The sequence below is a fragment of the Polyangium jinanense genome (genome assembly GCF_028435365.1).
On record NZ_JAGTJJ010000028.1, the window covers coordinates 1 to 115,343 of the forward strand.

Here is a 115,343-nt window from a genome sequence, read left to right on the forward strand (position 1 = left end):
ACTGCGCGATGCGCAGTTCATCGAACAGGCCGTGGCAAGACCCACGACGACTTTGCCAGCTGAGACAGCAGCGCTGCCGTACCTCGTAGTGACGTTTTCCCTGTCGACAGCGCGCATCGCGCGCTGTCGCCCCGCGTCCAGGGCTTGCCCTGGTCCGGGTCCAGGGGTGGACAACCCCTGGTCGGGGTCCGGGGTGAAACCCCGGCGCAACGCTGCGGAACACCCTCTCAGAGCTCGCGCGCGATTCGCAAGATCTCCTCGTGCAGCCATTGGTGCGCTGGATCGTGGTCGTACGACGCATGCCACACCATTGAGATCGCGGTCTTGGGGAGCGTGATCGGGACGTCCGCCGTCGAGAGCCCCAGCGTCTCGGCCGCGGCGAGCGCCACGCTCCGGCGCAGCGTCGCCACGGCGTGGAGACGGCGGAGCAAGTAGGGGACGCCCACCGCGTGCGGCGTGCTCAGGGCGATGCGCCGCTTCAACCGCTGCTTCGCCAGCGCGGCGTCGATGCCGTCCTCCAGCGCCGCGCGTGACGAGATGCGGACGTGCGGGAGGTCCGCATAACGCTCCGCCGTCATGGGCGCGGACGGCTCGTGCCCGCGGGGATCGAAGAGGCACAGGTACGTATCGCCCGTGCAGATCACGCGGCGCTTGTGGTGCGTGCGGCCCTCGCTGAAGACGCCGATCGCGAGGTCGAGCTCGGCGGCGTCGAGCATGTCGGGGACCTCGGCCGGCACGAAGGGGCGGATCTCGATCCGGACCTTCGAGCCGAGCGCATCGAGGTGCGCGAGCAGCGGCGGCAGGAGGGCGATCTCCATGTCGTCGTACACGGCGATGCGGAAATGCCGTTCGTCGCGCGCGGGATCGAAGGGTGCGCTCGCCTGCAGCGTCGCCTGGATTCCGGCGAGCGCGTTGTGGACCTGCGCCGACAGCTCCTGCGCGCGTGGTGTGGGTTGCATGCCGCCCTCGGTGCGCACGAAGAGCTCGTCGCCGAAGAGGTCACGCAGGCGCGCGAGGTTGTGGCTCATGGCCGACTGGCTGAGCCCGAGGCGCGCCGCTGCCCGCGTCACGTGGCGCTCCGTCAGGAGAGCATCGAAGGCCACGAGCAGGTTGAGGTCGAGCCTCGCCAGATGCGTGTGATCGATGATCGTCATGCGCCGTATCGGTTGGATTCAGCGCGGCCGTGGACCTACGTCAAGGCCTTCGACGCACGGCGAGGAGATGCTCTCGATGAGGAATGCGACGGAGATGCGGCGCCCGTGGGCCGAGGCGCTCGCGTTTTTGATGGTCTCGATGGCGGCAGGCTGCGGCGAGGCGCGGCCTCCGGCGCCGAGCGTCCCGGTCGTGGCCGCGAAGGCGGAGAACGCCGTCGCCGGGGACGGGCGCTTGCCGCCTGCCAAGCAGGTCCACGTGAAGACGCCGGATGGGCTATCGATTGCGGTGCAGGAATGGGGCAATCCGAAAGGTCCCGAGGTGCTCTTCATTCACGGTCTCTCGCAAAGCCACCTCTCGTGGGCTCCGCAGATCGAGAGCAGCCTCGCGAAGGATTTCCGGCTCGTCACGTACGACCTGCGCGGCCACGGCGTATCGGACAAACCGATCGAGACGAAGTATTACGAGGAGGCCCGACGCTGGGGGGACGAGCTCCGGGCCGTGATCGAGGGAGCGGGGCTCCGGCGGCCGGTCGTCGTGGGATGGTCGCTCGGGGGTGTGGTGATCCTCGATTACCTGCGGGCGTATGGGGACGCGGGGCTGGGCGGCATCGTGTTCGTGGACGCGGTGACGCGCTTCGATCGCGCGCTGCTCGGCGAGATGCCTCCGCTTTGGTCGGAGGACCTGTCGACGAGGCTCGGGGCCATGCGACAATTCCTTCGGGATTGCTTCGTCGTCCCGCCGCCCCCCGCGGAGTTCGAGACGATGCTCATGTACAACGCCATGGTGCCCGTCGAGGTGCAGGGCGCGGTCGGGCGTATCCCGCTCGACGGAGCGGACGAATCGCTGCGCGCGCTGTTGGTCCCGGCGCTCGTGATTCATGGAGCGGAGGATCGCCACGCCAAGGTTGCCATGGCGACACGTACGGCGTCGCTCGTTCGTGGCGCGCGGCTGTCGGTGTACGAGGGCGTGGGGCACGCGCCGTTTTACGAGGCGCGCGAGCGGTTCAATGCGGAGCTGGCTGGGTTCTTGCGGGAGGTGAATGGGGGGCGGGAGGGGGTGGGGAAGAAGTAGGCGGGATCAGCTCTGGGCGGGCGCGGCGCTCGTCGGCTCGGGATCGAATTCCTCGTCGGACTCGCTCGCGCCCTTCCGACTCTTCTCGACGACCGGGAAGATCACGTCCTGCAGCTCGCGATTCCGGGGGAAGGCGGCGCGGACGATACCGATCACCTTGTCGACGGCGTCGTGGTGGGCGTCGCGGAGCGCGAGTTCGACCTTGAAGGCCTCGTCGTGCGCGGTGAGCGCTTCGAGGTGCGCGGCGACGGCGGCTTCCAGGGTCGAGAGGGCGGCCTTCAGCTTGGGCAACCAGGCGGCGCGGTAATCGTCGATCCCCGCGAGTTTTGCGTTTTGCAGCCGCTCGACGAGCTCCTTCAGGGGCTTGACCTGGCGTTTGCCCATGGGGATGACGACGGGGCGCAGGCCTTTCGGAAAGAGACACGCGCAGATACGACCACGCCGGCCGCCGTCCTCGATTTCCGCGGCGCGGAGGGACGAGCGGATCACGCGCTCGGCGCCGAATTCGGCGAACCGGAGCGCGGCGCGGGTCTCGACGACGGGGATACGCAGGGCGCGGCGCTTGTCTTGCTGGGCGCCGAGGGCGTCGTTGACGGTCCGGATATCGTTCGCGGCGGCGGCGGTCTCCGGGAATTGCGAGAGGCCGGCGGCGAGCTCGACGCCATACTCGAAACGGACGGTCGACGAGACGTTGTGGCGGTACTTGCGCATGATGCTCTCCCTGGGCTGGAGGCCCGGTATGTGCGTGTTCGGAAAACCTGCGCGAGCGGGTGCCCGTTGAACGACAGGCGGAAGATTTCATTCGCGGAGAAGCAGGAAGACGACGCCGGCGTGGTCAGCGGGGGTTGATCGGCGTCAGCGGTCGCTGATCGCGATGGACAGCGGCGGTTGATCGGCGTCAGGGGGCGCTGGTCACGATGGTCGGAGGGGGTTGACGCTCGTCAGGGGGCGCTGGTCACGATGATCAGAGGGTGTTGACGCTCGTCAGGGGGCGCGCTGGTCACGATGGCCAGCGGGGGTTGAAGCGCGTCAGGGGGCGCTGGTCACGATGGCCAGCGGGGGTTGACGCTCGTCAGGGGGCGCTGATCAGGATGGACCATGGGGGGCGACGCTCGTCGAGGTGGGTGATTTCGTCTGGCAGAGCGCTCCCGGTGGCTGCGCTCCGCCCCATATGGACATGGAGGGGTGGCGGCGCGGATCGATGCGCGCTCGAAGACGACGGCCCCGAGGAGGAGACCATGAGGAAGCTCTACTCGTATTCGGCGATCCTTGCGCTGGTCGGCATGATGCCGGCGAGCGCGCAGGCACGCGAAATCGTCTTGTCTAACGCAGACAATGGCAAAAGGGTGACCGTGCAGTCGGGGGACGAGGTGATCTTGCGCCTGGAATCCAACGCCTCCACGGGTTACTCGTGGCACATGGTCCTCTCGCCGACCTCCATCATGAAGCTGACCCAGCACCGGTACGTCCCGGGTCGTTGCCCGGGGGGCGCCGTGGGTTGCCCGGGCATCGAGGAATTCCACTTCGTTCCCGCGGTCTCTGCGAGCCACGAACTGGGCGAGTGGCTGCGAATGCTCTATCTGAGGCCGTTCGACCCCGGGGTCGCGGGAGCCACGCTCTGGCAGGTCGATGTCACCCTGAGGCGCTGAAACGAGTCGTCCCCCTCGCGGACTCCCGCTGGGACGGCGCCGCGAGAATCTCGAGCGCGCGCGAAAGGATCGCATCCTCGCCCGGCCCGTCATGCCCGACGAGATCGACACGCTCCGGCGGGAGCCAGCGATGCCGCGGGGTGCCGTCGATGTGGAAGAGCCGCTCGACCGGGATCGCAAAACGAATCCCACTTTGGTTCAGGGTGGACGACGTGATGGCGCCCTTGAGCCCCGCCATGGGCGTGCCGACGACCACGCCCCGGCGCATGGCATCGACCCCGATGGCCATTCCCTCGCCCATGCTCCCCGTCCAGTGATCGACGAGCACGGCGGGCGGTTTTTCGTACGTGAAAGGGCCACGCGGCAGCACATACTGGACCCACACCCGGCTCCGCCCCTGCCAGCCGACGCCCGGCAATTCGTGCTTCTGGTAGGGCAGGGGCTCCCGCACGAAGCGCCCGAGCAGCGCCTCGGCAATGGCCGTGTTGCCGCCGCTCGGGGTGTCGCGCAAGTCCAGCACGAGCGCGCGGCAATCGGCGAGCTCGGCGAGCGCGGCGTCGAACGCAGGGACCAGCGCGTCGTCGCCGAGGGAATTGTGAATCCGGAGATAACCGACGCCGCCCGCGAGCCGGCGATGCTCGAGCGGTCCGTTGCCGGACGGGACCTCGGGGGCGGCGAGGTCGATATCGCGCGGACCCTGGGCGGTCACGATACGAAGCCGGCGTTTTTCGTCGTGGCGTCCCGAAAGGAGGCTACGCAGCGCCCAGGCATGCGCCGTGGGGTCGGCGCTCGACATCCCGAGCCGCTCCGCAATGGCCTGCGCGACGGGGACGCCGCCAATCGCAAGGACCTCCTGGCCCGCCCGCAGGCCCGCCCGCGCCGCGGCGCTGCCCGGCCGGACCTGCGTGACGATCGCGCGCGCGCCATCGAGCTCGGCCCACAGATCCGCGCCGCTCGGCACGAGGCGAAACGAATGCTTCGTATTGGTGCCGAGATGCGCGTGGGCGTCGTGCAGCTCGTCGAGCACGACCTCGAAGAGGGCGACCTGTTCCGCTTTGCTGTGGACACCGTCCGCTCGCGCGGCATACCGGCGGCGCACGGCGTCCCAGTCGATCGACTGCTCCCCGAAGTAGCCGTACTTCTCGCCGATCTCCGCCAATAGCTGGTCGACATCCGCCGCGACGCCACGCGGCGCCGAGGCGCAACCTGAAAGCGTCGTGAGGAGGGCCATGGCGAACGTGGCAGCAAAGACGCGCATGCCGAGGCCAACTAGCCGAGCGTCCGTTCTCGTGCAACCGGGCGCGGGGGAAACCTCGGGGGGAGAGCACGGTTTCGCGGCACAGCCGAGGAAAGCGCTGGTCGATCCCTGGTTCGCCCTCCCTCGTGGCCTTACGCTCCATGTCCGGATCCGGGAGCGGCGCGCGCCGCGTCGAGACTGCATGAAGAAACGCGACCGACCACAGGAATGGTCGCCCGCGGCTCGTGGCACGGTTCCCTTGCTGCAGCTGGTGGCGCCGCCCGCCAAACCCATCCTGCGGCACACGCCCCCAAAACCCGTCGGCGTCGGCGCCGCCATCAAGCATTACGAGCTCATCCGCGAGCTCGGTCGGGGCGGGATGGGGACGGTGTTCCTGGCCCGCGATACGAAGCTCGGCCGCCTGGTCGCCATCAAGCTCCTCCACAGATACACTGGAGAAACGGCCGAGCGCTTTCTGGCCGAGGCGCGGGCCACGGCTCGCTGCAAGCACGAGAATATCGTGGTCATCCACGAGGTGGACGAGTTCTGCGGATATCCGTACATGGTGCTCGAATACATCGAAGGCCGCACGCTGCGCGCCTTCATGGCCGAGCACGAGGGCCCCGGACCGATGTCGCCGATCCAGGCCATCGAGCTCGTGATCCCCGTGGTGCGCGCGCTGGTCCGCGCGCACCAGTTCGGGATCGTGCATCGGGACCTCAAGCCGGAAAACATCCTCCTCGACGACGCGGGGCCGATCAAGGTGCTCGATTTCGGCATTGCGAAGCAGGTCGAAGCCAAGGCCATCTCGACGATCACGGACGCGCACACGCTCACCGAGGGCGATCGAGAGTCCCGAGAAAAGGTGATCCTCGGGACGCCCCCGTACATGTCGCCCGAGCAATTGCTGGGCGGGGACATCGATCCTCGCACGGACATCTGGGCCGTGGGTATCATCCTCTACGAGCTGCTCACGGGGGCGCACCCGCTCGATCCATTCTCGTTTGCGCGGCTCTCGGAGGTCGTGGACCTCGATGTCCCCATGCCCAGCATGGCCGAGAAGCGCCCGGACGTGGGTCCACTCGGCACCATTGTCGACCGCTGCCTGAAGAAGCGCAGGGCCGAGCGCATCGGCTCGGCCAAAGAGCTCCTCGCCGAGCTCGAAGCGCTCTTGCCGGGCCGGAAGGGGCTCTCGCTGGGCGAGGACGAGAGCCCGTTCGCTGGCCTCGCCGCGTTTCAGGAGGCGGATGCGGCGCGTTTTTTCGGCCGCGATCGCGAGATCGCCGCCGTGACGAGGTGGCTGCGCAACCAGCCGTTGCTCGGCGTGGCCGGCCCCTCCGGGGCGGGCAAATCGTCCTTCGTGCGGGCGGGCGTGATCCCTGCATTGAAGCGCTCGGGCGACGGCTGGGAAGCATTCATCGTGCGCCCGGGTCGCGAGCCATTGTCCTCGCTCGTGGATGTGCTCGTGCAGGTGGCCGAGACGGCGGGCTCGGCCGAGAACATCGATCACGACGGGCTCGTCGCCACCTTGCGCGCGCAGCCGGGGTATCTGGGCGCTCGGTTGCGCGCGCGCTGTCGGCGTGGGGGACCCAGGCACCGGATCCTGCTTTTCGTCGATCAATTCGAGGAGCTCTATACGCTCGGCGTCGACCCCGAGGTGCGGGCCGTGTTCGTCGCCTGTCTTTCGGGCGCGGCCGACGACGCCTCGTCACCTCTGCGCGTCCTGCTCGCCATTCGCTCGGATTTCCTCGATCGCATGGCCGACGAGCGCCATTTCATGGTCGACGTGACCCGCGGGCTCTGGTTTTTGCCACCCATGGAGCGCGAGGGGTTGCGCGAAGCGTTGACCCGGCCCATCGAGGCCTCCGGTCATCGATTCCAGACCGAGGAAATGGTCGAGCATGTGCTCCACACGCTGGAGAGCACGCGGAGCCCCTTGCCGCTCTTGCAATTCACGGCCGCGAAGCTCTGGGAGGCGCGGGATCGCGAGCGCCGGGTCTTGACGCAGGAGGGATACGAAAAGATCGGCGGCGTCGCCGGCGCCTTGTCCGCCCACGCGGATGCCGTGCTCGCGGCCATGTCATTGCACGAGCAGCGGCTTGCGCGCGCTGTCTTGCTCCGCCTGGTGACGCCCGAGCGCACGCGCGCCGTGGTGAGCCTGGACGAGCTCTGCGAGCTTGCCCAGGACGGCGAGGGGAGCGCCCGCGAAGCAATCGCGCGCGTGGTTCAGCACCTGGCCGGCGCGCGGCTCTTGCTCATCGAGACAGGGGGCGAGCGCCAGGGAACCACTGTAGAGCTGGTCCACGAATCCTTGATCGACCGATGGGCGAAGCTCGGGCAATGGCTCGCCGAGAGCGAGCACGACGCGGAATTTTTGGCCCGATTACGCACCGCTGCACAGCAATGGGAGGCGAGTGGCCAAGCTGAAGGCCTGCTCTGGCGGGATCGCGCAGCCGAGGACGCCCGGCAATGGCGCGAGCGCCGTCGTGCCGAAGGGGGCAACAATTGGAATGATGGGCTCGGTAAGCGCGAAGTTCGCTTTCTCTTGGCTGTCGTGGCCTTCGCCGAGCGCGCACGGCGGCTGCGCCTGCGGATCGCCATAGGCGTCATCACCACGCTCAGCGCGGTCGCGCTCATGGTGTCGTATCTGGCGGTCCGCGCCGACCAGGAAGCGGCTCGTGCGCAAGCCGAAGCCCGAGATGCGCGCAACGCCACCCGCATGGCCACGGCTCGTGAGCTGCAAGCCGACCCTACGACCGTGCTCACGATTTTGCGCGAAATCGAGCCGCCAGGCGTGCCGCGAGGGTGGTCCATGCTCGCGCGCTCGGCCTTGCACAGCGGGGTCGCTCGCGCGGTGCTGACCCATCCGGATTGGGTCACGTGTGCGAGCTATAGCCCCGACGGCAAGCGCATCGTTACCGCGTCTTTGGACAAGACGGTGCGGGTGTGGAATGCCGACGGCACCGGCGAGCCTCTCGTGCTTCGTGGTCACGAGGATACGGTCCAATCGGTGGCGTGGAGTCCCGACGGCAGGCGCATTGTCAGCGCGTCCTGGGACAAAACTGCGCGTGTGTGGAATGCAGATGGGACAGGCGAGCCTCTCGTGCTTCGTGGTCACGAGCGCCGGATCTATTCGGCGGCGTGGAGCCCCGACGGCAAACGCATCGTCACCGCGTCCATGGACGGGACGGCGCGCGTGTGGAGCGCCGATGACATGAGGGAGCTTTGGGTGTTCCGTGATCACAAGAAGGGGATCCATTCAGCGGCGTGGAGCCCCGATGGCAAGCGTGTCGTCACCGCATCCCTGGACAATACCGCGCGCGTGTGGAATGCCAATGGCGGGGGTGAGCCCGTGGTGCTTCATGGTCATGCGTCCTGGGTCCATTCGGCGGCGTGGAGCCCCGATGGCAAGCGCATCGTCACCGCGTCACAGGACAAGACCGCGCGGGTATGGAATGCCGATGGCACGGGCGAGCCCCTCGTGCTTCGTGGTCACGAAGATCGAGTTTATTCAGCGGCGTGGAGCCCCGACGGCAAGCGCATTCTCACCGCGTCATGGGATAAAACTGCGCGTGTGTGGAATGTTGATGGCACGGGTGAGCCCATGGTCCTTCGTGGTCACGGGTTGATGGTCCTTTCGGCGGCGTGGAGCCCCGACGGCAAGCACATCGTCACCGCGTCGTGGGACAAGACCGCGCGCGTATGGGACGCCGAGGATACGGGTGGGACGTTTTCGCTTCATGGTCACGAGGATGGGGTTTTTTCCGCGGCGTGGAGCCCTGACGGTCAGCGCATTGTCACCGCGTCCTTGGATAAAACCGCACGGGTCTGGAATGCTCATGACATGAGTGAGCTCCTGGTCTTTCGTGGTCATGAGGATCGCGTCTTTTCGGGAGCATGGAGCTCCGACGGCAAGCGCATCGTCACTGCATCCGGAGACATGACCGCGCGGGTATGGAGTGCGGATGGTACGAGCGCGCCCCTCGTGCTTCGTGGCCACGAGGACATGGTCGTGTGCGCGGCGTGGAGCCCGGACGGCAAGCGCATTGTGACCACGTCGTACGACAAGACCGCGCGGGTGTGGAATACCGACGGCACGGGCGAGCCGTTGGTCCTTCGTGATCATGACGATGTCATCTATTCGGCCGCGTGGAGCCCGGACGGCAATCGCATCGTCACCGCGTCATCGGATAGGACGACGCGGGTGTGGAATGCCACTGGCATGGGCGAGCCGCTCGTGCTTCGTGGTCATGAGGCTCAGGTCTTATCCGCGGCGTGGAGCCCGGACGGCAAGCGCATCGTCACCGCGTCGTGGGACAAGACCGTGCGGGTATGGAACGCCGATGGCACGGGCGAGCCGCTCGTGCTTCGTGGTCATGAGGATGGAGTCTTGTGCGCGGCATGGAGCCCAGACGGCAAGCGCATTGTCACTGCGTCGAATGATAAGACCGTGCGCGTGTGGAACGCGGATGGCACGGGTGAGCCCCTGGTCCTACGCAGCTCCGATTTCGCAGTCAGCTCCGCGGCGTGGAGCCCCGACGGCAAGCGTATTGTCACCGCGTCCGACGACAAGACCGCGCGCATCTGGACCGACCTCGAGCCCCTCCGCGGCATCGATGACCCGAAGCTGTGGACCGCGACGACCTACTGCATGCCCATCGAGCGCAGGAGAGAGCTCTTGCGCGTGTCCGAAGCCACGGCCCGCGCGCACCAGGAGGCGTGCCTGCGCCGCGTCGAAGCGGCCCGCGCGGCTGCCCCCGACGGGTCCTTGCCCATCGGGCTCCGGCCGGAGAAGCCATAACATATCGTCCCCCAAGGCCCGAGGCGCCGGAACCCGATTTGCACGTCCATGTCGCGCATGCGACCCTCCCAAGGCCGCGAGATGATGACCCCGCGGTGCTTCGGTGAAACCATGGTCCACATTGTCTCTTTTGCTTTCCTTGCCCTCCTCGCCGCCGGCTGCGGAAACCCGCCGCCCGGCAACAATACCGAAAAAGACGCCGGCGCCGATGGCTCCGCACCCGTGGGACCAGGCATCATGGGAATCCTGAAAGACCACGCGGATCAGCCCATCGGCGGCGGCAAAGTCCTCGCCTGCATGGCGACCCTTTGCCTCTTCGGCGATGCCGAGCCGGACGGCAGATTCTTTTTCCCAATCGAGCCCACGGCCGAGGTCGCATTGAAGACCCTGCCGGACCCGACGGCCACGCCCCGCAAGTCCGCCGCGCTTTGCCCCGTGCGAATCGTCGATTCGTCGCTGATCGACGTGGGCTCCCTCCACGTCCCGAGCCTCCCGGAGGGGGCGCTCATCGGACCCGCTGCGCAAGATCCGCAAACCCTCACGGCCGGCGACGGCATCGTGCTGACCCTGCGTGTCGCCGATCTCACGCCCTACCTCGGCGATACGCTCATCGACATCGCCGCCCGGCGCATTCCGCCGTCCCAAGCTTGCCCGTGGGTCGTGCCCGAGGGCGAGGAGCTCGTCGCCGTGTATGCCTTGCACCCCTTCGCCGCCGTGAGCTCTTCCCCCATTGCCATTCGAGCCCCGTCGGATCTACCCGCCGGGACGAAAGTTCAGTTTCGAACGATCAGCGAGATCGACGGCGCCTTCTCGGAGCCGGTCCCGGGCGAGGCCGATGGCACGAGCGTTGCGACGGCGCCGCAGATGGGCATCACCGAGTTGACTTGGCTCGTGATATCAAGAGACTGATCTGGCACAGAAAGGCACGATATGACGACTCCTTCCTTGATACGAACGATCTCCCGCACCCACGCCGCGCTCCTCGGCGCCTCTTCGCTTCTGCTCCTCGCCGGCTGCTCCGACGCCCCGCCGCCGTCCCAGACCCCGGGCCTGACATGCGGCGAGGGCACGCAGGCGGTCGGACGAGAGTGCGTGCCGACCGCGCTCGAACCCGGGCATTACTTGAGCCCGCTCGTCCAGCTCCAGAACCTGGCCGAGGTCGGTAGCCATACCGACGAGGTGCGTATCCGCGAGGACAACCTGCTCCTCAATTGCAGCTACACGTTCAACGTGATCGACGCCGAGCACGCGAACGACATGGAGGCCCTGACGGGCGAGGGTCTCAAGCACACGATTCCCGGCGATACACGCACGCCCGGTTGCAAGCACCTCGCCTGGGACGAGAACCTCGTTTTCACCACCCACCTCGGCAACATCCGGAATCCGGCTTTCCTCAGCGGCTGGGACATCACCGATCCCGAGGTGCCCGTGCAGCTTCCGGTCCTCCAGGAGCCCGGCGTCAGCTACGAGGGCGTCGACGTCGCGAATCACCACATCTTCGTCGGCCTGCACGAGAATGGCCTCGGCGTGTACGATTACGACGCGGCCAATGGCTTCACGCGCGTCGGGAGCCTCGGCGGCTTCACGAATGCGTGGGGCATCGCCGCGCGCGGCAATCACGTGTTCGTCGCCGACGGCATCGGCGGGTTCTCCACGGTCGACGCCACGGATCCGGCGAAGCCCGTGGAGCTCGGCCGTGTCGCCATCGGCGGACAGGCCCGCGGCGTCGTCGTCGACGGCAATCACGCGTATGTGGCCGCCGGCTCCGCGGGCGTCGCCGTGGTCGACATTTCGGACCTCGCGAGCCCGAAGGTGGTGGGCCGAGCGGAGATGCCCGGCACGGCCCTCCGCGTCGCGTTTTCCGAGGGCCGTATCTTCGTGGCCGCGTGGAACGACGTGCGCGTCTATGACGTGACCACGCCCGAGGCCCCGCGCTTCGTCGCCGCCGTCCGCATTCCGCGGCCCTTCGATTACGAGGACGCCGATCGCGAGCTGCCGACGATGCGCACGTTCGGCGTGGCCGCGCGGGGGCAGGACGTCTTCATCGGCGCCTGGGAAAACCCGTATTCGTACCGCCTCGAGCCGGACCGCCTCGCCCCCAACATTCGCCTGCCCGAGACGGCAGCCCGCCTCGATTTCGGCAAGGTCGCGTCCGGCGCCGCGAAAACGATCCAGATCCCGGTCACGAACCAGGGCACCGCGCCGCTCACGCTCGTCGACAACTGGATCAGCGGAGACGCTTTCGGCGTCGAGCCGAAGCAGGCCCGGATCGAGCCGGGGGAGACGCTCTCGCTCGAGGTGACGTATGTCGCGTCGTCCGCCGAGGAGGAGGTCGGGTATCTGCACATCGTGTCGGACGACCCCGCGGCCCCGGTGCGAAAGGCTTATCTCGTCGGCAATGCGCCGGGCGTGACCATTGGCAGCCCGCTGCCTGCCACGACGGCGACCATGCTCGACGGCACGACGTGGACGTCAGAGGCTTCGGCCGGGAAGGTGCTCTTGCTCAGCTACTTCGCCACGTTCTGCCCGGTCTGCGCGAATCACCTCCCGGACGTGGAGGAGCGATTCTGGCAGTCGTACCGGGACAAGGGGCTCGAAATCGTCGCCCTGAATCCGCGGGAGACGAGTGACAAGATCGGCGACGTGCAGGCCTATTGCGAGAACATCCGGGTCTCGTTCCCGCTCGGCATCGAGGAGCCCGCGAGCACGTACGCAGCCGTGACGACGAACTTCGTCGGGCCCAATCCTTTCCCGGTCGATGTGATCGTCGGCAAAGACGGGACCGTCCGGTACGCGAGCCACGAATACGATCCGGACGCGATGGCCGCGGTGATCGAAGAGCTCCTCGCAGAGTGACCCTCCCGCCGCCGCGGCCACGCCCGGTCAGGGCGTGAAGCCGAGCCGCGTATCCCAGAAGTCGCACGTCTCCTTCCCGACCCCCGCCTGCACGGAGCCCGAAGGCGCGCTACGCTCCCCCCGATGCTCGCCCGGTCGCGCGTCCTCGCGGTAGGCGCCATGCTCGGCGCGTCCACGCTCCTGCTCGTGTCGTGCGATCGAGCGCCCCATGCCTCGTCGACGCCTACTGCCGCGCCCACGGCGCAACCGGCCCCGCCAGCATCGAGCGCGCCCGCTCCCTCGGCCCCTGCGCTTCCGCCGCTCGGCGGCGATTGGCTCGTGCGCCTTCCGCTTGAAGGTTTTCGTGAGGCCGTGATCGCGGCGCCCATCGGGACGACGTCGCCGCGGCCCATCTTGATCGGCGTGCACGGGTCCCGCGATCGCCCGGAATGGGCTTGTGGCGAGTTTCTCGGCGTGACGAAGGGATACCCGTTCATCCTCTGCCCCCACGGCATTCCGCTCCGCTCTGGGCCGGAGCCGCTGTTCGGATTCGCGACGTCGGAGGAGCTCGAGCGTGAAATCGACGCGGGCCTGAAAGCGCTCCGCGAACGCTTCGGGCCCTACGTGGCCGAGGGGCCAATGATTTACGGCGGGTTTTCCCGCGGCGCCTTCCTCGGCGTGCCCATCGTCGCCGACGACCCGGCGCGTTTCCCCGTCGTCGTCCTCGGCGAGGGCGGGCAAAGCTCATGGACGGACGACCGCGCCGTGCGATTCGCGCGCGGCGGCGGCAAGCGTGTCCTCTTCGTTTGCTCCACGGCGGCCTGCGAAACGGCGACGCCGCCCGCGCTCGCCATTTTGAAACGTGCGGGCGTCGAGGCGAAGATGATCACCGCCGGGCACATCGGCCATATCGTCGACGATCGCGTGGTCACCCTGATCCGCGGCTCCTGGCCGTGGCTCGTGCGGGATCGGACCGGGCCGCTCGGGCCCTGGTGATCAAGCCGGACGCCCCACGCGCGCATGGCCGAGTTCGTCCAGGAGCTGCCGCACGACCTCGAAATTCGGCGGCTTCGTCAGGTGAAGATCACACCCGGCCGCGCGTGATCGCTCCCGGTCTTCGTCCCGCCCATACCCCGATAGCGCGACGAGCCGGATCTCTTTTCCCCAGGATTCCCGGCGGAGCTGCCGCGCGACCTCGTATCCATCCATGCCCGGGAGGCCGAGATCCAGAAAGACCACGGTCGGCCGGAAGCCCCGCGCCATAGCGAGCGCCGAGGGGCCATCATAAGCCCGCTCCACCTCGTGCCCCAGCATTTCCAGGAGCAGGGAAACCGTCTCCGCCGAATCCTGGTTGTCGTCCACCACCAGCACCCGCAGGCCCTTGGCCCCCTCGACGACCGCACGCGATTCGGAATCGTGGCCCGCAGCCTCCCCATTCGACGCCGGCAGCCGGACCGTGAATGCGCTGCCTCTGCCCGGGCCCGCGCTCTCCGCCATCACCGCGCCGCCGTGCATTTCGACGAGCCGCTTGACGAGCGTGAGCCCCACCCCGAGCCCCCCTTGCGCCCGGTCGAGGGACACGTCGCCCTGCGTGAACAGGTCGAAAATGCGCGGGAGGAGCGCCGCGTCGATCCCCATGCCGGTGTCCGTGATCCGCACGACCACCTCGGCCCCTTCGCGCGTGGCCGTGATACCGAGTTGCCCTCCCTGCGGGGTGAATTTGGCCGCGTTGTTGAGCAGGTTCGCGAAGACCTGCGTCAGCCGGGTGAGGTCCGCGCGCACCTGCACCGGCGCGGGCGGCAATTGCACCACGAGCGCCTGCCTTCGCGATTCCACGAGCGGACGCACCATTTCCACGGCCTGCGTCACGGCCCTGCCGAGGTCGATGATCTCGGGGTGCAGCGTGATCTTCCCCTGGCTCACCCGGGACACGTCGAGCAGGTCGTCGACGAGCCGCGACAACGTCATGACCTGACGCTCGATGATCACGCATGCCTCTTGCACCGTGGCATCCGAGAGCGGGGCCGTCTTGTATCGCACGATGGTCGCCGCATTGAGGATCGGCGCCAGCGGATTGCGGAGCTCGTGGGCGAGCATGGCGAGGAATTCGTCCTTGCGCCGGTCCGCTTCCTGGAGCTCCTCGGTCCGCGCCCGGAGGCCCTCTTCCAGCGCCTTGCGCTCGCTGATGTCCTCCACGAGCCCGTCCACCACTGTCCGCCTGTCCTCCTCGCCCACGCGCTCGCTCACCCGCGCCCAGACCCGCGACCCGTCCGGCCGACGCACCTCCATTTCGCGCTTCGCCATGGTCTGCCCGCTCTCGGTATCGCGGACCTTGTCCGCTTGTCCGGGCGGCGAAAGGAGCGCTTTGATGCTCCCCGCCCGCGCCTCCGCGAGCGTGCTTTGGCCGATGATCCGCAAAAACGCGGGGTTGCAGAAGAGGAGCTCGCCCTCGGCGGTGGCGCGAAACACGCCGACGTCGAGCGCGTCCGTGAGTCGCTGGAGGTGGGTCTCGACCTGCGTCAGCCGCCGCTTGGCCGTGGCCCGATCGATGGCGTGTCGGACGGCGAGCGGCAGCCGGGCCATGCGCTGGGGGCTCTTCACCACGTAATCGTCGGCGCCGGACTTCATGGCCTCGACCGCCACTTCTTCGTTTCCGCTGCCGGTGAACAGGACGACCGGGCAATCGGGCCAGTGGCGCTTGATGAGCTGCAACACCTGAATGCCGTCTGTCCACCGCATCATGTAATCGGTCACGACGGCGTCGTACCCGTCCCGCGCGAGCGCCTGTTCGAAGCCGGCCTTGTCGAAGACCTCGTCCGCTTGGGCGTCGGGAAACTCGTGCGAGAGGAGCCGGATCGCCACGAGGCGGTCGTCCGGATTGTCGTCCAGGACGAGAAAACGCATGGGATCAGGCGACCTCCGTGTCCGCCCGTCGATTGAGCATGAGCCAGTAGACCCCGAGCGCCTTCACCGCGTCGAGCAGCCCCTCGAAGCTGACGGGTTTGACCAGGTACGAATTGCACCCGAGGTCGTACGCCTTCCGCACGTCGGTGCTCTCCATCGACGACGTCAATACGACCACCGGGAGCCGCTTGATCCCCGGCTGCTGCCGCAGCCATTCCAGGACCTCCAGCCCCGAGCGCCGTGGCAATTTGAGGTCGAGCAGGATCAAAGCCGGCAAGGGGTGCGTCGCGCGATCGTCGTACGGGGGCCGGCCGGACAGGTAATCCACCGCCTTGTCCCCGTTGTCCACGATGTGCAGCGGGTTCACGAGCTCGGCTTTCTTGAAGGCGCGGCGAATCATGAGCACGTCGGTCGAGTCGTCCTCGACGACGAGCACGCCGATGTCCGCGATGTTCATACGCCCTCCTGCTTCGGCAGCTCGATCCAGAATCGGCTCCCCCCGGCCGGATTGGGCTCGACCCCGCACGATCCGCCCATTCGCTCGGCTCCTTTCCGTACGATGGCAAGGCCGATGCCGGTGCCCGGGTAGGCCTCTTGCGCGTGGAGACGCTCGAAGACCCGGAAAATGCGCTCCCGATGCTCGGGGTCGACGCCGATGCCATTGTCCTCGACCCAGAGCCGCACGCGATCGCCGCGGTCCTCGGCGTACACGTGCGCCACGGGCTTCTTGTCCGCTTGCACGAATTTGATCGCGTTTCCGAGGAGGTTCGTCACCACCTGCCCGAGCGTCGTCCGATGCGCGACCGCCCGGCCGAGCGGCCACGCCACGGTCACCTCGGCCCCGCGCTCGTGAATCTCCGGCCGCATTTGCCCGAGGACGTCCGTGAGGACACTGCCGAGGTCGAGCGGTTCGAGGCGAATCGCCTCCCGCGCGAGCCGAGCGTACGCGAGCAGATCCTTGATGAGGTTGTCCATCCGGACCGCGGCCCCCACGATACGCTGCGTGTAGTCGCGGGCCTCGGCGGGCAGCTCTTCCGCGTAATCCTCGAGCAGGGCGTCGGCGAGGGAATGCATGTTGCGCACAGGGGCCCGGAGATCGTGGGCGATCGTGTAGGAAAATGCCTCGAGCTCCGCGTTCGCCTCGGAGAGCGCCTGGGTGCGCTCGTCGACACGCCGCTCGAGTTCGGCGGCGAGCCTTCGCACCTCGTCCTCCGATTGCTTTCGGGCCGTGATGTCACGAGAGACCCCGACCAGGCCCACGACGGCCCCGCTCGCGTCCCGGAGCGGCGCTTTCGTCGTCAAATAGGTCCGGACCGCGCCCGGCGGGCCGAATTCCTCTTCGTCGGTCACTTCTCGACCGGTCGAAAGGACGGAACGATCGAGCTCCGCAATGCGGCGGCCCTGCTCGGCCTGCGGGGCGAATTCGACGTCGCGGCGCCCGATCGCCTCTTCCTCGGTGCGTCCGAGCAACTGCAGCGTGGAGGGGTTCGCGAGCGTGAGCCGACCGGCGACGTCCTTTGCATAAATGAGGTCGCTCGTGGCATCGGTGACGGCCCGTAGGAGCGCTTTTCGTTGCTGGAGCGCCTCCTCGGCCTCGGCCCGTTCGGTCACGTCCTGGAAGACGACCATGGCCCGCTGCGGCTCACCATCCTCGCTCCGTAGGATGGTGGCGGTCACGCGCACGCGGATTTCCCGCCCGTCCTTGCGGACGTACCGCGTATCGCTGTCGAACATGGCGCACTCGCCGCGGACAATCGCCTGAAAGCGCGCCCAATCCGCAGCCCGGTTGTCCGGGTGCGTGAGCTCGGGGAACGTCATGTTTGCGAGCTCGTCCGCCGTGCAGCCGGTGATTTCGCAGAGCATGTGGTTCACGCGCAGAAATCGCCCGGTCGCGAGGTCCACCTGCGCCTCGCCGACCCCGGCCCGCTCGAAGGCTTCGCGGAACTCTTCTTCGCTCGCCGCGAGCCGCCGCGCCGCCTCGCGTTCGGTCGTCCCGTCCTGGAACACGAGCACGACCCCGCGGATCCGCCCGGCGTCGTCCAGGATCGGTGCCCCCGAATCCGTAATGGGGTATTCCCTGCCGTCGCGGGCGACGAGGAGCGTGTGATTGGCGAGCCCAACGACGGATCCGTCCCGCAAGACCTTCGCGACCGGGTCTTCCATGGGCTCTCGATCGGCCTCGCCCACGACGTGGAACACCTTGTGGAGCGGACGACCAATGGCGTCCGCGGCTTTCCACCCCGTGAGTTTTTCCGCGGACGGGTTCATGAAGCAAACGAGCCCGACCTCGTCCGTGGCGATGACCCCGTCACCGATGCTCCGGAGCGTGACGCGCAGCCACTCCTCGCTCGCATGCATCTTTCGCTCGGCGGCCTCGGCGCGGTTCCGGGCGCGGTGGAGCGAATCCGTCAAATAACTCAAGCCGCCGCCGGTGAACAGGAAGAGCGCGAGCTGCGCGCGCACCACCTCCGTCGAGAGCTCGAGCTCGAACTGGGGGCGCAAAATGAAGAACGTGGAGGAGAAGGCGGCCAGGACCATGGCGAAGAGCGCCGCCCGCAGCCCGCCGTACCAGGCCGCAGCCATGACGGCGAGGGTAAAAATGAGGAATGGGGAATGTTCCCCGAGCAAGGGGGCGAGCGCGAGCCGGATCGCCGTCACGGCGGCGACGGCCGCGATGGCTACACCATACCGCGCGAAGAACCGCTTCCCGGTCCCTTCACGAGGCGGCTTCGGGCTCGCGCTCGCCTGCGGGGGGGACCACACGGGCGAGCTCGTTCGGGCGTCGTACAACATTTCATGGGTGTACGTAGCCCGTGCGCAAGACCTCAGGGAGCCTTCCGCTGGAAGTTGCTTCTGCGCCGCCGAACGGGCCGAGCGGAGCCGTCATTGCCATGGGTCGTCATCGCACGCGACGGACGCCGGGCGGCACCCACGCTTGGTCGAGCACCGATTGCATCGGCCAATAGAGCCGCAACATCAGCGAAAAACGACCCGACGGCGCCGGAAGCCAGTTCGACTCTTTGCCTTCGCCGGGCGATTCGTGCTGGATGTAGAGATCCAGCGAGCCATCGTCATTGTACTGAAGAGCGTTGCGCGGGCTGAGCGTATAGCGATTCAGTGGATTGTCGTAGAAAAAGAACCGCTCATTGTACATCGTCAGCGACCAGAACCCGTTCGCCTGGGGCAGCTCGCCGCTCGGAAAGTGCAGCACGTGCGCGTGGTCGCCCGAAAGCGGCCGGCCTTCGGCGTCGACATTGGTGAGCGGGTAGACGGCGTCTTGCGGAAGATTGGCACCGAGCCCGACATAGGTGACGTAGGCGCGTTGGAGGTAATCGGTACCGTAGGTGCCGGTCCTGAGAGAAAACGTCCAGCCGTTGACCTGCAACCCGGCGTTCGGGGCATGGGCCAGAATATCTCGGAGCGCGGCGTCGGGCACGCGGGAAAGGGCCTCGAGCTCTGCTGGGGTGAACCTCTGCGGGTCGAACACACGTCCTGGGACGATGCCGAGTTTCGCCAGATTCTCCACCATCGGAGCATCGGCGGCGGCCGGCGGGTTTTTCGCCATCGCGTCGGCGAGAATTTTCAAGAAGGACTGGGCTTCGAGCGCGTTGACCTGGTCCCGGACCGCCGTCGTCATATCGATCGAGGGGTCGACACGGCCTCGCGGTGGGATGTACTCCGTGCCCCAGGCGCTCAGCGGAACGAGCTTGTACTGATTCTGGAGGGCGTTCACGGCCGCGAAGTCTTTCTCCGTGCCGGTACTGTAGGTGCGGCCGATGATCCAGACGATGTTCGTCGGTGCCTCGATCTCGGTGACGCCGGCGGGAAGCTCGCCGTGCCAGCCGGGCCCCGTGATCGCATAGTCGTGTGCTTTGCCCCCCACGGTGCGCTTTCCCGGCGACGCGAACACGTTCGTCCAGGCGTCGAGCATCGGGAACAGATAGTAGCGATTCCCCATTTCGGGAACGCTCAGGATGTAGGGCTCTTTCGATAAATCCAGCCATGCCACGGAGTAGAGCGTATCGGCGTTGGGCGCAGTGACGTCCTGGAAACTCGCATCAGGGTATCTGCGAACATTCGCGAACCGACCCATCGGAGCACGTGTTTGCATGGGCTCGGCGACGTTCGTCATGACCCTTCGGGTCATTTCCATCGTGACCAGCGGGTAGCCATAAACATAAACTTCCTTGCCCAGCGCGAACACCTGGTCCGGGGTCAGAGACCCACCACCCTCTCCGAGCCCGGGCTCGAGACCCACCGCGGCAGACGACGTGAGAAGCGACGACAGCGCGACGACGGGAAAACATCGCGTAAACAACGTTGCCATGCGTCCATCCTCCTCGTCGACGGTTTGCAACGCGCATACCGAGGGGGCGATTTGGGGGATGATCGCGTGGCCGGAGTCGCTCGGGCGAAATTACAGGGGAGTTTGCATCCCCCGGACTCCGGGAAGATCGCCCTTGGGCTCCCGCTCCGAGGGGGTTCTCCGGAGCCGACGCCTACTCGAAAAAGGCGCAGTCGATCCCGCCGACCGTGAGCCCCCAGTCGTCTCCGATGTTCCAGCGGCGGAGCTCGGCGTCCATGATGCGGAGCGCCTCGTCGACGTGACGGAAATCGTGGACGCCCGAGCCGTCGTACTGCACCTGGCAAGCCTACCGTGGGGTTCGTGCCGACCAACTCCTGCTCTCCCAGCATGTTGGCCGGAGACCACGTCGTCGTTCCCCTCTCGGGAGAACTGTCACGCCATCGTTACGCTGTCACGATGCAATGACATCGAAGGGGGGCGAGCGTCACGCAAACGTTACAGTGCCCTCCTGGACGTACGGCTCCCGAGGAGATCCATCCCGTGTTTCGCGCTGGTATGAAGGGTGCAGTAGGGGCTCGCGATTGCCCACCGCCGTGGCCTGCGCCAATCCGGCGCTAAAGTCGTTCCATTCACTGTCGTTGCATTGAGGTTTCGCTGATGAACCGCAAGCTGAAGCATCTCTGTTCCTTGCTTGGTCTCGGGCTCGCGCTCGCGTCGCCTTCGGTGGCGCAGGCCTACCGCATCAAGTTGCCGTGGCGCGGCGACAGCCTCCCGGGAAACACCTTCATGACGTATACGCAAAGAGCGCACGGCAACTGTCCGCCGGAATGGCCTTACTGCGAGCTCGACATATGGGCGGAGCGCTGGGATTCGTCGCTCGGCGCATGGACGGAGTCCAAGACGCCCGGGCAGGCGACTCGAACCACGACGCCGTCGGATCACGTGACGTGGGACATGCCGATCTACTCGCCCGTGGATGGGGAGGTGATCGCCTGCTGGCGGCGCATGCCGGATGACGACCTGAGCGGGGACATGGTCAACTGTCCAGGTGGCGACCCCGGAAAGCTCTGTATGGATGCTGGTAACTTCGTCGCCATCCGGACGGAGGACGACAAGGTCGTCGTGCTAGCCCACTTGAAGCAGGACAGCATCAGCACGACGCTCTGCCCGAATCCCGATATGTACATTTACACCAACCCGCCCGCCTGCCCCGAGCTCGGGGACGGTTGGACGAAGATTGTCCCGGAGAGCGTCCTCACCACCCCCAGGACGATTCGCAAGGGTGATCCGGTCGGACGGATCGGTGACACCGGCCGGGCCGCGTGGCCGCACCTGCACATGCACGTCAAGCCGTACGACGAGACCAGCCTGGGTGAGCCCTGTGTCGGGCAGGCCGAGATGCTCGAGTTCGACGAGGGCTGGATGCAGTGGAAGGACAGTTCGTCGAATGCTGACAATGACGGGTGGTGGCAGATGGACGGCTCGGGCTGGTACTTCGGGGCCGGTCACCAAACCCTCTTGTGGAGTGACCCGCAGGGGATCCGCCGCGATTCGATCGACGTGAGCGTCGGCATCAGCTCGTCCGTCATGGTCACCACCGATCCATTCTATGACACGGTCCAGGGCGCCGCCGTCTACATCAACGCCGATCACAACCTGGAGGCCGTCGGCTACACGATTGAGTCCGACGACACCTTCACGCTGGGCACGACCGTGGAGAAGAGCACGGCCACGGCGGTCGACGCCGCGACAATCAATCCGACGGAGAAGGACTTCGTCGCCACCATCCGCAACGGCAACGGCAAGCTGCAGCTCGTTCCCTACGCCTTCGGGTTGAACAACAGCCTCGTCGAGGGCACCTTGGGCTACACCTCTTCCACCGACGTTACCCTCGTCAAGGCGACCACCGCCCCGAACCACGACGGCGTGACCGTGGCCCAGAGGAACACGAGCACCGGATATCTCCAGGTGACCAATTTCGGCGCGACGCAGGCGTTCACGAACCTGAGCGTCGACCTGCGTGGCTCGGCGATCTCCAGCTCGGCGATCAGTGACGTCGACATCGCCCGCGTGGTGGCGGGCAAGGCGCTGGGCGGCGATACCGGCACATTCAAGGGGGTCGTCACCGCCGAGCGCCGCGTCTCGGACAACGCCGTGGTCGTTCGCTCCTGGTCGATCAGCACCAATGGCTCGACCGTCTCCCAAGCCGGGAGCGTGGTCGCGTCGAAAGCTGGAGGCGGAACCCTCACGGCATCCGATGTCGACATCTCGGTCGTCGGCAACGCAGGTCGTGAATTCGCGGTCGTGTCGGCGCGCGAGGTGACGACCAACGATCTGTGGGTGCAAGTCTATCAGATCTCGAGCCTCGGCACGCTCACGCGCCTGTCGGAGTGGGACGCCGGGCCGATCTCCGCCCTCTCGTCGGTCAAGGTCGGTGATCGCGATGTGGCCGTCGGCGTGGTGACCGGCGGCATCCTGAGCGTGCTGTCGTTCAGCGTGGATGCGAACGGCATCGTCGGCCGCTCGGGCACGCGGGACGCCGGGGCGATCTCGGCCGTCGCCCTCGGCGCGACCCCGAGCTCCGAGCACCTCGTCGCCGCGGTGACCAACTCGGTCGGCAATGTCGAGCTGATCCACTACATCACGAATTACAGCACCGCACTCTGAGGTTTCGTGCTCGGGCGACGCAGAGGCCTTGCGTTCTCCCCGGCCCTGCGTCTCCATGAGAGACGTGATCGACCTCAAGACCCTCCCGAGCCACCTCCTCGAATGGCTCCTCGACCTCCCGCCCGCCGAGACGCGCGACATCGTCGTGGAGCGTGATCTCCGGGTGCCCATGCCCGACGGCACGGTCCTCCTCGCCGATCGGCATGCTCCGCGCGACGCCAAAAAGCGACCGCTGATCCTCGTCCGCTCCCCCTACGGGCGCACGGGCCCTCTCGGCGTGATGCTTGGCCGGCCCTTCGCCGAGCGCGGCTTCTCGGTCCTGATCCAGAGCTGCCGCGGCACCTTTGGTTCCGGCGGCGTGCTCGACCCCTTCCGCACCGAGAAGGACGACGGCATCGCCACCCTCGCCTGGCTGAAAGAGCAGCCCTGGTTCTCGGGCGAGATCGCCACCTTCGGCCCGAGCTACCTCGGCTTCGTGCAATGGGCGATCGCCCGCGACGCGGGCTCCATGCTCAAGGCCATGTCGCCCCAGATCACGCTTTCCAATTTCCGCGATTTCAAATATCCCGGCGAGACCTTCTCGCTGGATGCCATGCTGCGCTGGACACAGCTCGTCCATATCCAGGAAAAACCCCTCCACGAGCAGATGCTCACCCGGTTCGCCTCACGCCGCTCGTTCGAACGAGCCTTCGTGCACTTGCCGCTTTCCGAGGCGGATCGAATGGTCCTCGGTCACCGGGTCGGGTTTTTCCAGGACTGGCTCGAGCACAACGCTCCGGGCGACCCATGGTGGACGCCGGTGAACCATACCGACACCGTGGCCGAGGTGACGGCGCCCGCGCTTTTCATCGGCGGCTTCTACGATATCTTCCTGCCCTGGCAGCTTCAGGATTATGCCGCGCTCGTCGCGGCGGGCCAGAAGCCGTACCTCACCATCGGCCCCTGGTCCCATACGTCGAGGCCCCTCTTCAAGGAGAGCATTCGCGAGTCGCTCGCCTGGTTCCGCGCGCACATGCTCGGCGATCGCAGCCGCCTGCGCGAGGCGCCCGTGCGCATTTACGTGATGGGCGCGGACGAATGGCGCGAATACCCGACCTGGCCGCCGCCCGGCGTCCGCACGGAGCGTTATCATCTCCAGCCGAACCGCGGCCTCGCGCCCAAACCCCCCGCGGCGTCGTCGCCCGACCATTATCGCTACGATCCCGCCGACCCCACCCCGTCCGTGGGCGGCGCGCTCCTCAACGACGAGAGCGGGCCCCAGGACAACCGCGCCCTCGAAGCGCGGCGCGACGTATTGACCTACACGACCCCCCCGCTCGACCGGAACGTCGAGGTGATCGGCCCCGTGTCCGCCGAGCTCTTCGTGCAATCGAGCCTCCCGCACACCGATTTCTTCGTCCGGCTTTGTGATGTCGATCCTTCCGGCCGATCCGTGAACCTTTGCGATGGCATCCAGCGCCTCGTCCCCGGCCGCCCCGCGCCGCGGCCCGACGGCACGCTGGCCATCACGATCGAGCTCTGGCCCACCGCGCACCGCTTCCGCCGCGGCCACCGCATTCGTGTGCAGGTCTCGAGCGGCGCGCACCCGCGCTTCGCCCGCAATCCCGGCAGCGGAGAGCCGCTCGCCACTGCGACGCGGCTCCTCCCCGCGGACCAGACGGTGCATCACGATCCCGAGCGCCCCTCGGCAATCGTGCTCTCGGTGCTCGGCTGACGCACCCCGCGTCTGCGTCTACGACGCTCCCAGCTCGAAGAAATTCCGGATTCGAACGAAGAGATCCCGCTCCGCCTTCACGACGGACGGCGCGGCATCGCTCGCCACATCGACGCCCTCCCGCGCGGCCCGTAGCTCCTCGGCCCGCTGCGCGAGCACGGCGGCGAGCTCCCGGGCGAGCTCGGGGCGTTTTTCGATCACGCGTTGAAACGGTCCTTTTTCGAGCCGGAAGCATTCCACGTCGGTCTCGGCGACCACCGTCGCGAGCCGCGGCGTGCCCGTGAGCAGCGACATCTCGCCGAAGAAACTCCCGGGCCCGAGCTTCTTCACCGGGAGCTGCCGACCGTTTTCGGAGATGCGCACGAGGGCCGTGCCGTCCTCGATGAGATACACGCAATGCTGCTCGGCGTCACCCTGATGCGCGATGATCTCGCCGCGCGTGAACGGCGCGTATTTGAGCTGCTCGGCGAGCTCGGTCCGCTCCGCGTCCGAGAGCGTCTGGAAGAGCGGCACCATTTCCAGCAGTTGCTTGCGCCTCGAAAGGCGCTTCGCATGTTTCTGCGCCGCGCGGTTCGCCTCCTCGGTGACCAGGACCGACGCCGCGGGAATGGCGAGGTGCATGCCCGCGCGCTCCAGCGCGAAGAAGATCCGCGTGCGAACGTCGGAGTCGGTGGGCGTGTCCGCGTCGAGGTCGGTCAGCCAGTACCGCAATGCATAACGCCCGTAGGACTCGCCGAGGTCGAGGAGCACGCAGCTCGGCGCGGGGTCCTCCGCGACAAACGGCATCTTGGCGTTTTTCACGGCGTCCCGCACCACGTCGATGACGTCCGAGGGCTGGTACCGGAAATCCACGTTGAAATGGATGACGCGGCGCAGATACGAGGGTTTGCCCTGGCGGCGTCCGAAGACCGTCACCTGGGATTTCATGAGCACGTTGTTCGGCACGAGCACCGTCTCCCAGTTGCCCGTCTCGATCGCCGTGTATCGCCAGCGAATCTCCACGACGCGCCCGCTCACGTCGTTCACTTTGATGCGGTCGCCGACCTCGATGGAGTTGTCGAGCTGGAGCGCGAGGCCGCCGGCGACGTTGCCGATGACGTCCTGCAACGAGAAGCCGAGGATCGCGGTGAGCACAGCGCTCGTGGCGATGAGACCCGAGAGGTTGATGCCCGCGCGGCTCGTGATCGTTACCGCCGTGACGACCGAGAAGATGGCCACCATCACGTCCTCCACGATGCGCGGCGCGTGCAAGCGGAGGCGCGGGAGAATGACGTGGAAGAGGAGCACGGCCGTCGCGCCCACGAAGGCGACGCCGCCGAACACCGCCGCCGGGATGCGGATCTCGTCGACGAACGAAGAGCCCGCCACCGCGAGCGCCGCCGCCCCGAGGAGCGAGAGCAAGTGCATCGAGAGGAAGAAGCCGAGCGGCCGGAGCCGCGGCTCGGTCGACGCGGAGAACCTGCTCGCCACGAGCGCGATCACGAGCGCCGTGAGGAGCCAGAACGTGTGCGCAAGGAGCGCTTCCTTCCAGAGCGCGTAGAGGAAAGCCACGGGCGCACCCTACCAGCTCGCCGCTAAGCTCGCTGCTGCCCGCGCTCGATGTCGCTCCTCGCCTCCTCCCTCACCGTGCGCCTCTCGGGTCGCACCCTCCTCCACCGCGCCTCGCTCGAAGCGCGGCCGGGCGAGGTCCTCGCCGTCTTCGGCCCGAGCGGCGCCGGCAAGACTACGCTGTTCCGCGTGCTCGTCGGCGAGCTCGTTCCGCGGGAAGGAAAGGTCGTCCTCGCCGGCGAAGACGTGACGCGCCTCCCGCTGTACGAGCGCGCGCGCCGCGGCCTCGGCTACGTCCCGCAGACGCCGAGCGTGCTGCCCGATCTCTCGGTCCGCGACAACCTCGCCGTCTTCGAAGGCCTGACCCGACGCGCTCGCTCGCCCGGCGCGCCCGATACACTCGCGATCGCCCGTGAGCTCGGCCTCGACGGTCTCCTCGACATGCAGGCCGCGCGGCTCTCCGGCGGCGAGCGAAGGCGCCTGGAGATCACACGCGCGCTCACGGCCGCGCCGCGTGTCCTCGTTTGTGACGAGCCGTTCGCGGCCGTCGATCCGCTCGGTGCGACTCGTGTCGCTGAGAGGCTCCGTGCCCTCGCCGACGCCGGAGCTGCGGTCCTCGTCTCGGATCATCACGTCGACGCGGCCCTGCGCCTCTGCGATCGCGCCGTCCTCCTGCTCGACGGAGAGATCGCGCTCGAAGCCTCTCCCGAGGGTTTTCGAGCCCACCCGCTCGTGCACTCTCGTTATTCCGCGACGTGACCGCGAAATCTTGCGCGCGGGGATTGTCCGGGCGCCATCGTGGGTTTCGTCGAGGACATGTGGTGGCTCTGTAGCTCGATGGAAACGAGGCGTGGCCCGGCAAACGTAGTGGTCACGCCGAAGGCCATGGGCCGAGAGCCGGCATCGTTGCGACGCCCAAAGCGCATCTTATCCACGCACGTTGGCTCGACCTGCGGTGGTACGATGAGCGGTGGCGCTTGTGACGAGCGCACCTCTGGCGCTTCGCCCCGGAAGGAAAGGAAGGAAAGCCTTCGATGAACATCGCAATCACGTTCCGACACATGGTGGGCACGGACGCGGTGAAGCAGTACGCGCATGACAAGATTGCCAAGCTGCAAAGGTTCCTTCGTCAAGCGATGAATGCGCAAGTGACGTTGTCCGTCGAGGGCCTCGAACACATCGCGGACGTGAGAATCTCCTCGGGCAGCCAGCAGTTCCACGCCACGGTCCGCAGCCAGGACATGTACGCCTCGATCGACAAGGTCATCGACAAGCTGGACCGCCAGATCGAAGCGGACAAGACGGCAAGCATGGCGAAGAAACGCGGCGGGACGAGCGCGGCCGAGTTCGCGGCCGAGGCCCACGAGGCAGCCGAGGGGCGCGCCCGCGACTGAAGGCGAATTCCACTCTGTACGCCCTCGCCAGGCGAGCCTTTCCGTAGTAGGGCTCGGCCGTGCTTCCGCCGAGGCACGGGGGGGAACAGGCAACGATCGACTCGACGGCGCAGCAGAGCGTCGCGCGGGCGCCCCTCCGGCGGCCGCGCGGCGCAACAGGCGGCGCACGCCCCGCTCTCCCAACCCCCCCGGCACGATCATGGGTGTTCTCGAGATCCTGAGCGCGGACCACGTCTCGGTGGCCAACGAGGTCGAGGGCGTCGTCCGCTCCAAGCCCGAGGCGCTGCACCGCATCGCCGAGCTGCTCGCCCGCAACCTCATCCCCGTCACGCCGGTCGCGGAGATCGAGCGCGTGCTCGTCGAACGCGAAAAGCTCCAGTCGACCGGCGTGGGCAGCGGCGTGGCCATCCCCCACGGCGGGCTCGAAGGGCTCGATCGGCACGTGGGCGCGGTCCTGCTCTGTCCGCATCCGATCGACTTCGATGCGATCGATCGCGCGCCCGTGAGCATCCTCTTCGCCGTCGTCGGCCCGAAGCGCGCCGCCGGCGAGCACCTGAAGACCTTGGCGCGCGTGTCGCGCCTGCTCCGCGATGACGAGTTTCGCAAGCGCCTGCTGCTCGCGCCGAATGGCGCCGACGCGTTCGCGATCATCGCCGCCGAGGAGGGCAGGGGCCCGTGACGGAAGAGGTTCCGCGCAGCGTGCCCGCCCCGCGCCCCTCGATGAGCGTGCGTGCGCTGCTCGCTGATCCCGGGCTCGGCGTGGGGCTCGAGCTGCTCGCGGGCGAAGCGGGCCTCGATCGGAGCATCGAGTCGTCGCGTATCCAGAAGTCGGGCCTCGCGCTCGTGGGGCACTTCCACGGCATCGCCGCGTCGCGCATCCAGATCTTCGGACAGACCGAGCTCTCGTTTCTGCACACGCTCGAAGGCGAAGAGCGCGCGAAGAAGCTCCGCGATTTTTTCGCGCGTGATCTTTGCTGCGTGATCGTCACGCGTGCCTCGCGCGGCGAGGTCGAAGCCCCGGCGGAGGGCGGCTTCCCCGCCGTGCCGGAGCTCGTGGCCGCGGCCGAGGCGTCCGGGACGCCGCTGCTCCGCTCGGCGGAGCGATCGAGCGTGACCATCACGGCGCTGCACGCGCTGCTCGACGATCGTCTCGCGCCGCGCGTGCGCCTGCACGGCGTGCTCGTCGACGTCTTCGGCGTGGGCGTGCTGCTCGCCGGCCCAAGCGCGATCGGCAAGAGCGAGTGCGCGCTCGACCTCGTGATGCGGGGACATCGCCTCGTCGCCGACGACGTCGTCGAGTGCGACTACCGCCCGCCGGGCATGGTCTTCGGCGCGGCCGCGCACCTGCTCCGCTACCACCTCGAGGTGCGCGGGCTCGGCATCCTCAACGTGAAGGACCTCTTCGGCGTGACGGCGATCCGCGAGCGCAAGCGCATCGACGTGGTGATCAAGCTCGTCGAGTGGTCGAAGGACGTCGAGTATGACCGGCTCGGTCTCGAAGACCGGTACCACACGATCCTCGGCGTGAAGGTGCGCGAGCTCGTGCTCCCGGTGCGGCCGGGGCGCGACATGTCGACGATCATCGAGGTCGCGGCGCGGAACGAGCTGCTCAAGAACGCGGGGCACCACGCCGCGCGCGAGTTCTTCGGCAACCTCGAAGGCGCGCTCATGAGCGGAGGGAGGCGAGATCGATGAGCGACAAGAGCCGCGTCGTCGTGGTCACCGGGCTCTCGGGGGCCGGCAAGTCCACCGCGCTCCATGCCCTGGAAGACCTCGGCTACTTCTGCGTCGACAACCTCCCGACGTCCCTCGTGCCCTCCACGATCGAGGTCTGCGAGTCCGGCGGCATCCGCCGCATCGGCCTCGGCATCGACGTGCGCGCCTTGGCCTTCCTCGACGGCGCTTGCCCCACGCTCACGCGCATCGCCGAGGGCCGCGACATGGCCATCCTCTTCCTCGACGCGACCGACGAGGCGCTACTCCGTCGCTTCAACGAGACGCGCAGGCCGCACCCGCTCTCCGCGGCTGCGTCGCGCGCGCCCGGCAGCGCCGGCGGACTCGCCGTGCTCGACGGCGTGCACCTCGAGCGCGAGCGCCTCGCCCCGCTGCGCGCGCTCGCCACGATCGATCTCGACACGACGCGCCTCAGCGTGCACGAGCTGCGTCGCCAGATCATCGCGCACCTCGGACCGGGCAAGGCCGAGGCGCCGCGCATGTCCACGCGTTTCGTCTCGTTCGGATTCAAGTTTGGCGTCCCGGTCGATGCGGACCTGATCTTCGACGTGCGGTTCCTCGACAACCCGCATTTCGTCCCGGAGCTACGGCGGCTGCCCGGGAGCCACCCCGCGGTGCGAGATTTCGTCCTGCAGAGCCCCGAAGCGTCCGAGCTTCTCGAAAAGATCGAGTCGCTGCTCGTGTTCTCGCTCCCCCGATACGAGCGGGAAGGGAAGAGCTACCTGACCATCGGCATCGGCTGCACCGGAGGGCGCCATCGATCGGTGGCGCTCGCCGAGGTTTTGGCCGACAATCTACGAAGGAAGGTGGAGCTACCCATCTCGGTCGTGCATCGTGACGTCGGCAGGGCGGAGCACATCGCGCAGCCCGAGCCCGATCCATCTGCGCAAGACCGTGGCGTCACCGAAGGGGCGGAGGGGGCGCCGCGTCCCCCCGACGGCGGAGGGGGGAAGACGTGAGCAACGCGAGCGCGACGGGGCGGTTCACGATCGTCAACGTGCGCGGCTTGCACGCGCGAGCGGCCACGAAGCTCGTGCAGCTCGCCGGCAAGTACCCGTGCGAGATCACGGTCGCGGGGCCCGACGGGCAGGAGGCGAACGCGAAGAGCGTGATGGGCGTGCTCCTGCTCTGCGGCGGCATCGGCACCGTGCTCGAGGTGAAGGCGCGCGGCGAGGGCTCGGCAGAGGTCGTGGCGGCGATCGGAAAGCTCATCGCCGATCGCTTCGGAGAGCCCGAATGAACACGGAGCCTCCCTCGAAACCGACCGAGGTGCTTCGCGGCATCGCGGGCTCGCCCGGCGTCGCGATCGGCAAGGTCGTCGTCTTCGGCAAGAGCCGCGCGCCTTGCCCAAGGCGCACGATCGGCCCGGGGGAGATCGACACCGAGATCGCGCGCTTCGAGGAGGCCGTCGCGCGCGCGCAGCGCGACCTGCGCGAGATGTCGCAGCGCCTCACCGAGCGCAGCGCCGAGGCCTCCATCCTCGAAGCGTACGTGCTCATGACCGGTGACCCCGTGCTCGCCGAGGCCGTGCGTCACCAGATCCAGAAGGAGAAGCGCGCCGCGGAGTGGGCCGTCGCCGAGGCGTCCGACGTGATCGCCAAGCGGCTCGCGGCGCTCGACGATCCGTACCTGAGCGAGCGCAGCCACGACGTGCTCTTCATCGGCGATCGCATCTTGCGCGCCTTCGGCACGACCGTGCCCGAGCAGCAGCACGTCCGCCTCGAAGGCCCCTCGATCGTCGTCGCGCACGACCTCTCGCCCGCGGACACGGCGGCGATGATCAACCAGCCCGTCGTCGGCTTCGTGACCGAGGTCGGCACGCGGACGAGCCACACCGCGATCATGGCGCGCGCGCTGGAGATCCCTGCCGTCGTCGGCGTGACCGACGCGCTCGCGCGGATCTCGAGCGGCGACCTCGTCGTCGTCGACGGCCTGCGCGGCAGCGTCCTCGTGCGCCCGCAGCCGCGCGAGCTCGAAGAGGCGCGCGCCCGCGGCGAGCGGCACACCGCGCTCTCGCGTGAGCTCTCGATCTCTCGTGATCGCGAGGCGGCGACGCAGGACGGCGTGCGCGTCACGCTGCGCGCGAACGTCGAGCTCCCGGCCGAGGCGATCCTTGCCCGTGATCACGGCGCCGAGGGCATCGGCCTCTACCGCACCGAGTTCCTCTACATCGATCGATCGCTCCCGCCGACCGAGGATCAGCAATTCGAGATCTTCCGCGCCGTCGTGGAGACGATGCGTCCGATGCCCGTCACGCTGCGCACGTTCGACATCGGCGGCGACAAGTTCATCTCGAGCCTCAAGCTCCCGCCCGAGATGAACCCGATGCTCGGTTTGCGCGCCGTGCGCCTCGCGCTCTCGCAGCCCGAGGTCTTTCTCGAGCACCTGCGCGCGATGGTCCGGGCGAGCGCGTATGGCGAGGTGAAGATCATGATCCCCATGATCGCCAGCCTCTCCGAGCTCCGGCAGGTGCGCGTCCTCTTGGAGAAGGCGATCGAGCAGGTGAAGGCGCGTGGTTTGCCCTGCGCGGACGAGATCCCGCTCGGGATCATGGTCGAGGTGCCGGCGGCCGCGGTACTCGTCGATCTCTTCGCGCAGGAGGCGAGCTTCATGAGCCTCGGCACGAACGACCTCGTGCAGTACACGCTCGCCGTCGATCGCACGAGTCGCTCGCTCGCCTACCTCGCTTCCTCCTTCGATCCTGCGATCCTGCGACTCATCCGCAGCGTGGTGCGCGCGGGCGAGGGGTGGGCTTGTCCCGTCTCGATCTGCGGCGCGATGGCGAGTGATCCGCTCGCCGCGGTCCTCCTCGTGGGCCTCGGCATGCGTGACTTCTCGATGGAGGCGGCCGCGATTCCCGAGATCAAGGAGGCGCTCCGGCGTGTGACGCTCGTCGAGGCCGAGGCCGTCGCGCGGGAGGCCTTACGGTTCGGCACCTCCGACGAGGTCGAGCACTGCGTGGCCGAGGCGTTCGCGCCTCGCCTCTATGATCTTCTCACCGGCGAGCGTTGAAGGCATCCTCTCCTCTGGCCTGAAAAACCCGAGGAGCTCATGACCGCCATCACCTCGATCAACATCCAGACGCATCGCCTTCGCACGCACGTGCTCGTCAGCGGACCCGCGGACGGCGTGCCCGTCCTGTTCATCCACGGCAACTGCTCCTCCGCTCGTTTCTTCGAGCAGACGATGGCCGCGCTCCCGGCGAAGTTCCGCGCCATCGCGGCCGATCTTCGCGGCTACGGCGACTCCGAGCCCGCGCCCATCGACGCCACGCGTGGCCTGCGTGATTTCTCGGACGACCTCGCGGCGCTCCTCCAGCACGCGGAGCTCGGGATCAAGGGCAAGGTGCACGTCGTCGGCTGGTCGGTGGGCGGCGGCGTCGCGATGCAGCTCGCGATCGATCATCCGGAGCTCGTCGACAAGATCATCCTCGAGGCGCCGATGGCGCCGTACGGGTTCGGCGGGACGAAGGGCACGAGCGGCGAGCCGTGTTTCGCGGACTTCGCGGGCTCGGGCGGCGGCACGGCGAACCCCGAGTTCGCGCGGCGGTTGAAGGAGCGCGACGCCTCGGAGGAGAGCGCGTTCTCGCCGCGCAAGGTGATGAACGACTACTACTTCAAGCCGCCGTTCCGCGTGGAGAAGGACCGCGAGGAGTTCTTCGTCGCGGAGATCCTGAAGATGGTGGTCGACGACGATCACTACCCCGGCGACACGATCACCTCCCCGAACTGGCCCGCTGTCGCGCCCGGCACGCGCGGCGTGAACAACGCGCTCGCGCCGAAGTACGTGAACCTCTCGGGCTTCGCGAAGATCCCGCCCAAGCACGACGTCCTCTGGATCCGTGGCGACGGCGATCAGATCGTCAGCGACACGTCGCTCTTCGACTTCGGCTTCCTTGGCAAGCTCGGCGCGATCCCCGGTTGGCCGGGCGACGACGTCTACCCGGCGCAGCCCATGGTCTCGCAGACGCGCGCCGTGCTCGACGCCTACAAGGAGAACGGCGGCAGCTACCGGGAAGAAATCCTGCCGAATGTCGGACATTCGCCGCACATCGAGGCGCACGACACGTTCGTCTCGGAGCTCGTTCGTTTCTTCGGCTGACCGACTGGCGGGCCCGAGGGGGGGCGGGTTCTTTCGGGGGTCTCCGGGTCGTCTGTCAAAAAATGAGGTTAGGGCCTGAAAAACCGGGCGACGGACCAACCTCGCGTGGAACCGGTTTGGGTTTTTCGATCCGCACCTGCACGTGGCCCCGAAGAACGTGTTAGGTTTGTCGCGGGTCACGATGAAGCGCACGTCAGGCGAAACGCAGGCGCAGGGATCGAAGATGCGGGCGGCGGCTCGCGAGCGCGCGGGCATCACGAGCGGGCGGCCGGAGCCGTACGCCGGCAAGCTCGGGGCGCGGATGCGTGATCTCCGGCTCGAGCGAGGTCTGTCGCTCGCGAGTTTGCGCGAGGCGGGAGGTCTGACGCCGAGTCAGATGTCGAGCGCGGAGCGAGGGCGTGTGCGCGTGACGATGGGCACGGTCGTCGCGGTGGCGAAAGCGCTCGAGCTGCCGCCGTTCGTGCTCCTCGCCTTTCCCGACGAGGATCCGCTTTCGGCCGTGCTGGAGGAGATCCGGCAGGCGTACGGCGGCGATATGCGGCGCGTGAGCGCGGTGATCGAGGAGCGCACGAGCGGCATGCCCGGCAAGAAGCGCGGGCGCACATCGAAACGCTCGCTCCACGAGTAGAGCGAAAAGTCAAGAGAATCATGTCGGGGTCGTACCGAGACCTCCCCGCCGCCGGCGGGGGTGGTGTTGTGTGTGACCGACCCGCGTAGGGCCCGCTTGGCCCGACAACCGTCGACGCGCACCGTGGGCGTGGGGGCTCGGCACGGGTTTGCCCTGGAATCCCGCGTGGTTTGGCGTGTCCGGTGGTGGGCTCGGCGTGTTTCATGTGTCGAACCCGATTTTCATCTCGGGAAATGAATGGCCTCCACGTCGATTTTCGAAGTTCGAAAATGCGTTCGAACATTGGGAAAGGGCGCCCGACGTGGTAAGTGGGTTTGGCTTGGTTGATCCCATTGGGTCAATCGACCGGATTTTCGAAAACGGCAGCGAGCGGTCGATGGTCGATCGCATGCTTGGCAGGAAAAACGGTTTCCGAGGTGCAAACCCGTGCCTACACGTCGTATCCCGGACCCGATGGCCGCCCGCATCGGTGCTCGAATACGTGAGCTCCGGCGTGAGAAAAAAATGTCACTCGCGCAATTCGCAAAGGCGAGCGGGCTCTCCAAGGGTCACATCTCCAACCTCGAGAATGGCCTCGCCGTCATGAGCGTCAGCACGATTTACGCCGCGGCCGGGGCGCTCGGCGTGCCGCCGTTCCTCCTGTGCATGCGGGAGGAGGACGAACCCTTTACCCAGTACTTCGATAACCTCCTCCGCGAGGAGGACGGCGACCTGGGCCGCGCGGCCGAACGGTTCCGGGCGCTCTTCTTCGGCAAGCCGCCCCGGCGGGGGAGGGGACCGGGGTAGGGCCAAAATGCGGGCGCGGGTTGTCGGGACATGCGCGTTCTACGGGGACGTTGTGCCGGGCGAGGACGACATGGTAGAGTTCGTCCCACGCGAACACGGCCACGACGAACCGCCGCGTTTTGTCCTGATCTTCTCCGCGTCTCCGGCACGCCGGGGCGCACGTTCGAGGTGGAAAAAACATGCCCCGTCGTCCGACTCCCGAGCCCGTCGCCGCCAAGGTGGGGGCCCGAATCCGTGATCTTCGCCAGGAACGCGGCATGTCGCTCGCGGCCCTCGCCGATGAAAGTGGTCTGTCCAAGGGGCACATGTCGAGCGTGGAGCGCGGGCTCGTCCTGATCACGGTCGGGACCGTGGTCTCGGCTGCCAAGGCGCTCGGCGTGCCGCCCTTCGTGCTCCTCATGTTCCCCGAGGAAGAGCCGTTCGCCGCCGTGGTCGAGCACGTGCGCGCAAGCGAAGGCGGCGACACGGACAAGGCCGCCGCCGCGCTGCGCAAGCTCGTCTTTGGGCCGAACGGTCGCGCTCCGAAAACGGCCACGCCGACGAAGAACGCCGCCGCGAAGCCGAGCTCCGCGAAGGCGCCCGCGAAAGCCGCCACAAAGGCCGCGCCCGCGAAGGCCGCCGCTGCCGCCACACCCGTCGCTGCCACGCCGGCGCCCGCCGCAAAGGGCCGTCGCAAGCGCTGAACGCCCGGACAACCTCGGCGAGCCGCATGCCAAACCCGCGGCTCGCCCGAGCGTAGCCCCCGAACTTCGGGGAGGCTTGGGGGCGTAGCTCGGTTCCCGAGCGTAGCCCCCAAATGCCAATGAGGTTCTTCCCGTAAGACCCGTTTCGACTAGCTTCGCGGCGTCGGTACCGGCGTCTTTCGCGAGGCAGGCGGCACCGACGTGGGCGTCCGCGATGCACCCGTCGCCGCGTCCACGATACGCACGTCGAGCCCGAGCGCGTCCTTCAACATCCCGCACTTCGCCCCGACGGTCCACTCTTCGAGCGACCGGTCCTCCGTGCCCGAGAGCTCGAGCACCAGCGTATCGCCCTCGATGCGCCCGTTGACCCCGGCGACCTTGGCCCGGTGCTCCCGATCGAGCGCGTCCGCAACCCGCAGGATCGCGGCCATCGCTTTCACCTTCGCCCGATCCTCGCGCGAGAGCGTACGGAAGTTCTCGTGGTCGAGCTGCGGCGGGCTCTTGCGGTGATAACGCGCGACGTTGGCCACGATCTCGCGCTCCGCGGGCGACAGGCCCATCAGGTCGGCGTGCACGATGAGGTAGTAGCTGTGCTTGTGGTGTCCCTCGTACCGCACGAAGTCGCCGACGTCGTGCAGGAGCGCCGCCGCGTGGAGGAGGATGCGGTCGCGCGGGCTCATGCGGTGGCGCATGGCGAGCTCGTCGAAGAGGCGAGTCGCGAAGCGCGCCACGAGCAGGCCATGCGCCTCGTCGAAGTGGTAGCGGCGCCCGAGCCTTAGGCACGCCTCGCTCACCGCGGTCGCCTCGCCGCCGAAGTCGCGCGGCACGAAGTGCTGGCGCGCGAGGTCCACGAGCACGCCTTCCTTGAGCCCCACGCCCGGCGCCGTGATCGATTCTCGCCCGAAGGCTTCGGCGACCCGGCAGAGCACCGTGGCCGCGGGGACGATGGTGTCGGCGCGATCGGGCCGGAGTCCGTAAGCGGTCACGCGCTCGTCCACGCTCTTCGCGGAGAGCTCGTCGAGCAACCTTCGCATCGAGCGGACCTCGATCGCGCGGCCCTCGGGGAAGGCGATCGGCATCGGGCAGAGGTCGGCGAGCGTCTCGATGTTGCCGCCCGTGCCGATGACGACGTCGACGGGTCCGTCGGAGGCGTCCTCGATCTCGCGGAAGGCGTCAGCGCAAACGCGGTCGACGTACTCTTCGAGGAGCTTGCGGTGGCCGAGGTCGATCGGCCCGCGGCCTTCGAGGAACGCTTCGAGCAGACGGACGGTCCCGACGGGCAAGGAGCGCGAGTAGACGGGGAGGCGGCCTTCGAGCAGCGTGAGCTCCGTCGAGCCGCCGCCGATGTCGACGAGCAGCGAGCGCCGTGGCCCCATGGCGATGCGCTCGACGACGGCGAGCTGCACGAGGCGCGCTTCCTCGACGCCCTCGATGATCTCCACGTGCACGCGGCTCTCGCGCTCGGCGCGCTCGACGAAGAGGTCACCGTTTTGCGCCTCGCGCGCGGCGCTCGTGGCGACGGCGCGGTAGCGCTCGACCTTCGCCGCGTCCATGGCCGCGCGAAAGCGCTTCAGCGCCTCGCAGGCCGCGCCGATGACGCCGTTCTCGAGGCGGCCTTTGGTGAAGACGTCGTGCCCGAGCCGCACCGGCGCGCGGTCGACGAGCACGTCTCGGAAGGGATAAAACCGCGGTCCGTCGTCCGTGAGCAGGGGCGGGTCCACGTCGACCACGCGAAGCCGGATGGCGTTGGACCCGATGTCGATCGCCGCCAGGCGAGCCATGGCCGGGGTAGTAGCGGAGCGCGGCCTGGTTGGCTACTCTCATGGCGCTCATGGCTACCGTCTTGCGAAACATCTTGCCGATTGTCGCGACCGCCGTCCTCGGCACGGTCGCCCTCGGATGCGGACCCGAGCCGGTCCGCGCGCCGAACCCCACGAGGACCCTCGACGAGCGCCGCGCGATCGAGGTCATCCGCCGCGCCGTGGCCCAGGAAGGCGTGCAACCCGCGCCTGCCCGCGAGGTCGAGATGCGGAGCGGCAAGGCCCTGCGCGTCGACGTGAGCATCGAGGGTCACGAGTTCGGGATCGCGTACATTTCCGACGATGATCAGGACAAGCTCGGCGACGCGATCAAGCCGCCGAACGGTCCCGATGAAAAACTTCGGCTCGAGCGCGTCGGCGCCGACGGCGAGGTGCGCATCGTGCTGCTCTACCAGGCGAACTATCGCTACGACGATCTCGCCGGCGAGTCGCACGAGCTCACGACGATCACGGCCGAGCGCACGCTGACGCGTGACGTGCGCGACTTCATCACGTACGCGAAGACCAAGAAGTTCAAGTGAGCCTCGGCGACAAGATCGGAACCCTGGTGCAGAGCGAGTCCGAGCGCGCGGCCGGTCCGCGGCGCGCTCTGCTCGTGGGCAGCACGGCGCTGCTCGTCGGGCTCGGGCTCGTGGGCCTGCGCCCGAGCGACCCGAACGATACGAGCGTCATCGACATTGGCTCCGTCCTGACGCTGCTTGCGCTCTTCCTCATCATCGGCGCCATCCACACATACGGACGTCTCGGGCCCGACGAAGGCGAGAAGGGCAGCCGGGGCGGCTGACGGCAGATCGATTCGGGGCGCGCCGCACCTTCGTCTGCCCTGCTCGATGGGCTTGCGAAGCAAGCGCGCTTGGACCAGCATCGCGCGCATGCATCGTCCCAGCCGCCAGCACCAGCACCTGCTCGAGAAGATCGCCCGCAAGGAAGGCCGCGCCAAGGCGAAGAACCGCAAGCCCGGTACGCGCCTGAAGCAGTGGAAGAAGTGGGCCGAGGCCTACAAGGCCCTCGCCGCACAGGCTTAGTCCCGAAGGGGACGCCTCGCGTCCCCCTCTCGTCCGGGCAAAGCCCGGACGATTCACCCCCCGAGGCGAGCTCGCTGCGCGATCTCGCAGACGCACGGCTCGAGCGCCGCGCGTCGTCTCCGCAGGAAATACGTTCCCTTCCCGTCTTCATCCCCACCGCATCGTCGCGAGGCCGTTGCAACGAGGTGACTCGTCGTTGCACCCTCGCGGCTGATGCGCGCCTTGCTGTACGGAGGCCTCCTCGCCCTCGGGCTCACCCTCACCGGGTGCGCCGGATCCTGGGGATCTCCCGAGCGGAATCCGCGCGCTTCCGCCGCCCTCTCTCCGAGCTTCGCCGCGCTCGCCGCGAGCCCGAGCGACTTCGACGCCGAGCCGCGTCACGTCTCGGCCGCGCTCGCCGAGGCGGATCTCGACTTCGCGCTCGACGTCTTCGCCGACGCGTACGCCGCGCCCGAGGGCCACGCGCCCCTGCCGCCGCGCGCGCGCATCGACGAAGCGCGCCGCGTGATCCAGAGCCGCGCGACCTGGTCGCCGTTCGAGCTCGCGTTCCTCTTGCGGGATCTGCTCCGCGCCGACGACGGGCACCTCGCCTTCGGTCATGGCGGCGAAAAGCCGTTGCGGCTCCAAGCATTGCCGGCGCCCGCCGCGCCGCCGTCCGGTGCAGCGCCGCCCGTGGAGCTCGTCGAGGGCGAGGTCCCGGTCCTCGCGGTGCGCACGTTCGAAACGGCCGCGGCCGCGGCGCTCGCCACGTTGCCTCGGCTCGCCGCGCGCCTGCGCGAGGCGCCTGCCTTCGTCGTGGATCTGCGCGGCAACCACGGCGGAAACTACACCTTCGCCGAGCGCTTCCTGCTCGCGCTCGCGCAGGGGCCGATCCTCGCGCTCGGCACGCGCGAGGTCCAGTCCGTGACCGCGGCCCTCGGACGCGTGAACGCGGCGAAGCGGCGCCTCGCGCGTGGAGATGTCCCGCCGGCCGCGCGCGTGATGTTCCTCGACCACATCACGCGGCTCGAACGGCTCGCCGAGGATCTCGCCGCGCGCGGCGAAGGACGCGTGGAGATCGTTCGTGAGGGCGAGATCCTGCAAGGCACAGCGACCGCGCCGCTCGCGGGCCGCGGCGTGATCCTCGTCGATCGCGGATGCGCCTCGGCGTGCGAGATGTTCGTCGCGCTGGCGCGGCAAGTCCCGGGGCTCCTCGTCGCGGGCGAGCGCACGCGTGGCAGCATGGCGGTCGGTGAGGTCGCGTCGTTCGTGCTTCCGCGCTCGCGCCTTGTAGTCACGCTCGGCACGCGCGCCGTCGTGGATCCGCTCGGCGACTACGACGAGACGCGTGGGTTCGTCCCCGACCTCGATCTCGCTGGGCCCGACGTGCTCGTCGAGGCGCGACGCGTGGCCTCGCTCGCGCCCGCCTCCGCGTGGGCGGCGGCCCGCGCACGTGCGCCGTCTCTCGTCGATCGGCGCGCGCGCGAGTTCCGCGCCGAGGCCGCGGCGCTCCGATCGGGAACGAAAAAGCCGCGTTGACCTCCCTGGTGCCTCACGTATTCTCCCTTTTTACGCGCGTGCGAGCGTCACGCGCGAAGGCGGAGGGACCTGCATGCGTAAGGCGTCGGCGAACACAACGAAGGGAGCTCCTCGTGCGCTTGCGGCGGCGCTCTTCGTCGCGGTAGGCGTCTCCTCGCAGCTCGCCGCGGCGCAGGCGCCTGCGCCGCCGCCTCCGCCGCCGGCTGGATCGCCGGACACCTCGGCGCCGCCGCCTCCTCCTCCTGGGTATGCGCCCGCGACGCCGCAGGGCGCGCCGCTGCCGCCGCCGGGGTACGCGCCGCCGCCCGGGTATCCGCAAGGGTATCCGCCTGGGTATCCGCCGCCCGGCTACGCGCCGCCGCCCGGGTATCCGCCGGGGTATCCGCCGCCGGGGTACGCGCCGCCGCCGGGGTATGCGCCGCCGCCGGGGTACGGGCCGAACAGCTATGGATACGGCCCGCCTGGCGCTTCGCTCCCGACGACGCTCGCGTATGAGGAAGGGGATCCGATCCCGCCGGGCTACCGCGTCGACAGCCGCATTCGCAAGGGCCTCGTCATCGGCGGCGCCGTGACGTTCGGCGTCCCCTGGTTCTTCTCCGCGATGATCGCCTCGATCGGCGACAGCGTCTCGCGGAGCTCGGATCTCTGGCCGCTCTACATCCCGGCCGTCGGGCCCTTCGTCGCGATGGGCACGCTCGACTCCGAGGGCCCGGGCACCTTCTGGCTCGCGGTCGACGGTCTCGCGCAAACGGGCGGCATCGCGATGTTCATCGCCGGCCTCGTCGCCCAGGAGAAGCGGCTCGTCCGCTCCGAGGTCGAAGCCTCCGTGACCGTGGTGCCTCTCCGGTTTGGCCCGCATGGCGCAGGCCTGGGCCTCGTGGGGACGATGTGACGACGAGACGAACGATCCTTTGCGTCGGCGCCGTGCTGACGATCCTTGGTGCTGCAAATATCTCCCTGGCGCAGGACGCGCCGCCGCCTCCGCCGCCCGGAGCGTTGCAGCAGCAGCAGCCGACCCCCGGCGCGCTGCCGCAGCAGCCTCCGCCGCCGATGGGCGCGGCGCCGCAACAGCCGATGGCCGCGCCGCCGGGTTATCCGCCGCCCGGGTACTATCCGCCGGCGCCGATCTTCGGGCCCTCGCGTTTGCCGTACAAGGAAGGGGATCCGATCCCGCGCGGCTACGGCATCGAGACGAGGCCGCGTTACAAGATGGCGACCGCGGGCATCGCGACGTTCGCGCCGCTCTACGGGATGTCGGTCCTCTTCGCGGGCACCTTCGCGGGCAACGAGGGCCTCGCCTCCGGTTATTACACGTCGCTCTTCATCCCGGTCATCGGTCCCTTCGTCGCGATCGGCACCTCGGACGCCGAGAGCGTCGGCGTCTTCATGCTCATGCTCGACGGCCTCGGCCAGGCCACGGGCGCCGCGCTCTTCGTGGCGGGCATGCTCTCCGACGAGAAGTTCGTCTCGCGCACGCCCACCGCCTTCGATCCGCGCCCCGAGGTCATGGTCGGCCCGCGGGCCGCGACGCTCCGGTGGCATTTCTGAGCCGTGGATCGACGATGAAAGGGACTCCGTCGATGGACAATCGCAAGCGCACGTCGATCCCGGGCCTCGCGCCGCTCGCCGCGCTCTCGCTGAGCCTCGCAACCACGCTCCCCGCGAGCGCGCAGCCGGCCCCCGCCGCGCCTCCGCCGTCGTCCACGGCTGCCGCGCCTCTGCCGCCTCCGCCTGCGCCGCCCTCGACCACGAGCGCCGCGCCCTTGCCGCCTCCGCCGCCGGCTCCGACGACGGAGGGCGCGGAGTCGACCGAGGAGCAGCCGAAGCCGAAGAAACGGAAGAAGCAGCCGAGGCTCAGTAACGAGACGTGGGACAGCCCGTCGCCGCAGCAGCCCCCGCCGATGTGGGCGCCGATGGACGACCCGAGCCTGCCCGTCTTGCCTCGCCGCATCGAGTACGAAGAGGGCGACATCCTCCTGCCGGGCTACCAGCTGAAGGTGCAGCCGACCCGGAGCCTGCTCATCGGCGGCATCGTCACCTTCGCGGTGCCGTACGGCCTGTCCGCGCTCGTCGGCGGCGCTTACGCGTTCGACGACAACGAACGCGACTCCGAGCTGTTCGGCCCGCTGCTCGTCCCGGTCTTCGGCCCGTTCATCTCGCTCGGCATCGAGAACTCGCGCGCGCAGGAGTTCCCGAACGCGCGTAGCACCGACGACGACCTCTACGCGTTCTTCATGCTCCTCAACGGCTTCACGCAGCTGACCGGCGCGGCCATGATCGCCGCCGGCATCCTCGTGCCCGAGAAGTACCTCGAGCGCGCGCAGGCGCTCCCGGGCAAGCCGGAGCTGCTCGTGGGCGGCAGCTCCGCCGCCGTGCGTTTCCACTTCTGAGCGGGGGTGTGGGGGCGTCGCTCGGTCGTCCGAGCGTAGCCCCCAAGCGCTCTTGCGCGTCGCCTCACTTGGCGGCGGCGACCATCCACATCCAGTCGAGCGGCGATCCCGCCTCAGCTTCGGCACCCTGGCCGCGCACGCGGAGCACACCACGCCGCGGGTTCGCCGACAGATGCCGCAGGATCCAGAACACCGTCTCCGGCTCGTCGCTGCCCGCTGCCGCCGTGACCTCCGCGAGCGAGAGCGCCGTCCCCACCTTCGCGCGCAGCGCCGCGAGCACGCGAAGCTCGAGATCGATCACCGCTTGCGCCGCCTTCTTCCCCGCCTCCACGCCCGGCTGGTGGTACGCGTTGATGCCCACGAGCTCCGCGTAGATCCCCACGGCCCGCTCGTAGAGCGCGAGGAGCGCGCCGAGCGACGCCGCGTCGAGCGCCTCCAGCGTGATCGTGATCGTATCGCGCCCTCGCTCATCGAGCGCGCGCCGCGTGCCTTGCAAGAACCCCGAGAGGTAATCGCCCGACGTCACGCCCGGCTCCACGTCGAGGTCCCCTCGCTGCGGCGCGCGATCGAGCAGCACCTCGATGAACGTCACGAAGAAGTTGTCGACCCCATCGCGGAGCTGCTGCACGTACGCGTGTTGATCCGTCGAGCCCTTGTTGCCGTAGACGCTGATCCCCTGCCACACCTCGCGCCCGTTCCGATCGAGCCGCTTGCCGAGCGACTCCATCACGAGCTGCTGCGCGTACCGGCTGAAGAGCTCGAGCCGGTCCTTGTACGGCAAGAGCACCATGTCCTTCTTGCCCGCGCCGCCCGTCGCCGACAGCCACGCCGCCGCGAGCTGCGCCGCCGGGTTCTTCCTCGTCACGCGGGATCGCGTCACCTCGTCCATCGCGCGCGCGCCGCGCAGCATGTCCGCCACGTCGAGCCCTTGCAGCGCGGCCGGCAGAAGGCCCACCGCGCTGAGCTCGCTCGTCCGACCGCCGACCCAGTCCCACATCGGGAACCGATCGAGGAATCCGCGCGCCACGGCGTGCTTGTCGAGCTCGCTGCCCTCGCCCGTCACGACCACCGCGTGCTTCGCGAAATCGAGCCCGAGCCGCGCGTACGCGGCCTCGGCTTCGAGCATCCCGTTGCGCGTCTCCTTCGTGCCGCCCGACTTCGAGATGACGACCGTGAGCGTCTCGGGCAGCGCGTCGCCGATCGCGTCGAGGGTCCGATCGAATCCATCGGGATCGGTGTTGTCGAAGAACCAGACGCGCATGCGATCCGCGGGTGACGTGAGCGCGGCGGAGACGAACTCGGGTCCGAGCGCCGAGCCGCCGATGCCGATGAGCAGCACGTTGCGGAAGCGACTCGCGCGCTCGGGGCGGATGCGCGCGGCGTGCACGTCCTCCGCGAACGAGAGCACGCGGCCGAGCGTGGACGTGATTGCGTCGCGGATCGCGGGATCCGGCGCGAGCTCGGGCGCCCGGAGCCAGTAGTGCCCCACCATGCGCCCCTCGTCGGGGTTTGCGACAGCGCCGCGTTCGAGCGTCGCCATCGCCTCGTAGGCCGCTTGAAGCCGCGGCTCGAGCGCGTCGAGGAAGCCTTCTGTCCACCGGATCCGGCTCGTGTCCAGCCAGAAGCCGAGGCGCTCGTCGTAGTACAGGTGCGCGCGAAACCGGTCGAGCCCGTCGTTCATCGTCGTACAATCCCCGTCCTTGGCGCGGGGCCGGGCTCGTCCCCGGCCTCCCCACTTCGTCGTGCGTACGTATGTAGCGCACCCTGGGGCTCGGGCGCCCGCCCTGCTGGTGGTGTCTCGGGTTTCCACGACCCCGGGATCCGAAAAAACTGCGCTGGCGGCGACACCGATCCCGCGTTATTTCCCTGCCGCCCCAATGCCACCCATGCAGCTTGATTTCGGCGTCAACGCAGGGTTCGTCGAAGAGCTCTACGCGCAGTACCAGGAGAATCCCGAGAAGGTCGACCCGAGCTGGAGGGCCTTCTTCGATAAACAGCGTGGCCCGTCGCAGACGGCCGCGCCGGTGGTTCGAGCGCCCGTGCAGGTCGCTCCGCCGGCGCCTGCGCCCGTGACGACGCCCGAGCCGCCTCGTTACACGAACGGCGGCCCCGCGCCCGCGCAGGCGAGCCTGTTCACGCAGGAGCCGACGCGCCGGCAACGCCGCTCGTCGCCGCCGCCCCCGCCGCCTCCGCGCGTGCCGGGCTTCGATTTCATCTCCTCCGAGCAGGAGATGATGTCGACCGCGGCGACCCGCGCCCGTGTCTACCAGCTCGTCAACGCCTACCGCGTGCGTGGTCATCAATTCGCGCACATCGACCCGCTCGGCCTCCCGCCGCCCGCGCCGCCCGAGCTCAACCTCGACAACTTCGACCTCAGCGAAGCGGACCTCGACAAGCCCTTCCCCACGGTCGACCTCGCCGGCTTGCCGGCCATCTCGACGCTGCGCGAGATCATCAACCGCCTCGAAGAGACCTACTGCCGCTCGATCGGCGTCGAGTTCACGCACATCGAGGATCCGGTCCAGCGCATCTGGCTGCAGCGGCGCATGGAGGCGACGAAGAACCGCCTCGAGCTCAGTCGCGACAAGCAGCTCCGCATCCTGACGAAGCTCTCCGACGCGGAGATCTTCGAGCAGTTCATCCATCGGAGCTACGAGGCCGGCACGAAGCGCTTCTCGCTCGAAGGCGGCGAGGCGCTGATCCCGCTGCTCGACCTCATCATCGAGCGCTCCGGCGCCGAGGGCGTCGACGAGATCGTCTTCGGCATGGCCCACCGCGGCCGCCTCAACGTCCTCTCGAACATCCTCGAAAAGAGCCCGCGCGAGATCTTCGCGCACTTCGAGGACAAGGACCCCGAGCGTTACGTCGGCGCGGGCGACGTGAAGTACCACCTCGGCTACTCCACCGATCGCGTCACGGAGTCGGGCCACAAGGTCCACCTCACGCTTACGTTCAACCCGAGCCACCTCGAGTTCGTGAACCCCGTGGTCGAGGGCCGCGCGCGCGCCAAGCAGGACCGCCTCGGCGCCCCCGACGCAGCGCGCAAGGTCATGCCCTTGCTCATCCACGGCGACGCTGCGTTCATCGGCCAGGGCGTCGTCTCCGAGACGCTCAACATGTGCGGCCTCGAAGGCTACCGGACCGGCGGCACGATCCACGTGATCGTGAACAACCAGGTCGGCTTCACGACGAACCCGAGCGAGTCGCGCTCCACGCGTTACGCGTCGGACATCACGCGCATGCTGAAGGTCCCCGTCTTCCACGTGAACGGCGAGGATCCCGAGGCCGTCGCGCAGATCGCGCTCCTCGCGACCGAGTGGCGCCAGCGCTTCGGCATGGATGTCGTGATCGACATGTACTGCTACCGCCGCTACGGCCACAACGAGGGCGACGAGCCGCGCTACACGCAGCCGCGGATGTACGCCGTCATCGACAAGAAGCCGACGGTCCGGCAGATGTACGTCAAGCGCCTGGTCGAGATGGGCCAGGTGAGCGAGGAGAAGGCCGAGGAGATCCTCGTCCGCCGTCGCGAGGCGCTCAACGGCGCGCTGCAGGAGGTCAAGCAGAAGGGCTTCGCCCCCGTCACGTACGCGATGGCCGGCGTCTGGACGAGCTACCGCGGCGGCCGCGACGCCGACACGCCCGAGGTGCCGACCGGCGTATCCGCCGACAAGCTCATCGACCTCTCGCGCCGCCTCCTCGAGCTGCCGGGTGACTTCAAGGTGCACCCGAAGGTCATGCCCATCCTGAAGGCGCGCCACGATCGCCTCGTGAAGGGCGAGCCCTTCGACTGGGGCACGGGCGAGATGCTCGCGTACGCCACGCTCCTCTCCGAGAAGACGCCCGTGCGCATCTCGGGCCAGGACGTGCGCCGCGGGACGTTCAGCCATCGCCACGCGGTCGTCGTCGACATCGAGACGGGCGCGAGCTTCTCGCCTCTCTCGCGCGTCGCGGAGGGCCCGGCGCGCCTCGACATCCACAACAGCCCCCTCAGCGAGGCGGGCGTGCTCGGCTTCGAGTTCGGCTACGCGCTCGACTACCCCGACGCGCTCGTCATCTGGGAGGCGCAGTTCGGCGACTTCCTCAACGGCGCGCAGGTCATCGTCGACCAGTTCATCACGTCGAGCGAGGACAAGTGGCACAGGCTCACGGGCCTCGTCCTCTTCCTCCCGCACGGCTACGAGGGTCAGGGCCCGGAGCACTCGAGCGCGCGCATCGAGCGCTTCCTGCAGAACAGCGCCGAGGACAACATCCAGGTCTGCAACCTGACGACGCCGGCCCAGCTCTTCCACGCGCTGCGCCGCCAGATCCTTCGCCCGTGGCGCAAGCCGCTCGTCATCGCCACGCCGAAGAGCCTGCTCCGCGTCGCCACCACGGCCAAGGGCCCGCGCCCCGTCTCCACGATCGACGACCTCGCGAACGGCAGGTTCCAGCGCGTGATCGGCGACGACACGGTCGATCCCTCGGACGTGAAGAAGATCCTGCTCTGCTCGGGCAAGGTCTACTACGACCTCGCCGTGACGCGGGAGCAGCGCGGCCTTCGGGACGTGGCCATCGTGCGGCTCGAGCAGCTCTTCCCGCTGAACCAGGAGCTCACGAACGCGCTCGCGAACTACAAGGACGGCACGAAGCTCGTGTGGGTCCAGGAAGAGCCGATCAACTACGGCTCCTGGTATTACATCAACGCCGTCCTGCCCCAGTTCCTCGGCGGACGCTTCCCGCTCTCCGTCGTGGGTCGTCAGCCGAGCGCGAGCCCCGCGACCGGCTCGAAGGCGAGCCACAATCTGGAGCAGAAGCGCCTCATGGACGAAGCATTCGCCTGACCTCTCGGGCGAGCGGCTCATGGTAACCTCCGTGTGCACGCACCCCGTGCGCACGGAGGTTTTTTCATGGTTCGCGTCTTCTTCGGAGTTTCAGCGCTTCTCGTCGTCTCCCTCCTCGGCTGTTCGGCCGGCGTGGGCGGCGGAGGCTCCTCGCCTGGCGATATGACCAGCACGGGCACGGGTGGCACGGGCGGTAGCGACGGCACGGGCGGCAGCGGCGGCACGGGCGGCAGCGCCGGCACGAGCGGCAGCGGCGGCACGGGCGGCAACTCCAGCACGAGCGGTGGCGGCGGCTCCGCGATGCTGACGTGCGCCGAGCTCGAAGTGGAGCTCCCGAAAGAGCGGCAGGCGATCATGAGCTGCACGGCCGACGTCCAGTGTGGCCAGGAGCTCAAGGGCACGAGCTGCGGCTGCACGCGCAACCTCGTCGCGCGCCTCGACGCGGACGCGACGCGGTTCTACGAGCTGCTCGAGCAGTGGCAAACGCTCGAATGCGAGGAGACCACCGTCGGCACCTGCGATTGCCCGAACGCGAACGGGTTCGCCTGCAAGAACGGCTTCTGCACCTGGAACTACGTCCCGTGAGGGACGAGGGACTCACACCTCGCCGAACCGCACCGCATACACCGGCGGCAGGTGATTCGAGATCGTCTGCCACGAATCTCCGCCGTCCTCGCTGATCCACAAGGATCCCGTCGTCGTCCCGAACGCCAGCACGTCCCCCGTGCTGTCCACGTCCAGCCCGTGGCGGTACGTCAGATCAAACGCGTTCGTCTGCGGCAAACCCTTGTCGAGCACCGTGAAGCTCGCTCCGCCGTCGCGCGTCCGGGCCACCACCACCTTCCCATCGACCGGGATTCGCTGCTCGTCCTTCTTTGCGGGCACCACCCACGCCGTCTCTGGGTCCCGCGGGTGCACGGCCATCGTGAAGCCGAATTTGCTCGGCTTCACCGACGTCACCTCGCGCCACGTCTTTCCTCCGTCCGTCGAGCGGAAAAGCCCGTTGTGGTGCTGGGTCCAGAGCGCGTCGGGCTGCGCGGCGCAGGCCACGAGCCGGTGCGGATCCTGGATCCCCGGATCGTCTCGGCGCTCGGGCGGCATGTATTCGGCGTACATGCCCTTCGTCCGCGTCTCCCACGTCGCGCCGTCGTCCGTCGATCGCCACACGCCCCCGCAGGAAATGCCCACCGTCACGCCGCCTCGATCCACGCAGATCGAGTGAATCCCCGGCCAGTCGTAGCCGCCGCCGAACCAGCCTTTCCGGGTCGGGTGATCCCAGAGCGAGCGCACGAGCTCCCACGATTGCCCGTGGTCCTTCGATTGGAACAGCCCTCCCGGGATCGTCCCGCACCAGAGATGCCCCGGCTGATCCTCGCGGCCGGCTTCCAGGCTCCACAAGAGCTCGACCCGCTGCGGCCATTCTCGTCCGTCCGGCGTCTTTTCCGGCTCGGCTCCCTCGGGCAGCGGCGGATAGGCCGGCGCCGTGATCTCCTCCCACGTCGCGCCTACGTCCCGCGACCGCCGCAGCTTCACCCCGAAATGCCCCAGCGCGAGCGCCGCGTACAGCGACCCGTCCCGCCGATCCGGCAGCACCATCGAAACGTTGTCGCCGAGGAACGAGACCTCCGCGATCGACCATCCCGACGGCTTTCGATCGAGACGGAAAAGCCCTTTGCGTGTCGCCACGAACAACTTGCTCGACATGGACCTCTAACCCCCGGAAAGCGCTTGCATTACGTAGATCACCGAGCCCTCGCCCACGGCGTCCCCGAGGCTCGACCGATCCGTCGCCTGATTGCCGTCGACGAAGATCACCACGTGCTTCCGCACGACGCCTTGCTCGTCGAGGACGTAGCCCCGCACGGCCGGCTCCGCGGCGAAATACGTGTCGAGGGCCTCGCGGACGGTGCGCCCTTCGACGTCACGCGCCGGGCAGGGCACGTGCCTCGCGATATGCTGGGTGAACGTGACGCGCGGCATGCAGCAAGCAGCGTCGCGGACGGGGTGCGGGTTTGTCAAGGCCGTCTTTTCCTTCTTGGAGGAATTTCCCGCCGCCTCCATCAGGCACGGCCCGACTTGCCTGCCCGGAGGCGGCCTCTTCCGTCTTCCGCGGAATGAAATCCGTCCCTTGAGATACTACTTACGTGTGATTGCTTTTTGACGCCGAGCGGGTGGAACATCGCACCATGGGAAATCCCCCGCGCGACCACGCTGGCGATCGCGAAAGGCGAGAACCAGGCAAACACGACTCTGGACTGTTCCTGGCCGAACGGGGATTTCGCGCGCTGGAAGAAGAAGGAGACGTCGACGCGGGGCAGGGGGTGGCCGCCTTGCGCGAGAGTGAGGAGCGCTTCCGGCTGGCGACCGAGGCCATCCGCGGCATGGTCTACGACTGGGATTTCCCGACGAACCGCGTCTGGCGCTCCAGCGGCCTCATCGAGATGCTCGGCTTCTGGCCCGAGGAGATCCCGACCACCGACAGATGGTGGCGCAGCCGCATCCACACCGACGACCTGAAGAGCTTCTCCGGCCGCACCACGATCCGCAGCAAGAATCAGCCCGTCATCGACGCGGAGTACCGCATCCGCCATCGCGACGGCCACTGGGTCTGGGTCTGGGACCACGCCCGGCTGATCCACGACGAGATGGGCACGCCCGTCCGCTTGATTGGCTGCGTCATCAGCATCGACGCCCGCAAGCGCGCCGAACAGGCCCTCTGCGAAAGCGAGGAGCGCTTCCGCGCCATGGCCGACACCGTGCCCGAGATCCTTTTCACGGCGCTCGCCGACGGCCGCGGCGAATACATGAACCAGCGCATGCACGAGTACACGGGCATGTGCGGCCCGGACGACGTCGCCTGGATGCAATGGATCCACCCCGACGACATCCCCGCCGTTCGCGCCCACTGGACCGAGGTGATGACGGCGCGCGTCGAGGCCGAGCCCGTCGCCGTGGAGTTCCGCTTGCGGGGCAAGGATGGCTCGTACCGATGGTTCTGCTGCCGCGCGCGGCCGATCCGCAACGAGAAGGGCGCCATCACGAAATGGTTCGGCGCCGCGGCCGACGTGCACGACTTCAAGGCCGCGCAGCAAGCCCTGCGCGAGAGCGAGGAACACCTCCGCCTCGCCACCGAGGCCGGCGGCGTCGGGACCTTCTCGTTCGACCTCCTCGAACGCCAGGCCTTCTGCTCGGCGACGACCCGCAAGCTGCTCGGGCTGCCCGAGAGCGCGGTCTTCCAGCGGAGGCTTCTTTTATCGTGCGTGCACCCGGACGATCGCTCGGAGGTCAACCGCGCCACGCGCTGCGCCTTCGAAGCCGAGGAGCCGTGCCGCTCGCAGTTCCGCATCCTGCGCGGCGGCCAGGAGGTGCGCTGGATCGAGCTCATGGCGCACGTGCGCAGGGACGGCGAAGGCAAACCCGCGGCCCTCTACGGCGCGCTGATCGACGTGACCGAGCGCAAGCGGCTCGAAGAGGAGCGCGACGCGCTGCTCGACAGCGAGCGGGCCGCGCGTCGCGACGCCGAGCGAGCGAACCGACTCAAGGACGACTTTCTGGCCATCGTCTCCCACGAGCTCCGCGCGCCGCTCAACGCCATCCTCGGCTGGTCCGACATGCTCCGCCGGGGCGTGCTCTCGCAGCAGAGCACGAGCAAGGCGCTCGACGTGATCGAGCGCAACGCTGCCCTGCTCGGCCGCCTGATGGGCGACATGCTCGACACGGAGCGCATCCGCGTCGGCAAGCTCAAGCTCGACGCGTCCCTCTGCGACCTCTCCCGCGCGGTCGACGTCGCCCTCGAGACCATGCGCCCCATGGCGAACGAGCGTCAGATCAAGCTCGAGCGCAAAGACGCGCTCACGGCCGTGCAGGTGCTCGGCGATCCGGCGCGCTTGCAGCAGATCGTGTGCAACCTCCTCAGCAACGCCATCAAGTTCAGCGCGCCCGGCGGCACCACGGAGGTCTCGCTCGTGTGCGCGGGCTCCTCCGTGACGCTCACCGTGCGCGACGACGGCCTCGGCATCCGGCCCGACCTCTTGCCGCACGTCTTCGAAAAATTCCGGCAGGCGGATGCGTCGTCGGTGCGGCGGCAAGGCGGGCTCGGCCTTGGGCTCTCGATCGTGAAGGACCTCGTGGTGCTCCACGGCGGCACGGTGCGAGCCGAGAGCGAGGGGATCGGCCGCGGCGCGACGTTCCTCGTCGAGCTCCCGCTCGCGGCGGAGGACCCTGCCACGCCGCCTACGACACGCGAGGAAGGCCCCTCCCTCGAAGGACTCCACGTCCTCGTCGTGGACGACGAGCAAGGCGCGCGGGAGGTCCTTTCACGCCTGCTCGGCGAGGAGGGCGCCGAGACCCGGACGGCGTCGAGCGCGGCGGAGGCGCTGCGCGTCATCCAGTCCGGCTGGCCCTCCGTGGTGCTGAGCGAGCTTGGTTTGCCGGGGGAGGACGGGTTTCACCTGGTCCGCGCCGTGCGTAACGACGAGCTTGCCGCGTCGCTCCCCGTCGTCGCCGTCACGGCCTTCACCCGCGACGCCGATCGCGCCCGAGCTTTGCGCGCGGGCTTCGACGGCCACGTCGGAAAACCCATCGAGCCGCATCGCCTGCTCGACGAGCTCACCCGGATCCTCGGGACGGTCGCGCCTACCAGCGGTGGTACGCGGGATGGCCCTCTTTCACCGCGACGAACGTCCCGCGGCACGTCGCCGTGACCTTCCCGCCGGCCTCGAGCGTCGCCTCGATCGCGCATCGATCGTCGGCCACCTCGACCACGCGCGCCTTGAGATGCACGGGCCCGAGCGGCGTCGGCCGCCGAAGCTTTACGTGGAAATCGGCCGTCACCGTGCACGGGGGTTTGTCGAGGCCCCCTCGCTCCATCAGGTGATGCGCCGCCGTCCAGTTCGAATGGCAATCGAGCAGCGCGCCGATGATCCCGCCGTTGAGCATGCCCGGGAACGCCTGGTGGTACGGCTCGGGCACCCACGTGGCGACGACCTCGTCTCCTTCCACGTGGCTCTTGATCCGGAGCCCCTTCTCGTTTGCCGGCCCGCAGCCGAAGCAACAGCTCTGGGGCGCGTAGCGGTCCTGCAAGCTTTGCTGATCCATCTTCATTCCCTCACGCGATGGTCATGCCGCCATCGACCACGATCGTCTGCCCCGTGAGGAACGATGCCGCATCCGAAGCGAGGTACAGCGCCGCCCCGGCGATCTCGTCCGGCTGCCCGTACCTTCCGATCGGCGTCCGCGCCACGACCCGCTCGACGAGATCCTTGTTGTGCACGATCGCCGCGGCGAACCGTGTATCCACGAGCCCCGGCGCGATCGCGTTGACGCGGATCCCAGAGGCCGCGAGCTCGACCGCCATCGTCTGCGTCATCGACACGACCGCGGCCTTGGTCATCCCGTACACGCCTTGCAACGGCGCCGCCGAGAGCCCCGCCACGCTCGTCACGTTCACGATCGCGCCAGGCGCGTTGCGATCGACGAGATGCCGGACGAGCTCACGCGACGTGTAGAAGTACCCCTTCAGGTTGACCTCGATCGTCTTGTCGAACGCCGTGTCGTCCGCCGTCATGAGCGGCCCGAAATGAGGGTTCGTCGCGGCGTTGTTGACGAGGACGTCCACCTTCCCGAACGTCGCGATCACCTGCTGGAAGAGCTTCTGCACATCGTCGGCCTTGCCCGTGTGGCAGGTGAAGGCCTCCACGGTCACGCCCTCCTTGCGCAGCCGCTCGACCGCGGCGTCGAGCCCTTCCTTTTTTCTCGACGCGATCGCCACCTTCGCTCCGCTCTGCCCGAGCGCTTTGGCGATCGACTCGCCGATCCCTCGGCTGCCTCCGGTCACGATCGCGACCTTGCCTTCGACGTGGATGAAGCTCGTCATCTTGCGGCGGCATCCTCGCGAATCCCCGCCGGCTTGCCAAGCAAGGTTTTTGCTTCACACGCCCGAGCGAGCTCGGCTCGTGTGCAGTAGGCGCCTGCTCGTTCGGCCATCCATGGCGGGCCTCGCTCGTTTCGACGGGAACATGCTGCTCGTCCCCGCCTGGCACGTACGCTGCTCCACCCCTCGCCGCGGGCGGCGCTCGATTCCGGCGCCCGAAGCCAGGGGGAATGAAGCCATGACACGAACGATGGGAATCGCGGTCGCGACGTTCGCGCTCGCCGCGGCGAGCGCCAGCACGGCCTCGGCGCAAACGTTGATGCGCGAGACCGAAATGGAGCGCGCGGGCCAGATTGGCGCACCGCTGAACGCTGTCGAGATCCAGGTCGATTCGGGCTACAACCAGGGCTTCGGCCCGTCCGTGCCCGCGACCCAGGGCACGCAAGCGACAGGCCTCGGAGGCGCGGGCCTCGGCGCGGGCCTCGGCCTCCACTACCGCGCGAATCCGTATTCGTCGGTCGGTATCAACGGCAGTTACAGCATGCAAAACCTCCCGCGTGGCGCGGAGATGCGCGGCGCGACCGCGGGCATCGACGGCGCCTTCCACATGAGCCCCTACTCGCGCCTGGACCCTTGGGTCTCGGTCGGCGCCGGGTATCGCATGATGTGGGAGCAACCCACGGGCCAGAACAACGACGTGTTCATCCACGGCTTCCAGCTCGCGAAGGCCAAGATCGGCGTCGACATCCGCGTGAGCGAGAGTGTCGCGCTCGCCCCGACGCTCGGCGGCGATCTCAGCATGTTCCTCTGGCGCAACCCCGAGGGCCGCGTCGGGACGCAGACGGTCGACACGCCGCGCCTGAACGCCTTCGTCTTCGCGGGTGTCACGGGCCGCTTCGACGCCGGTGGAGAGCGTGCTCGCCCGGTGACGATCGTGGGTCGCCGGTAAAATCAGCACGCGTCACCACGCGTGTGAGGGGGCGGGCCTGGGTCCTGCCCCCTCGTTTCATTTCGCGTGTCGCGCCTGGCCATGTGCCTCGGGCGGCGGTATGTGCCGAAGCCGCCGATGAAGCTCTTCGTGCTCCTTGCGATCCTCACGGATTGCCGCCGCGACACCCTCGACAGCCCGGACGCGCTTCGCGCCGCGCTCGACGCCGCCGTCGCGGCGGGCCCCTTCACGGGCCTCGGCACGCTCGTCGTTCCGTTTTCGCCGCAGGGCGTCACCGCGTGCGCCGTCGTCGGCGAGAGCCACATCGCGCTGCACACGTGGCCCGAGGAAGGCAGGCTCTTCGTCGACGTCGCCTCGTGCAGCACGAAGGAGAGTGTCGAGCGTGCGCTCGATGCGATCCGCGCCGTGTTCCCGGAGGGAAAACTGGCCGTGCTCGATGAGCGCGTGCTCGATGGTGGCGTGATCTCCAGCGTTGCCCGGTGACACGCGGGCCTTGCGGTCGTCATAGAGGCCGCGTAAAACCGCGTCCCGATGGCGAGCAACGTCCAGCAAGATCCCGCGGCGCAGCAGTGGTCGGGACCCAAGTCGAAGAAGGAGATCCTCGGCCATCCGGCCGGCCTCTTCGTGCTCTTCACCACGGAGATGTGGGAGCGGTTCTCCTACTACGGCATGCGCGGCCTCTTGAAGCTGTACCTGGTGAACTACCTGTTCGTCACGTACCGCCAGCGATTCCAGGGCCAGGCGTACGACGCGACCGGCAACCCGGGTGATGTCTTCGGCTGGAGCGTCATCCGCGGGTTCTTGCCCGACGTCGATCCCGCCACGCTCACGCAGTGTGTGAACGAGAAGGTGGGGCTGCTCGTCCAGGGGGATCCGACGAGGAACATCGCGCCGATGGCCGCGGACATGGCGCAGTCCGTCGCGCAGCAGACGTGCTCGATGCAGCCAGTCGCCTCGGCCATTTACGGCTGGTACACCGGCCTCGTCTACCTGACGCCGCTCTTCGGCGGCTACATGGCTGACCGTTACCTCGGCCAGAAGCGCTCCGTGTATCTCGGCGGCGCGCTCATGGCGCTCGGGCAGTTCGTCCTCTTCGGCGCCGAGAACCTCTTCTTCCTCGGCCTCCTGCTCCTCATCATCGGCAACGGCTTCTTCAAGCCGAACATCTCGACCCAGGTCGGCAACCTCTATCCGCCCAACGACAAGCGCCGCGACGGCGCGTACACGATCTTCTACATGGGCATCAACCTGGGTGCGTTCCTGACGAACCTCGTCTGCGGCACCCTCGCCCAGAACAACGGCTGGCGGTACGGCTTCCTCGCGGCGGGCATCGGCATGGTGCTCGGCCTGCTCATCCAGTTCTTCTTCGGGCCGAGCACGCTCGCGCCGGACACGCTGAAGAAGCGCGAGGACAGCAAGGGCGAAGCCCAGGCCGTGGTGAAGGAGGAGAACGAGGGGCAGCGCATGGGCGCGCTCGTCATCCTCTGCGCGCTGAACATCATCTTCTGGGCCGTCTACGAGCAGCAGGGCAACACGATGCAGACCTGGGCCGACGAGAAGACCGTCTGGCCCGTGATCTTCGGCTTCCAGATCCCCTCGACCTGGTTCCAGTCGTTCAACCCGTTCTTCATCTTCCTCTTCGCGCCGATCCTGGACCGCATCTGGGCGGCGCAAGCGAAGAGCGGCAAGGAGATGTCGAGCGTCACGAAGATGGCCGTTGGCTGCATCATCCTCGGCCTGTCGTTCATCGTGATGGTCGGGGGCGCGCAGATGATCGGCGGGGGCAAAGGCAGCGTGATGTGGCCGCTCGTCTGCACGGCGCTGCTCACGATCGGCGAGCTTTACCTGTCGCCGATCGGGCTGTCGCTCGTGACGAAGGTGTCGCCGGTGCGCTTCGTGTCGATGATGATGGGCATGTGGTTCATGTCGAGCTTCTTCGGCAACATCCTGAGCGGCTACATCGGCATCCTGTACACGAAGTGGTCGCCGACGAACTTCTTCCTGCTGCTCATGGCCCTCGGCGTCGCCGCCGGCCTCGCGATCGCGGCGTTCAACAAGCCGCTGCGCAAGGCGATGGGGAATCACTGACACGCGCATGTAGCGCCTTTGCTGGGGCGTTGCCCCAGGCCCCACCAGGGGCTATCCGCCCCTGGACCCGGGGCCTGCGCAAGCGCTGGACTCGGGTCGATGAACTGCGCGATGCGCAGTTCATCGAACAGGCCGAGGCAAGAGCAGCTACGCTCCTGCCAACCAAAACAGTCGCGCTGCCATTTCGATCGGCAACGCCGTCCGTGGTCTTGCCACCGGCCTGTGGGAAGAACTGCGCATCGCGCAGTTCTTCCCCAAATGGTCCAGGGCTTGCCCTGGTTCGGGTCGAGGGGCGAACAGCCCCCGCGGGGTCCGGGGCGGCGCCCCGGCGCGACGCCCCCAAGAAAAGTCAGAAGTGCACGACGCCGTAGTAAACCCGTGCGTTCCCGGGCTGCGGGACGTAGAAGTCCTGGGCGGTTCTCCCCGCGCGCATCGTGATGCCCTCTTCGGTCCAGAATCGCGCCACCATCGTGTAGGGCGCGGAGACACGTGGTCGATGCTCGGGGTGAACCTGGAAGGTCACGAGCTTCCCGCCCTCCTCGTCGAAGCAACCGTTTGGAGAGAGCGCGAGCTCGTATACGTAACACGCGGATGTCGGCGTGGCCGTAACCGTGCATGTCCCTCGTGACGAGGAAATCGAGACGCAGGGCTTGCCATCGAGGAGCAAATCGATGCGTTTGGGGAGAGGGGTCGAGAAATAGACGTGCATGGTCGCCAGGTCGCCGGTATCGTCCGGCGCATAGGCGAGGGCGTGAGCGTACGAGAAGAGCGCGACGGCAGCGGAGAGCGGCACGAGCACTGTAGCGAGCGGGTACACGTCGAGGGCCGATGCAATGACGATGCCCCGAATAGGCGCCGGGGCCCCGGCGTCGCCTGCGGGATGCTGCTTGCCGCTTCGTGGGACACGCGCGCGCTTCTTCTCGTCACGCTGCTCCTCGGCTGCACGCACGAGGACGCGTCGAGAGCGACCCCCAGCGACGCCGCCGCGAGCGCGCCGAGCAGCCCGCCCTCGGCCGTCGTGACGCCCGCGCCGTCCCCCGCACCGTCTCCCGCGCCTCCGCCGAGCGCTGCCCCTCCGAACGCGGACACGGGCGCGGCCGAAATTCAATCCTGCGACCCTGAAAAGCCTCCGCCGATTCCCTCGCCTGATACCAGGCTTTATGCCACCTGGCGGACGTTCCCCGTGGACCTCGGGGCGCACGGCGGCGCCGGGAAGCTCCGCGTGCTCGAGGATTCGCGCCTGACGCGGCCCGGGGCCGTGCGCGTCGGCACGCACCCTGTCCTGCCGCCCTGCGATTTGCTCCCGAGCCGGGTGGAGCTGATCGACGAGAAGGGCACCACGCTGCAGGTCGAGCGCTTCTGGCCGGAGCTCGACGTCGAGCTGCGAACGATGGGCCCGGGGGCGGTGCTGATCGAGACGATCGAGCGCGTTCGATGCCTCGCGAGCTGCTGGTGCGGCGACGGGCACGCGTTCTTTCGCATCCAGGACGGGCGCCTCGTGCCGCACGAGGGGCGCGTGGTGGAGCGTCGGCCCGCCGCGGGCACGCCCGGCGTCGGGGCGATGTTGAAGGCCAAGCCGGTCACGCACGGCTGTTACGAGAGCTCGAGCATCGAGGCCCCGCCGGGCCGGCCTCCCGTGCTCGTCGTGAACCGCACGGCGATGGGATCGTTCGTCACGGCGCAGGAGCGGCACTGGTTCGAGGACGGCGCGTGGAAGGCGAGCATCGTGGAACGGAAGTAGCGCGCGGTTGACGCTGGCCGCCGGGGCCCCAGGAAATCCGAGGGGAGGTGCCCGATGAGAATGCGTCCGTGGGTGCTGGCCTGGGTGATGGGGGCGGTGGTGGTCGGCGCGGGCGTTGAGGCACGCGCGGAGGATGCGGAGGAGGTCGACGCGGAGAGCGAGGTGCTCGAGGAGGCGTCGGATGCGCTCTTCGCGCAAGGCATTTGCGAGCGGTGCCTGCGGATGTGCGCGATGGGACGGTGTTTGCCCATGTGCATGCGGATCCGGTGCGCGGCGCCGGATTGGTGGAACCGGGTGTATCCGCCGGACTTGTGGTGGCGGGAGGAGCCTCGGCCGGGGGTGCGGGTGCCGGGGGTGCGGGTGCCGGGCGGGAGCTGACACGCTCTTTGCCTCCGGCCGCCCTTGCGCTACGCCTCCCGCCCATGTCCTCCCTCCTCGCGCCCTGGACCCGCCCGCGTGACCCGTCGGAAAAGCCCCTCCTCGCCGTGGGCACGATGAACTTCGGCAAGCGTACGCCCGAAGACGAGAGCATCCGGCTCGTGCATCACGCGCTCGATCGCGGGCTCACCCTCTTCGATACCGCGAACGCCTACGTCGATGGAAACGCCGAGCGGATCCTGGGCAAGGCGCTCGCCGGGCGGCGCGACCAGGCCCTCGTCGCGACGAAGGTCGGGTTCGGGCGGACCGCCGGCAAGCCCGAGGGGCTTTCCCGAGCGCGGGTGCTCGCCGCCATCGACGAGAGCCTTGGGCGGCTCGGGATGGAGTTCGTCGACGTGTATTACCTCCACGTGCCGGATCCCGCGACGCCCATCGAGGAGACGCTCGACGCCGTGCAGACACTGCTCGCGTCCGGGAAGATCCGAGCGTGGGCCGTGTCGAATTACGCCTCCTGGCAGGTGCTCGAGATGTTCCACCTCGCCGCGCAGCACGGCATGCCGAGGCCCGTGATGTCACAGGTGCTTTACAACGTGCTCATCCGCCAGCTCGATCTCGAATATTTCCGGTTCACGAAGAAGTACGGGCTGCACTCGACCGTGTACAATCCGCTCGCAGGAGGGCTGCTCTCGGGCAAGCACGCGCCTTCCGCCGAGCCGACGAAGGGGTCGCGGTTCGAGAAGAATCCGCTGTATCAGCGAAGGTACTGGACCGACCGGTTCTTCGAGCTCGCCTCCGCCTATCGCGAGGTCGCCGAGAGCCACGGGATGACGCTCGTCGAGCTCGCCTACGCTTACGTCGCGGGGACGCCGGGCGTGGATTCGATCCTCGTCGGGCCCGGGTCGATCGCGCACCTCGACGCCGCGATCGACGCCTGCGCGAAGGAGCTGCCCGCCGAGGCGCGGCAGAGGGTGAACGAGCTCTACCGCGATTTCCAGGGGACCGACGCGAGTTACGCGCGATGAATTTCCTCGCGAAGGAGGCCTCGGCGGCGTCTGTGGAGGCGGCCCTCGCCGAGCTCGCGGAGGTCGGGTTCGCGCGGCTCGGGCGCGTGCTCTCGGACGAAGGCATCACCACGCTCGCCGCGCGGGCCGATGACCTCATGCTCGGGCGTGTCGTGCACGAAGGGCTGTTTTTCCAGCACGACGCGGAGAGCGGGCGATACGAGGACCTGAAGCACGGGAAAGGGTGGATCGGCCCCTCGATCCATTATCGGAAGCTCGAAAAGCTGGAGAAGGATCCCATCTTTCGAGCTTTCCTCGGCAATGCGCTCTTCGAGCGGATCACGCGGGCCATGACCGATGGGTCTGTCTCGCTCTATCGCGCGGTCCTGTTCAACAAGGCGGCGCGGGCGGGGACGGCGCTGCCGTGGCACCAGGATGGAGGGAGTTTTTGGGGGCTTGATCGAGCGCCGCTCGTGCAGATCTGGACCGCGCTCGACGACGCGCCGGCCGAGGCGGGGTGCGTGGAGATCGTGCCGAGGTCGCATCTCGGCGGGCTCGCGACACCCCTCGGCGGGGTGATCCCGGACGACGTGACGCGCAAAGCCGAAGCCGAGGCGCATTCCGTGCTCGTGCCCGCGCGCGCCGGGGAGGCGATGCTCATCCACAATGACGTGTGGCACCGGTCGGGGACGAACACGACGGACCGGCCGCGGCGCGCCATCACCGTGTGTTTTTTGCGCGGCGAGACGCGGTGCATGCGCAAGCGGCGGGCGCCGCGGACGTTCGAAACGATCTTCGAGGCCCGTCAGCCGATTCCCTGACGGAACGAGCCGGCCCAGCGGAAGGCGTCCGCGGGGATGACGAAGACGCGGCCGAACTTCGGCGCGTGCGCCTTGAGGAGTCTCTGGAGGCTCATCATCTGGAGGGCGTCGTCCGCGGAGACCAGCGCGATCCGCCGCGAGGCCCCTTCGAGCGCGCCGAACATCTCCCCGAGCGCGGCATCCGTGGTGGGGCCCCAGGCGATCGTGACCTCGCGAAGGTCCAGGACGGCGCCACGCACGCGCGCGGTGGGCTCGCGGGCGATGCGCTGGAACACGCCGACCATCTCGCGCGCGTAGGCCGCGCCGACCTCGCGGCTCACGTCGGGCCGGCGCCAGACGCGGCACGCGGCCACGCCGTCCCCGAGGGTCATGCTGTAGTTGCCGCCCTCCGCGTATACCTCTCGATCCGGCTCCGACGACACGCCTCGAAGCAAACGGGAAATTCGGGGGTTGTCAAGGACGGAGCAGGCAACGGCCGTCCGACCAGCGCCCGCCCGCGTCACCGCAGATCTGCGGCTGGCTGCGGGCTTCGCGCCACCAGAGGATCTCGTCCATCGTGCCGGCGAACGGGAAGATGCCCTGCTCGCGGCGGCCGATGAAGAGGTCGGACCGGAGCGGGCCGAGGAAGCCGCCTTTGTACGTATTGGTGAGAGCGCCGTTGATGTAGAGCGCAAGGGTGCGGCCGTCGTTCACGTAGGCGACGTGGGTCCACGCGCAGACGGGGAGCACACCACAATCGCTGCCCACGTTCGTCGTGCCCGTGGACGCTCGCGAGAAGATGAGCTGAATGCCGCCGCAGCACGCCTGCATGGTGACGTTGTCGTCGCTGTCGCCGGTCCCGCGGCTGACGGTCGAGCCCACGGTGAGGGGCTTGTCGAGCTCCGGGGTGATGCGGACCCAGAGCTCGATGGTCGCGGCGGTCGTGAAGTCGAGGCCGGGGGACGCCGGGACGCGGACATGGCCGCCGGAAAACGAGAGCCCGCGTCCCACGCGTCCGGGCGCGCCGCGAACGAGGCCCGAGCTCGTGGCGGTGCCGTGATGGCCATGGCCGGAGCTGTCGAGCACGGGGCCGTCGGTCTCCTCGAAGCGATACCAGGCCGCAAGTCCTGGCGGCGCAGGGCCGAGGAAAGGAGCGGGCAGGGGCGCGGTGGCGGCGCTGCAATCGTCCGCGGCGATCTGCTTGGTGTGGGCCTGCGGAGGTGATGGGGCGTCTCCAGCGATTTCGAGCGGCGCCGCGGAGGTGGTCGGGGAGGTGGGATCGGGCGGCGGCGGGAGGGCCGTGGCGCATCCGAGGAGCGGGACGGCGAGGAGCAGGGTCGGAAGGAGGCGCGGCGCAAAGGACATCGCGGATCGAGCATCCGTCGAGGGAGTGAGGTTAGTCAAGCCACGGGGATGGAAATCGAGAGCGCACTGCCGCATCATGCGGCGCATGCATCGCGAGGTGCACTGATGGGCAAACGTGACCGCTCTTCGCAGGGAATCGCGATCATGATCACCGTGATCGGCTGCATTCTCCTCGTATTGCCGTGGATCCTCCGGAGCCAGGCAGAGGGGCGCGCGGAGCGGCTCGCGCGCATGCGTACGTTCTCCGAGGCGACGTGCACGCTCGAGGACATCGTCTGGGGAGATCCGAATCCGAAGTCCGGAAAGACGCGGGTTTCGGTCGACTATCGGGTGCACGTCCCGGGGCAAGCCGGGACGTTCATCGCGAGCGGGTTCTCCTGGGAAGGGATGGAGGTCGACAACGCCGTGGCAGCGGCGAGGAAGCTCGAGCTGCTCCCCGGCAAGCGGGTGCCGTGCTGGTACGATCCAGCCGAGCCGACGGACGCGTTGCTCGTCCAAGCGCGGGCAGAGAGACCGCCGTCGGTGAGCCTCGGGCTCATGCTGGGGCTCTCGGCCGTGGGGCTCCTGTTCGCCGGGGCAGGGATCGCGACGTTGCGCACGAAAAAACGCGGCGCGGGCGACGATTGAGAGGGGTTTCTCAGCCCCCGGAAGCCGTCCGCAGCCCCTCCGAGGGGGTTTCTCAGCCCTCGGAAGCTGCCCGCAGCCCGTCCGGGGGGGTTTTTTAGCCCTCTGGCGCCTGTTCCCGACCCGGGAAGGGGGGTTTGGGAGCCCCGAGACGCCCGTCGACAGCCTGCCGGGGGGGGTTTTTCAGCCTCCGGCGGGTCCTGCCGGGGCCGGCGGGGCTCGCTCGCTGGAAAAGCGAGCGTTCTTCGATCCGTTCACCGCGCCTTCACCAGTGGCGTGTCGACGAGGTGCTCGGACAAAAACCACACCTGCATCTCGTTCGCCGGGAGCACGTCGCTGGTGAGCAGGTTGTTGGTGGTGTCGTCGCCGTTCTTCACCGCGAGCCGAGCGGCCGCGCGCGCCTGCTTGATCACCTGTGTGTGCGCCTCGATGAGCCGCGAGAGCTGGACAGGCACCTGCTCGCGACCGCGCGGCGGGCGTTCGATTCGCGTCATCTCGGCGACGTCGTGCGGCATGGCCACGGCGATCCCGCCGAGCGTCTGCACGCGCTCGGCGATGAGATCCATGAGCCGGACCTGCTCTTCGTAGTGCTTGTCGAAGAGGAGGTGCAATTGATAGAAAGTCGGCCCCGAGACCTGCCAGTGGTGCTTCTTGTACATGTCGCGGAGCGCCATGGTGTCGCTGAGGAGCTGGTTCAGCGCCGCGACATTCTCGATCTTCGCTTTTTCATTCACGTCGATCGGGTAGTAGACCAAGGTGCCGTAAGGCTGAATCTCCCGCCCTCGCTGGTCGAGGATCGGCTGGGCCTCGGAGGGCGCGCCCTGCTCTTTGGTGCCCCGGTTCCGTTGCGTCTTTCTCTTCATGGTGGTCCCCCTTTGGTCATCACGCAGATCACGTGAGGAACATCGGCCGGACTCGTCGAGCCGCGAGAACCTCACGGTGATCTTATTGTGTCCAGCCCGCCCGCCGGGAGCCGCGGTAGGTGCGCGCGGGCCTCGACGTGGTCGCCGCGGACGAGGAGGTAATCGCGGAAAAACGTGGCGAGCTCGCTAGAACATCGATCGGTTTGCAACCGCTCGATGTTCTAGCTCTCTTGTCCCGAGGGGGACGCCTCGCGTCCCCCTCTCGTCCGGGCAAAGCCCGGCCGATTCACCCCCCGAGGGAAGAGCGCTTCGCGATCTTCCGTGCATCGAACCGGTCGATGCTCTAGGTGATCGTCTGGCCACCGTCGACGACCAGCGCGTGCCCGATCATGAAGGCCGCCGCGTCCGAGCACATCCAAACGACCGTCGCGGCGATCTCTTCGGGCCGACCCATCCTTCCGACAGGTTCCTCGGAGATCACCTTCGAGCGGCCCTCGGCGGTGCCGCCGGTGTAGCGAGCCATCATCGGAGTGTCGATGTATCCAGGGCAGACGGCGTTGATACGAATGTTCTGCGCGGCGTAATCGAGGGCCGCCGCTCGGGTGAGGCCGATCACGCCGTGCTTTGCGGCGGTATACGCGGGGCTGCCTTTGATGCCGATGACCCCGGCACCGGACGAAGTGTTCACGATCGCGCCGCCACCGTGCTCGAGCATCCGCGGAATCTCGTACTTCATGCACAGGAAGACACCGCGGAGGTCGATGTTCATGATCCGGTCCCACTCCTCCGGTTGCATCTCCGCGGTCGGGACCAAACCCTTCGGCTCGACGCCGGCGTTGTTGAACGCGAAATCCAATCGCCCGAACGCTTCGACGGTTTTGTCGAGCGCCGCCTTGATGTCCTCGGCTCGCGTGACGTCGCAGCGGACGGCGAACGCTCGTCCGCCTCGTTCCTCGATCATGCGGGCCGTTTCCTGGTTGCCCTCGTCCGACACGTCGGCGACCACCACGCTCGCACCCTCGGCGGCGAACGCCAGCGCCGCCGCGCGGCCGATGCCGCTCGCGCCCCCGGTCACGAACGCGACCTTTCCCTCGAAGCTTCTCTTCTCGTTCATCGTAACCATGACTGCATGTTTCCTTCTGCGGCTCAGGTGAACCGCGCCCTTCACACGCGCAGGAGCGTCTTGATCGCGCGCCGCTCGTCCATTGCGCGATATCCCTCTGCGACCTTGTCGAGCGGAAGCGTCAGATCGAAGACCTTTCCTGGCTCGATCGAGCCCTTCTCGACCAGCTCGATGAGCCGGGGCAGGTAGCGACGCACCGGCGCTGGTCCGCCATGCAGATGCACGTGCGTGAAAAACAGCTTCTGGGCATCGAGCTTTACGCCGTGCGGAACGCCGACGTAGCTCACGTATCCGCCCGGGCGCGCGCAGCCGATCGCTTGCGTCATCGACTCGGAAGTTCCAACGCATTCGAGGACGGCGTCCGCTCCGATTCCTTTCGTGAGCTCTTGGATACGAGCGATGCCTTCGTCCTCGCGCTCGGTCACGATGTCCGTCGCGCCGAACTCGCGCGCGAGCTTCTGCCGCGGCTCGTGACGGCTCATCACGATGATCCGCTCTGCTCCGAGCTGCTTTGCCGCGAGGACGCCGAGGAGACCGACGGCGCCATCGCCGACGACGACGACCGTCGTGCCGGGCTTCACGTTCGCCGCATCGGCCGCGAACCAGCCCGTGCCGAGGACGTCGGACGCTGCGAGCATGCTCGGGATCAGCTCGGCCGAGGGCACCTCGCGTGTCGCGACCAACGTTCCGTCCGCGAGCGGCACGCGCAACATCGGCGCCTGCGCGCCGCCCACGGGCTGAGAATGCTCACAGGACGTCTGATACCCGGCCTTGCAATGCGGGCACGTGTTGTCGGACGCGAAGAACGAACCGATCACGAACTGCCCCGGCCTCACCGACGTCACGCCGCGGCCGACCTCCTCGACGATGCCGCAGTATTCGTGCCCCATCGCCCTGGGCGCGGTCGTCGGCTGGATGCCGCGATAGGGCCACAGGTCGGAACCGCAGATGCAGCTTGCCGAAAGGCGAAGAATGGCATCGGTGGGCTCCTTGATTCGGGGCGCGTCGAGCTTTTCGAAGCGAACGTCGCGCGCACCGTGCAGAACGGCTCCTCGCATGTCTCACGTCCTTCCTTGGTACGGGTCCGGCGCTATGCCTCAACAGGCCACCGGGGCACGCAAGGAACATGCGGCACGCGAGTCATGCCGAGTAGACGGCCAAATGCGGATGGCCTGTAAAGCCAGACTTGACAATGCGGTGACGTGCCCATGATCTTCGAGCGATGAGCACGACCGCGGTCACGCATGCGCCTCGCTCCGTCTGCGTCGAGGCCGCGAAAGAGCTCGCCGTGCGCCGCCTGAAAGACGCCGGAGAGTCACGATGGCGCAGTTTTCGTGATTGGAATGGTGAAGAAGAACGTGCTGCCCACCCCGACCGTGCTTTCCGCCCAGATTCTTCCGCCGTGTGCCTCGACGAGGCCCTTGACGATCGACAGGCCCAGGCCGGCGCCGCCGCGCCCGGCCTCCTTTGCCTGCCAGAATCGATCGAAGAGGTGCGGGATCTGTTGCATGGGAATCCCCGCGCCCGTATCCGTGACCCAGAAGAGCACCGCTTGCTCCCGCCGAGCCGCACCCACGTGAATCCGTCCGCCCGCTGCAGTGAATTTGATGGCATTGCCGATGAGGTTCTCGAAAACCTGCAAGACGCGATCGTGATCCGCCCATATTTCAGGAAGCTCTGCCGCCACATCGAGGTCGAGCTCCAGCGAGCATTCGCGTGCAAACGGTCTCTGTGCCTCCACCGCCTCGATGGCAACCTTGTCGGCGGGGATAGAGCCACGCATGACGGAGAGCTGCCCCGCGTCGACGCGAGCCACGTCGAGGAGATCCTGGATGAGACGATTCATTCGCAGCGCGGCACGCTGAATCGACTCCCCGCGTCGAGAGATCCCTGGTTCCCGCGCACGCCGCAGGAGCTCCGCGTGGACGAGGATGGCGTTCAGCGGATTGCGGAGGTCGTGCGCGACGGTACCGAGCGTATCGTCGCGTACCCTGATGGCTCGCTGGGCGTTGCGGAAGAGGCACGCGTTCTCCACGGCCAAGGCGGCTCGGTGCGAAAGCTCCTGGGCCACGGCAAGCTCCCGCGCGGCGTACCGGGCCGCCGTCGTGCTGACGAGAAGGAGGGCACCCACGAGATTCCCATGGGCAATCAGCGGCACGCCGATGAGGGATTTCGGATCGAGCTCGCGCAGCACCCGCAGGTGCTCCTCGCTCTGCGCGATCGATTCCAAGTACTCGGGCGTCACCTCGTTGACGAGAAGCGGCTGTCTGGTCTCGAAGACCCTCGAAACGAGGTGCGGACCCCCTCGATCGAGCTCGAGCCGCTGGAGAGCATCCGCGACCGTTGCCTTTTCGGGATCCGCATGTGCGACCTTGAAGCGACGCCCCCCGTCCTCGTTCATGAGCTCCGCGATGCAGCAGTCCGCCAGATGGCGGACGACGAGGCTCACCAGGCTGTCCACGGTCTGGTCGTAATCGAGGCTCGAGGCCAGAACGGCGCCGACGTTCAAGAGGAGCCGCTGCTCCTTTTCGACCTCCTTGCGCTCGGTGATATCGCGGAGGATGATGGTGAAGAGAGGCACGCCTTCCACGTCGAGCTTGGAAATGGCTCCTTCTGCGGGGAACTCCACGCCGTCCTTGCGGAGCGCCCAAATGGTTTCACGCTCGGACATCTTTCGTGCCTTCAGCGGGGTCTTCGCGAAGTCGCGAACGTGCTGCTGATGGCGCTTTCTCAGCCCTTCCGGGATCAAGACATCCACGGGCTGGCCGAGGATCTCCTCGCGCTTCCAGCCGAAGATTTGCTCGGCACCTTCATTGAAAATGTGGATCCGTTGGTCCTGGTCGAACGAAATGATGGCGTCGGCGGCGATCGAGATCAGGCCCGCGAACCTCGCCTCCGACGCGCGGAGCGCCTCCTCGGCGCGCTTTCGCTCGCTGATGTCACGAACCAGGCTCTGCCATCGACCGTCGGGGAGGAACCTGGCGCTCACCTCGACCGGCAAGTAGGCCCCCCCCTTGGTCCGTAGCCTCCACTCGGCGACCTCCACGGCCCCCGCGAGAAGCTGTTCCTTGGCATGCGAGAGCCGGGGGACGTCTCGCGGGGGTATGAAATCAACCATGGTCTTTCCGATGATCTCCTCGCGGGCATACCCGAGCATGCGGCAGCCAGCGGTGTTCGCATCGGTATAGCGACCCTCGAGGTCGGCGACGAAAATGCCGTCCGGCGCCTGCTCGACGAGCACCGCGAGCCGTGCCTGGGCTTCGAGCCCTCTCTTTCCGGCGATGAGATTGTCAATACGAGCGCGCAGCTCGTCGACGGTAAAAGGTTTTGTGATGTAATCCTGGGCGCCCTCGCGCAAGAGCTTCACCCGTAGCTCGTCATCCGACTTCGCCGTGAGGAGCACGATGGGGATCCCATCGAGCTCGCGGTGGGAGCGGATCGCGCGCACGAGCGCGTCGCCGCTCAGCTCCGGCATCATGATGTCGCAGAGGACGAGGTCGGGCTTGAGCTCCAGCGCTTTTCGCAGGCCCTCCGTGCCATCGAACGCCGCCACGACGCGATGATCGGACGCCAGGCTTTCGATGATGAATCCGCTCATTTCGCGGTTGTCTTCCACCACGAGCACGAGCGCGCCTTCCGGCGCTCCGACGACCTCGGCCGGAGGCCCACCGTGAAGCTCGAAGGCCGCCTGCGATACCACTGCCGGCACAGGCCCCCCCGACGGTACATCGGCCGCCCGGGGCCGCACGACGGCTTCGGGCGGGGCTCGTCGGGGCAGCTCCACCGTGAACAAGGCTCCACCTTCGGGCGCTTCGGAGACGGAGATCGCGCCGTGGTGCAGGGCGATGAAATCCCGCGCGATCGCGAGGCCCAGGCCCGTCCCACCAAACCGCCGTGTAGCTCCGCCATCCAGCTGGCGGAAGCGTTCGAATACAGCTTCTCGCTTGTCAACGGGAACGCCGGGACCGCTGTCCGCCACCTCGATGACCATGCGATCCTCGGGAATCTGTCGCAAGCTCGCGCGGATGCTCCCACTGACAGGAGTGAATTTGAATGCGTTCGAGAGCAAGTTGAGGAGGACCCGCTGCATTTTGTCCGCGTCGACCTCCGCCCGGAGCGCGACCTCTGCCTCGACCGTGAATGCGATGTCCTTCTCCTTGGCCAGCACCTCGAAATGGCTGGCGACGAAGCGGAGCAATCGCGCCAGATCGATCTCGCAATATTCGAGCGTCATTCGGCCAGCGTCGATCTTTGCGACGTCGAGCAGATCATCGACGTGGTGGTGAAGCGTGCGTGCATTGCGTTCGATGACCTCGATGTCGCGACGAAGAGCCGGGCTGATCTCGGGTGCATCGAGGAGACGCTGCGTGGGCCCGAGGATCAGCGTGAGCGGCGTGCGAAGCTCATGGCTGACGCTCGCGAAGAACTCGGACTTGAGCCGGTCGAGCTCCTTGGTCTTCTCGTAGAGCCGCGTGATCTCCTCATTGGCGCGCACGAGCTGCCGGTTGGCCTCCGTGATCTCCTGTCCTCGCTGGAAGATCTCGGCCTCCATGTTCTCCGCTTGGATACGAAGGTCGGCGGTCAGCCTTTGCGCTTCGAGGCCAGCTTGCTTGACGCGGACGAACTCCGTGACGTCCTCGACGCGATGCGTGACATAGATGAGCTCGCCGTCGGGCCCGAAGACCGGGCAGTTGACCTGGGACCACCATCGCTCTTCGAATCCGCCCCCTTCCTCATCAGGCCGGCGGATGTCGTACTGCTGAATGGGCATTGTATCCGGGACTCGCCGACGGAGCACCCGCTCGAGGGACGCGCCGAGGTTCCGGACGGCAGTAGCGCCTTGCTCCGACGTCGCCGGGTTGGCAGGGAATACCTCAAAAATACCGCGACCAAGTATTTGTTCGCGCCTCGTCATCGTCGCGCGCGCATAAGCATCGCTGACCGCGACGATCGTGTACCGAGGCGCATCGGGTTCGACGACGAGGTAGAGCCCGGGGGCGGACTCGAAGAGGGTCCGAAAGTCCGGATCCGCAGTCCGAGGCCCACTCATGGAAGACTGCGTATAAGATGGATTGTTGCTGCGCCGCATGGCAGTGGTCCGCGCCATTTATCCGTGTGGCATGGACAACTGTCAATCGCTGCAATCCTTCTTCGTCGCGCGTCACCACGCCCGCGGGGGCTCGGCCAAGCAGGCTCTCTCGTCTCCGAGCGGACGCCCTGCCTCGCGAAGACCAGCGAGCGAGCTCGATGCAGAGGGGCGCGTGCAACGCTTCCTTCGTCCGAGGGGTTTCTCAGCCCCTGAAAGCCGTCCGCAGCCCGTCCGGGGGGGTTTTTCAGCCTCCGGCGGGTCCTGCCGGGGGCGGCTCGGGCTTCTTCTTGCCTCGGCCGCCTGCGCGGGAGCGGATCACGCTGTACAGGGAGGGGAAGGTCTTTTCTGGGGTCGGCTCGTGGCGCAAGAGCCATCGGCCCGTCGCGGCGACTTCCTCGTAGGTATCGAGCAAGAGCGTGAAGGCGCGGGCGAGGTGATCGGCGGCCACGCGCGCCTCCGGGCCGAGCCGAGCGCCGAGGTTCGCGAGGATCTCCTCCGCGGCCTTCACGGCGTCGTCGGCGTCGGTCGCGCGGAAGTGCTTCTTGTCGTCCTTGAGGGCGTCATAATGGTCTCGATACACGGTGGCATACCCGAGCAAATCGGCGGCAAGGTCGCGGTGGCCGGTGCCCGCGCGCAGCATGGCGAGATAGGGGCCGACCTCGGGGTGGTCATTCAAATGGTACTCACAAAGGGCCTGCATGCGTGCCTCGATGCCGAGGGCCTTCTGCACGAGCTCGGCCGGGAGTTTTCCCTCGGTGGAGAGGGTGCGGGCCTTCTGATCCTCCGTCGCGGCATACCAGCACGCCCAGGCGGCGGTGGGGAGCAGCTCGACGAGGGCGGCGTCGAATTCGCTCGAAGGCAGGCTCTTGTAGCGGGCCCAAAGCTTCGGCTCGCTCGCGCGCGCGGCGAGGCCGAGCGCGGCGACGGCGGCGAGGCCCGCGTCGGCATTGACGACGGCCAGGGATTCGACGGGCATTGTCTGGTAGCGAGGGAGGAGCGCCTCGAAGGCTTGCTTGCCCTTGACGGGATCGAATTGGGGACTGGTCATGGCGCCGGATGGAATCATGGGGAGAGGCGCGCGGGCAAGTGTGGAGGGCATAGCGGAGTCGGAACTCGCCTCCGCGGGGGCTGTGTTCGCGCCCGACGACGAGCATGTCGACAGGGCCGAGACGCCGGAGGTCTCCGCCGCGCGGGGCGTCACGGCGGCAGAGCTCGCGCTGGCCTGGGTTCACGGGCGCGCGCGTGTCCACGCGGTGACCGTCGTCCCGATCCCCGGCACCCGGAAGCGCAGCCGGCTCGAGCGCGCCGCGAGGCGCTTGCGTGAGGCAACCAGAGCCTACCGCCAGGCGCTCAACGTCCGGCAGCGGACGCTTTACGGGTCGAGGATCAGCGTCCGCGCCAGATCCTTCGCCAGGAGCTCGGCGAGCGCGTCCTCGGAGTCCGCGGCGTTGGCCGGGACATCGGCTTCGATGAACGCAAGACCGTATTTGTCCTCGACCCCTTTCCGGAGCGGAAAGTGCCAGCCGAGGTAATCGAAGCCGGTGACGGTATTGATGTCGTTGGGGCTGGTGATCAGGTTGGCCGGATCGGAGAACAGCAGTGGGCCCGGACCCCACCCTAGCGGGGTATCGCGGACCCTGTGCTCCGGGTAATTCGTCCAGTAGGCGATCTTGACGATGACGACCAGCAATCGGCCGAGGGATTGGAGCACGAGCGATGCGTCCTGCGGCTTCCCCTTGACCGTCAGCGCCGTGAGCGTGCCGCCCAGCAGCGCATTGACGAGGCCCTGCTGCTGGGCGTTCGTCAACTGGGCGAACGTGGCCCTGTTGAAGTCCTTGTCCGCGTGCGCGTCGAGCTCGGCGATGACGGCGAGCGCGTCGTCCGTCGTGACCCTGACGCCGATCGCGGGGACGTTCCTCGTCTGAATGATCAGGATCATGTGCTCGTGGAAGGATTTGGTCGGTTGACCACTCGCGGGAGCGAGCGCGCCCGCGGGTTTGTCGCCCGGCACGTCGGGATCGGCCGGGATGATGATGCTGGCAAAGGCATTCATGCTCGGGCCGATGCTCGTCAGCGTGCCCTTGCTCGGCTTGAACGTCACAGCGCCGTCTTCTTTGAGCTTCAGCCCGCGGATGAAAGCGGGGAGATGCCCCGGGCTCCACATGGGCACGTTCAGCGAGAAGAACGGAGAGAGCTGACCATCTTGTGACATGACGACCTCCTTCTATGCGCTTTCGTCTGCGATGATCATGTCGGCGATCAGGTCGGCGTGTGCCGTGATCGGGAGGTGGTTGTTCGCTCGGACGTGCGTGGGGAAGATGCTGCAGTCCGCGATACGAAGGCCCTCGATACCGTACACGCGGGCCTGCTCGTCGCACACGGCCATTGGATTGCTGGCCGGACCCATGCCGCAGGTACCGCTGGCGTGGAAATGCCCCGAGACCATTGGATGGAGCTGCTGTACCGTCGTCGGCACGATCGGGGTGAAGTTCGGGTCGAGCCAGTTTTGGAAGAAGGGCTGCGAGGGGTCCATCATCGCCGCGTGCGTGACCTGCGCAGCTTCGACGAGCGCCTCGGCGTCCTTCGCCGCCGGGTCGTTCAGGAGCCCCTGGAAAATCTTGGGTGTCACCCGCGGATCCGGTGATTCCACGAATACGCCCCGGCCACGCGAGCGCGGCTTGTAGTTGGCCACGCCCATCCGCACGAGCCGCTTGTAGTTGGTCCGGATGGCGCGCTTTGCAGCCAGCCCATGGTCGAAGACGTTGATCTTCGCGTTCGCGAGGTCGTTGTTGCCGGTCGAGAGGAGGTAGACGATCTCCGGCGATTCGTCGAACAACGTCGGCGGATTGCCGACCCTGAACTTGGGGTCCGTCCGCACCTGGTCCGTCCGCAGGCGCCCGCCGTACGTGAGGCCCTGGAACATCAGCGGCAGGTCCCTCCTCGTGCGGTACACGATGTTGATTCCGACGTGCTGCAAGATGTTCGCGCCGACGCCGGGCAACTTGTGAAGCAAGGGCGTCCCTTTCGGCATGCGTTTGGGATCCCCCACGCCCGATCGCAGCAGGATCGCGGGCGTCCCATAGGGGCCCGCGGCAAGGATGACGTTCGGGCAGAGGGCGGTCTTCATCACCCACACGCCATTCTGGTTCTGAAGGTATTCGACGCCCGCCGTCTGGAGGCCGCCGCCGGGCTTCTTCACGAAGAGCACGCGGTTCACGACCGCCTGGCTCTCGAGCTTGAGGTTTGGCTTGTCGCGCACCGGGTCGATGGCGACGATCAGGGCGCTCCGGCGCTCGTCGTACTTGTCGACGCGGTGGAAGCTCAGGGACTGGCGCCCGCCCGCGACCGGGTTTCCCTGGCTGTCGAAGCCGACGTAGCCGAGCGGGGCCTTGTGGAAGTTGTTCGTCGTGTTCGCGAGGAAGTTCCAATCGTTGATGTCGTCGACGAAATCTAGCGGCAGCTTGTCGTGGGCGGCCGAATTCGTCAGCGATTGGACGATATCTATCAGCACCGGATTGATGCGCGGGGTCGTGACGTTCGGGCGGGTATCACCGAGCAGCGGTCCGCCGATCCGACCGATCTCGATGTACCCGGTGCCGCTGTGGGTGCTCGGATCGATCGCGGGGTGCTCGATGTCGATGTCGTTCTCCGCCTTTTTATAGTGGGTGAGCATCGAGCTGCGGTTCCAGGGCGTAAGCTTGGTCCCGGGCCCCGAGCCGGTGGGGACGGGGAGCCCTCCCGGGTCGATCTGGAGGTGCTCGTCATCGATGATATCGACGACCCGGAAGGGCTGGCCATCTTGGTCGAGGCGGATGTAGTCGCCCGCTTTCAGCTCCGACGTGAAGTTGTTGCCCGAAACGATGTTCGTGCCGACGAACTGGAGGTTGCCCAGGCTTCCGGCGCCGTCGCGCAGGTAATGGTCCCACTCGTCGTAGTCCTCGGGGGCGGCCCGATAACACACCATGCCGTAATGGTGGCTGCTACCCCCGACCATCTTGCCCATCGCCTGATCCCCCATCGGGACCTGGAACCCGTAGCCGGTCGTTTCCGGCTCCCCGACGTAGGGCCAATCCTTCGACTCGTAGTCGTCGAACGTGCTTTGCGTGCCCTCCGCCCGCCGAGCGTTCGGCGTCGGCATGTCGATGCCCGCCTCCAGCGCGAGCACCTTGAATCCCTCGTTGACCAGGCGGTTGATCACGATCGCACCGCCGGAGCCCGTCCCGCAGACGATGAAGTCGAAATCGCCCTGGTCCGGCGTTTCCGCCTTCGCCACGCCCGGAAGGGCATGGCCGAATGCAATGATGCCGAGGCTGACGCCCCCCGTGACCGCGACGAACTTTCGCCTGGACAATGTATCGTTATGATTCGACATACTCCCCCATGCCCGGACCGGAAACGCTGGGCGCGCGATCCCCTCGCGCCAACCTGTCACTCGGAAGGGCGTCCGCCCCGCGCGCAGGGCGGAGCGCTCCGACGAATCACCGTGTACGCCCAGAGTCCTCTCATGGGCGCGCGTCGGCTTTCGGTACGCTGGATCACGGTACCTCGGGAGTCAAGCTTTCGCGACTCCTTCGATCATGCCGGATTGGGGCGAAATCGTAAAAGCGGGCCGCCTCGAACGCGTGGGCCTTTGGCCCTACGACGTGCGCCGTGCAGGATGCCCCTACAAGACCGCCAAGGTGATGACGCGTGGTGCGCGTTCGCTCGTGGAAACACGCGTGACCACGCTCATGAATTGCCCGTCGTGCCCATGCCGCCCGGGCACGCTCGGCCGCTCCCGTGGCACCCGGACGAACGGCCCTCGGGGACGGCCATACCGACGGGTCAAGTCGTGCCGGGCGTCTCGAACCTCGCAAACCGCGCGAACAGCGGTGGGAGCACGAGCAGATTGAGCAGCGTGGAGCTTACGAGCCCGCCCAGGATGCCCAGCAGCAAGGCCTCGTCGATGCGCTCCTGGGCGGCACGCTCACGGCGCTGACGGTCAAGGGGAATCCGAAGGACGCATCGCTCGTGCTCCAATCCCTCGGACGATTGCTGGTCGTCATCGTCAAGATCGCATACTGGACGAATTACCCGGATCACAGGGGCCGCGATACCCCGCTGGGGTGGGGGTCCGGGGCCATTGCTGTTCTCCGATCCGGCGAACCTGAACACCAGCCCCAACGACATCAATAAAAGGGGTCGAGGACAAATACGGTCTTGCGTTCATCGAAGCCGATGTCCCGGCCAACGCCGCGGACTCCGAGGACGCGCTCGCCGAGCTCCTAGCGAAGGATCTAGCGCGGACGCTGATCCTGGACGATTAGCGCCCGCCACGTGCGGCCTATTCGGTTCGGATGATAACATGGTAGCCGTGATTACAGGCACTTCCTGCAACCCCGCTCTTCAGGGGGGCAGACGCGTCCAGCCTGTCATGTTACCGTGGCCGCCCCATGCCTTCCGGTCCCGAGCGTCCTCTGGGGGAAGCGGGCTACGCGGCCCCTCCCGCTGCATCGTCGGATCCGCATGCCTCTGCGCCCTCCATCGTCGTGCGTTCCTCGATGGCGAGCCTGAGCATCCTCGGTTCGGAGATGACGTCGTACTCGACGCCTGACGCTGCTCTCGCAGCGGTCACGCCGCAGGCGGGCAGCAAGGCCTGTCCGACCTGTAGCAGGACGTACCCTCCCCACTTCAACGTCTGCCCGCAAGATGGGGCGGCGCTCTCCCTCCACGACGAGCTCGTCGGAACCACGCTCCGGGACACGTTCCGGCTCGTGCGTGTCCTCGGCGAGGGCGGCATGGGGCGTGTTTACGAGGCGCAACACACGCGCATTGCAAGCAAGCGATTCGCCATCAAAATGCTGCACCCCGAGTACGCCCGGCAGCCGGATGTGCTCGCTCGCTTCATCCGGGAGGCCGAAGCTACAGCAACCATCAAGAGCCTTCACGTTCTCGAAGTCTACGACGTCGATCGTACGCCAGATGGCCGTGCCTACATCGTCGGCGAGCTTCTCCAGGGGCGTGAGCTCGCCGAACACCTGGAGCGATCAGGCAAGATGGCGCTCGGTCCGGCGGTGCGAATCGTCCGGCAGATCTGCAAGGCGCTCCATGCGGCCCACGCTAAAGGGATCGTCCATCGGGACATGAAGCCGGAGAACGTCTTTCTCACCGGCGATCTGGAGAAACCCACGGCCAAGATCCTTGATTTCGGCATCTCGAAGGTCGACTCCGGCACCGGGCCCGCGCTCACCAAGACCGGGATGATCATGGGCACGCCTTCGTACATGTCACCCGAGCAGGCGAAGGGGCAGAAAATCGATCATCGCACCGATATCTATGCCGTCGGCGCGATCCTGTATGCCGTGCTCACGGGTCGGAGACCCTTCGACGGAGACGAGCCGACCTCGATCCTCATGCGTGTGCTCTCGGAGGATCCGCCGCGCCCGCGAACCCTCGAGCCCAGCATCCCGGACAACGTCGAGATGATCATCCAGCGGGCCATGGCGAAAGAGCCGCAGGACCGATTCCAGGATATCCGTGAGCTCGACGAGGCCCTGACGCCGTTCGATCCGGAAGCGTCCAGCGCGGGCACCAGCGTGACCGGGAGCTCTGCTTCGGCGGGTGTCTCGCTGAAGCGACGCGAGAACGCGCTCATCTCGGACAGGATGCTCCTGGCCGGCACCGCCGCGATCGGTGCGTGCGGCGCCGCGGGGATGCTCATCGCAGCGGTCGCGTCGATTCTGCGGCTTTCGCGCGGAGCCTCTGTCCGTGGCAACATCACAGGGGGAGAGTCAGCATTCCTAATTTTGGTCGTCGGAGGCCTCGTGCTCGCGATTGGCGGGTTCTTCGCCCGCCGTGCGTACCGGATCGTTTGGCAGGACGATGCCAAAGTCTCGGAGCTCCTCGCACGGCTCTTCCCGATCGTCGCCGGAGGCCTCGGCGTCTATGGCGCGAGCACGATCCTCATTCACCTGTTCGAGACGGTGTTGCTACGGCAGGCCATCGGCGTGGCGTGGGCGCCGTGGGACGTGCTGCAGCTCGTTTTCGGTGTCGGGTGGGCCGTGGGGACGTTCAGGGTGAACGCACCACCGAAGTGAGAAGCCAATCGCTCACGGACAGGGCATGTAAACCGGCCGCCCCGCGCGGCTCGGGGGATGTTTCACCTGTCCTCGCATCCGGTATATTGGAGAGCCTGAACCTCAATGAGTGATGATCCCGAGCTAAAACAGTATACAGCACGAATCGGAACGGTCCTCCGGGGCAAATGGCGCATCGATTCGCTCATCGGCGTCGGCGGGATGGCTGCGGTTTACGAGGCGACACACAGGATCGGCCGGCGCTGCGCAATCAAAATCCTCCATCCGGAAATCGCGGTCTCCAAGGAGCATCGAGCCAGGTTCGAGCAAGAGGCGCTCGCAGTAAACCAGCTCGGTCACCCCGCAGCCGTCAATGTCCTAGACATTGACACGAGCGAAGATGGATCGCCGTTCTTGGTGATGGAGTTGCTCGATGGTGAATCGCTCGGCAAGCGCGCTCATCGCTCCGGCGGCATCGAGGAGCGCGAGCTGCTCCGCATCGTCTCGACCGTGCTCGAAGTGCTCGATGTCGCGCACGGGCTCGGCATCGTTCATCGAGACATCAAACCTGATAATCTGTTTTTGACCTCTTCAGGCGGCGTCAAAGTCCTCGACTTCGGGATCGCTCGAATGAAACAGGGCGGCTCCAATGTTCGTACACGTATCGGCTCGATGCTCGGGACGATACCTTATATGTCGCCCGAGCAAATCGCTGGTCGCGAAATCGATGGGCGGGCCGACGTCTTCGCCGTCGGCGCCACGATGTTTCGGATCCTGACAAAACGCCATGTGCACGAGGGCTCCATGGAAAGCGAGCTCCTCATCAAGATGGCGACGCAGCCTGCGCCGGCCCTGCGCACCGTTGCCCCCTCTGTCAGCCCAGAGGTTTGCGCCATCGTCGATCGCGCGCTCGCTTTCGATCTATCGCGCCGCTATCCAACGGCCCGCGCCATGCGTGAAGACATCGAGCGAGTTCTGGGCGCCAAGGCTACCCCTCACGCGCCAGTTCCGGTGTCGATCCGAGCCGACGCGTCGACTGGAATCAGTGTCGATGGGCCGACGATGGCTGCTCCTGCTCCCGACCAAGCGATGCAGGCACCAATGGTCACTCCTGCTCCCGACCAAGCGATGCAGGCACCCGTCGCCACGTCCGTGCGGCCTCAATCTGCTGCAACCAGCGCAGGAGCAGGCTCGAATTCCCGGTTCTTGATGATTGCAGTGATTGGCTCTTTTGCTGTCGCTGTATGCCTCGCCGTTGTCTTCTTCGTCGTTCGTTCGGGGGACTCCGCCGAAGACACTCGTGAGAGCGCGGACGATGACACATCTCGAGAGGACAAGGCGAGCGGCACGATGGCCGCGTCTTCCAATACCAGCAAGCCATCCTCGACCGCTGGGCCCTCATCGACGCGCCGGCCCGCCCCAAATGGCAAGTATCGGCTACTCCTCAAGGACGGCAAATATCCATTTTGCGTCACGTCGAAATTGAAAAATGCATATCCAGTACGCACGAATGACGAGGGCGTCAAAGTGTGCAGTGGCACCCCCGAAGGGCCCATTCCGGTTGACGGCCTCAAAGCCTACCACCCCTCCGAGTTTCAATGGGAATAGCTAGAGGCGTGCACCTTCGGGACGGGGCTTTGGGCTCCGGCGATGCGGGCGGCGTCCAGCGAGCTACGGCCCGTTGCACTGTGGTCATCCTTGTAGGCTGATGTCGGTGTACGGGACCAACTCCACGAACATCACGGAACTACACAGCTTTCCGTGCCGTGGGGTGGATCGAGCATGATGTCCACTCGGACGGCGGTGCGGTTCCTCCGCTCTCAGCACCTTTGTCCGTGTACACTCCTCGACATGGCAGGGATCATCCCACCCAAGGGGCGCTCGAGCACCGACGATGACGTCACGGTGCCGATGATCGGGAACCGACGCGACGCATCCGTCGTTGAGCTCTCGAACTCGGCGCTTGGGGAAGAAAAGACTACGGTACGGTGGACGGACGACGCACCCACGTTGGTGCGCTCAGACAATGACGCACCCACGTTGGTGCGCTCGGACAACCAAGCGCCAGCGCTGATCGGGAGCTTGATCTCGGAGAGGTACCGCGTCCACGAGCTTCTCGGGGAGGGCGGCATGGGAGCCGTGTACCGCGGCGAGCAGGTGCACCTGCGCAAGCAGGTCGCGATCAAAGTCCTCCAGCCGGGCGCCCGGAACCTCCCCCAGATCGTGGCGCGGTTCGAGCGCGAGGCGATCGCGGGGGCGCATATCCAGCATCCGAACGTGGTCTCGGCGAGCGACTTCGGTCAGCTCCCGGATCGGTCGCATTTTCTCGTCCTCGAGTATGTCGAGGGCACCCCGCTCCAGGACGTGATCGCCTCGGCACCGCTCCCCGCGCGACGCGCGCTCCACATCGCGAGGCAGATCGCGTCTGCTCTGGAGGCGGTACACGCGAAGGGGATCGTGCACCGCGATGTGAAGCCGCAAAACATCCTTCTCGGCGCCCATGATCAGGTCAAGCTCATCGATTTCGGCCTCGCCAAGGTGAACGTAGAGCTCCTGTCCACCGAAAGCCGCGAGGCCGCGCGCAAAGGCCAGGACCTCACCGCTGCCGACCAAGTCCTCGGCACGCTCAGTTATCTCGCGCCGGAGGCCGTGCGCGGCATGGAGGCCGTCGATGCTCGCGCGGATCTTTATGCGCTTGGACTCATGTTGTACGAAATGCTGTCCGGGCGAGGCCCGTTCGACGCGAGCGACGGCCAATCTTCCTTCCGGCAGCGGCTCCTCGAGGAAGCGCCCCCACTCCGCCAGCGTGCTCCGGGAGCAGGTATCCGCCCCGAAGTAGAGGCGATCGTGATGCGGCTCGTCCAGCGAGACCCAACCCAACGTTATCCGACGGCGACCAACGTGATCGCGGCCATCGACGGGGCCATTGCGGCGATGGAGGGCGCGCCGAGGCAGATCGAGCCGACCGTTTCGATGCACCTCGGTGCTCCGGGGCACCCGACGAGCGCGACGCCGCTCGCGCCCCGGTGGACCTCGCCGGCGATGCGGCCGTGGCTCATTGCGTCCATCGTCGTATCGCTCTTGCTCAGCGTCGCGCTCTTGATCGCCATCCTGAGCAACTGACCGAGACTCAAAAAGGCCACAGCGAGGGAGCAGGCTCGTTGCTCGACGGCAGCTCCGCGGGCCCCGTCGGTTCGGTGCCCGCAAGGAACACCTCCTCGATGCCCCCGACACCCAGCGGCGCGAGTTGACCGGTCTGCGGATCGATGGGCACGCGCACGAGCCCGACCTGCGGCGCGGCGAAGTCGGTACGCGGTATCGTCTTGTGTGCCTCCTGCATGAACGCGATGAAGGCCGGCAGCGACGTCGTGCCGCCCGTCTCTCCGGCGCCGAGCGGAGAGGCGTCGTCGTAACCCGTCCAGACGGCGCATGCGATAGCCGGCGAGTAACCCACGAACCAGGTGTCTTTCGCAGCATTCGAGGTGCCCGTCTTGCCCGCGACGGGTATCGTCATGGAGCGCGCGCGCTTGGCTGTCCCCGTCTCGACGACCGAACGCAAGAGGCTCGTCATGATGTAGCCCTCGGCTTCCTCCATCACGCGGCGTGGAGGCGTTGCGTCGGGTAGCGGCAGCGGCTTGCCGTCCGGGTCGGTGATGCTCCGAATGAGCACCGGCTCACGGTACGTGCCGCCAGCGGCGAACGTATTGTACGCGGCGACCATCTCGAACGGCGTAACCTCGTAAGCTCCGAGCGCCAGCGACAGATCCGCGCCGAGCTTCGAGGCGATGCCCAGGGATTGCGCCCACGCCGCGACCTTGGCCGGCCCGAGCTTGTCGAGCGTCCACACCGCGGCGACGTTGACGCTCGTGGCAAGCGCCTCACGCAGCCGACGCGGAGACTGTCCGTCGCTCTCGTCGTAGTTGGCGGGTCGGTATCTCCCTCCGAGAGCGGCCGGCTCGGTCTCGAGAATCGACGCCGCGGTGAAAACGCGCGTGTGGATCCCGTAGCTGTAAACGATCGGTTTGAACGTCGAGGCAGGCTGCCGATGCGCCGACCTCGTCCGATCGAGGGCGCCGCGCACGGCGTCATAGCCGCCAACGACCGCGAGCACTTCGGCCGTACGGACGTCGAGGGCGACGAGCGCAGCCTGGGGCCCAAGCGCGAGCTCCAGCCGTCCGCTGCGCGGGTCGTCGTCGGCAAAGGTGACACGCACGACCTTGCCGACCTCGGCAAACTGGCTCGGGGGTAGATTGCGAGGATTATAGCGCTTCGCTTTGTCCAACTTCACGGTGCCTTCGGCCGTACCGACGCTCACGGTGAGCGTGCCGCGTCCGTCGTCGGCCTTTGTGACCACGCCATTGTAGACGCGCCCGCCGCCCGGCGTGGGGGTTCCCTTGAAGGGAGCCGGATCGCCCTTGCCACGCTTGAGCGGAGCGACGAGCCCGCGGCGTGCGGCGTACGCGTCGAGGTTATTGCGCACCGCCGCCCTCGCCGCTGACTGCAGCTTTGGGTCGATCGTGGTCGTCACCGTGTAGCCACCCTGATCGGCCTGCGGGCCGGCCACGGCGACCAGCTTGCGCTCGACCTCGGCCACGACCTCGGGCGCCAGCTCCGCATTGTTTTCCGGCAAGGGGGCGAGGGTGATTTTCTGGCGAGCGGCGGCTTCCACGTCGGCGAGCGGCGCGAATCCTTTGTCGCCCATCTGCCGTAGTACGTAGCGCTGCCGCTCCTCGGCCTTGGCGAGGTCGACGCGCGGAGAGTAGACGCTTGGCCCCTTCACCAGGCCCGCGAGCGTGGCTGCTTCGGCGAGCTGCACGTCTCGAACGCTCTTGCCGAAGTAGTACCGCGCTGCTTCTTCAATGCCGTAGCGACCATGCCCGAAATAGATGTGATTGAGGTAAAGCTCGAGGATCTCGTCCTTCGTGAGCTCCTGTTCGATGCGGCGCGCGAGGATGAGCTCACGGATTTTGCGCGCGAAGGTGCGCTCGTTCGTGAGGAGCACATTCTTGACGACTTGCTGGGTGATCGTGCTGCCGCCCTGGCGCGTTCGCCCGGACCACAGGTTCACCAGAAGTGCCCGCAGGATGCCGAAGTAGTTCAGCCCCTCGTGCGAGTAGAAGCTTGCGTCTTCCGCAGCCAAGGCAGCGAACTTCATGCTCTTTGGCACCGTCGAGATCGGGACGACCGTGCGTCGCACGGTGAAGAGCTCCGCGAGTGGTGTCCCGTCGCGCGCGAGGATGCGCGTGACCTGCGGCGGACGGTAGTTCTTGAGCTCCGCGGTCTCTGGCAGGCCTTGGCCGTAGTACAAGATGAGGGCCGCAAACGAAAGAAAACCGAGGCCCAGCAGTATCGAAGCGGCCGTAGCGATGCGCCACATCCACCGCCGCAAGCGTCGTTTCCAAGACACCTTTCGCCTGCGCTGCTGGTCGCTGCCTGCGGGCGGTGGCGGCCCTGGCTGTACGTCGGGGATCGTCGGAGGGACGGCGTGCGGCGAGCGCGCGCTCGCCTTCGCGTCGAGAGGACGGCTGTCGGCGTGCGAGCCGGACGCGACCTTGTCAGGGCTGTCAAACCGATTCGTGGCCATTCACATTCCCCGCATGTTCGTCATTCAGGGCATTTGGCTCCACACACGGTGATATCGCCCGCACAGGTCTCGCTCTGCTGCGGACACGCGCCGAACACGCATCGGGATCCAGGCGTGCAGTGCACCAGGCATGGGGTGCCCTCGATGCAGTTGATCACGCAATCCCCTTCGCACGAGACCTTGCACGTCAACGATCCCGTGCAGTCTACCTGCGCATCGCGGCGCGCTCCTATCTCGCAGCCGCGCGGGTCTTTACATGAGACCTCGCACGCGTCGTCGCACACGTAGTCACAGGCGTTGGTCGTCATGCAGTTGGTATGTGGCAGGGCGCCAGCCCCTTGCCCGTTGCCGCGGGGCGGCTGGCTCGGCAGGCGAGGCTTGTCGCCGCCCGTTTTCGCGAGGCTGGGATCGATAACCGCAGCCGTGCTGCGAGTTCCAGGCGCGACCGCGGGGCTCCGTGTGGACGGCGAGGCCGGTGGCCTGAGCGTCCGGCTCGACGCGGAAGGCGTCGCGTCGGAATCGACGTGCACCGCACGGTAATACACGAGGGCGAGCACGCCTGCGCCGAGCAACGGGAACGCCAGCGCGGCCCATCGCAGTCTTCGTCCGCGTACCGTGGTCACCGTCCACTGCGTCGCCTGGGTGAAGACCGACGCGGTGGAGGACGGCGCACGCGCTGGAGCGACCGCCGATCCAGCGCGCGCCGATGCGGCCGATGAAGGAACGAGCCCCTGTCCTGCCCCCGCCGCCGCTGCGTGCGGAGCGGCCACCGTCGCGTCCGTGCCGATCGCCTCATCCGGATGGCTGGAGGCCGCGGCTATGACGACCTGCTGGGGGATGGCGAGCGGTTGGCCGGCTCGGACTGCGCGTATGTCCTGCAGCATCGCCCTCGCGCTCGGGTAGCGCTTATCGCGCTCGAACGCGAGCGCTCGATCGACGATGGCGCACACGGCCTGCGGCGCCTCCGGAGCGACGCTCGCGAGGGACGGCGCCGGCAGCGAAGACATCTTGATGAGCAGCTCGGAATCGGAGTGCGCCTCGTGGATGCGCCTCCGCGTGATCAGCCGAAACATCGTCGCTCCGACCGCGAACACATCGGCGCGCGCATCGACGTCTTTACCTGCGATTTGCTCCGGGGGCATGTACGCGATCGTGCCGAGCGTCGTTCCAGTGCGCGTGTGAACGGAGTTGGCCGCCTGTCGCACGCGGGCGACACCGAAGTCGAGCACCTTCAGGCGCCCGTCGCGCAGGCAGAACAAGTTGTCCGGCTTGATGTCGCGGTGGATGATGCCATGCGCGTGCGCCGCTGCGAGGACGTCCAAAAGCCCGTCGATGATTCGCAGGATCTCGGATATGTCCATCGGGCCGCGACGGGCACGCGCGGCGAGCGACTCACCCTCGAGCAGCTCCATGACGAGGAACGGGCAACCGTCCTCGGTCGTGTCGACATCGCGGATTTCGACCGCTCCAGGATGCACGAATTGATTGACGGCACGCGCTTCCTGATCGAACCGCGCGCGCAGCTCGGGTACGCGAGCGATCTCGGGGTGGAGAATCTTAATGGCGTCTCGCCGCCCGATCTTGTGCACGGCGACGTAGACAGCCGCCATGCCGCCGGAACCCAGCAGCCGTTCGAGCGTCCACTTTCCGCACAGGACCGTGCCGACTCTGCGCTCTAGCTCATCCATGCCGGCCGGATGCTAACACCAAATGCACCGGCAGTTCATGTCGTTTTCGATGTCCGCAACAGTCGGGACGGTTTGGCCCCACGCTCGCCGAACTCGCCCACGAGCGGCTTTGGCGAGCTCGTCGTACGTCCCGACGATCGGCACGGTGACCGTGAACGGTCCCGGCTGCAGCGTGGCCACGTTCACGAGCGGCGGCAGCTTCGCGTCGGGGTTCGGCGGCTGGCAGGGGATCGTGACTGAGGGCGCGACGACGAGCGCGAGATCTTTCTCGAACCCACCGGCGAGCACCGTCGGCCCCGCCTCCACCGAGACGATCCGGAGCGACGCGCAGCCACTCGCGTCCCCGAGCGGCAGCTCGATGGGCCGCGCGATGCGGCCGTGGGCCTCGGCGAGGGCCAGTGGCCCATGTGCGGTGCGACCGGGGTGGGCGTTTCTTGCTTCCCATACCCTGGGGCGGCGCGGGACGAGCTGATAGGGTGCGCCCGTGGGTTTCCTCTACGCTCTCTGGCAAGAAGCGCTCATCGCGCACACCTTCTGGTTGCTCACGGCGCTCGTGATCGCGCTCGTGGCGAGTCGGTTCTCGGCGTCGAGCCGGCCCCGCTTGCGTCCGCTCGGCTTCTTCCTGTCGATGCACGTGCTCTCGCTCCTCGGGGCGGCAGGGCTCGCGGTCACGGGCTCGTCTCTCGTGAACGAGATCAGGATCCCGGCGGCGGTGTTTGGCGGCGTCGCCTTCGTGGGCGCGGCGGCCGTGCTGCTCTTCCACGTCATCCTGCCTCGTCTGCGCTTGCACGCGCCGCGCATCGTCGAAGACGTGTTGGTGGCCATCTTCTCGGTCGTCACCGCCGTCTCCATCACGAGCCGCGCGGGCATCAACCTCTCGGGCCTCATCGCCACGAGCGCGGTGCTCACCGCGATCCTCGGCTTTTCCTTGCAGGACGTCATCGGCAACATCGCGGGCGGGCTCGCGCTCCAGCTCGACAACTCCATCGAGGTCGGTGACCGGATCAAGGTGAACGACGTGAGCGGGCGCGTTGCCGAGATACGGTGGAGGTACACGGCGATCGAGACGGGCAACTGGGAGACGGTACTCATCCCGAACAACGTGCTCATGAAGTCCCAGGTGACGGTGTTCGGCCGCCGCCAGGGCAAGCCGCAGTATTTGCGGCGCGTCATCCATTTCAACGTGGATTTCCGTTACCAGCCCTCGGACGTCATCGACGTCGTGCGCGACGCCGTGAAGAACGCCAAGATGGAGCGTGTCGCCGTGGATCCTCCGCCGAGCTGCGTGCTCGTCGATCTCGGCGAGTCGTACGGGCGTTATGCGTTGCGCTACTGGCTGACGGACCTCGACGCGGACGCCTCGACGGACTCCGATGTCCGCACGCGCATCTTCTTTGCGCTCGAGCGCGCGGGCATGCATCTGGCTATCCCCGCGGCCTCGATCCTGATGACCGAGGAGACGAGTCGAGCGGCAGAGAAAAACGCAAAGCGCCTTTCGAGGCGCAAGCACCTGCTCGAGATGGTCCCGCTCTTCCAGGCGCTCTCCGATGCGGAGCGGACCGAGCTCGCCGAGCAGCTCAATTACGCCCCGTTCACCCGCGGCGAGATCATCGCCCACCAGGGGGACGAGGGGCACCATTGCCTTTACCTCGTCGAGGACGGCACGGCATCGGTGCGCGTCTCCGAGGGCGGGCGGGAGCTTCCGGTCAAGAAGCTCGGGCCCGGGAGCTTCTTCGGCGAGATGTCACTCCTCACGGGGGCGCCGCGGCGCGCCACCGTGGCCGCCGAGACCGACGTCGAGTGTTTCCGTCTGGAAAAAGCGACCTTCCAGCGCGTGATCGAGAACCGCCCCGAGCTCGCCAGGGAGCTCGCCGCCGTGCTCGCGCAGCGGACCGAGGAGCTCAAGGCAGCACGTCAGGGCTTCGACGCTGCGAACGACGCAGCGCCGTCGGTAGGGAGGGTGGAGCTCGACCTGGTGGCTCGAATTCGCAATTTCTTCGAGCTCGGGGCCCCGTGAGTGCTTTCCACGGTGGCCCCGTTGGTGATGACCTCGCCGTCGATCAGGAACAGCTCCCGTTGCACACCTGCACGCCGTCCGGACAGCTCTCCACCGTGCCGGAACACTTGTCGATCGTGCAGATCGCGCCGGCTGCGCAGCGAACCGTGCAGGTGGCGCTCCCGGGGCACGCGACCGCGCAGTCTCCCGCGCACGTCACGTCGCAATCGCCGCTGCCCGTGCAGGAAACAGTCGAGTCGTCGCCGACATCCACGAAGCAGTTCCCCGAGCCGGTACACTCCGTATTGCATCCGGCGATGCACAGGAAGTCACAGGACCCGGAGCCGGCGCACTGGAGGTTGCAGCCCTCGATGCAGTTGATCTCGCAGTCGCCAGAGGACGGGCACACGCAATCGAGCCCGCTGCACTCGCACGCCGCGCCCTCCCCGGGGACACCAATCTCGCAGTCGTCGCCGTCGTCGTAGCGGCGGTCGTCGCCGCACGAAGCAGCCACGAGGAGCGGGAGGAAAACCAGGGCGGCAACGCGGTAGACCGTTTTTCGAATCATCTTCGTTTCTCCTTTGGACTCAGCCGTTCACAACGTGCAGACCCCACCCGTACACGCGAGCCCGGAGCAGCACTCCGCCCCGCTCGCGCACGACGTACCCACGGACTTGCACCCCGACGGCTTGCAGCTCGGGAACTCCCCGCCACCGCAGAGGCCGGAGCAGCACTCGCCGTTGCTCCCGCAGAGCGTACCTTCGGGCACGCACGTCGGGCTGCCGCCGAAGGTGCCGCATTTCAGCGCGCCGCCGTCGTCTGGATCCGGCGAGCATAGCTTGCCGCAACAATCGTCCGGCGTCTGACACGGCTCGCCGTTCGGCTTGCACGTGCAATCGGTACACGTGCCGCCGCTGCACGTCGAGCTACAGCACTCAGCGTTGCTCACGCAGGTATCGCCGACGACCTTGCACGCGAAGCCGTCCTCGCAGGTCTTGCTGTTCACGTTGCATTTCCTTGAACAGCAATCGACGTCCGCCTGACACGCGACGCCGCTCAGTGAGCAGCACGGCCCCTGGCAACGCGTGACGCCGTAGGAGCCATCGAGGCAAAGCAGCGCGCCTTGCGGCATGCCCGGGCAACACTCGCCGAAGGACGAATCGCAGATCTCGCCGGGCGGGCGGCAGTTCGCGGGCTGCCCGCATTTCGTGACGCCGCTTCCGTCGGCCTGACAGTTGCTCGTGCAACATTGTGCGTCCGTGGAGCAAAGCTCGCCGATGGGCTTGCAGCCGCCGATCGACTGGCAGAAAGCAGCTCCCGCCAGAAGCTCCACGCACGCGTTGGAGCAGCACTGGCTCGGGCCATTGCACGCCTCGCCGACGGCCTTGCATGCGCCGAGGGACGTACACTGCTTGATCCCGCTTCCGCTGTCCTCGCAGAGGTTTCCACAGCAATCCGCGTTCGTGTTGCAGAGCTCGCCCGTGACGCGGCAGCCGCCGAGCGAGATGCCACACGTCTTCACCCCGCCGCCCTTGTCCAGGCAAATGCCGCTGCAGCATTCGCTCCCCCCGATCGCGCAGTCCTCGCCGGGCTGGAGGCATCCGCCGCCCTGCGCACACACGCCGCCCTGGCACAGGTTCGAGCAGCAATCGGAGCTCACGGCGCATGCATCGCCGAGCTGCGTGCAGGGCGCCGTGGCGTCGCAGACGCCATTTTCGCAGCCAAGGCCGCAACATTCGATGGCAGCGCTGCAAGCCTCGCCCTCGCTCTTGCACGAGACCCCACCGGCGGTCGACCCGCCACCGATGCCACCCGCGCCGCCGTCGCCGCTCGGAAGCAGCACGCCGTCGAGATACGTTTGCCCACAAGCGAATCCCCACACGCCGAGCGCCAACAGGAAGTACGAGCGCTTCAAGGCATCACCTCCGCGCCAAGCACGAAGAACACCGCGGGGCGACCGAACGAGGCCACCTCGCGGCCGACGATACGGAGCACGGGTTCCGGGAACACGGGGCCGACGAAACCATCAAAACGGAGACGGACGCGGGGATGAATACGATAACCGATGCCCGCGCGTCCGTATGCGAGCGCCGCCCACCGGGTACCGGAGGCTGCGATCCTCGGCGGTTCGGCTTCTCCCTCGAACCAGAGGAGCATCGGCCCCACGCCGGCCCCGACGGATCCGAAAAAGGGTTCGTCGGGGGACGTGACGCGGACGCCGACGCCAGCGCCGAGGAAAAATGCACGCAGCGCCACCTCGCCGTCGGCATTCTGGACAAACCCAGGCGAGAGGGGGAGAAAGGACCACGCTTCGGCCGAGACGCGGCTCCAGAGAGACAAACGGCCCGAGAGCGCGAGGTTTGGGGAGATGGAGACGCCGCCCGGGCTCGCGAGGAGCGCGGGGCCCGCGAGCAGGGAGACGCGGGGTTCTCGGGGCGGAGGAGGATCCGCAAGCGGCGGAGCGCTGCTCGCGGCAGGCGGTGAGGTCGATGGGGCGGACGGCGCGACCGGAGGCGCCGCGCCGGGCGCCGCCGTGGGGGAACCTGCGGGGACGGGCAGGAGACGACCACGCAAGAGCTCGATGGCGCGGAGCGCGAGCAGCTCCGGCTCCACAGGGCCGGCGAGCGACTCGCTCACCCGCAGCTCTCCCGCGTCCTTCGCGCCCTCGCCCACCCACACGAGGATTTCCGGCGGCCAGCGCTCCACGCGCGCCGCGGCTGCCGCTCTTTCGGCGCGCGCCACGTCTGCGAGGTTTTCCCCTGCGACGCCGGCTCTCACGACGACGTCGAAGCCGAGCACGGAAAGCTCGTCACGCATGCGTTGCGCCGTCGGATCCCCGAGCGACGGGGCCACGATCACCACCCGCGCTCCGGCGTCGGCGAGCACAAGAGACGCGGTGACGAGCCCCGCAAGGAGCACCGCGAGCGCCATCGTTCGTCGTCCGCTCAAGGCTCGAGTACGCTCCTCGCGAGCGCAGCGTACGCGCCCTGCGGATACCGCGCGAGGTACCGCTTCGCGATCGCACGCGCGGCGGCCGGATCGCCACGCCGCCGGATCTCCAGCAAGCGGCCGAGGGCCTGCTCGGCAAGCTGTCCGCCGGGCTCCTCACGCAGGTACGTCTCGAACCACGTGGCCGCTTCTCCCGGCGACCGTTGTTGATCCGCCGCGATCTTGCCTATTAGAAAGGCGCTGCGCCCGCGGTCCCCAAACCGGCGGCGCGCGGCCATCAGAGCCTCGCGAGCGCGCGCAGGGCTGCCGGCGAAGCGCGCGGCGTCCGCGAGCGCGAAGAGGTCCGCGGCAGAAGCGCGCTCGACCTCCTGCGAGAAGCCCGCGCGTTCCGCCGCGGCGAGCGCATCCTTGTACTTGCCTGCGGACGCGAGCTCCCGCCAGCCGGGTTGCGCGGAGCTCTCCTCCGGGACGGGCGCCACGGGCATCGCCGCGGAGGCGCTTGGCGAGAGGATCGGCGCCGAGGGGTTCGTCTGGACCGACGACGGACCGGGTGGCGCGGGCTCGTTCGTCGACTTCGTCGCGGTCCGGGCTTCCTGGATCTCGAGCTTGCTCTCACGAACGGAGACGCGCAGGCGCTCGCCGGGAACGAGCGCACGCCCCTCCCGCAGGAGCGGCCCCGTAGCGATGACCGAACCTTCCATCATCGCGACCTCGAACGTCTCCGTCGCGGGGTCCCACCGCGCATCGAACGCAGTCCCGGTGATCCGCACCTCGAACGGGCCCGCGCGCAGCGCCCAGCGCGTGTCGTCGTGCGCGTGCGTGATTTCGGCGTGCACGGCGCCGCTCTCGATGAGCACCGCAGCTCCTCGGGGGTTCGTCTCGGTCACGCGCACCCGCGCGCCCGGCGCAAGCGTCAACGCGCTCCCCTCCGAGAAGCGCAGGCCGAGCGACGTCTCCCCAGCAGCGATCCAGTCGCCTGCCACGCCCTGGACCGGCGACGCGCCCACGGTGAACGAGAGAGCTGGCGTCCGCGTCGCCACGTACAAGGCAAAGGCACCTGCGCAAGCGGCTGCAAGGGCGAGGCCCGCGACGATGCCCTTGCGCCTCGCGCTCTCCGGGGCCTGCGGCGTGGGCGCGAGGAACCGGGATCGTGCGGCATCGAGGGCGCCGCGATCGGCCGACGCGTCCGAGACATCCGCCACCGCACGGCCGAGCCGTTCGAGGCGCTGCTTCATCTCGTCGTCCATCGCCCACCTTCCTCGAGCCAGCCGCGGAGCACCTCGTCTCCACGAGCGATGGCCGCGAACCGCGTCTCCGCCCGGTCGAGACGCCGCTTGATCGTCGAGAGCGACACCTCACACAGGGCCGCCACACGCTCGACTTCGAGCCCCTCGACGTACCGGAGCACGAAGGCCACGCGTTCGTCGGCGGGGAGTTTGTCGAGCGCGGCGTACGTCCTCCGGAACGCCTCGGCGACGCTGGAATCGACGTCCTCGACCATCGGCTCGGGCAGCTCCGCGGGCGCCCAGAACAGGAGCCAGCGACGGGCGCGGCGCGCCCGGATCGCCTTGTAGACCGTATGCGTCGCGACCATCTGCATCCAGCCCACGAGCGCATCCGGATCGCGTAGCTTGTCGAGCGAGGCCATCGCCTGCACGAACACCTCGTGCACGAGCTCAGCGATCTGATCGCGGTCGCAGCGGCCCAGGATACGCCGGACGATCCGCTCGACCGAGGGGCCGCACCGATCGAAGAGCGCTGCGCGCGCCCATGGCTCGCCCGCGCGGAGCCCGCGCACGATGGCCATGTCGTCCCGCATGACCGGCAAGGTTCGCACGACCGGGCTCGCGTTCCCCTGGGGGACGCTGTCGCGGGGTCGGCTGGCTTGGGGCGCGGGCGGCATCGAGGGCTCGATCGTGGAGGTACCCCGAAGCTGCGCCCACGGTTCACCGAAATCATCTTCGTGAACTGCAACACGCAAAAAACGTGAACCGCCCTGGGTCCCTCTCGGTACCTCCCTCCAAGCCTGGAGGAGACCCATGCGATCACACCGTCTCTTGTTCCTTGCCGCGTCCCTGTCCTCCGTCGTTGGCGCTGGCTTCGTGCTTGGTGCTGGGTGCAGCGACGATCCGTCCATGGGTGGCACCGCGGGCGCCGGCGCGGCGCCGGGGACGGGGGGCAGCGCGGGCGCGGGTGGTGGCACGGGCGGCATGGCAGGCGCGGGCGGCTCGGGGACCGGCGGCGCTTCGTGCAAGGGCGAGGGCGAGGCTTGCGGCGCAGCGATCGAGTGTTGTGGCCTCGGATGCAAGAACGGCGTCTGCGACGCCACGGCGCAATGCACGCAGCTCGGCAACGCGTGTACGGCGAACTCCGACTGCTGCTCGAACCTGTGCCAAGGCGGCGTGTGTGCCCAGGGCGGCGGATGCCTCCAGCCCGGCGAGGATTGCGCAACCGGCGGCAGCGTTTGCTGTAGCGGGGTTTGCCTGGACAAGGGCGGCGGGGTGAAAACGTGTGGACTCTCGCTCGGCGGGTGTCACGTCACCGGCGAGGTTTGCAACACCAACGCCGATTGCTGCGGCAACCTCTGCGAGGACAGCGGAAACGGGATCAAGCAGTGTACATCCCTCGGCGCGTGCAAGGCCGTCGGGGAGGCGTGTAACGGGCCGAGTCAGTGCTGTTCCAATGCGTGCGTGGAGCTCCTGCCGGGTTCGTCGTTTTGCCAGTCGATCGGCGGCTGCAAGCCCATCGGCGAGCTCTGCGGGGCGAACGCCCAATGCTGCACGAGCAACTGCCAAGCGGATGGGAGCGGCGTCAAGAAGTGCGGGCAGCCGCCGAACTGCCGCCCGCCGGGCGAGATCTGCGATCCGTCCTTCGGCGAGTGTTGTCCGGGCATGCCGCAAGGCGCGTTCCTTTGCCTCGAAGGCTCCTACGGCGTGACGCGTTGCCAGGGGCCGTGCTGCTCGCTCAGCGGCGTGGCCTGCCAGACGGACGCCGATTGCTGCTCGAAGAAGTGCAACGCGAACAGCAAGACATGCGAGAACGGCTTCGCATGCAAGGTCGTCGGCGACACCTGCGCGACCAACGCCGATTGTTGCAGCTCGATGTGCAACAACGGCACGTGCGCCGATTGCATGTGCAAGCCCGATGGTGCCGCGTGCCAGACGCCGGACGATTGCTGCGGCGGGCTCTGCTCGCCGGATCCGAACGACGGCAACAAACTGAAATGCGGCAGCTTCAACGTCCCCCCCGAGCCCGACGGCGGTGTGCCCGAGGGCGGCACGCCGGACGGCGGCGGCCCGACGTGCGCGCTGGACGGGGCTTTGTGCTCCAACAACGGCGAGTGCTGCTCGGGCCTTTGCGGCGGCGGCGAGTTCCCCGAGTGCGTGCCTTCGCCCTGCAAGTCCGTGGGTGCGTCCTGCGCGGCCCAGGCCAATTGCTGCTCCGGTCTCTCGTGCACCGGCGGGGTCTGCACGTTGTAAACGTTACCCTTGGTCAACAACGAATTGCTTCGTCCTGGAGGAACCATGCTGAAGAAAACACCGACCTTCCTTTCCCTGGGCGTGTGGATGCTCGCATTCGCGGGCCTCGTCGGCTGCGGAGGCGACGAAGGCAATGGCGGGAGCGGCAACAATGGGCCCGACGATGTCGATGTTCCCGCCGGGAGCACGGCGTTCGTCGCCGTGATCAACCCCGTCGCCAACACGGGCCACACGACGGGCACGCCCGCCGTGACGGGCGACGAACGGGACCTCATCCCCGTCGACGCCTTCCCAGGAAGCGCCGATACGAGTGAATCGGGGATCGCGGTGGTAGGCACGGGGGTCGGCGAGGTGGATGTACGCATCGGAGACGCGTTGCTGAAGCACACGGTGCTCGCCGAGGGCGACGTGTACGACGCCCCGCTCGGGTTCGACGGAGCGAACGCCGAGACTTACCCGAACACACCGATCCGATATCCAGTCGGCGCCAACTCGGGCGGTTTTTTCTTCGGCCCCGCGGACATCCTGGCTGACGTCGAGGCAAAGCTCGGCGTGGATGACGCGGTCGTGGTTCTGCGCGGCGGCACGTACACCGGCAACCTGACGATCACCGGCAAGGGCGTGCTCCTCTTCGGCGAGAATTTCCTGGAAAACGCCGTGGTCATCAACGGATCGGTCACGGTCAACGGCGAGGCGGTCCGGCTACGTGGGCTGACCATCACGGGGGATCTCGCGTCGAAGGGCAACAACTTCGGGATCAGCTTTTCCAGGGTGTTCGGAAATACGAGCATCACCGGCAATGCCGGCGCATTCGTGCGGAACGTATTCTGCGGGACGACCGTAGTGCCTTCGAGCAATGCCACGCTGCTCGACAACTTCGGGGTCGAACCGATCGTCACCCCGCCGATGGGCACTTGTGATTGAATGGGGCGAGAAGGAACCACCGCATGAAGTCCACCATGATCTTGCGAACGACGTTCGTTGCTCTCGTCCTCGGCTCGATGGCTACGCTGCCGGCGTGCAGCAAGAAGTCCGACGCCTCCGCGGAGGTCACCGCCGAGAACCTCTCGGCGGACGACACGATCACGGAGCAACACGACCCCGCCACGATCTCGTGGTCGGTCACGCCCGACGGTAAGGTGCGGGCGCGGGTCAAGACGCCCGACGGTCAACCCGTCGAGAAAGACGTCTCCGGCAAGCTGACCGTCAAGCCCCTGCAGAAGGGCGCGCAGCCGGTAAAGGCGACGCTCGTGTTCGACGCGAAGACGGGCTTGCACACGGCGGACATCCCCAAGCTCGACGCTGATTTGACCGAGGTGGATTACGAGCTCCAGGTCAACGGCAAGCCGGTCGAGGGCGCGCTGCATCTCCCGAAGGGCGGCACGAAGGAGCTCGTCGCGACGGCCAAGGTCACGGCCGGAGTCGAAATCCCCAAAGGCAAGAAGGGACCGAATGGCGGGATTCTCCAGGTAGCGGGTGACGACCTTCTCGAAGTTGTCGCGGACCAGAAGACGGGCGAGACGCGCGTTTACCTGCTCGACGACGACCTGAAGCCGATGCCCGTGGGCAAACACAAGGTCAAGATCGGCGTCGTCGCGGGCAGCCCCGAGATGATCGAGCTCACCCCCGAGCCCAAGGCCATGTATTTCACGGGCAAACTGACCGTGAAGGCGAACCCGTCGAAGCTCACGGTCGTGTTCTACGACGAGAGCGACATCGAGCCCATCGTGGTGCTCTGCGGCTGGAGCCCCGGCGTGGTGATCGTCGTCGGGACTGTCGTCCTTCCCCTGTTCGTCGCCGTGAACTGGGTCCCGGTGGTCGTCGTTCAGCCTCCCGTCATCGTCATCGGGAAGGGCAAAGGCAAAGGCAAGGGCAAGTGGAAGTGGCATTGAACCGGAAGGGAGACATGCTCATGCGGAAATCGTCCAAGGTAACGCACAAGCTCCTCACGCTCGCTTCCGTCGCGCTTTTTGCCTTCGTGGCGAGCGTCTCCGGCTGCGGCGACGACGAGAACAGGAACGACGGTTGCGACCCCACGAAGGGTGACCGCTGCTCCTGCGACATCGCCAATGCAGCGAGCTGCCCGGGAGGTTTCCTCTGTCGCCCTTCGGGGGACGGCAACGTCTGCGAGCCCGAAGGGACTGCGGGGCGCATTCCGAGCTGCCTGGATCCCAAGGGGCTCGACGTGTTCGCCGCAGAGGCCGATGGCGCCCTCAGCGTAAGCTGGAAGGTGAACGGCATGATCGACTCCTCGGGCGGCTTCGAGGTGCGATATGGGCCCGGGCCGGCCACGCTCGATCAGAAGATCACGGTCGGTCCCGAGGCGCGCCGCGCCACGCTCGCGCCGCTGGACAACGGCAAGGGTACCTTCGTCGTCGTGGCCCCGCTCGGCGCGAATGGGATGTCGAGCTTCGTCTCGTGCCAGGTCGCGGGCATCCCGCACGTGCTCGCGTTCGGTGGAGACGTCATCGTCAATGCGGCCATGGACGGTGATCAAGCGGATCCCGACCTCGCCTCGAACATCACGGGCACGCGGCTCTACCTCGCGATGGAGGACGGCGCAGCCGTGACGCTCTCGATTTCGAGCGATTTCGGCGATACCTGGCCGACAGCGGCGCGCGTCACGATGAGCGGGCAAAACCCCGCCATCGTGGTCCGTAACGCGGTCGTCGACGAAGCCGGGATGCTCGTCCTGCCCGAGGTCCTGTTCCTGACGTGGGAGGAGGGTGGCAACGTCCTGTTTGCCGCGTTCGACCCCGCTGCGGGCACGTTCTCCACGCCAGTGACGATCGGGAAAGGCACGAACCCCGATATCGCGCTCGGGATCGACGGCATTCACGTGGCGTTCGTCGACGGCACCACGATCCAGCAGGCTGCCTCGACGGACGGCGGCAAGACCTTCGGCGCGCCCGTCGCGGTGAGCGGCTCGCTCAACAATTCCAAGGCGCCGAGCGTCGGTGTTCATCCGACGACCGGCGACGTACTCGTGGCCTGGGATGCGCTCGAAGGAGGCGGCGACAGCAATATCTATTCGGCCGCCTCCACCGACGGGGGCAAGACATTCGGGGCGCCCGTGCGCATCGATGACGACATGCAGGGGCAAAACCAGCTCAACGTTTCCGTGGCCGTCGATCCGCAGACCGGCGAGTATTTCGCCACGTGGGAGGACCGCCGTGGCGGCGCGAACGTCTTCTTCGCGACGTCGAAGGACGGGGGAATGACGTGGTCCCCCAACATCGACGTGGGCGCGGGGCTCGGCGGCGATCAGTTCCACCCGCAGGCGGTCGTGGACGTGGCGGGCAATGTGTACGTCGCGTTCTTCGATACGACCGACGGGCAGAGGACCGTTTTCTCGCGCTTCAACGAGGATGGCACGTTCGATCCGCCGCTCGCGCCGAGCACCGTCGCCGGCAAGGAGGGCGTCGTGGGCGACTATCCTTCGGTCGCGACGGACGTTTTTGGTACCGTATACGTCGCGTGGGAGGAGAACCGCGGCGGACCGGATCTCGAGGTCTTTTTCGCCCGCGCCGATTGACCTCGGGCGTTCCCTGCCGCTCGTGCGGATCTCGCTACATCACCGGCATGGGCACGAGCCGCCAAGGCGGATTTGGTGACCTACTTCGACGATCTGCACGTCGCATCGCTGTGAAAGGGGTTGGGTACCATGATGAAAAAGGTTGTCATCGGAATGGCTCTGCTCTTGGCGTCCGCCTGTGATAAGGGCACGCCGCCTCCGTCCCCCGATACTCCGTCTTCCCCCACGGCCGGCTCCACAGCCCCCCCGCCGGCGCCCGCGGCGATGGATCCCGCAGCCGTGGAGGCGGCCACGGGCCTCAAGCCGGAGGTGACCGACGGCGTCGTCCGCGTCTCCTTCCCCCGCAACGAAGTCAAGGTGGAGGTGGACCGGTGGACCATGCCGCCCTTCATGGGCCTCACGTCCTGGGCCGGCTTCACCCCGGGGAAGGCGCCCGGCGTCGAGGCGATGGTCATGGGCGATCTCGTGCTCTTCGAGGACGAAGTGAGCGACGCGATGAGCGCGGCTCTCGGCAGCGGGCTCCAAGTCACCGCGCTGCACAACCACTTCTTTTTCGACAAACCCAAGGTCTACTTCATGCACATCGAGGGCGAAGGCAGCGTGGACACCCTTGGCAAGGGCGTAAAGGGCGCGCTCGATGCCGCAAAGACGATTCGCGCGAAGTCTCCCGAGCCCGCTCCTGGATTCGCAGGCGCGCCGCTCCCGGCCACGAACTCCATCGACGGCGCCAAAGTGGAGGCTGTCTTCGGCGTGAAGGGCGCGGCGAAGGATGGGATGTACAAGGTCACGATCGGGCGCCCGGCGACGAACGCTGCCTGCGGATGCCAGATCGGCAAGGCGATGGGCGTCAACACCTGGGCAGCTTTTGCGGGGGCCGACGACAATGCAGTCGTCGACGGCGACTTCGCCGTGACCGAGGACGAGCTACAGCCGGTGCTGAAATCGCTGCGAGGCGACGGGATCCACGTGGTCGCCATCCATCACCACATGGTCGGCGAGCAGCCGCGGATCCTGTTCCTGCACTACTGGGGCCGCGGCACCGCCGCTGCCCTCGCGACGAGCGTGAAGAAGGCGTTGAACCTGACGAAAGCCGGGGGATGAGCGCACCTGCGGTTGCTGGCGCAGGGGTCTGCGCCTCAGCCGGGCGGCGGCTGGCGATCGAAGGAGCGCAGCTTCCTGTTCTCGAACTTCGTGCTGTCGGCGAACGTCACCGTCGGCACCGTGCCCGCCACGATCTTGGCCTCGGGCGGGACCTTGAAGTCCTCGACCTCGAGCGTGAAGTCTCGGGTTTCGCCCGGCTTGAGGCCCACATCGTCGAGGCCCGCCGATATCGTGTCGAGTTTGCGCTTATTCTTGTCGTCCCAGTAATAGAGCATCACCTCGCACCGCTTCACCTCTTTATCGGACTCGTTCTTGAGCCGCACCTTGAACGAATCGAGGGCGTAGACGTCGACCGTGACCTTTTCGCCCGCGTGCGCTTTGAGCTCGTCCGCGGGCACGCCGCCCTTGGGGCGCGAGGGCGAGTTGGGGACGAGGTCGTCGTTGTACCAGTTCGAGCCGTCGTCGAAGTCGATGCGCGAGAGCTCGACCTCGTAGGTCGTGGCCTCCTTGTTGATCTCCTTCTTCTTGCGGCCGAGCGGCACCTCGGCCGTATCGCCGTCCTTCAGGTCCCTGATGATCGAGTGCGGATAGCGGTCGAGGTACTTGCCATCCTTGTCGTAGTAGAAGATCCAGGTCTGGGCGCTCTTCATCCGCTTGCCGGACTTGTTCGTGATCGCGAAAACGGGCATGGCGTCGTCGCCGGTTCCCTCCATCTTCACGAACTTCGTCTCGACCTTGCGGCCGGCTTCGTCATTGATGGGATCCTTCTTGTGCACGAACTTCGGCGTCCCTGTCGGCCCCGCCGTCTTCGTGCTCGGCGCCGCCGCCGAGTTGCTCGCGGCCGTGTCCCCCGCAGTCTTTTCTCCCTGACAGGCAACAAGCGACAGCCCGAGCCCGAGAATTCCGATCATCCGCTGCATGAAACCTCCGTGCGCGCCCGAACCGAGCGGGCGGACGGCTCATACACCGGATTCCCGAGGTCCGGCAAGCTCACGACAGACGCGCAAGATCAGCCGTGTTTCCGCGTCTTGGAAGGACTCGTCGCGTAGCGAACGTGGCTCACCAGCGCGCGGAGCTTGGGCGCCAGGTTTCTTCGATCAGGAAAGTACAGGTAGAACCCGGCAAACGGCGGGCAGTAGCGTTCCAGGAGCGGCACCAGTTCGCCGCGCTGGAGATAGGGCCGAAACGTCTCCTCCATGCCGAACGTGAGCCCACCGCCGGCAACTGCCGTGCGAACCATCACCCACATATCGTTCGTCGTGATGCGCGGATGCACCGCCACGTCGAATTCCCGCCCATCTTCTTCGAACTCCCAGCGATAAGGCTCGGCGCGCGGCGAGGGGCGCCAGCCAATGCAGCAGTGCCGAGACAACTCCGTCGGATGTTTCGGCGCGCGATGGCGTGCGAGGTAGGAGGGCGCGCCCACGACGAGCTGGCGCTGATGGGCTGAAACCGGCACGGCGACCATGTCCTGCTCGATGACTTCTCCGAGGCGAACGCCTGCGTCGTAGCCCTCCGCCACGATGTCGAACTCTTCATCCGTGATGGTGATGTCGAGCTGAATGCCGGGATGGCTCTCGACGAAGCTCGCAAGCAGGGCACCCGAGATGAAGCGCTCTGCGATAGAGGACACCGCAAGCCGCAGAAGGCCCGAAGGGGCAGCGTCGCGATCGCGCGTGGCATCGAGCGCAAGGCCGACTTCGCTGACTGCGGGCGCGACCCGCCGGTAGAGCTCTTCGCCGGCCTCCGTAAGGCTCACGCTGCGCGTCGTGCGCTGGACCAATGCGATACCGAGGCGGTCTTCCATCCGCCGGATCGCCTGGCTGACGGCGGAGCGGGTGACGCCAAGGTGCCGAGAGGCCGTGGTGAAGCTCTTCGCCTCGGCAACCGCCAGGAACACCGCGACACCATTCAGATCGACTGCCATTGGTTAGAGGAACTTACCGAGGCGTCCAGAACGCGGCAAGTTCTCTTTCCGGCGCGCGCGGCCTAGCTTGTTCGCACACAGGGCGGGATGACCCCGCTCATCGGAGGACCACACGATGACTTCACTCGACCAATACCGCCTGCTGGGCCGCTCCGGGTTGCGCGTCTCACCGCTCGCATTGGGCACCATGACGTTCGGTCAGGACTGGGGCTGGGGCGCGGACGCGACAGAGTCGCGCCGCATCTTCGACCTCTACATCGACCGCGGGGGCAACTTCGTGGACACCGCCGTCAACTACACGGACGGCGCCTCCGAGCGTCTGCTCGGCGAGTTTCTGCGCGACAAGCGCGAGCGCGTGGTGCTCGCCACCAAGTTCACGATGGCGCGCGAACCGGGCAACCCCAATTCGGGCGGCAACCATCGGCTCAACATGCAGCGCTCGGTGGAGCAGAGCCTGCGACAGCTCGGCACCGACCGCATCGATCTCTTCTATTTGCATACCTGGGACTCCACCACCCAGCCGGAAGAGGTGATGCGCGGACTCGACGATCTCGTGCGGGCGGGCAAGATCGTCTACGCCGGCATCTGCAACACGCCCGCCTGGCGCATCGCGCAGATGCAGACGCTCGCGGAGCTGTTCGGCTGGGCGCCCTTCGTCGCGCTCCAGATCGAATACAGCCTCGTCGAGCGCACGGTGGAGCACGAGCTCATTCCGATGGCCGCGGCGCTGGGCATGGGCGTGCTGCCCTGGTCGCCGCTTGGCGGTGGCGTGCTCACGGGCAAGTACACGCGTGCGGACGTCGCGGACTCGCGCGAAGCGGGGGTGGCGGCGACGCGTAAAGGCGTCATGGCTTCCTCGGGTCAACTGAGCTCGCGCGCGCTGGGCATCGCCGACGTCGTGCGCTCGGTGGCGCAGGAGATCCGCGCAACAGCTTCGCAGGTGGCGCTCGCGTGGACGCTCTCGAACCCGGCGGTGACCGCGCCGGTGATGGGTGCGCGCACGCTCGCGCAGGCGGAGGACAACCTTGGCGCGCTCGGCGTGGTGCTCTCCGACGAGCAGCGCGCGCGGCTCGACGCGGCGAGCGCACCCGAGCCTATCTTTCCGGCCCGTTTCGTCAGGCGGCCGCTGGTCCAGCAGCTCATCTTCGGCGGTTCGAACGTCGCGCGCCGCATCTGATACGACACATCCTGGAACCGTTTCGCTGGGGCGTTGCCCCAGGCCCCACCGGGGCTGTCCGCCCCTGGACCCGGACCAGCGCAAGCGCTGGACCCGGGGTCGATGAACTGCGCGATGCGCAGTTCATCGAACGGGCCGAGGCAAGGTCAGCTACGACCCTGCCAACCAAGACAGCCGCGCTGCCCTTTCGATGGGTGATGGGGTCCAACCGGCCCGTTGGAAGAACTGCGCGGAGCGCAGTTCTTCCACCTTCGGTCCAGGCCGTGCCTGGTCCGGGTCGAGGGGCGGATAGCCCCCGCGGGGTCCGGGGCAGCGCCCCGGCGCGGCGGCCTCGGGTGGGAGTTTTTCAGCCCTCGGCGGGTCCTGCCGGGGCTGGCTCGGGCTTCTTCTTGCTTCGGCCGCCTGCGCGGGAGCGGATCACGCTGTACAGGGAGGGGAAGGTCTTCTCCGGGGTCGGCTCGTGGCGCAGGAGCCATCGGCCCGTCGCGGCGACTTCCTCGTAGGTATCGAGCAAGACCGTGAAGGCGCGGGCGAGGTGCTCTCCGGCCACGCGCGCCTCGGGGCTGAGCCGAGCGCCGAGGCTCGCGAGGATCTCCTCGGCGGCCTTCACGGCGTCGTCGGCGTCGGTCGCGCGGAAGTGCTTCTTGTCGTCCTTGAGGGTGTCATAATGGTCTCGATACACGGTGGCATACCCGAGCAAATCGGCGGCGAGGTCGCGGTGGCCGGTGCCTGCGCGCAGCATGGCGAGGTAGGGGCCGACCTCGGGGTGGTCATTCAAATGATACTCGCAGAGGGCCTGCATGCGTGCCTCGATGCCGAGGGCCTTCTGCACGAGCTCGGCCGGGAGTTTTCCCTCGGTGGAGAGGGCGCGGGCCTTCTGGTCCTCCGTCGCGGCATACCAGCACGCCCAGGCGGCGGTGGGGAGCAGCTCGACGAGGGCGGCGTCGAACTCGCTCGGAGGCAGGCTCTTGTAGCGGGCCAAGAGCTTCGGCTCGCTCGCGCGCGCGGCGAGGCCGAGCGCGGCGACGGCGGCGAGGCCCGCGTCGGCATTGACGACGGCCAGGGATTCCACGGGCATTGTCTTATAGTGAGGGAAGAGCACGTCGAAGGCTTGCTTGCCCTTGACGGGATCGAATTGGGGACTGGTCATGGCGCGGGATGGAATCATGGGGAGAGGCGCGCGGGCAAGTGTGGAGGGCATCGCGGAGGCGGAGCTCGCCTCCGCGGGGGGCTCTGCGTGGGGACGAGGGGGCTTGCCGGGGCCTCACGGCGGGAGGACGGCGGGAGGCGGTGGGTGGCCTTGTTCGCAGGAGGCGACAGGCCGGTCCGTCAGACGGGCACGATCCTCCACTTCTGGTTGTCACTACCGAGCCAATGATGTTGAATGATCTCGGCCCCATTTGCCGTGGTCCCACCGGCCACGTCCAGATTCTTCCCGCTGTGTTCCGCGGCGATTGCATAGAGCCCGCCACCCAGGGGACCCAGACGGAACTTCTGGTTGTTGTTTCCGGTCAAGTTGTACTGGATGAGCGGAACCCCGGAGTCGCGAGAGCTGCTGGGGACGTCCAGGACCTTCCCGCTGTGCACTGCGACGATCTTGAATAGCCCCCCGCCCAGCCACTCGAGGCGGAACTGCCGGTACGTGTTCCAGGTCGCGTCCCACTCCCATTGAAGGACCCGAGCGCCGTTCGCGGTTTCCGCGTTGTCGATGCAGATGAGCTTTCCGCTCCTCTGCGATACGAGCTTCACGAGCGTCCCCGTGGGGATCGTCTTGAACCTGAGGTAGAGATCCTGGATGCCCCCGCCGTGATCGGATTCGCCGTCGAAGCGGAAGCTGAGCTCTCGGTCGTCGAGCCCCAGGAGGGCAGCCCTGTCCCAGCCGAAGCGGAGACCTTTCACGAAATCGTCCTCGTTCTTGAAGAGGTCCAAGATCTCTGCCACGAGGCTGAGGGTGATGGAGCAGAGAGCAGCCCAGCCGGCGGCGTTGGTCTCGGGATCGCCCTGGAGCTCCTGGCAAGCCCTCAGGCAATGGTCGGCCGCCTTGCGCAGGTACTCCGACGTGTTGCCGAAGATCGTTCCGGAGTCTTCTTCCCAGCAATCGATGGTCATGGCGAGCGAATCGCTCACCCGTCCGATGAAGGCCAAATGGCCATAATCGAAGCGATCGTCCCAGTCCCCGTCGTCGCAGCTATCGAATACCCTGGACTGGAACGTACATGTATCTTCGTCGCTCCCGGCGCTGAAGCACCAGAAGATCTCGTCGGATGGGTCGGTAACGGTATCGCCCGACCTTTTGATGGTCCGAAACTTGAACGGCTGGATGATGAAAACCTCGCTCGGGCCGTCCGAGCTCTCGGCGGACGTCGGAGCGGGCTCCGGCTGCGGCGCGCTGCTCGTGAGGTAGACGAAGCTCGAGCCGTACTCTCTCGCGGCGGCGAGGAATGCCTCGTCCCTCTGATCGAGCTCCTGGTCCGGCGCGAGCTTGGCGATGTCCACGACGCGCACGTTCCCCTGGGCCTTCACCGCTTCGACCTGCGCGGGCAGAGCGTCGGCCAGGTCCCTCATGGTGAAGGGTTGGTCGATCGGCCGATCGGCGATCACGTCGGGCAAGATCTCCCTCGTGCGGGCGCCCTTGGTCTCGCGGTGCGCCTTGCCCCACGCCTTGATCTCCTCCTGGCTGATCCCTTGCTCGAGGGCATCGACGAGGGTTCGCTCGAGATCGCTGAGCTCGTGGCCCACCTCGAGGCGCGCCGCGGCATGAAGGGCCGCCCCGAAGAGGGGGTTGCCGCGCGGTTCTTCTGCATCCTCCGGGCCCCAAGGGAGTCGGCGCGCGCGCCCGACAGCTTCTCGCGAAGCTTGTTCGCGCGCTCGGTCGCTTTCTTGCTCAAAGGCCGCTCTTTTTTCGTCGTCGTCTCGGTCATGAGGTACCTCCGGTGCAGGGTGAGGGAAGCGTTCGGGGAGCCCTCTCTGGCCCCGCGCGACACACAGTAGCCGGAGGCGGGGCGCGTCCCGGTATGGGACTTTGGTCCCATGCTGCGGTCGTCGACCCAGACCCTGAGGGGTTTCTCAGCCTCCGGAAGCCGTCCGCAGCCCGTCCGGGGGGGTTTTTCAGCCCTCCGGCGCCTGCTGCCGGGCTGGGAAGGGGGGTTTGGGAGCCCTGAGACGCCTGTCGACAGCCCGTCCGGGGGGGTTTTTCAGCCCTCCGGCGCCTGTTCACGGGGCGGGGAGGGGGGTTTGGGAGCCCCGAGGCGCCTGTCGACGGCCTGCCGGGGGGGGTTTTTCAGCCTCCGGCGGGTCCTGCCGGGGGCGGCTCGGGCTTCTTCTTGCCTCGGCCGCCTGCGCGGGAGCGGATCACGCTGTGCGTCACCCACCCAACAAGCCGCTGCTGTCGACGCGCACGGATTGAATCTTCGTCTGAAATCCACGTCAGGGGACGACGTGAGCACGAATCTTTGCCCATCGTCCTTCGGCCTCGCAACTTTGCTGATTGGCTGTACGTCACCACGTTCAGCACACGAGTCGGCAAACGCGGCCACGTTGACGTCGCCCCCTGTGCACATGTGCTTCGCTGAGGAAAAGGGGGCGCCGCTCGTGGGAGCACGCGTGACCTCCGAAGCCTTGCACACCGTCCCCGGTTCCGTATACAAATGGGAAGCAGGCATGCCCGCCGGACCTGCTCTCCCTGAGGTCATCACCGGGCCCGACGGATGTGGTGAGATCCAATGGCTGTCGCAGCTCGGCTCCGGTCCGACATGGAGTCAGCTGACCGTGAGGCCCGCGGATCAGGGGGCCGGTGGATGGGGAGCCATCTGCTCGAGGCCACGGACGCCTCCACCTCACCCGGGCGAGGTCGAGGAAGGCAAATCGCTTCGCTGGCAGGTCACGCCGCAGCATTGTGTTTTGGTGCCTGCACTCGAATGAGCTTTCGATGTTCTAGAGCATCGACCGGTTCGATGCTCGGAAGATCGCGAAGCGATCTTCCCTCGGGGGGTGAATCGGCCGGGCTTTGCCCGGACGAGAGGGGGACGCGAGGCGTCCCCCTCGGGACAAAAGAGCTAGGACATCGAGCGGTTGCAAACCGATCGATGTTCTAGGTGGCTGGTGTTTTTCTCTCCTAAACCATCGCGCGATGGTGTAAGGCGGTGCCATGTCCCGTGGACAAACCCCGAAGCAGGGCGAGATGTGGAGGTCGACGTCGGCGTACTGCGGAGCGAAGCTGTCGCCGACGTCGATCTACAGCCTGTTGCACCGCGAGTGCCATCGGCTCTTCCCGGATGAGGCGTTCGCGGACCTGTTCCGGGACATCGGTCGACGCTCGATCCCGCCGCGCATCGTCGCGGTGGTGATGGTGCTGCAGCGGCTGGAGGGGCTCTCGGACCGGGAAGCGGTCGAGCGGTTCAGCTTCGACATCCGCTGGAAGTACGCGGCCGGCGGGCTCGACTTCGAGTATCCCGGCTTCGTTCATACGGTCCTGGTCGACATGCGCGAGAGATTGCGGCAGTCGAAGGATCCCGACCGGATCTTTCGCACGGTCCTCGAAGTGGCCAAAGCGGCCGGGCTCGTGGGCCGTCGACGCGTGCTGGATTCGACGCCGCTGTACGACGCAGTGGCCACGCAGGACACTGTCACGATGATCCGCGCAGCCATTCGTGCCCTGCTTCGCGTGGCTGGAAATGAGCTTGCTGCGCAGCTGCGCGGGGTTCTGGGGCGGGACGACGATTACAGCACCGCCGGCAAGCCTGCGTGCGATTGGGAGGAGCGAGCCGCACGCGAGGCGCTGGTGGATGCGCTGGCGCGCGATGCATATGCATTGCTCGCACACCTGGATGGTCGCTCGCTCGCGGTGCCGGTATGCGAGGCGGCGGCGCTCTTGGCCACGGTCGTGGGACAGGACCTGGAGCAGACCGAAGGCGGCTTCTTCCGCATTGCCCGGCGCGTGGCGCCCGAGCGCGTCATCTCGACGGTCGACCCGCAGGCGCGCCACGGGCACAAGACGCAGGCTCGCGGCTTCGATGGCTACAAGGGTCATATCGCAATCGACCCGGACTCGGAGATCATCACGTCTTCGATCGCCACGCCGGGCAATGCCGCCGATGGCAGCGTGGCCAAAGAGTTGCTGAAGGAAGCGTTGGAGACCGAGACGCGAAAGCAGCACGAGAAGCAAATCGCCGTTTACGGCGATAGCTCCTACGGCACGGGCGAGGTGCTCGAGCATCTCGAGAGCGCAGGTGCTGCGGCCCATGTGAAGGTGCAGGCCCCTACATCGCCTGATGGCCAATTCACCAAGGACGCGTTTCACATGGATCTTGCGAGCGATACGGTCACCTGTCCGGCTGGGCAGCTCGTCCAGATACGCCGCCGAAAGGATGGCTCAGGGGTAGCGTCTTTCGGTGCGCACTGCGGGAAGTGCCCGCTCGCGGCGTCATGCACGAAATCCAAGCAAGGCCGCAACGTCGCGGTGAATCAGCGAGAGCATCTGCTGCAGCACGCGCGCACGGAGCAGAAGAGCCCCGCGTGGCGCGCTGGCTATAAAGCCACGCGCCCGAAGGTCGAGCGCAAGCTCGCACATCTGATGAGACGAAGGCACGGCGGACGTCGAGTACGCGTACGCGGCACCGAGCGAGTCACGCGCGACTTCACGATGCTCTGCGCCGCGGAGAACCTCCGACGGCTCGCCGCGCTGGGGCTGCGGCACGACAAGCGGTCGAGAACGCGCTGGGCCGTGTGACCGGGGGCAGGGGGCGCCCCGCACACCCCCGCCCCCGCCACGGAAGACCAGAAGACGATCCGAACCATTATCAGCCGTCAGGTGACCTGTCCGATATGCACCCTGGCGGCCATGGGAACACGAGCGGCCACGACCTCTTCGACGGGCTCGCGATCGACACCAGCCACCTAGGTCGCGTTCAGGTCCACGAAGCGGAGGAAGATCACGGGCTCGACCATCGAACGTCGGCCGGTAGCTCCACGCAACTCGTGCTCGGCGGCAAACCCTGACGGGCCCCCGGCGCCGCCGTCTCGCCTGCATACGCCCTGCAGAGCACGTGTCGCTCCTTCCAGACCAGCTCGCACGAGGGCCTGATCTCGCGCGCGCCGGTCTCGGGGGCGGGGTCGCCGCAACGGTACCGTGCGATCGACCGATCGCCATAGGAATCGAGGCGCGCGTCTTCGTAATAACGAACCTCGCACCCAGCCTTGTCGGCATCCGTGGTGACGACCGCTGACCAATAAAACGGCCCGCTATCGACGCCGTCGTACGAGCCATCCACGCGCGCGGGTCGGCAGGTGCGGAACGCATGGGCGAGGCAGCGCCGGGGCTCGCTGTCGTGCTGGACGAGCTCGTCGTACGAGCTCGCGACCTCACCGCAGTCGAGCACCGGCGACGTCACCGCCCCGCCGAGATCCTCAGCCACGGTTTGCCGAAACGAGCGCAACACCTGTTCCCGTCGGGATGGCGTCCCCGCGCACGCCGCCGCCAGCGCGAGCGCCACGCCGGTGCCAGCGAGTAGGGTCGCGCTGCGAGGTCCGGATGCCATGACCACCTGTTACCGCACCGCCGTCTGGCGCGGCAGTTGAAAAACGCGGCGCGGGTGACGATTATGTTTTCAATGAAAACATTCCCCTGCGCCGCGGTAGGTGAGCGCGTGGGCCTCGACGCGGTCGCCGCGGACGAGGAGGTAGTCGCGGAAAAACGTGGCGAGCTCGCCGGCCTTGGCGTGGCGGAAGAAGACGGGATCGCCGGGCGCGAGTTTTACGTGAGGCGGGACGGCGAGCGGGGTCTGGACCTCGCCGGCGCCTTCGAGATCGAGCAAGGAGAGGCCTTCGGGTAGGTACGGAATCGGGAGGCGATCCGGGCCGGCGGCGCCCGAGGCGACGAGGCCACCGCCCTGGCACGTGACGAAGCCGGGCGCAGGTTTCCGTGTCACCTGGAGGGCGAAGAAGGCGGCCGGCTCGGGGCGGAAATCGTCGTAATGGTCGAAGAGGTGGCTGCCGAGGAAGCCGGAGCCGACGGTGATTTCGGTGAGGGAAGGGTCGGCGAGGGACGAGGCGGCGCTGCCGGTGCCGCCGCCGTTGAAGAGGGGAATCGGGAGGCGGCGGCGCTCGAATTCGGCGGTGATTTCGTGCCTCAGCGTGGTGACGGCGGCGCAGGCGATTCGCTTCAGGGCGCGTTTGGCACCGGGCGGGAGAGGGCCGAGCGGGGTCTGGTCGGGCGTCCCGGCGATGTGCGCCTCGTAGCCGAGCAGGCCCGCGAATTCGAGGTGGCGGGACGAGGCCACGCGCTCGGCGAAATCGGCGACGCCGCGGGCCTCGTGGAGGGGGCTGCGGCGGACGCCGAGATGCACGCGGCCGCCGAGGCGGCGGAGGGAGACGTCGATGTCGACGACGACCGGAATGCGGACGCCGTAGGGCGCGGCGGCGGCTTCGAGGACGTCGAGGTGGATGGGCTCCTCGACGGCGATGGAGACACGTTTTCCTTCGCGGTTCGTCTCGGCGAGCAGGCGCGCGTCGGCGGGCTGGGCCGTGGGGTATGCGACGAGTATGTCGTCGAAGCCCTGCGCCGCGAGGTAACGTGCCTCGGCAGGAGCATACGCCATGAGGCCGCGGAACGAGGGGCCGCCGCGGTGCAGGATGTGGCGGACGAGATCGACGGATCGAACGGATTTCGTGCCGATCCGGAGCGTTTTTCCGGGGCTTTCGCGCACGAGCGAAAGGACGGCGTCGACATTCGCGTCGACGGCGTCGAGATCCACGAGCGCGACGGGCAAGGCCTCGCCGGCGAGGGTTTTTCGGTAACGATCGTAGCGGTGCTGGTGGGTTTCCATGGCGTCAATCACAAGCCGCGCTGACGGGCGCCGCCGTCGGGACACGCGGGGTGCCCTTCGCAAAACTTTCGAGGAAACATTGCATCTGGTGTTTCGGGGGCTCGGTCTGGAAGACGACCTCGTGCCCGTCCTCGACGCCGTCTTCCGGATGTTGCACGACGACCGCGGTGGCCCCGTCGACGTTGCCCGACGCGGGCAGGGGGATTTCCGCGCGGCCGCCGAGCGAGAGGAGCGCGGAGAGCGGGGGGTAGACGGCGAGCTCGGGGTGCGAGGCGTCGAGTGGCGAGCCGGCGAGGTCGAGGCCGAGCGAGAGGCTCATCGGGTTCGCGATGGGCGGCAGGATGTAATGGTCGACGATGCCCTGCATCATGAGGACATGCCGCGGCGGGCCCTCGCTCTCGCGCAGGATCCGCGAGGCGTACGGCTGCACGTCGGCGGGCTCGCCGGCCCATTGCAGGAGGTTCAGGAGCGGATCGACCTCGGTGAGCGTGTACCCCGTGCCGCTGACGCCGACGAGGGACTCGGCGAGCGGGCGCGTGGCGAGCGGTTTTTGCTTGTGAACGATGTTCGCGAGGAAGCTCGCGCCCGCGCCGCTCAGGAGCAAGGCACGGACGCGTGGCTCGAAGGCCGCGGTGAGCGGGACGATCGAGGCGCCCATCGAATGGCCCATGAGGGCGAGGGTCTCCGTGTCGAAACGAGCTTTTCCGCCGGCCGCGTCCGCGCCGGGGCAATCGGCGACGTCGATTTCGAGCGCGCCGAGGATATGCGTGAGCAGGCCGAGCTCGGCGGCGGATTGGCGGATGTTGTCGCGGAGGGCGACGGGGTTTCCCACGTTGAAGACGAGGAACTGCTCGTCGCCGCCGGTCTTGTTGCGCAGGCCGCCGTGAGGGCCGTCGGCGCTGGCGCCCGCGAAGCCAGCGCGGGCGAAGGTGAGCGCGGGGCCGGTGCCAGGCTCGAGCGCAGGTCCGCCCGGTTCGGCGCGGACGCCGCGATCGACGAGGGGACGCTCGCCGCCCGCGCCCGTGCGCGAGAAAAGGACGATGGGGTATCCGGCCGGCGGCATGGGGCGGCGCGGGACGGTGACGACGAAGTTTGCGTCTTCGTACCGCTGGAGCATGGGGTTGCCCGCGGTGTCGAAGACCCAGTTGCCGCCCGCCGAGGTATACGGGGGTTCCCCGCTTTGATATACGGGCAAACCCATCGTGGTTTCGTACACGCAATACGCGTCGAAGACCTCGTTCCGTACGAACGGTGAAGACGGCGCGGGGAGCGGCTCCGCGAGCATGGCCTCGGCGACACGCGCATAATCGTCGATTGGCGTGGCCGTGGTGAAAACCGTGAGCGCGGCGATCTCGTCCGCCGGAATGCCCGCCTCGGCGAGGGCCGTGAGCGCCTTCGTGTAGGTCGCGAGTGCCTCCTCGGACATGCCGGCCGGGGCTTTGCCGGCGCGCAAATCCGCCATCGCCGGGGAGACGCCGAGCGGGGCGCCATCGCGATCCGCGAGAGATGTCCGGACGACGGCCGCATACGTGGTGTTCGGCCGCAGCGGGACCCCTTGCACGGGGAGGAGGGCGAGCAGGTTGGGCGCGCCGTACGGGCCACCGTCTTCGAGGAAATGGGCGGAGATGGGGGAACGGCGAAGGGAATCGGGACCGGACGCGGAGACGTCGAGGAGGAGGGCAGGGGCCTCGGGCGCGAGGCTGTCCACGGGCGCGAGGAGCTCGCCCGCGGGCAAGGGTCCGTCGAGGCCGAAGTAGACGGCCGTGGTGGTGCCGAAGCCGCGGACGTCGCCGGCGAGGTCGATCATCTGCGCGGCGATGCCGTTGTTCGAGGGGTTCGGGAAGGCCGAGAGGTCGGCCGTGCCGCTCGCCGTGAGGCGCGCGTCGCTCGGGAAGGGCGCGCCGAAGAAGCCGCTCTCGCCGGTGAAGTCGAGGGCGATGCGGGTGCGCCGCGGGGCCGGAGGGTTCGTCCCCGAGGGGCCGCAGCCAAGGCCCGTTGCGGCGAGGACCAAGGCGGCGGCCGAGAGGTGTGCGGAGACGCGTGGGCGGGCGAACGCGCGCGGCATGAAGGCCACTTTCGCCGTGGCCGGCGCGCGTGTCCAGGCTTCAGCGCGTGAGGAAATGGTTGCGGAAGCGGCGCGGGGGCTCGTCGCCGCCGAGCGGACCACGGCCGCGGGGCCGAGGCGCCGGGCGTGCGTGCGTGTCGCCGTTCGATTCGGGCATGGGCCGGATGCGGACGCGCGGATCCCGTTCGTCCGGACGCGCCGCCGAGCGGGCGAAGTCCGAGGCGACGGGCGTCGCGACCTCGACGCTCGACGAGAAGTCGCCGACGTGAATGGCGCCAACCTGATCGCTGCGAATGCCGCCACGCCGGCACACGAGCGCGAGGAGCCGGCGCGCATCGGCGCCGTGCCGGCCGCCCCAGCTCACCTGGAACGGGACGAACGCGCCAGCGTTCGGCGCGTTTCGCGGGGAACGAGGCTCCGGGGGGCGGCGCGGGAGCGGCTCGTGCGGGACGAGCGGCGTGACGGGCAGCGGCGCCGCAGGGCCGGTGTGGCGCGAGCGGGCGAGCAGCGTGGTGACGAGCACGGCCGGATCCATGTCGGCGAGCAAGGACGCCGCGAGGGCCTGGAGCCGCGGATCGGCAGGCTCGGCCGCGGGGGCGCGGAGCTCGGCGGCGAGACGCACGTCAGCCTCGCGAAGAACGTCCTCGGGCGAGGGCGCGGCCGACCAGGTGGCGCGGATGCCGGCGCCGCGGAAGAGGCGAGCCACGTAGTCGCGGGCCTGCGGCGGGACGAGCATCACGCTCGTGCCCTTGCGCCCGGCCCGGCCGGTGCGGCCGCTCCGATGGGTGAAGGTCTCCGGATCGCTCGGAGGATCGGCGTGGATGACGCGGCCGACGTCGGGGATGTCGAGCCCACGCGCAGCCACGTCGGTCGCGACGAGCGTGGTCACGGCGCCCGAGCGGAAGGCCGCGAGGGTGCGGGTGCGCTCGCGCTGCTCGAGCTCGCCGCTCAGCGCGCGCGCCGAAAAACCGGCCTGCCCGAGCCGCTCGGCGAGCTCGGAGGCGCCCTCGCGGGTGCGGACGAAGACGAGCGCGCGCTCCGTGGGCGCGAGGAGGAGCAGGTTCACGACTGCGGCGTCGCGGTCATCGGGTTTGACGAGGTGCGCGACGTGCGTGATGTCCTGGTTCGCCTCGCCGAGGCTCGTGCCCTCGACAGCGACGGCGTCCTTCTGGTAGCGGTTCGCCAGGGCCGAGACCTCGCGCGAAAATGTGGCCGCGACGAGGTGGGTGCGGCGCTCCTCGGGCATCTTGCCGAGGATGGTCTCGAGCTCCTCGCGGAAGCCCATGTCGAGCATCTGATCGGCCTCGTCGAGCACGGCCGCGCAGACGCGCGAGGGATCGATCGCGCCACGCTCGAGGTGGTCGACGAGACGACCGGGCGTGCCCACGACGACGAGCGGGCCCTGCCGGAGGTTGTAGAGCTCCTGCGGGATGCTGGTCCCGCCGGTGACGGCGCAGACGGTGGCGCCGAGGGGCCGGAAGAGCCACGAGAGCTCACGGGCGAGCTGGGCGGCGAGCTCGCGCGTCGGAGCGATCACGATCGTGGCAGGCGTGGCCGCGCCAGACGGTGCGGACGCCGGGGCCGCGCTCGCCCGCTCGGCCAGGATGCGCTCGAGGTCGGGGGCGAGGACGAGGCCGATGGCGACAGTCTTGCCCGAGCCGGTCTGCGAGAAGAGGCGCAGGTCGCGCCCCGCGTGGGCCGGGTCGAGGACGGCTTGCTGAATCGGGGTGAGGGTCGTGTAACCGCGGCTCTGGAAGGCAGCCGCGAGTGCAGGGGAAAGGGTGTCGATTTCGGTCATCGGATGCGAGCGGGGCAAGGAGCTCGGTTCGTCCGAGCGGCGCCCCCATGTAGAAAGGCGCGCACCGTAGCAGGTCGGACGACCGATTGCCCGGAGTTTCGTCCGCCACACCGCGTCGAACCCCCGGGCCGAGAGCGTCCGGCCGCTCGGACGTGGCACTTGTGATGCAATCCGCGGCTCTCTCCGGGTGCACGACGCGGAAGGAGAGACCATGCGAGCAATCGTGAGGCGAGGATTGTGGACGGGCGCCGCGCTGACGGCGGCGACCGCGACGGCCATGATGAGCTCTTCGACGATCGAGCGAGGCTCACCGTGGGCCGGGCTCAACGCGATGGCCACGGCGGCTGTGCCGACGCGGCGGGTCGGCATCCGGTTCCAGCGCGGCGTCACGCCCCTCGGCTTCCTGCTACTCACCGGGGGCCTCCTCGGCTGGGGGCTCGCGTACCAGGGCGTGCTGGCGCGGGCCCGTCCCGAGCGGCCCCGGGACATCCTGCTCGCCAGCTCGCTCTCGGCGCTCGGCGGGTACGCCTTCGACGCGCTGGTCCTGCCCGACCGCCTCGTCCCGAACTTCCGCCGCGCGATGGGCAACTCGGGTACGCTCGCCAAGTACCTCGCCCTCGGGATCGCGAGCTTCTTCGCGGCGCGACCGTCGCGGCGCAAGCGGCTCGCGGGCCGGAAGATCGCGGTGCTCGCGGCGGACGGGTTCGAACAAGTCGAGCTCTTCGGCCCGGCGCGGGCGATCGGCGACGAGGGCGGAGAGGTCGAGGTGCTGTCGCTAAGGCCCGGGAAGATCGTCGGGATGAACGTCGACGTCCCGGGACGGCGGGTGCGCGTGCAGCGGACGATCCGGGAGGCGGATCCGGGCGAGTACGACGCGCTCTTCGTGCCGGGCGGGTTCATCGGGCCGGATTTTCTGCGGCAGAGCCAGGAGGTGCGCGAGTTCGTCCGGGCCTTCGACGCGGCGGGCAAACCCATCGGCGCGATCTGTCACGGGCCGTGGGTGCTCGCCTCAGCGGGCATTCTGCGCGGGCGGCACATCACGTCGTGGCCCGGGATCCGGGATGACCTGGTGAACGCGGGGGCGACCTGGCGAGACGAGGCGGTCGTGCGCGACGGCAACATCATTTCGAGCCGCGGACCGCAGGATCTGCCGGTGTTCACGAAGTCGCTTGTGGACTTCTTCACGGGTACGAAGCCGACGCCCGAGCGGCCGTGGGCGCCGGCTGCGTCGTCGCCGCAGCGGAGCGCGCCGCCGGCGCTGGCCCTCGCCGGCGCGGCGCTCCTGCCGAAGGTGGCCAAGGCGCGCAGCGTCCTCGGCCTCACGGCGGCGTTTGCCGCGGGTCTTGTGATGCTACCCGCGCTCCGCGCGCTCGCGGCCTTCACCGGTCGGCGCGGTTAGGAGCGCCGTTGCGGCCGGCCGCACCACCTCCTCGAGCGCGCGCGCCATCGAGGCTCGCAGCACGGCCGCTTCCGGCCGCCCATGCGCCTCGAGCGCGCCCGCCCCGCCCGCTCGCACCTCCAGCGTGACGCCCGCGGCGAGCGCCTCCGCGAAGGCCGCCCGGACGGCCCGCGCGACGGACGCATCCCCGCTCCGAAGCGCCCACGCCACCGCCCGCCACGCGAGCTCCGCGTGCCTGGCTTCGTCCTCGGCGATGGCCAGGAGCGCCTCCTGCACGGCCGGATCCGTCGCCCGCGCGGCTTGCTCGGCCGCGAGCAGGCTGGCGAGCGTCTCGCCGATGCAGCCTTCCCGCACCGCGCGCGCGGCGATGTCCGCGAGATTCGCGCTCACGTCCACCGCGCCCCCGGCAAACGGGAACGCGCCCGGCCCGATCGGCTCCCCGGCGTAGGCCGACGCCAGCGCGAAGGCGAGGCGCGCGTGCCGGACCTCGTCGAGCGCCGCCTCGTGCGCGCGTGCCACGAGATCGGCCGGCGCCCCCACGGCGAGCAGCTCCAGCGCGAAACGACCGAAGGACGCGATCGAGGCATGTTCGAGCAGGCCGTCGTGGGTCCAGGCGACGGCGAGCTGGGCGCGCTCGTCCGGGGACAAACCGGCGAGGTTGGGCGAGGGGAGGGGGCTCTCCATCCAGTTGGATCGGCCCGCTGTGCGCGTCGCCGCGCGGGCCCGGCCTTCCACGAGGTAGGGCCGACCGACGGCGCCGCAGGTCTCGTACGTCACCTCGTAGCAGCACTGGCCGTCCTCGAAGGCCCCCTCGGTATTCACGACGGCGCTGCAGTACGTTGCGGGGGAGCCGCTCGGCAGGTGCATCAACGCCGCGTCCTTGGGCGGGCAGGGGGGGACCATCGAGCCGCCCGCGCCGCCTGCGCCGCCGCTCCCGCCTGCGCCGCCTGCGCCGCCGACGCCGACGCCGCTCGAGCCGCCGCTCCCGGCGTCTCCCTCGGGCCAGGCGAAGCACTCCGTTTTCGTCTCGAAGGTGGAGCCTGAGCCGATGAGCCCGGTACCGCCGGCGCCGCCTTGACCTCCCTGGCCTCCCTGGCCTCCCTGGCCTCCCGAGTCGACGTCACTGCCACAACCCTGCGTGGCCGCCACGCCCATCCCTGCGAGTGCAACGCCGAGCAACTGCGCCGCGATCCGGCGCCGGAAAAGGAAAGAACGATCCATGACTCCTCCGTCCGCGCGCCAATCCGGACGCGGCTCCGTCTGGGTATCACGAGTCTTCGTCTGGACGGGTACGTCAAATCTGCGAGATAAGATCGCATCCATGCGAATTCCCTTCGTCGCCCGTGCCACGGCCCTCCTCGCGCTCGTCGCCGCGCCCGTTCTTGGCTGCAGCTCGCTCCCGGACTCCGCGGTGGCCGTGCTCGAAGGGGCCGATTCGTTCCAGGTCCTCGCGCTCGATCCCGACCGCGGGGAAGAGCCGCCGCCGGGCGTCGAGACGTTCCACGGACATCAGGTCCTCGCGAAGGGCGACGTCGAAGGCCCCGAGGCGCGCGAGCGTATCGCCGGCATCGTCAATGCCGGCGTGCGCAAGGGCGGCACGCAGGCGAAATGCTTCAACCCGCGCCATGGCGTGCATGCCGTGCAGGGAGGCCGCACCGTCGATCTCGTCATCTGTTACGAATGCTCGGCGCTCGAGGTCGTGGAGGACGGTCGATCCACGACGCTCCCCACGGGCGACGTCCAGGCGGACCTCGACGAAGCCTTCCGCGCCGCAGGCGTGATCCGCCCCACCGATCGCTGAACACGAAGGCCCCGTTCCGCTTGACAGGGCTCGGTCGTCTGTGACAAGTGAAAGTCACTTTCAATTTCTGGAGTACCGAGACATGACCAAGCCTGCGAAACGAATCTTGAAATCCGCGGCCTTCGTGACGGCCGTGGCCGGGCTGCTCACCGGCTGCGGGTCGGAGGAGCCCGCGTCGGGCACGAAGCCCCTCTCCGAGACCGCGCCGCCCATCATCGAGGCGTACGCGTCCCTCGTGCACGACTCGTACGCCGAAGCCATGGACGAATCCGCTTCGCTCAATGCCTCGCTCGCCCAGTTCGTGGCCGAGCCCTCGCAGGCGAAGCTCGATGCCGCCCGCGAGCAGTGGCTCCTCGCGCGTGATCCGTACGGCCTGACCGAGGCCTTCCGCTTTTATGGCGGTCCCATCGACGACGACGACGGCCCCGAGGGCCGCATCAACGCTTGGCCGATGGATGAGGCCTACGTCGATTACGTGGACGGCAATGCCAATGCGGGCATCATCAACGATGCGGCCACGTACCCGACGATCGACGAGTCCACGATCGCCGAACTGAACGAGAAGGACGGCGAGAAGAACATCGCGACCGGGTATCACGCGATCGAGTTCTTGCTCTGGGGGCAGGACCTCTCCGCCGACGGCCCCGGGCAGCGCCCGTACACCGATTACGTGGTCGACATGGGCACGGCCGCGAACCAGGAGCGGCGCGGGCAGTACCTCCTCGCGGCAGGAAAACTCCTGCTCTCGGATCTCGGCTCGGTCTCGGCGGAATGGGCGCCCGAGGGCGGCGCGTATCGGGCGTCGTTCGTCGCGCTCCCGCCCGAGGAGGCGCTGCGCCGCATTCTGCTCGGTCTCGGCAGCCTGAGCGGCGCCGAGCTCGCCGGCGAGCGGATGCAGGTCGCGTGGGACACGAAGGAGCAGGAAGACGAGCACTCCTGCTTCAGCGACAACACGCACAAGGATCTGCTCAACAACGCGCGCGGCATTCAGAACGTCTACCTCGGCCGCTTCGGCCAGGTCGACCGGCCCGGCCTCGACGAGCTCGTGCGCGAGCGTGATCCGGCGCTCGACGCGCGCCTCCAGGAGGAGATGGAGGCCAGCATCGCCGCGATCGAGGCCATTGGAAATCCGTTCGATCAGGCGATTCTCGGCGACGACACGGCGCCCGGGCGGCAGAAGGTGAAGGCGGCGATCGACGCGCTCCGCAAGCAGACGACGTCGATCATCGAGGTCGCGACGTTGCTCGGCATCGAGCTCAACATCGAGGAGTGATCGCCATGCGA

Annotated in this window: 96 protein-coding genes (1 of these 96 running past the window's edge); 53 read left to right on the forward strand and 43 right to left on the reverse strand. The window is 67.7% G+C overall.

The genetic code is table 11. The features are described from left to right. Positions 1 to 227: 227 nt before the first annotated feature. Positions 228 to 1,154: a LysR family transcriptional regulator gene (locus tag KEG57_RS32990; protein WP_272426175.1), complete on the reverse strand. Its 927-nt coding sequence runs from the start codon at positions 1,152 to 1,154 to the stop codon at positions 228 to 230. A 76-nt stretch (positions 1,155 to 1,230) separates the two neighbouring features. Here KEG57_RS32990 and KEG57_RS32995 point away from each other — a divergent pair, with 76 nt between their 5' ends. After that, positions 1,231 to 2,226, forward strand: a complete 996-nt coding sequence (locus KEG57_RS32995; protein ID WP_272426174.1) for an alpha/beta fold hydrolase — start codon at positions 1,231 to 1,233, stop codon at positions 2,224 to 2,226. A gap of 6 nt (positions 2,227 to 2,232) precedes the next feature. On the opposite strand, the gene KEG57_RS33000 is transcribed toward KEG57_RS32995, so the two are convergent. Then, positions 2,233 to 2,937: a hypothetical protein gene (locus tag KEG57_RS33000; RefSeq protein WP_272426172.1), complete on the reverse strand. Its 705-nt coding sequence runs from the start codon at positions 2,935 to 2,937 to the stop codon at positions 2,233 to 2,235. A gap of 527 nt (positions 2,938 to 3,464) precedes the next feature. On the opposite strand from KEG57_RS33000, the gene KEG57_RS33005 reads away from it, so the two are divergent. Beyond that, entirely contained in the window at positions 3,465 to 3,875 is a 411-nt protein-coding gene (locus KEG57_RS33005) for a protease inhibitor I42 family protein (protein WP_272426171.1), read from the forward strand. On the opposite strand, the gene KEG57_RS33010 is transcribed toward KEG57_RS33005, so the two are convergent. Further along, a complete protein-coding gene (locus KEG57_RS33010; RefSeq protein ID WP_272426169.1) occupies positions 3,859 to 5,133 on the reverse strand; it encodes a S41 family peptidase in 1,275 nt (424 codons plus the stop codon). The genes KEG57_RS33005 and KEG57_RS33010 overlap by 17 nt on opposite strands. Between KEG57_RS33010 and KEG57_RS33015 the strand changes: the two genes are divergently transcribed. The 4 genes from KEG57_RS33015 to KEG57_RS33030 all read left to right on the forward strand — a co-directional run bounded on the left by KEG57_RS33015 (position 5,105) and on the right by KEG57_RS33030 (position 13,744). After that, positions 5,105 to 9,913, forward strand: a complete 4,809-nt coding sequence (locus KEG57_RS33015; RefSeq protein WP_272426167.1) for an nSTAND1 domain-containing NTPase — start codon at positions 5,105 to 5,107, stop codon at positions 9,911 to 9,913. The genes KEG57_RS33010 and KEG57_RS33015 overlap by 29 nt on opposite strands. 111 nt (positions 9,914 to 10,024) lie before the next feature. Continuing rightward, positions 10,025 to 10,822: a hypothetical protein gene (locus KEG57_RS33020; RefSeq protein WP_272426165.1), complete on the forward strand. Its 798-nt coding sequence runs from the start codon at positions 10,025 to 10,027 to the stop codon at positions 10,820 to 10,822. A 36-nt stretch (positions 10,823 to 10,858) separates the two neighbouring features. Further along, the gene (locus tag KEG57_RS33025) at positions 10,859 to 12,769 is read left to right on the forward strand and encodes a redoxin domain-containing protein (RefSeq protein WP_272459179.1); all 1,911 of its coding nucleotides are present in this window, start codon (positions 10,859 to 10,861) and stop codon (positions 12,767 to 12,769) included. Positions 12,770 to 12,892: 123 nt separating this feature from the next. Further along, on the forward strand, positions 12,893 to 13,744 hold the full coding sequence (locus tag KEG57_RS33030) for a hypothetical protein (RefSeq protein ID WP_272426161.1): 852 nt from the start codon (positions 12,893 to 12,895) through the stop codon (positions 13,742 to 13,744). Here the strand turns inward: KEG57_RS33030 and KEG57_RS33035 are convergent, their stop codons facing one another. From KEG57_RS33035 to KEG57_RS33055, 5 genes are all read right to left on the reverse strand, one after another. After that, positions 13,745 to 15,652, reverse strand: coding sequence for a hybrid sensor histidine kinase/response regulator (locus tag KEG57_RS33035; protein ID WP_272426159.1), 1,908 nt, complete (start codon positions 15,650 to 15,652; stop codon positions 13,745 to 13,747). 4 nt (positions 15,653 to 15,656) lie between these two features. Beyond that, entirely contained in the window at positions 15,657 to 16,109 is a 453-nt protein-coding gene (locus tag KEG57_RS33040) for a response regulator (RefSeq protein ID WP_272426157.1), read from the reverse strand. After that, positions 16,106 to 18,415, reverse strand: coding sequence for a PAS domain S-box protein (locus KEG57_RS33045; protein ID WP_272459180.1), 2,310 nt, complete (start codon positions 18,413 to 18,415; stop codon positions 16,106 to 16,108). The genes KEG57_RS33040 and KEG57_RS33045 overlap by 4 nt, the downstream gene beginning before the upstream one ends. Before the next feature lie 136 nt (positions 18,416 to 18,551). Then, positions 18,552 to 19,979, reverse strand: coding sequence for a DUF1254 domain-containing protein (locus tag KEG57_RS33050; RefSeq protein WP_272459181.1), 1,428 nt, complete (start codon positions 19,977 to 19,979; stop codon positions 18,552 to 18,554). Between the two features lie 172 nt (positions 19,980 to 20,151). Continuing rightward, on the reverse strand, positions 20,152 to 20,295 hold the full coding sequence (locus tag KEG57_RS33055; protein WP_272426152.1) for a hypothetical protein: 144 nt from the start codon (positions 20,293 to 20,295) through the stop codon (positions 20,152 to 20,154). A gap of 320 nt (positions 20,296 to 20,615) precedes the next feature. Here KEG57_RS33055 and KEG57_RS33060 point away from each other — a divergent pair, with 320 nt between their 5' ends. Beyond that, positions 20,616 to 22,625 (forward strand): M23 family metallopeptidase, encoded by a 2,010-nt coding sequence (locus KEG57_RS33060; protein ID WP_272426151.1) that lies wholly within the window; start codon positions 20,616 to 20,618, stop codon positions 22,623 to 22,625. Between the two features lie 55 nt (positions 22,626 to 22,680). Beyond that, positions 22,681 to 24,339: a CocE/NonD family hydrolase gene (locus tag KEG57_RS33065; RefSeq protein ID WP_272459182.1), complete on the forward strand. Its 1,659-nt coding sequence runs from the start codon at positions 22,681 to 22,683 to the stop codon at positions 24,337 to 24,339. Between the two features lie 18 nt (positions 24,340 to 24,357). Here KEG57_RS33065 and KEG57_RS33070 read toward each other — a convergent pair whose 3' ends face one another. Continuing rightward, complete coding sequence (locus KEG57_RS33070; RefSeq protein ID WP_272426147.1) at positions 24,358 to 25,890, reverse strand: mechanosensitive ion channel family protein; 1,533 nt, start codon at positions 25,888 to 25,890, stop codon at positions 24,358 to 24,360. Positions 25,891 to 25,938: 48 nt separating this feature from the next. On the opposite strand from KEG57_RS33070, the gene KEG57_RS33075 reads away from it, so the two are divergent. The 11 genes from KEG57_RS33075 (at position 25,939) to KEG57_RS33125 (ending at position 35,213) form a co-directional block, all read left to right on the forward strand. Next, positions 25,939 to 26,646, forward strand: coding sequence for an ATP-binding cassette domain-containing protein (locus tag KEG57_RS33075; RefSeq protein WP_272426145.1), 708 nt, complete (start codon positions 25,939 to 25,941; stop codon positions 26,644 to 26,646). Between the two features lie 275 nt (positions 26,647 to 26,921). After that, positions 26,922 to 27,281 (forward strand): ribosome hibernation-promoting factor, HPF/YfiA family, encoded by a 360-nt coding sequence (gene hpf, locus KEG57_RS33080; RefSeq protein ID WP_272426144.1) that lies wholly within the window; start codon positions 26,922 to 26,924, stop codon positions 27,279 to 27,281. A gap of 199 nt (positions 27,282 to 27,480) precedes the next feature. Beyond that, the gene (locus KEG57_RS33085; RefSeq protein WP_272426143.1) at positions 27,481 to 27,960 is read left to right on the forward strand and encodes a PTS sugar transporter subunit IIA; all 480 of its coding nucleotides are present in this window, start codon (positions 27,481 to 27,483) and stop codon (positions 27,958 to 27,960) included. Further along, positions 27,957 to 28,976 (forward strand): HPr(Ser) kinase/phosphatase, encoded by a 1,020-nt coding sequence (gene hprK, locus KEG57_RS33090; protein ID WP_272426142.1) that lies wholly within the window; start codon positions 27,957 to 27,959, stop codon positions 28,974 to 28,976. Before KEG57_RS33085 ends, hprK begins: the two co-directional genes overlap by 4 nt. Next, positions 28,973 to 29,974 (forward strand): RNase adapter RapZ, encoded by a 1,002-nt coding sequence (gene rapZ, locus KEG57_RS33095; RefSeq protein WP_272426141.1) that lies wholly within the window; start codon positions 28,973 to 28,975, stop codon positions 29,972 to 29,974. Before hprK ends, rapZ begins: the two co-directional genes overlap by 4 nt. After that, positions 29,971 to 30,255 carry an HPr family phosphocarrier protein gene (locus KEG57_RS33100; RefSeq protein ID WP_272426140.1) on the forward strand — a complete coding sequence of 95 codons (285 nt, stop codon included), beginning with the start codon at positions 29,971 to 29,973 and terminating at the stop codon, positions 30,253 to 30,255. Before rapZ ends, KEG57_RS33100 begins: the two co-directional genes overlap by 4 nt. Next, the gene (gene ptsP / locus KEG57_RS33105) at positions 30,252 to 32,027 is read left to right on the forward strand and encodes a phosphoenolpyruvate--protein phosphotransferase (protein ID WP_272426138.1); all 1,776 of its coding nucleotides are present in this window, start codon (positions 30,252 to 30,254) and stop codon (positions 32,025 to 32,027) included. The genes KEG57_RS33100 and ptsP overlap by 4 nt, the downstream gene beginning before the upstream one ends. 39 nt (positions 32,028 to 32,066) lie before the next feature. After that, positions 32,067 to 33,116: an alpha/beta fold hydrolase gene (locus tag KEG57_RS33110; protein WP_272426137.1), complete on the forward strand. Its 1,050-nt coding sequence runs from the start codon at positions 32,067 to 32,069 to the stop codon at positions 33,114 to 33,116. A 181-nt stretch (positions 33,117 to 33,297) separates the two neighbouring features. Next, positions 33,298 to 33,744 carry a helix-turn-helix domain-containing protein gene (locus tag KEG57_RS33115; protein WP_272426135.1) on the forward strand — a complete coding sequence of 149 codons (447 nt, stop codon included), beginning with the start codon at positions 33,298 to 33,300 and terminating at the stop codon, positions 33,742 to 33,744. 453 nt (positions 33,745 to 34,197) lie between these two features. Continuing rightward, positions 34,198 to 34,530 (forward strand): helix-turn-helix domain-containing protein, encoded by a 333-nt coding sequence (locus tag KEG57_RS33120; RefSeq protein ID WP_272426181.1) that lies wholly within the window; start codon positions 34,198 to 34,200, stop codon positions 34,528 to 34,530. A gap of 179 nt (positions 34,531 to 34,709) precedes the next feature. Further along, complete coding sequence (locus tag KEG57_RS33125) at positions 34,710 to 35,213, forward strand: helix-turn-helix domain-containing protein (protein WP_272426134.1); 504 nt, start codon at positions 34,710 to 34,712, stop codon at positions 35,211 to 35,213. Between the two features lie 149 nt (positions 35,214 to 35,362). Here the strand turns inward: KEG57_RS33125 and KEG57_RS33130 are convergent, their stop codons facing one another. Beyond that, a complete protein-coding gene (locus KEG57_RS33130) occupies positions 35,363 to 36,994 on the reverse strand; it encodes a Ppx/GppA phosphatase family protein (protein WP_272426133.1) in 1,632 nt (543 codons plus the stop codon). A 50-nt stretch (positions 36,995 to 37,044) separates the two neighbouring features. Here KEG57_RS33130 and KEG57_RS33135 point away from each other — a divergent pair, with 50 nt between their 5' ends. From KEG57_RS33135 to KEG57_RS33165, 7 genes are all read left to right on the forward strand, one after another. Continuing rightward, positions 37,045 to 37,554, forward strand: coding sequence for a hypothetical protein (locus KEG57_RS33135; RefSeq protein WP_272426130.1), 510 nt, complete (start codon positions 37,045 to 37,047; stop codon positions 37,552 to 37,554). After that, positions 37,551 to 37,817, forward strand: coding sequence for a hypothetical protein (locus KEG57_RS33140; RefSeq protein ID WP_272426129.1), 267 nt, complete (start codon positions 37,551 to 37,553; stop codon positions 37,815 to 37,817). Before KEG57_RS33135 ends, KEG57_RS33140 begins: the two co-directional genes overlap by 4 nt. Positions 37,818 to 37,905: 88 nt before the next feature. Then, positions 37,906 to 38,058, forward strand: coding sequence for a hypothetical protein (locus KEG57_RS33145; protein WP_272426127.1), 153 nt, complete (start codon positions 37,906 to 37,908; stop codon positions 38,056 to 38,058). A 213-nt stretch (positions 38,059 to 38,271) separates the two neighbouring features. Further along, positions 38,272 to 39,576 (forward strand): S41 family peptidase, encoded by a 1,305-nt coding sequence (locus tag KEG57_RS33150; protein WP_272426125.1) that lies wholly within the window; start codon positions 38,272 to 38,274, stop codon positions 39,574 to 39,576. A 73-nt stretch (positions 39,577 to 39,649) separates the two neighbouring features. Next, positions 39,650 to 40,468, forward strand: a complete 819-nt coding sequence (locus KEG57_RS33155) for a hypothetical protein (RefSeq protein ID WP_272426124.1) — start codon at positions 39,650 to 39,652, stop codon at positions 40,466 to 40,468. Beyond that, the gene (locus KEG57_RS33160; protein WP_272426123.1) at positions 40,465 to 41,124 is read left to right on the forward strand and encodes a hypothetical protein; all 660 of its coding nucleotides are present in this window, start codon (positions 40,465 to 40,467) and stop codon (positions 41,122 to 41,124) included. The genes KEG57_RS33155 and KEG57_RS33160 overlap by 4 nt, the downstream gene beginning before the upstream one ends. A 32-nt stretch (positions 41,125 to 41,156) precedes the next feature. Then, the gene (locus KEG57_RS33165) at positions 41,157 to 41,966 is read left to right on the forward strand and encodes a hypothetical protein (protein WP_272459183.1); all 810 of its coding nucleotides are present in this window, start codon (positions 41,157 to 41,159) and stop codon (positions 41,964 to 41,966) included. 64 nt (positions 41,967 to 42,030) lie between these two features. On the opposite strand, the gene KEG57_RS33170 is transcribed toward KEG57_RS33165, so the two are convergent. Beyond that, positions 42,031 to 43,647 carry a glucose-6-phosphate isomerase gene (locus KEG57_RS33170; protein WP_272459184.1) on the reverse strand — a complete coding sequence of 539 codons (1,617 nt, stop codon included), beginning with the start codon at positions 43,645 to 43,647 and terminating at the stop codon, positions 42,031 to 42,033. Between the two features lie 205 nt (positions 43,648 to 43,852). On the opposite strand from KEG57_RS33170, the gene KEG57_RS33175 reads away from it, so the two are divergent. Both KEG57_RS33175 and KEG57_RS33180 read left to right on the forward strand, forming a co-directional pair. Next, on the forward strand, positions 43,853 to 46,789 hold the full coding sequence (locus tag KEG57_RS33175) for a 2-oxoglutarate dehydrogenase E1 component (protein WP_272459185.1): 2,937 nt from the start codon (positions 43,853 to 43,855) through the stop codon (positions 46,787 to 46,789). A 66-nt stretch (positions 46,790 to 46,855) separates the two neighbouring features. After that, positions 46,856 to 47,374, forward strand: coding sequence for a hypothetical protein (locus tag KEG57_RS33180; RefSeq protein WP_272459186.1), 519 nt, complete (start codon positions 46,856 to 46,858; stop codon positions 47,372 to 47,374). Positions 47,375 to 47,386: 12 nt separating this feature from the next. Here KEG57_RS33180 and KEG57_RS33185 read toward each other — a convergent pair whose 3' ends face one another. After that, a complete protein-coding gene (locus KEG57_RS33185) occupies positions 47,387 to 48,493 on the reverse strand; it encodes a WD40/YVTN/BNR-like repeat-containing protein (RefSeq protein WP_272459187.1) in 1,107 nt (368 codons plus the stop codon). 6 nt (positions 48,494 to 48,499) lie between these two features. Continuing rightward, positions 48,500 to 48,808: a MoaD/ThiS family protein gene (locus KEG57_RS33190; protein WP_272426114.1), complete on the reverse strand. Its 309-nt coding sequence runs from the start codon at positions 48,806 to 48,808 to the stop codon at positions 48,500 to 48,502. A 311-nt stretch (positions 48,809 to 49,119) separates the two neighbouring features. Here KEG57_RS33190 and KEG57_RS33195 point away from each other — a divergent pair, with 311 nt between their 5' ends. Beyond that, on the forward strand, positions 49,120 to 51,492 hold the full coding sequence (locus tag KEG57_RS33195; RefSeq protein WP_272459188.1) for a hybrid sensor histidine kinase/response regulator: 2,373 nt from the start codon (positions 49,120 to 49,122) through the stop codon (positions 51,490 to 51,492). On the opposite strand, the gene KEG57_RS33200 is transcribed toward KEG57_RS33195, so the two are convergent. Beyond that, entirely contained in the window at positions 51,425 to 51,886 is a 462-nt protein-coding gene (locus KEG57_RS33200) for a PaaI family thioesterase (protein ID WP_272426110.1), read from the reverse strand. The genes KEG57_RS33195 and KEG57_RS33200 overlap by 68 nt on opposite strands. Positions 51,887 to 51,896: 10 nt before the next feature. Further along, positions 51,897 to 52,664 carry a glucose 1-dehydrogenase gene (locus KEG57_RS33205; protein ID WP_272426108.1) on the reverse strand — a complete coding sequence of 256 codons (768 nt, stop codon included), beginning with the start codon at positions 52,662 to 52,664 and terminating at the stop codon, positions 51,897 to 51,899. Between the two features lie 235 nt (positions 52,665 to 52,899). Here KEG57_RS33205 and KEG57_RS33210 point away from each other — a divergent pair, with 235 nt between their 5' ends. From KEG57_RS33210 to KEG57_RS33220, 3 genes are all read left to right on the forward strand, one after another. Beyond that, positions 52,900 to 53,610: a hypothetical protein gene (locus tag KEG57_RS33210; protein WP_272426107.1), complete on the forward strand. Its 711-nt coding sequence runs from the start codon at positions 52,900 to 52,902 to the stop codon at positions 53,608 to 53,610. A 66-nt stretch (positions 53,611 to 53,676) separates the two neighbouring features. Beyond that, the gene (locus tag KEG57_RS33215; protein ID WP_272426105.1) at positions 53,677 to 54,093 is read left to right on the forward strand and encodes an S-adenosylmethionine decarboxylase family protein; all 417 of its coding nucleotides are present in this window, start codon (positions 53,677 to 53,679) and stop codon (positions 54,091 to 54,093) included. A gap of 48 nt (positions 54,094 to 54,141) precedes the next feature. After that, entirely contained in the window at positions 54,142 to 55,698 is a 1,557-nt protein-coding gene (locus KEG57_RS33220; RefSeq protein WP_272426103.1) for a peptide MFS transporter, read from the forward strand. 349 nt (positions 55,699 to 56,047) lie between these two features. Here the strand turns inward: KEG57_RS33220 and KEG57_RS33225 are convergent, their stop codons facing one another. Beyond that, a complete protein-coding gene (locus tag KEG57_RS33225; protein ID WP_272426313.1) occupies positions 56,048 to 56,515 on the reverse strand; it encodes a hypothetical protein in 468 nt (155 codons plus the stop codon). A 63-nt stretch (positions 56,516 to 56,578) separates the two neighbouring features. Between KEG57_RS33225 and KEG57_RS33230 the strand changes: the two genes are divergently transcribed. Genes KEG57_RS33230 through KEG57_RS33245 form a run of 4 tightly spaced genes read left to right on the forward strand, consistent with a single transcriptional unit; the run spans position 56,579 to position 59,639 of the window. Beyond that, positions 56,579 to 57,439, forward strand: a complete 861-nt coding sequence (locus tag KEG57_RS33230; RefSeq protein ID WP_272426315.1) for a hypothetical protein — start codon at positions 56,579 to 56,581, stop codon at positions 57,437 to 57,439. A 54-nt stretch (positions 57,440 to 57,493) separates the two neighbouring features. Next, positions 57,494 to 57,817: a hypothetical protein gene (locus KEG57_RS33235; RefSeq protein ID WP_272426317.1), complete on the forward strand. Its 324-nt coding sequence runs from the start codon at positions 57,494 to 57,496 to the stop codon at positions 57,815 to 57,817. 44 nt (positions 57,818 to 57,861) lie between these two features. Next, complete coding sequence (locus tag KEG57_RS33240) at positions 57,862 to 58,839, forward strand: aldo/keto reductase (RefSeq protein WP_272426319.1); 978 nt, start codon at positions 57,862 to 57,864, stop codon at positions 58,837 to 58,839. Beyond that, entirely contained in the window at positions 58,836 to 59,639 is an 804-nt protein-coding gene (locus KEG57_RS33245) for a phytanoyl-CoA dioxygenase family protein (protein WP_272426320.1), read from the forward strand. The genes KEG57_RS33240 and KEG57_RS33245 overlap by 4 nt, the downstream gene beginning before the upstream one ends. Here the strand turns inward: KEG57_RS33245 and KEG57_RS33250 are convergent. Together KEG57_RS33250 and KEG57_RS33255 are read right to left on the reverse strand one after the other, a co-directional pair. After that, positions 59,624 to 60,061 carry a hypothetical protein gene (locus KEG57_RS33250; RefSeq protein WP_272426321.1) on the reverse strand — a complete coding sequence of 146 codons (438 nt, stop codon included), beginning with the start codon at positions 60,059 to 60,061 and terminating at the stop codon, positions 59,624 to 59,626. The two genes, KEG57_RS33245 and KEG57_RS33250, sit on opposite strands and share 16 nt — an antisense overlap. 31 nt (positions 60,062 to 60,092) lie before the next feature. Next, positions 60,093 to 60,983, reverse strand: coding sequence for a LamG domain-containing protein (locus KEG57_RS33255; RefSeq protein WP_272426323.1), 891 nt, complete (start codon positions 60,981 to 60,983; stop codon positions 60,093 to 60,095). Between the two features lie 105 nt (positions 60,984 to 61,088). Here KEG57_RS33255 and KEG57_RS33260 point away from each other — a divergent pair, with 105 nt between their 5' ends. Next, positions 61,089 to 61,610 carry a DUF3592 domain-containing protein gene (locus KEG57_RS33260; protein ID WP_272426324.1) on the forward strand — a complete coding sequence of 174 codons (522 nt, stop codon included), beginning with the start codon at positions 61,089 to 61,091 and terminating at the stop codon, positions 61,608 to 61,610. A gap of 251 nt (positions 61,611 to 61,861) precedes the next feature. Here KEG57_RS33260 and KEG57_RS33265 read toward each other — a convergent pair whose 3' ends face one another. The 8 genes from KEG57_RS33265 to KEG57_RS33300 all read right to left on the reverse strand — a co-directional run bounded on the left by KEG57_RS33265 (position 61,862) and on the right by KEG57_RS33300 (position 73,764). Further along, entirely contained in the window at positions 61,862 to 62,470 is a 609-nt protein-coding gene (locus KEG57_RS33265; protein ID WP_272426325.1) for a Dps family protein, read from the reverse strand. A gap of 343 nt (positions 62,471 to 62,813) precedes the next feature. Then, positions 62,814 to 63,584: an SDR family oxidoreductase gene (locus KEG57_RS33270; protein ID WP_272426328.1), complete on the reverse strand. Its 771-nt coding sequence runs from the start codon at positions 63,582 to 63,584 to the stop codon at positions 62,814 to 62,816. Positions 63,585 to 63,634: 50 nt separating this feature from the next. Then, positions 63,635 to 64,651: a zinc-dependent alcohol dehydrogenase family protein gene (locus tag KEG57_RS33275; RefSeq protein WP_272426329.1), complete on the reverse strand. Its 1,017-nt coding sequence runs from the start codon at positions 64,649 to 64,651 to the stop codon at positions 63,635 to 63,637. A 257-nt stretch (positions 64,652 to 64,908) separates the two neighbouring features. Next, complete coding sequence (locus tag KEG57_RS33280) at positions 64,909 to 68,700, reverse strand: ATP-binding protein (RefSeq protein WP_308215653.1); 3,792 nt, start codon at positions 68,698 to 68,700, stop codon at positions 64,909 to 64,911. A gap of 226 nt (positions 68,701 to 68,926) precedes the next feature. After that, on the reverse strand, positions 68,927 to 69,730 hold the full coding sequence (locus tag KEG57_RS33285) for a hypothetical protein (RefSeq protein ID WP_272426331.1): 804 nt from the start codon (positions 69,728 to 69,730) through the stop codon (positions 68,927 to 68,929). 324 nt (positions 69,731 to 70,054) lie between these two features. Then, positions 70,055 to 70,894: a gluconate 2-dehydrogenase subunit 3 family protein gene (locus KEG57_RS33290; RefSeq protein ID WP_272426332.1), complete on the reverse strand. Its 840-nt coding sequence runs from the start codon at positions 70,892 to 70,894 to the stop codon at positions 70,055 to 70,057. Between the two features lie 12 nt (positions 70,895 to 70,906). Next, the gene (locus tag KEG57_RS33295) at positions 70,907 to 73,033 is read right to left on the reverse strand and encodes a GMC family oxidoreductase (protein ID WP_272426333.1); all 2,127 of its coding nucleotides are present in this window, start codon (positions 73,031 to 73,033) and stop codon (positions 70,907 to 70,909) included. A gap of 473 nt (positions 73,034 to 73,506) precedes the next feature. Then, a complete protein-coding gene (locus KEG57_RS33300) occupies positions 73,507 to 73,764 on the reverse strand; it encodes a hypothetical protein (RefSeq protein ID WP_272426334.1) in 258 nt (85 codons plus the stop codon). A 458-nt stretch (positions 73,765 to 74,222) separates the two neighbouring features. Here KEG57_RS33300 and KEG57_RS33305 point away from each other — a divergent pair, with 458 nt between their 5' ends. The 3 genes from KEG57_RS33305 (at position 74,223) to KEG57_RS33315 (ending at position 78,860) form a co-directional block, all read left to right on the forward strand. Then, positions 74,223 to 75,758 carry a serine/threonine-protein kinase gene (locus KEG57_RS33305; RefSeq protein ID WP_272426336.1) on the forward strand — a complete coding sequence of 512 codons (1,536 nt, stop codon included), beginning with the start codon at positions 74,223 to 74,225 and terminating at the stop codon, positions 75,756 to 75,758. Positions 75,759 to 75,863: 105 nt separating this feature from the next. Further along, the gene (locus KEG57_RS33310; protein ID WP_272426338.1) at positions 75,864 to 77,345 is read left to right on the forward strand and encodes a serine/threonine protein kinase; all 1,482 of its coding nucleotides are present in this window, start codon (positions 75,864 to 75,866) and stop codon (positions 77,343 to 77,345) included. A 435-nt stretch (positions 77,346 to 77,780) separates the two neighbouring features. After that, on the forward strand, positions 77,781 to 78,860 hold the full coding sequence (locus KEG57_RS33315) for a serine/threonine-protein kinase (protein ID WP_272426340.1): 1,080 nt from the start codon (positions 77,781 to 77,783) through the stop codon (positions 78,858 to 78,860). A gap of 7 nt (positions 78,861 to 78,867) precedes the next feature. On the opposite strand, the gene KEG57_RS33320 is transcribed toward KEG57_RS33315, so the two are convergent. The 3 genes from KEG57_RS33320 to KEG57_RS33330 form a co-directional block, all read right to left on the reverse strand. Beyond that, positions 78,868 to 81,114, reverse strand: a complete 2,247-nt coding sequence (locus KEG57_RS33320; RefSeq protein WP_272426341.1) for a penicillin-binding protein 1A — start codon at positions 81,112 to 81,114, stop codon at positions 78,868 to 78,870. Positions 81,115 to 81,341: 227 nt separating this feature from the next. Beyond that, complete coding sequence (locus KEG57_RS33325; protein ID WP_272426342.1) at positions 81,342 to 83,009, reverse strand: serine/threonine protein kinase; 1,668 nt, start codon at positions 83,007 to 83,009, stop codon at positions 81,342 to 81,344. Positions 83,010 to 83,021: 12 nt separating this feature from the next. Then, entirely contained in the window at positions 83,022 to 83,315 is a 294-nt protein-coding gene (locus KEG57_RS33330) for a hypothetical protein (RefSeq protein WP_272426344.1), read from the reverse strand. 178 nt (positions 83,316 to 83,493) lie between these two features. Between KEG57_RS33330 and KEG57_RS33335 the strand changes: the two genes are divergently transcribed. Beyond that, a complete protein-coding gene (locus KEG57_RS33335) occupies positions 83,494 to 85,026 on the forward strand; it encodes a mechanosensitive ion channel family protein (protein ID WP_272426345.1) in 1,533 nt (510 codons plus the stop codon). Between the two features lie 43 nt (positions 85,027 to 85,069). On the opposite strand, the gene KEG57_RS33340 is transcribed toward KEG57_RS33335, so the two are convergent. From KEG57_RS33340 to KEG57_RS33360, 5 genes are read right to left on the reverse strand one after another with little or no spacing between them, the layout of a single operon-like run. After that, on the reverse strand, positions 85,070 to 85,573 hold the full coding sequence (locus KEG57_RS33340; RefSeq protein WP_272426347.1) for a hypothetical protein: 504 nt from the start codon (positions 85,571 to 85,573) through the stop codon (positions 85,070 to 85,072). 27 nt (positions 85,574 to 85,600) lie between these two features. Beyond that, entirely contained in the window at positions 85,601 to 86,920 is a 1,320-nt protein-coding gene (locus KEG57_RS33345; RefSeq protein WP_272426348.1) for a hypothetical protein, read from the reverse strand. Then, entirely contained in the window at positions 86,917 to 87,954 is a 1,038-nt protein-coding gene (locus KEG57_RS33350; protein ID WP_272426350.1) for a hypothetical protein, read from the reverse strand. Before KEG57_RS33350 ends, KEG57_RS33345 begins: the two co-directional genes overlap by 4 nt. Next, positions 87,951 to 89,201 carry an outer membrane protein assembly factor BamD gene (locus tag KEG57_RS33355; RefSeq protein WP_272426352.1) on the reverse strand — a complete coding sequence of 417 codons (1,251 nt, stop codon included), beginning with the start codon at positions 89,199 to 89,201 and terminating at the stop codon, positions 87,951 to 87,953. The genes KEG57_RS33350 and KEG57_RS33355 overlap by 4 nt, the downstream gene beginning before the upstream one ends. Further along, on the reverse strand, positions 89,186 to 89,791 hold the full coding sequence (locus tag KEG57_RS33360; RefSeq protein ID WP_272426353.1) for an RNA polymerase sigma factor: 606 nt from the start codon (positions 89,789 to 89,791) through the stop codon (positions 89,186 to 89,188). Before KEG57_RS33360 ends, KEG57_RS33355 begins: the two co-directional genes overlap by 16 nt. 298 nt (positions 89,792 to 90,089) lie before the next feature. Between KEG57_RS33360 and KEG57_RS33365 the strand changes: the two genes are divergently transcribed. The 5 genes from KEG57_RS33365 to KEG57_RS33385 all read left to right on the forward strand — a co-directional run bounded on the left by KEG57_RS33365 (position 90,090) and on the right by KEG57_RS33385 (position 96,069). After that, entirely contained in the window at positions 90,090 to 91,433 is a 1,344-nt protein-coding gene (locus KEG57_RS33365) for a hypothetical protein (RefSeq protein ID WP_272426354.1), read from the forward strand. Between the two features lie 45 nt (positions 91,434 to 91,478). Continuing rightward, the gene (locus KEG57_RS33370) at positions 91,479 to 92,357 is read left to right on the forward strand and encodes a right-handed parallel beta-helix repeat-containing protein (protein ID WP_272426356.1); all 879 of its coding nucleotides are present in this window, start codon (positions 91,479 to 91,481) and stop codon (positions 92,355 to 92,357) included. A 23-nt stretch (positions 92,358 to 92,380) separates the two neighbouring features. After that, positions 92,381 to 93,325: a hypothetical protein gene (locus KEG57_RS33375; RefSeq protein WP_272426358.1), complete on the forward strand. Its 945-nt coding sequence runs from the start codon at positions 92,381 to 92,383 to the stop codon at positions 93,323 to 93,325. Between the two features lie 20 nt (positions 93,326 to 93,345). Beyond that, positions 93,346 to 94,968, forward strand: coding sequence for a sialidase family protein (locus tag KEG57_RS33380; protein WP_272426359.1), 1,623 nt, complete (start codon positions 93,346 to 93,348; stop codon positions 94,966 to 94,968). Positions 94,969 to 95,097: 129 nt separating this feature from the next. Then, positions 95,098 to 96,069: a DUF1259 domain-containing protein gene (locus KEG57_RS33385; protein ID WP_272426360.1), complete on the forward strand. Its 972-nt coding sequence runs from the start codon at positions 95,098 to 95,100 to the stop codon at positions 96,067 to 96,069. 35 nt (positions 96,070 to 96,104) lie between these two features. Here KEG57_RS33385 and KEG57_RS33390 read toward each other — a convergent pair whose 3' ends face one another. Both KEG57_RS33390 and KEG57_RS33395 read right to left on the reverse strand, forming a co-directional pair. Further along, positions 96,105 to 96,980, reverse strand: a complete 876-nt coding sequence (locus tag KEG57_RS33390; RefSeq protein WP_272426361.1) for a hypothetical protein — start codon at positions 96,978 to 96,980, stop codon at positions 96,105 to 96,107. A 98-nt stretch (positions 96,981 to 97,078) separates the two neighbouring features. After that, positions 97,079 to 97,996, reverse strand: a complete 918-nt coding sequence (locus tag KEG57_RS33395; protein WP_272426362.1) for a LysR family transcriptional regulator — start codon at positions 97,994 to 97,996, stop codon at positions 97,079 to 97,081. A 115-nt stretch (positions 97,997 to 98,111) separates the two neighbouring features. Here KEG57_RS33395 and KEG57_RS33400 point away from each other — a divergent pair, with 115 nt between their 5' ends. Further along, positions 98,112 to 99,173: an aldo/keto reductase gene (locus KEG57_RS33400; RefSeq protein ID WP_272459189.1), complete on the forward strand. Its 1,062-nt coding sequence runs from the start codon at positions 98,112 to 98,114 to the stop codon at positions 99,171 to 99,173. 346 nt (positions 99,174 to 99,519) lie between these two features. Here the strand turns inward: KEG57_RS33400 and KEG57_RS33405 are convergent, their stop codons facing one another. Next, entirely contained in the window at positions 99,520 to 100,323 is an 804-nt protein-coding gene (locus tag KEG57_RS33405; RefSeq protein ID WP_272426364.1) for a hypothetical protein, read from the reverse strand. Positions 100,324 to 100,502: 179 nt separating this feature from the next. Then, entirely contained in the window at positions 100,503 to 101,912 is a 1,410-nt protein-coding gene (locus KEG57_RS55790; protein ID WP_272459190.1) for an RICIN domain-containing protein, read from the reverse strand. On the opposite strand from KEG57_RS55790, the gene KEG57_RS33415 reads away from it, so the two are divergent. Further along, positions 101,904 to 102,164 carry a hypothetical protein gene (locus tag KEG57_RS33415; RefSeq protein ID WP_272459191.1) on the forward strand — a complete coding sequence of 87 codons (261 nt, stop codon included), beginning with the start codon at positions 101,904 to 101,906 and terminating at the stop codon, positions 102,162 to 102,164. The genes KEG57_RS55790 and KEG57_RS33415 overlap by 9 nt on opposite strands. A 1,189-nt stretch (positions 102,165 to 103,353) precedes the next feature. Further along, a complete protein-coding gene (locus KEG57_RS33420) occupies positions 103,354 to 104,901 on the forward strand; it encodes an IS1182 family transposase (RefSeq protein WP_272426431.1) in 1,548 nt (515 codons plus the stop codon). A gap of 202 nt (positions 104,902 to 105,103) precedes the next feature. On the opposite strand, the gene KEG57_RS33425 is transcribed toward KEG57_RS33420, so the two are convergent. The 4 genes from KEG57_RS33425 to KEG57_RS33440 form a co-directional block, all read right to left on the reverse strand. After that, complete coding sequence (locus tag KEG57_RS33425) at positions 105,104 to 105,709, reverse strand: hypothetical protein (RefSeq protein WP_272459192.1); 606 nt, start codon at positions 105,707 to 105,709, stop codon at positions 105,104 to 105,106. Positions 105,710 to 105,778: 69 nt separating this feature from the next. Further along, positions 105,779 to 106,996, reverse strand: coding sequence for an alanine racemase (locus tag KEG57_RS33430; RefSeq protein ID WP_272426371.1), 1,218 nt, complete (start codon positions 106,994 to 106,996; stop codon positions 105,779 to 105,781). A gap of 4 nt (positions 106,997 to 107,000) precedes the next feature. Further along, entirely contained in the window at positions 107,001 to 109,061 is a 2,061-nt protein-coding gene (locus KEG57_RS33435; RefSeq protein ID WP_272426372.1) for an alpha/beta hydrolase, read from the reverse strand. Positions 109,062 to 109,101: 40 nt separating this feature from the next. Further along, positions 109,102 to 110,859 carry a DEAD/DEAH box helicase gene (locus tag KEG57_RS33440; protein WP_272426374.1) on the reverse strand — a complete coding sequence of 586 codons (1,758 nt, stop codon included), beginning with the start codon at positions 110,857 to 110,859 and terminating at the stop codon, positions 109,102 to 109,104. 211 nt (positions 110,860 to 111,070) lie between these two features. Between KEG57_RS33440 and KEG57_RS33445 the strand changes: the two genes are divergently transcribed. After that, positions 111,071 to 112,258, forward strand: a complete 1,188-nt coding sequence (locus KEG57_RS33445; RefSeq protein WP_272426375.1) for a type 1 glutamine amidotransferase domain-containing protein — start codon at positions 111,071 to 111,073, stop codon at positions 112,256 to 112,258. On the opposite strand, the gene KEG57_RS33450 is transcribed toward KEG57_RS33445, so the two are convergent. Further along, complete coding sequence (locus KEG57_RS33450; RefSeq protein WP_272426377.1) at positions 112,211 to 113,479, reverse strand: ferritin-like domain-containing protein; 1,269 nt, start codon at positions 113,477 to 113,479, stop codon at positions 112,211 to 112,213. The two genes, KEG57_RS33445 and KEG57_RS33450, sit on opposite strands and share 48 nt — an antisense overlap. Before the next feature lie 100 nt (positions 113,480 to 113,579). On the opposite strand from KEG57_RS33450, the gene KEG57_RS33455 reads away from it, so the two are divergent. From KEG57_RS33455 to KEG57_RS33465, 3 genes are all read left to right on the forward strand, one after another. Beyond that, positions 113,580 to 114,059, forward strand: coding sequence for a hypothetical protein (locus KEG57_RS33455; protein WP_272426379.1), 480 nt, complete (start codon positions 113,580 to 113,582; stop codon positions 114,057 to 114,059). 82 nt (positions 114,060 to 114,141) lie between these two features. Then, a complete protein-coding gene (locus KEG57_RS33460; RefSeq protein WP_272426381.1) occupies positions 114,142 to 115,332 on the forward strand; it encodes an imelysin family protein in 1,191 nt (396 codons plus the stop codon). Between the two features lie 5 nt (positions 115,333 to 115,337). Beyond that, positions 115,338 to 115,343: the 5' portion of a di-heme oxidoreductase family protein gene (locus KEG57_RS33465; RefSeq protein WP_272426382.1), read on the forward strand. It continues 1,386 nt past the right edge of the window; only the first 6 of its 1,392 coding nucleotides appear in the window; its start codon is at positions 115,338 to 115,340; its stop codon lies beyond the right edge, outside the window.

What these genes read in the sequence shown, in the direction of transcription:
- KEG57_RS32990 (WP_272426175.1), bottom strand. Translation starts at nt 1,154, where the DNA reads ATGACGATCATCGATCACACGCATCTGGCGAGGCTCGACCTCAACCTG.
- KEG57_RS32995 (WP_272426174.1), top strand. Translation starts at nt 1,231, where the DNA reads ATGAGGAATGCGACGGAGATGCGGCGCCCGTGGGCCGAGGCGCTCGCG.
- KEG57_RS33000 (WP_272426172.1), bottom strand. Translation starts at nt 2,937, where the DNA reads ATGCGCAAGTACCGCCACAACGTCTCGTCGACCGTCCGTTTCGAGTAT.
- KEG57_RS33005 (WP_272426171.1), top strand. Translation starts at nt 3,465, where the DNA reads ATGAGGAAGCTCTACTCGTATTCGGCGATCCTTGCGCTGGTCGGCATG.
- KEG57_RS33015 (WP_272426167.1), top strand. Translation starts at nt 5,105, where the DNA reads ATGGCGAACGTGGCAGCAAAGACGCGCATGCCGAGGCCAACTAGCCGA.
- KEG57_RS33010 (WP_272426169.1), bottom strand. Translation starts at nt 5,133, where the DNA reads ATGCGCGTCTTTGCTGCCACGTTCGCCATGGCCCTCCTCACGACGCTT.
- KEG57_RS33020 (WP_272426165.1), top strand. Translation starts at nt 10,025, where the DNA reads ATGGTCCACATTGTCTCTTTTGCTTTCCTTGCCCTCCTCGCCGCCGGC.
- KEG57_RS33030 (WP_272426161.1), top strand. Translation starts at nt 12,893, where the DNA reads ATGCTCGCCCGGTCGCGCGTCCTCGCGGTAGGCGCCATGCTCGGCGCG.
- KEG57_RS33035 (WP_272426159.1), bottom strand. Translation starts at nt 15,652, where the DNA reads ATGCGTTTTCTCGTCCTGGACGACAATCCGGACGACCGCCTCGTGGCG.
- KEG57_RS33040 (WP_272426157.1), bottom strand. Translation starts at nt 16,109, where the DNA reads ATGAACATCGCGGACATCGGCGTGCTCGTCGTCGAGGACGACTCGACC.
- KEG57_RS33050 (WP_272459181.1), bottom strand. Translation starts at nt 19,979, where the DNA reads ATGGCAACGTTGTTTACGCGATGTTTTCCCGTCGTCGCGCTGTCGTCG.
- KEG57_RS33060 (WP_272426151.1), top strand. Translation starts at nt 20,616, where the DNA reads ATGAACCGCAAGCTGAAGCATCTCTGTTCCTTGCTTGGTCTCGGGCTC.
- KEG57_RS33065 (WP_272459182.1), top strand. Translation starts at nt 22,681, where the DNA reads ATGAGAGACGTGATCGACCTCAAGACCCTCCCGAGCCACCTCCTCGAA.
- KEG57_RS33075 (WP_272426145.1), top strand. Translation starts at nt 25,939, where the DNA reads ATGTCGCTCCTCGCCTCCTCCCTCACCGTGCGCCTCTCGGGTCGCACC.
- hpf (WP_272426144.1), top strand. Translation starts at nt 26,922, where the DNA reads ATGAACATCGCAATCACGTTCCGACACATGGTGGGCACGGACGCGGTG.
- KEG57_RS33085 (WP_272426143.1), top strand. Translation starts at nt 27,481, where the DNA reads ATGGGTGTTCTCGAGATCCTGAGCGCGGACCACGTCTCGGTGGCCAAC.
- rapZ (WP_272426141.1), top strand. Translation starts at nt 28,973, where the DNA reads ATGAGCGACAAGAGCCGCGTCGTCGTGGTCACCGGGCTCTCGGGGGCC.
- ptsP (WP_272426138.1), top strand. Translation starts at nt 30,252, where the DNA reads ATGAACACGGAGCCTCCCTCGAAACCGACCGAGGTGCTTCGCGGCATC.
- KEG57_RS33110 (WP_272426137.1), top strand. Translation starts at nt 32,067, where the DNA reads ATGACCGCCATCACCTCGATCAACATCCAGACGCATCGCCTTCGCACG.
- KEG57_RS33115 (WP_272426135.1), top strand. Translation starts at nt 33,298, where the DNA reads ATGAAGCGCACGTCAGGCGAAACGCAGGCGCAGGGATCGAAGATGCGG.
- KEG57_RS33120 (WP_272426181.1), top strand. Translation starts at nt 34,198, where the DNA reads ATGGCCGCCCGCATCGGTGCTCGAATACGTGAGCTCCGGCGTGAGAAA.
- KEG57_RS33125 (WP_272426134.1), top strand. Translation starts at nt 34,710, where the DNA reads ATGCCCCGTCGTCCGACTCCCGAGCCCGTCGCCGCCAAGGTGGGGGCC.
- KEG57_RS33130 (WP_272426133.1), bottom strand. Translation starts at nt 36,994, where the DNA reads ATGGCTCGCCTGGCGGCGATCGACATCGGGTCCAACGCCATCCGGCTT.
- KEG57_RS33135 (WP_272426130.1), top strand. Translation starts at nt 37,045, where the DNA reads ATGGCTACCGTCTTGCGAAACATCTTGCCGATTGTCGCGACCGCCGTC.
- KEG57_RS33145 (WP_272426127.1), top strand. Translation starts at nt 37,906, where the DNA reads ATGCATCGTCCCAGCCGCCAGCACCAGCACCTGCTCGAGAAGATCGCC.
- KEG57_RS33150 (WP_272426125.1), top strand. Translation starts at nt 38,272, where the DNA reads ATGCGCGCCTTGCTGTACGGAGGCCTCCTCGCCCTCGGGCTCACCCTC.
- KEG57_RS33155 (WP_272426124.1), top strand. Translation starts at nt 39,650, where the DNA reads ATGCGTAAGGCGTCGGCGAACACAACGAAGGGAGCTCCTCGTGCGCTT.
- KEG57_RS33165 (WP_272459183.1), top strand. Translation starts at nt 41,157, where the DNA reads ATGGACAATCGCAAGCGCACGTCGATCCCGGGCCTCGCGCCGCTCGCC.
- KEG57_RS33170 (WP_272459184.1), bottom strand. Translation starts at nt 43,647, where the DNA reads ATGAACGACGGGCTCGACCGGTTTCGCGCGCACCTGTACTACGACGAG.
- KEG57_RS33175 (WP_272459185.1), top strand. Translation starts at nt 43,853, where the DNA reads ATGCAGCTTGATTTCGGCGTCAACGCAGGGTTCGTCGAAGAGCTCTAC.
- KEG57_RS33180 (WP_272459186.1), top strand. Translation starts at nt 46,856, where the DNA reads ATGGTTCGCGTCTTCTTCGGAGTTTCAGCGCTTCTCGTCGTCTCCCTC.
- KEG57_RS33185 (WP_272459187.1), bottom strand. Translation starts at nt 48,493, where the DNA reads ATGTCGAGCAAGTTGTTCGTGGCGACACGCAAAGGGCTTTTCCGTCTC.
- KEG57_RS33200 (WP_272426110.1), bottom strand. Translation starts at nt 51,886, where the DNA reads ATGGATCAGCAAAGCTTGCAGGACCGCTACGCGCCCCAGAGCTGTTGC.
- KEG57_RS33205 (WP_272426108.1), bottom strand. Translation starts at nt 52,664, where the DNA reads ATGACGAGCTTCATCCACGTCGAAGGCAAGGTCGCGATCGTGACCGGA.
- KEG57_RS33210 (WP_272426107.1), top strand. Translation starts at nt 52,900, where the DNA reads ATGACACGAACGATGGGAATCGCGGTCGCGACGTTCGCGCTCGCCGCG.
- KEG57_RS33220 (WP_272426103.1), top strand. Translation starts at nt 54,142, where the DNA reads ATGGCGAGCAACGTCCAGCAAGATCCCGCGGCGCAGCAGTGGTCGGGA.
- KEG57_RS33230 (WP_272426315.1), top strand. Translation starts at nt 56,579, where the DNA reads ATGCTGCTTGCCGCTTCGTGGGACACGCGCGCGCTTCTTCTCGTCACG.
- KEG57_RS33235 (WP_272426317.1), top strand. Translation starts at nt 57,494, where the DNA reads ATGAGAATGCGTCCGTGGGTGCTGGCCTGGGTGATGGGGGCGGTGGTG.
- KEG57_RS33240 (WP_272426319.1), top strand. Translation starts at nt 57,862, where the DNA reads ATGTCCTCCCTCCTCGCGCCCTGGACCCGCCCGCGTGACCCGTCGGAA.
- KEG57_RS33245 (WP_272426320.1), top strand. Translation starts at nt 58,836, where the DNA reads ATGAATTTCCTCGCGAAGGAGGCCTCGGCGGCGTCTGTGGAGGCGGCC.
- KEG57_RS33255 (WP_272426323.1), bottom strand. Translation starts at nt 60,983, where the DNA reads ATGTCCTTTGCGCCGCGCCTCCTTCCGACCCTGCTCCTCGCCGTCCCG.
- KEG57_RS33260 (WP_272426324.1), top strand. Translation starts at nt 61,089, where the DNA reads ATGGGCAAACGTGACCGCTCTTCGCAGGGAATCGCGATCATGATCACC.
- KEG57_RS33265 (WP_272426325.1), bottom strand. Translation starts at nt 62,470, where the DNA reads ATGAAGAGAAAGACGCAACGGAACCGGGGCACCAAAGAGCAGGGCGCG.
- KEG57_RS33270 (WP_272426328.1), bottom strand. Translation starts at nt 63,584, where the DNA reads ATGAACGAGAAGAGAAGCTTCGAGGGAAAGGTCGCGTTCGTGACCGGG.
- KEG57_RS33275 (WP_272426329.1), bottom strand. Translation starts at nt 64,651, where the DNA reads ATGCGAGGAGCCGTTCTGCACGGTGCGCGCGACGTTCGCTTCGAAAAG.
- KEG57_RS33280 (WP_308215653.1), bottom strand. Translation starts at nt 68,700, where the DNA reads ATGGCGCGGACCACTGCCATGCGGCGCAGCAACAATCCATCTTATACG.
- KEG57_RS33285 (WP_272426331.1), bottom strand. Translation starts at nt 69,730, where the DNA reads ATGACCAGTCCCCAATTCGATCCCGTCAAGGGCAAGCAAGCCTTCGAG.
- KEG57_RS33290 (WP_272426332.1), bottom strand. Translation starts at nt 70,894, where the DNA reads ATGTCACAAGATGGTCAGCTCTCTCCGTTCTTCTCGCTGAACGTGCCC.
- KEG57_RS33305 (WP_272426336.1), top strand. Translation starts at nt 74,223, where the DNA reads ATGGCGAGCCTGAGCATCCTCGGTTCGGAGATGACGTCGTACTCGACG.
- KEG57_RS33310 (WP_272426338.1), top strand. Translation starts at nt 75,864, where the DNA reads ATGAGTGATGATCCCGAGCTAAAACAGTATACAGCACGAATCGGAACG.
- KEG57_RS33320 (WP_272426341.1), bottom strand. Translation starts at nt 81,114, where the DNA reads ATGTGGCGCATCGCTACGGCCGCTTCGATACTGCTGGGCCTCGGTTTT.
- KEG57_RS33325 (WP_272426342.1), bottom strand. Translation starts at nt 83,009, where the DNA reads ATGGATGAGCTAGAGCGCAGAGTCGGCACGGTCCTGTGCGGAAAGTGG.
- KEG57_RS33340 (WP_272426347.1), bottom strand. Translation starts at nt 85,573, where the DNA reads ATGATTCGAAAAACGGTCTACCGCGTTGCCGCCCTGGTTTTCCTCCCG.
- KEG57_RS33355 (WP_272426352.1), bottom strand. Translation starts at nt 89,201, where the DNA reads ATGGACGACGAGATGAAGCAGCGCCTCGAACGGCTCGGCCGTGCGGTG.
- KEG57_RS33365 (WP_272426354.1), top strand. Translation starts at nt 90,090, where the DNA reads ATGGGTGGCACCGCGGGCGCCGGCGCGGCGCCGGGGACGGGGGGCAGC.
- KEG57_RS33370 (WP_272426356.1), top strand. Translation starts at nt 91,479, where the DNA reads ATGCTGAAGAAAACACCGACCTTCCTTTCCCTGGGCGTGTGGATGCTC.
- KEG57_RS33375 (WP_272426358.1), top strand. Translation starts at nt 92,381, where the DNA reads ATGAAGTCCACCATGATCTTGCGAACGACGTTCGTTGCTCTCGTCCTC.
- KEG57_RS33380 (WP_272426359.1), top strand. Translation starts at nt 93,346, where the DNA reads ATGCGGAAATCGTCCAAGGTAACGCACAAGCTCCTCACGCTCGCTTCC.
- KEG57_RS33385 (WP_272426360.1), top strand. Translation starts at nt 95,098, where the DNA reads ATGATGAAAAAGGTTGTCATCGGAATGGCTCTGCTCTTGGCGTCCGCC.
- KEG57_RS33390 (WP_272426361.1), bottom strand. Translation starts at nt 96,980, where the DNA reads ATGATCGGAATTCTCGGGCTCGGGCTGTCGCTTGTTGCCTGTCAGGGA.
- KEG57_RS33395 (WP_272426362.1), bottom strand. Translation starts at nt 97,996, where the DNA reads ATGGCAGTCGATCTGAATGGTGTCGCGGTGTTCCTGGCGGTTGCCGAG.
- KEG57_RS33400 (WP_272459189.1), top strand. Translation starts at nt 98,112, where the DNA reads ATGACTTCACTCGACCAATACCGCCTGCTGGGCCGCTCCGGGTTGCGC.
- KEG57_RS33405 (WP_272426364.1), bottom strand. Translation starts at nt 100,323, where the DNA reads ATGACCAGTCCCCAATTCGATCCCGTCAAGGGCAAGCAAGCCTTCGAC.
- KEG57_RS33420 (WP_272426431.1), top strand. Translation starts at nt 103,354, where the DNA reads ATGTGGAGGTCGACGTCGGCGTACTGCGGAGCGAAGCTGTCGCCGACG.
- KEG57_RS33425 (WP_272459192.1), bottom strand. Translation starts at nt 105,709, where the DNA reads ATGGCATCCGGACCTCGCAGCGCGACCCTACTCGCTGGCACCGGCGTG.
- KEG57_RS33430 (WP_272426371.1), bottom strand. Translation starts at nt 106,996, where the DNA reads ATGGAAACCCACCAGCACCGCTACGATCGTTACCGAAAAACCCTCGCC.
- KEG57_RS33435 (WP_272426372.1), bottom strand. Translation starts at nt 109,061, where the DNA reads ATGCCGCGCGCGTTCGCCCGCCCACGCGTCTCCGCACACCTCTCGGCC.
- KEG57_RS33440 (WP_272426374.1), bottom strand. Translation starts at nt 110,859, where the DNA reads ATGACCGAAATCGACACCCTTTCCCCTGCACTCGCGGCTGCCTTCCAG.
- KEG57_RS33445 (WP_272426375.1), top strand. Translation starts at nt 111,071, where the DNA reads ATGCGAGCAATCGTGAGGCGAGGATTGTGGACGGGCGCCGCGCTGACG.
- KEG57_RS33450 (WP_272426377.1), bottom strand. Translation starts at nt 113,479, where the DNA reads ATGGATCGTTCTTTCCTTTTCCGGCGCCGGATCGCGGCGCAGTTGCTC.
- KEG57_RS33455 (WP_272426379.1), top strand. Translation starts at nt 113,580, where the DNA reads ATGCGAATTCCCTTCGTCGCCCGTGCCACGGCCCTCCTCGCGCTCGTC.
- KEG57_RS33460 (WP_272426381.1), top strand. Translation starts at nt 114,142, where the DNA reads ATGACCAAGCCTGCGAAACGAATCTTGAAATCCGCGGCCTTCGTGACG.